The 109,950-nt window shown below is 57.8% G+C and carries 117 protein-coding genes (2 of these 117 running past the window's edge); 49 read left to right on the forward strand and 68 right to left on the reverse strand.

Annotation, left to right across the window (positions count from 1 at the left end):
* Both G6R15_RS02525 and hrpB read left to right on the forward strand, forming a co-directional pair.
* Positions 1-165, forward strand: partial view of a DUF3108 domain-containing protein gene (locus G6R15_RS02525; protein ID WP_164658209.1) — the end only. It extends 552 nt beyond the left edge of the window; only the last 165 of its 717 coding nucleotides appear in the window; its start codon lies beyond the left edge, outside the window; it ends in the stop codon at positions 163-165.
* 32 nt (positions 166-197) lie between these two features.
* The gene (gene hrpB / locus G6R15_RS02530; protein ID WP_164658210.1) at positions 198-2,648 is read left to right on the forward strand and encodes an ATP-dependent helicase HrpB; all 2,451 of its coding nucleotides are present in this window, start codon (positions 198-200) and stop codon (positions 2,646-2,648) included.
* 101 nt (positions 2,649-2,749) lie between these two features.
* Here the strand turns inward: hrpB and G6R15_RS02535 are convergent, their stop codons facing one another.
* Both G6R15_RS02535 and gndA read right to left on the reverse strand, forming a co-directional pair.
* Positions 2,750-3,499: an SDR family NAD(P)-dependent oxidoreductase gene (locus G6R15_RS02535; protein ID WP_164658211.1), complete on the reverse strand. Its 750-nt coding sequence runs from the start codon at positions 3,497-3,499 to the stop codon at positions 2,750-2,752.
* Between the two features lie 9 nt (positions 3,500-3,508).
* The gene (gene gndA, locus G6R15_RS02540; RefSeq protein WP_164658212.1) at positions 3,509-4,900 is read right to left on the reverse strand and encodes an NADP-dependent phosphogluconate dehydrogenase; all 1,392 of its coding nucleotides are present in this window, start codon (positions 4,898-4,900) and stop codon (positions 3,509-3,511) included.
* A gap of 163 nt (positions 4,901-5,063) precedes the next feature.
* On the opposite strand from gndA, the gene G6R15_RS02545 reads away from it, so the two are divergent.
* Together G6R15_RS02545 and G6R15_RS02550 are read left to right on the forward strand one after the other, a co-directional pair.
* A complete protein-coding gene (locus G6R15_RS02545; protein WP_164658213.1) occupies positions 5,064-5,522 on the forward strand; it encodes an NUDIX hydrolase in 459 nt (152 codons plus the stop codon).
* Positions 5,523-5,614: 92 nt separating this feature from the next.
* Positions 5,615-7,093 carry an inorganic phosphate transporter gene (locus tag G6R15_RS02550; protein WP_164658214.1) on the forward strand — a complete coding sequence of 493 codons (1,479 nt, stop codon included), beginning with the start codon at positions 5,615-5,617 and terminating at the stop codon, positions 7,091-7,093.
* A 10-nt stretch (positions 7,094-7,103) separates the two neighbouring features.
* Here the strand turns inward: G6R15_RS02550 and G6R15_RS02555 are convergent, their stop codons facing one another.
* Together G6R15_RS02555 and G6R15_RS02560 are read right to left on the reverse strand one after the other, a co-directional pair.
* Entirely contained in the window at positions 7,104-8,072 is a 969-nt protein-coding gene (locus G6R15_RS02555) for a 2-dehydropantoate 2-reductase (protein WP_164658215.1), read from the reverse strand.
* A gap of 145 nt (positions 8,073-8,217) precedes the next feature.
* On the reverse strand, positions 8,218-9,198 hold the full coding sequence (locus G6R15_RS02560) for a sterol desaturase family protein (RefSeq protein ID WP_164658216.1): 981 nt from the start codon (positions 9,196-9,198) through the stop codon (positions 8,218-8,220).
* Positions 9,199-9,310: 112 nt separating this feature from the next.
* Here G6R15_RS02560 and G6R15_RS02565 point away from each other — a divergent pair, with 112 nt between their 5' ends.
* Positions 9,311-10,237, forward strand: a complete 927-nt coding sequence (locus G6R15_RS02565) for a LysR family transcriptional regulator (protein WP_164658217.1) — start codon at positions 9,311-9,313, stop codon at positions 10,235-10,237.
* Here G6R15_RS02565 and G6R15_RS02570 read toward each other — a convergent pair.
* From G6R15_RS02570 to G6R15_RS02580, 3 genes are all read right to left on the reverse strand, one after another.
* On the reverse strand, positions 10,227-11,111 hold the full coding sequence (locus G6R15_RS02570) for a GNAT family N-acetyltransferase (protein WP_164658218.1): 885 nt from the start codon (positions 11,109-11,111) through the stop codon (positions 10,227-10,229). The genes G6R15_RS02565 and G6R15_RS02570 overlap by 11 nt on opposite strands.
* Before the next feature lie 24 nt (positions 11,112-11,135).
* On the reverse strand, positions 11,136-12,062 hold the full coding sequence (gene argF / locus G6R15_RS02575; protein ID WP_164658219.1) for an ornithine carbamoyltransferase: 927 nt from the start codon (positions 12,060-12,062) through the stop codon (positions 11,136-11,138).
* A gap of 79 nt (positions 12,063-12,141) precedes the next feature.
* On the reverse strand, positions 12,142-13,329 hold the full coding sequence (locus G6R15_RS02580) for an aspartate aminotransferase family protein (protein WP_164658220.1): 1,188 nt from the start codon (positions 13,327-13,329) through the stop codon (positions 12,142-12,144).
* Between the two features lie 283 nt (positions 13,330-13,612).
* Here G6R15_RS02580 and G6R15_RS02585 point away from each other — a divergent pair, with 283 nt between their 5' ends.
* The 3 genes from G6R15_RS02585 (at position 13,613) to G6R15_RS02595 (ending at position 17,205) form a co-directional block, all read left to right on the forward strand.
* Positions 13,613-14,842 (forward strand): MFS transporter, encoded by a 1,230-nt coding sequence (locus G6R15_RS02585; protein ID WP_164658221.1) that lies wholly within the window; start codon positions 13,613-13,615, stop codon positions 14,840-14,842.
* Between the two features lie 122 nt (positions 14,843-14,964).
* Positions 14,965-15,849, forward strand: a complete 885-nt coding sequence (locus tag G6R15_RS02590; protein WP_164658222.1) for a DMT family transporter — start codon at positions 14,965-14,967, stop codon at positions 15,847-15,849.
* Positions 15,850-15,957: 108 nt separating this feature from the next.
* The gene (locus G6R15_RS02595) at positions 15,958-17,205 is read left to right on the forward strand and encodes an MFS transporter (protein ID WP_164658223.1); all 1,248 of its coding nucleotides are present in this window, start codon (positions 15,958-15,960) and stop codon (positions 17,203-17,205) included.
* Here G6R15_RS02595 and G6R15_RS02600 read toward each other — a convergent pair.
* Positions 17,202-18,005, reverse strand: coding sequence for an ABC transporter permease (locus G6R15_RS02600; RefSeq protein ID WP_164658224.1), 804 nt, complete (start codon positions 18,003-18,005; stop codon positions 17,202-17,204). The genes G6R15_RS02595 and G6R15_RS02600 overlap by 4 nt on opposite strands.
* A 139-nt stretch (positions 18,006-18,144) precedes the next feature.
* Between G6R15_RS02600 and G6R15_RS02605 the strand changes: the two genes are divergently transcribed.
* Entirely contained in the window at positions 18,145-18,729 is a 585-nt protein-coding gene (locus tag G6R15_RS02605; RefSeq protein ID WP_164658225.1) for a GcrA family cell cycle regulator, read from the forward strand.
* A 135-nt stretch (positions 18,730-18,864) separates the two neighbouring features.
* Here G6R15_RS02605 and G6R15_RS02610 read toward each other — a convergent pair whose 3' ends face one another.
* On the reverse strand, positions 18,865-19,383 hold the full coding sequence (locus tag G6R15_RS02610; RefSeq protein WP_164658226.1) for a YHS domain-containing (seleno)protein: 519 nt from the start codon (positions 19,381-19,383) through the stop codon (positions 18,865-18,867).
* A 254-nt stretch (positions 19,384-19,637) separates the two neighbouring features.
* On the opposite strand from G6R15_RS02610, the gene yghU reads away from it, so the two are divergent.
* The gene (gene yghU, locus G6R15_RS02615; protein ID WP_164658227.1) at positions 19,638-20,516 is read left to right on the forward strand and encodes a glutathione-dependent disulfide-bond oxidoreductase; all 879 of its coding nucleotides are present in this window, start codon (positions 19,638-19,640) and stop codon (positions 20,514-20,516) included.
* Between the two features lie 66 nt (positions 20,517-20,582).
* Here the strand turns inward: yghU and G6R15_RS02620 are convergent, their stop codons facing one another.
* Complete coding sequence (locus G6R15_RS02620) at positions 20,583-21,371, reverse strand: SseB family protein (RefSeq protein WP_164658228.1); 789 nt, start codon at positions 21,369-21,371, stop codon at positions 20,583-20,585.
* Positions 21,364-21,990, reverse strand: a complete 627-nt coding sequence (locus G6R15_RS02625; RefSeq protein WP_164658229.1) for a uracil-DNA glycosylase family protein — start codon at positions 21,988-21,990, stop codon at positions 21,364-21,366. Before G6R15_RS02625 ends, G6R15_RS02620 begins: the two co-directional genes overlap by 8 nt.
* 317 nt (positions 21,991-22,307) lie before the next feature.
* Between G6R15_RS02625 and G6R15_RS02630 the strand changes: the two genes are divergently transcribed.
* The 4 genes from G6R15_RS02630 to G6R15_RS02645 are packed head-to-tail and all read left to right on the forward strand — an operon-like array spanning position 22,308 to position 26,967.
* Complete coding sequence (locus G6R15_RS02630; RefSeq protein ID WP_164658230.1) at positions 22,308-22,967, forward strand: ABC transporter ATP-binding protein; 660 nt, start codon at positions 22,308-22,310, stop codon at positions 22,965-22,967.
* Positions 22,945-24,612, forward strand: coding sequence for a capsule biosynthesis protein (locus G6R15_RS02635; protein ID WP_164658231.1), 1,668 nt, complete (start codon positions 22,945-22,947; stop codon positions 24,610-24,612). The genes G6R15_RS02630 and G6R15_RS02635 overlap by 23 nt, the downstream gene beginning before the upstream one ends.
* 4 nt (positions 24,613-24,616) lie before the next feature.
* Positions 24,617-25,450, forward strand: a complete 834-nt coding sequence (kdsA, locus tag G6R15_RS02640) for a 3-deoxy-8-phosphooctulonate synthase (protein ID WP_164658232.1) — start codon at positions 24,617-24,619, stop codon at positions 25,448-25,450.
* 20 nt (positions 25,451-25,470) lie between these two features.
* Positions 25,471-26,967: a phosphomannomutase/phosphoglucomutase gene (locus G6R15_RS02645; protein WP_164658233.1), complete on the forward strand. Its 1,497-nt coding sequence runs from the start codon at positions 25,471-25,473 to the stop codon at positions 26,965-26,967.
* Between the two features lie 225 nt (positions 26,968-27,192).
* Here G6R15_RS02645 and G6R15_RS02650 read toward each other — a convergent pair whose 3' ends face one another.
* A complete protein-coding gene (locus G6R15_RS02650) occupies positions 27,193-29,151 on the reverse strand; it encodes an AsmA family protein (protein ID WP_164658234.1) in 1,959 nt (652 codons plus the stop codon).
* A 112-nt stretch (positions 29,152-29,263) separates the two neighbouring features.
* Here G6R15_RS02650 and rimO point away from each other — a divergent pair, with 112 nt between their 5' ends.
* Both rimO and G6R15_RS02660 read left to right on the forward strand, forming a co-directional pair.
* The gene (gene rimO / locus G6R15_RS02655) at positions 29,264-30,667 is read left to right on the forward strand and encodes a 30S ribosomal protein S12 methylthiotransferase RimO (RefSeq protein WP_164658235.1); all 1,404 of its coding nucleotides are present in this window, start codon (positions 29,264-29,266) and stop codon (positions 30,665-30,667) included.
* Between the two features lie 12 nt (positions 30,668-30,679).
* Entirely contained in the window at positions 30,680-31,471 is a 792-nt protein-coding gene (locus G6R15_RS02660; RefSeq protein ID WP_164658236.1) for a hypothetical protein, read from the forward strand.
* Positions 31,472-31,604: 133 nt separating this feature from the next.
* Here the strand turns inward: G6R15_RS02660 and G6R15_RS02665 are convergent, their stop codons facing one another.
* Positions 31,605-32,144 carry a TVP38/TMEM64 family protein gene (locus G6R15_RS02665; RefSeq protein WP_164658237.1) on the reverse strand — a complete coding sequence of 180 codons (540 nt, stop codon included), beginning with the start codon at positions 32,142-32,144 and terminating at the stop codon, positions 31,605-31,607.
* A 264-nt stretch (positions 32,145-32,408) separates the two neighbouring features.
* Here G6R15_RS02665 and G6R15_RS02670 point away from each other — a divergent pair, with 264 nt between their 5' ends.
* A complete protein-coding gene (locus G6R15_RS02670; protein WP_164658238.1) occupies positions 32,409-32,651 on the forward strand; it encodes a CDGSH iron-sulfur domain-containing protein in 243 nt (80 codons plus the stop codon).
* A 127-nt stretch (positions 32,652-32,778) separates the two neighbouring features.
* Here the strand turns inward: G6R15_RS02670 and G6R15_RS02675 are convergent, their stop codons facing one another.
* From G6R15_RS02675 to G6R15_RS02690, 4 genes are all read right to left on the reverse strand, one after another.
* Complete coding sequence (locus G6R15_RS02675) at positions 32,779-33,039, reverse strand: DUF6455 family protein (protein ID WP_164658239.1); 261 nt, start codon at positions 33,037-33,039, stop codon at positions 32,779-32,781.
* Between the two features lie 22 nt (positions 33,040-33,061).
* Entirely contained in the window at positions 33,062-33,316 is a 255-nt protein-coding gene (locus G6R15_RS02680; RefSeq protein WP_164658240.1) for a DUF6455 family protein, read from the reverse strand.
* A gap of 72 nt (positions 33,317-33,388) precedes the next feature.
* Positions 33,389-33,757, reverse strand: a complete 369-nt coding sequence (locus tag G6R15_RS02685; protein ID WP_205520458.1) for a YigZ family protein — start codon at positions 33,755-33,757, stop codon at positions 33,389-33,391.
* Positions 33,754-34,458 (reverse strand): M48 family metallopeptidase, encoded by a 705-nt coding sequence (locus tag G6R15_RS02690; RefSeq protein WP_164658241.1) that lies wholly within the window; start codon positions 34,456-34,458, stop codon positions 33,754-33,756. The genes G6R15_RS02685 and G6R15_RS02690 overlap by 4 nt, the downstream gene beginning before the upstream one ends.
* A 120-nt stretch (positions 34,459-34,578) precedes the next feature.
* Between G6R15_RS02690 and G6R15_RS02695 the strand changes: the two genes are divergently transcribed.
* Entirely contained in the window at positions 34,579-34,824 is a 246-nt protein-coding gene (locus G6R15_RS02695; protein ID WP_164658242.1) for a hypothetical protein, read from the forward strand.
* 97 nt (positions 34,825-34,921) lie between these two features.
* Here the strand turns inward: G6R15_RS02695 and G6R15_RS02700 are convergent, their stop codons facing one another.
* Positions 34,922-35,200, reverse strand: a complete 279-nt coding sequence (locus tag G6R15_RS02700; RefSeq protein WP_164658243.1) for a DUF167 domain-containing protein — start codon at positions 35,198-35,200, stop codon at positions 34,922-34,924.
* A 75-nt stretch (positions 35,201-35,275) separates the two neighbouring features.
* Here G6R15_RS02700 and G6R15_RS02705 point away from each other — a divergent pair, with 75 nt between their 5' ends.
* From G6R15_RS02705 to G6R15_RS02715, 3 genes are all read left to right on the forward strand, one after another.
* A complete protein-coding gene (locus G6R15_RS02705; protein ID WP_164658244.1) occupies positions 35,276-36,400 on the forward strand; it encodes a class II histone deacetylase in 1,125 nt (374 codons plus the stop codon).
* Between the two features lie 352 nt (positions 36,401-36,752).
* Complete coding sequence (locus G6R15_RS02710; protein WP_164658245.1) at positions 36,753-37,331, forward strand: nitroreductase family protein; 579 nt, start codon at positions 36,753-36,755, stop codon at positions 37,329-37,331.
* Positions 37,328-38,026 carry an EI24 domain-containing protein gene (locus tag G6R15_RS02715; RefSeq protein ID WP_164658246.1) on the forward strand — a complete coding sequence of 233 codons (699 nt, stop codon included), beginning with the start codon at positions 37,328-37,330 and terminating at the stop codon, positions 38,024-38,026. Before G6R15_RS02710 ends, G6R15_RS02715 begins: the two co-directional genes overlap by 4 nt.
* Positions 38,027-38,215: 189 nt before the next feature.
* Here G6R15_RS02715 and G6R15_RS02720 read toward each other — a convergent pair whose 3' ends face one another.
* Together G6R15_RS02720 and mce are read right to left on the reverse strand one after the other, a co-directional pair.
* Positions 38,216-38,491 (reverse strand): DUF1467 family protein, encoded by a 276-nt coding sequence (locus G6R15_RS02720; RefSeq protein WP_164658247.1) that lies wholly within the window; start codon positions 38,489-38,491, stop codon positions 38,216-38,218.
* A 54-nt stretch (positions 38,492-38,545) separates the two neighbouring features.
* Positions 38,546-38,950, reverse strand: coding sequence for a methylmalonyl-CoA epimerase (gene mce, locus G6R15_RS02725; RefSeq protein WP_164658248.1), 405 nt, complete (start codon positions 38,948-38,950; stop codon positions 38,546-38,548).
* A gap of 214 nt (positions 38,951-39,164) precedes the next feature.
* Here mce and G6R15_RS02730 point away from each other — a divergent pair, with 214 nt between their 5' ends.
* The 3 genes from G6R15_RS02730 (at position 39,165) to G6R15_RS02740 (ending at position 41,294) form a co-directional block, all read left to right on the forward strand.
* Positions 39,165-40,160 (forward strand): site-specific integrase, encoded by a 996-nt coding sequence (locus tag G6R15_RS02730; RefSeq protein ID WP_164658249.1) that lies wholly within the window; start codon positions 39,165-39,167, stop codon positions 40,158-40,160.
* A 63-nt stretch (positions 40,161-40,223) separates the two neighbouring features.
* Positions 40,224-40,676 (forward strand): hypothetical protein, encoded by a 453-nt coding sequence (locus G6R15_RS02735; protein ID WP_164658250.1) that lies wholly within the window; start codon positions 40,224-40,226, stop codon positions 40,674-40,676.
* A gap of 225 nt (positions 40,677-40,901) precedes the next feature.
* Positions 40,902-41,294, forward strand: a complete 393-nt coding sequence (locus G6R15_RS02740) for a hypothetical protein (protein WP_164658251.1) — start codon at positions 40,902-40,904, stop codon at positions 41,292-41,294.
* Positions 41,295-41,336: 42 nt separating this feature from the next.
* Here G6R15_RS02740 and G6R15_RS02745 read toward each other — a convergent pair whose 3' ends face one another.
* The 17 genes from G6R15_RS02745 to G6R15_RS02825 form a co-directional block, all read right to left on the reverse strand.
* Positions 41,337-41,726 (reverse strand): hypothetical protein, encoded by a 390-nt coding sequence (locus G6R15_RS02745; RefSeq protein WP_164658252.1) that lies wholly within the window; start codon positions 41,724-41,726, stop codon positions 41,337-41,339.
* The gene (locus tag G6R15_RS02750) at positions 41,723-43,435 is read right to left on the reverse strand and encodes a hypothetical protein (RefSeq protein ID WP_164658253.1); all 1,713 of its coding nucleotides are present in this window, start codon (positions 43,433-43,435) and stop codon (positions 41,723-41,725) included. The genes G6R15_RS02745 and G6R15_RS02750 overlap by 4 nt, the downstream gene beginning before the upstream one ends.
* 5 nt (positions 43,436-43,440) lie before the next feature.
* On the reverse strand, positions 43,441-44,391 hold the full coding sequence (locus G6R15_RS02755) for a hypothetical protein (RefSeq protein WP_164658254.1): 951 nt from the start codon (positions 44,389-44,391) through the stop codon (positions 43,441-43,443).
* A gap of 43 nt (positions 44,392-44,434) precedes the next feature.
* Positions 44,435-45,115, reverse strand: a complete 681-nt coding sequence (locus tag G6R15_RS02760) for a hypothetical protein (protein WP_164658255.1) — start codon at positions 45,113-45,115, stop codon at positions 44,435-44,437.
* Positions 45,112-45,648 (reverse strand): hypothetical protein, encoded by a 537-nt coding sequence (locus G6R15_RS02765; RefSeq protein WP_164658256.1) that lies wholly within the window; start codon positions 45,646-45,648, stop codon positions 45,112-45,114. The genes G6R15_RS02760 and G6R15_RS02765 overlap by 4 nt, the downstream gene beginning before the upstream one ends.
* Positions 45,649-45,652: 4 nt before the next feature.
* On the reverse strand, positions 45,653-45,937 hold the full coding sequence (locus G6R15_RS02770; RefSeq protein ID WP_164658257.1) for a hypothetical protein: 285 nt from the start codon (positions 45,935-45,937) through the stop codon (positions 45,653-45,655).
* Positions 45,937-46,590, reverse strand: coding sequence for a hypothetical protein (locus tag G6R15_RS02775; RefSeq protein WP_164658258.1), 654 nt, complete (start codon positions 46,588-46,590; stop codon positions 45,937-45,939). The genes G6R15_RS02770 and G6R15_RS02775 overlap by 1 nt, the downstream gene beginning before the upstream one ends.
* A 54-nt stretch (positions 46,591-46,644) precedes the next feature.
* Positions 46,645-47,679, reverse strand: coding sequence for a DUF5309 family protein (locus G6R15_RS02780; protein WP_164658259.1), 1,035 nt, complete (start codon positions 47,677-47,679; stop codon positions 46,645-46,647).
* Positions 47,680-47,681: 2 nt separating this feature from the next.
* Positions 47,682-48,326, reverse strand: a complete 645-nt coding sequence (locus G6R15_RS02785; protein WP_164658260.1) for a hypothetical protein — start codon at positions 48,324-48,326, stop codon at positions 47,682-47,684.
* Between the two features lie 353 nt (positions 48,327-48,679).
* Positions 48,680-50,749 (reverse strand): hypothetical protein, encoded by a 2,070-nt coding sequence (locus tag G6R15_RS02790; protein WP_164658261.1) that lies wholly within the window; start codon positions 50,747-50,749, stop codon positions 48,680-48,682.
* On the reverse strand, positions 50,743-52,038 hold the full coding sequence (locus G6R15_RS02795; RefSeq protein ID WP_164658262.1) for a terminase large subunit domain-containing protein: 1,296 nt from the start codon (positions 52,036-52,038) through the stop codon (positions 50,743-50,745). The genes G6R15_RS02790 and G6R15_RS02795 overlap by 7 nt, the downstream gene beginning before the upstream one ends.
* The gene (locus G6R15_RS02800; protein WP_205520459.1) at positions 52,028-52,258 is read right to left on the reverse strand and encodes a hypothetical protein; all 231 of its coding nucleotides are present in this window, start codon (positions 52,256-52,258) and stop codon (positions 52,028-52,030) included. The genes G6R15_RS02795 and G6R15_RS02800 overlap by 11 nt, the downstream gene beginning before the upstream one ends.
* A gap of 624 nt (positions 52,259-52,882) precedes the next feature.
* Positions 52,883-54,193, reverse strand: coding sequence for an AAA family ATPase (locus G6R15_RS02805; protein WP_164658264.1), 1,311 nt, complete (start codon positions 54,191-54,193; stop codon positions 52,883-52,885).
* 11 nt (positions 54,194-54,204) lie between these two features.
* Positions 54,205-54,471 carry an AlpA family transcriptional regulator gene (locus tag G6R15_RS02810; RefSeq protein WP_164658265.1) on the reverse strand — a complete coding sequence of 89 codons (267 nt, stop codon included), beginning with the start codon at positions 54,469-54,471 and terminating at the stop codon, positions 54,205-54,207.
* 249 nt (positions 54,472-54,720) lie between these two features.
* Positions 54,721-55,071 carry a hypothetical protein gene (locus tag G6R15_RS02815; RefSeq protein WP_164658266.1) on the reverse strand — a complete coding sequence of 117 codons (351 nt, stop codon included), beginning with the start codon at positions 55,069-55,071 and terminating at the stop codon, positions 54,721-54,723.
* Positions 55,072-55,086: 15 nt separating this feature from the next.
* The gene (locus G6R15_RS02820) at positions 55,087-55,311 is read right to left on the reverse strand and encodes a hypothetical protein (RefSeq protein WP_164658267.1); all 225 of its coding nucleotides are present in this window, start codon (positions 55,309-55,311) and stop codon (positions 55,087-55,089) included.
* Complete coding sequence (locus G6R15_RS02825) at positions 55,296-55,505, reverse strand: DNA-binding protein (protein ID WP_164658268.1); 210 nt, start codon at positions 55,503-55,505, stop codon at positions 55,296-55,298. The genes G6R15_RS02820 and G6R15_RS02825 overlap by 16 nt, the downstream gene beginning before the upstream one ends.
* A 374-nt stretch (positions 55,506-55,879) precedes the next feature.
* Here G6R15_RS02825 and G6R15_RS02830 point away from each other — a divergent pair, with 374 nt between their 5' ends.
* Together G6R15_RS02830 and G6R15_RS02835 are read left to right on the forward strand one after the other, a co-directional pair.
* Positions 55,880-56,599 carry a response regulator gene (locus tag G6R15_RS02830; RefSeq protein ID WP_164658269.1) on the forward strand — a complete coding sequence of 240 codons (720 nt, stop codon included), beginning with the start codon at positions 55,880-55,882 and terminating at the stop codon, positions 56,597-56,599.
* Position 56,600: 1 nt separating this feature from the next.
* On the forward strand, positions 56,601-56,762 hold the full coding sequence (locus tag G6R15_RS02835) for a hypothetical protein (RefSeq protein WP_164658270.1): 162 nt from the start codon (positions 56,601-56,603) through the stop codon (positions 56,760-56,762).
* 78 nt (positions 56,763-56,840) lie between these two features.
* On the opposite strand, the gene G6R15_RS02840 is transcribed toward G6R15_RS02835, so the two are convergent.
* The 5 genes from G6R15_RS02840 to G6R15_RS02860 all read right to left on the reverse strand — a co-directional run bounded on the left by G6R15_RS02840 (position 56,841) and on the right by G6R15_RS02860 (position 63,240).
* On the reverse strand, positions 56,841-58,019 hold the full coding sequence (locus tag G6R15_RS02840; protein WP_164658271.1) for a DUF1501 domain-containing protein: 1,179 nt from the start codon (positions 58,017-58,019) through the stop codon (positions 56,841-56,843).
* A gap of 12 nt (positions 58,020-58,031) precedes the next feature.
* Complete coding sequence (locus tag G6R15_RS02845) at positions 58,032-59,414, reverse strand: DUF1800 family protein (protein WP_164658272.1); 1,383 nt, start codon at positions 59,412-59,414, stop codon at positions 58,032-58,034.
* Positions 59,415-59,522: 108 nt separating this feature from the next.
* Positions 59,523-61,307, reverse strand: a complete 1,785-nt coding sequence (gene aspS / locus G6R15_RS02850) for an aspartate--tRNA ligase (protein WP_164658273.1) — start codon at positions 61,305-61,307, stop codon at positions 59,523-59,525.
* Positions 61,308-61,501: 194 nt separating this feature from the next.
* Complete coding sequence (locus tag G6R15_RS02855) at positions 61,502-62,164, reverse strand: aminotransferase class IV family protein (RefSeq protein WP_164658274.1); 663 nt, start codon at positions 62,162-62,164, stop codon at positions 61,502-61,504.
* Positions 62,119-63,240 carry an aminodeoxychorismate synthase component I gene (locus tag G6R15_RS02860; RefSeq protein ID WP_164658275.1) on the reverse strand — a complete coding sequence of 374 codons (1,122 nt, stop codon included), beginning with the start codon at positions 63,238-63,240 and terminating at the stop codon, positions 62,119-62,121. Before G6R15_RS02860 ends, G6R15_RS02855 begins: the two co-directional genes overlap by 46 nt.
* A gap of 182 nt (positions 63,241-63,422) precedes the next feature.
* On the opposite strand from G6R15_RS02860, the gene carB reads away from it, so the two are divergent.
* Positions 63,423-66,767 carry a carbamoyl-phosphate synthase large subunit gene (carB, locus tag G6R15_RS02865; RefSeq protein ID WP_164658276.1) on the forward strand — a complete coding sequence of 1,115 codons (3,345 nt, stop codon included), beginning with the start codon at positions 63,423-63,425 and terminating at the stop codon, positions 66,765-66,767.
* 419 nt (positions 66,768-67,186) lie between these two features.
* Here the strand turns inward: carB and G6R15_RS02870 are convergent, their stop codons facing one another.
* The 3 genes from G6R15_RS02870 to G6R15_RS02880 are packed head-to-tail and all read right to left on the reverse strand — an operon-like array spanning position 67,187 to position 71,742.
* Complete coding sequence (locus G6R15_RS02870) at positions 67,187-70,228, reverse strand: efflux RND transporter permease subunit (RefSeq protein ID WP_164658277.1); 3,042 nt, start codon at positions 70,226-70,228, stop codon at positions 67,187-67,189.
* 12 nt (positions 70,229-70,240) lie between these two features.
* A complete protein-coding gene (locus G6R15_RS02875; RefSeq protein ID WP_164658278.1) occupies positions 70,241-71,278 on the reverse strand; it encodes an efflux RND transporter periplasmic adaptor subunit in 1,038 nt (345 codons plus the stop codon).
* Positions 71,275-71,742 carry a MarR family winged helix-turn-helix transcriptional regulator gene (locus tag G6R15_RS02880; RefSeq protein WP_240336648.1) on the reverse strand — a complete coding sequence of 156 codons (468 nt, stop codon included), beginning with the start codon at positions 71,740-71,742 and terminating at the stop codon, positions 71,275-71,277. Before G6R15_RS02880 ends, G6R15_RS02875 begins: the two co-directional genes overlap by 4 nt.
* A gap of 167 nt (positions 71,743-71,909) precedes the next feature.
* Between G6R15_RS02880 and G6R15_RS02885 the strand changes: the two genes are divergently transcribed.
* Complete coding sequence (locus G6R15_RS02885) at positions 71,910-73,034, forward strand: beta-ketoacyl-ACP synthase III (RefSeq protein ID WP_164658279.1); 1,125 nt, start codon at positions 71,910-71,912, stop codon at positions 73,032-73,034.
* Between the two features lie 88 nt (positions 73,035-73,122).
* Here the strand turns inward: G6R15_RS02885 and arsH are convergent, their stop codons facing one another.
* Together arsH and G6R15_RS02895 are read right to left on the reverse strand one after the other, a co-directional pair.
* Positions 73,123-73,851 carry an arsenical resistance protein ArsH gene (gene arsH, locus G6R15_RS02890; RefSeq protein WP_164658280.1) on the reverse strand — a complete coding sequence of 243 codons (729 nt, stop codon included), beginning with the start codon at positions 73,849-73,851 and terminating at the stop codon, positions 73,123-73,125.
* Positions 73,844-74,302 (reverse strand): hypothetical protein, encoded by a 459-nt coding sequence (locus tag G6R15_RS02895; protein WP_164658281.1) that lies wholly within the window; start codon positions 74,300-74,302, stop codon positions 73,844-73,846. The genes arsH and G6R15_RS02895 overlap by 8 nt, the downstream gene beginning before the upstream one ends.
* A gap of 375 nt (positions 74,303-74,677) precedes the next feature.
* On the opposite strand from G6R15_RS02895, the gene G6R15_RS02900 reads away from it, so the two are divergent.
* Positions 74,678-75,283: a thymidine kinase gene (locus G6R15_RS02900; RefSeq protein WP_164658282.1), complete on the forward strand. Its 606-nt coding sequence runs from the start codon at positions 74,678-74,680 to the stop codon at positions 75,281-75,283.
* Positions 75,284-75,395: 112 nt separating this feature from the next.
* Here G6R15_RS02900 and G6R15_RS02905 read toward each other — a convergent pair whose 3' ends face one another.
* The 5 genes from G6R15_RS02905 to G6R15_RS02925 form a co-directional block, all read right to left on the reverse strand.
* On the reverse strand, positions 75,396-76,349 hold the full coding sequence (locus tag G6R15_RS02905; protein WP_164658283.1) for a D-glycerate dehydrogenase: 954 nt from the start codon (positions 76,347-76,349) through the stop codon (positions 75,396-75,398).
* Positions 76,349-76,687 (reverse strand): tRNA-binding protein, encoded by a 339-nt coding sequence (locus G6R15_RS02910; protein WP_164658284.1) that lies wholly within the window; start codon positions 76,685-76,687, stop codon positions 76,349-76,351. Before G6R15_RS02910 ends, G6R15_RS02905 begins: the two co-directional genes overlap by 1 nt.
* Positions 76,680-77,495: a pyrroline-5-carboxylate reductase gene (proC, locus tag G6R15_RS02915; RefSeq protein ID WP_164658285.1), complete on the reverse strand. Its 816-nt coding sequence runs from the start codon at positions 77,493-77,495 to the stop codon at positions 76,680-76,682. Before proC ends, G6R15_RS02910 begins: the two co-directional genes overlap by 8 nt.
* A 40-nt stretch (positions 77,496-77,535) precedes the next feature.
* Positions 77,536-78,036: a YbjN domain-containing protein gene (locus G6R15_RS02920; protein ID WP_164658286.1), complete on the reverse strand. Its 501-nt coding sequence runs from the start codon at positions 78,034-78,036 to the stop codon at positions 77,536-77,538.
* 334 nt (positions 78,037-78,370) lie between these two features.
* Entirely contained in the window at positions 78,371-78,619 is a 249-nt protein-coding gene (locus G6R15_RS02925) for an accessory factor UbiK family protein (protein ID WP_164658287.1), read from the reverse strand.
* A gap of 96 nt (positions 78,620-78,715) precedes the next feature.
* Between G6R15_RS02925 and lgt the strand changes: the two genes are divergently transcribed.
* From lgt to G6R15_RS02945, 5 genes are all read left to right on the forward strand, one after another.
* Positions 78,716-79,618: a prolipoprotein diacylglyceryl transferase gene (gene lgt, locus G6R15_RS02930; RefSeq protein ID WP_164658288.1), complete on the forward strand. Its 903-nt coding sequence runs from the start codon at positions 78,716-78,718 to the stop codon at positions 79,616-79,618.
* A complete protein-coding gene (locus G6R15_RS02935) occupies positions 79,615-80,685 on the forward strand; it encodes a class I SAM-dependent methyltransferase (RefSeq protein WP_164658289.1) in 1,071 nt (356 codons plus the stop codon). The genes lgt and G6R15_RS02935 overlap by 4 nt, the downstream gene beginning before the upstream one ends.
* Positions 80,682-81,437, forward strand: coding sequence for a peptidoglycan editing factor PgeF (pgeF, locus tag G6R15_RS02940; RefSeq protein ID WP_164658290.1), 756 nt, complete (start codon positions 80,682-80,684; stop codon positions 81,435-81,437). Before G6R15_RS02935 ends, pgeF begins: the two co-directional genes overlap by 4 nt.
* A 281-nt stretch (positions 81,438-81,718) precedes the next feature.
* Entirely contained in the window at positions 81,719-81,868 is a 150-nt protein-coding gene (locus G6R15_RS22660; protein ID WP_205520461.1) for a hypothetical protein, read from the forward strand.
* Positions 81,869-82,183: 315 nt separating this feature from the next.
* Positions 82,184-82,966 (forward strand): Hint domain-containing protein, encoded by a 783-nt coding sequence (locus G6R15_RS02945; RefSeq protein WP_164658291.1) that lies wholly within the window; start codon positions 82,184-82,186, stop codon positions 82,964-82,966.
* A gap of 97 nt (positions 82,967-83,063) precedes the next feature.
* On the opposite strand, the gene G6R15_RS02950 is transcribed toward G6R15_RS02945, so the two are convergent.
* Complete coding sequence (locus G6R15_RS02950) at positions 83,064-83,564, reverse strand: Lrp/AsnC family transcriptional regulator (RefSeq protein ID WP_164658292.1); 501 nt, start codon at positions 83,562-83,564, stop codon at positions 83,064-83,066.
* A 251-nt stretch (positions 83,565-83,815) separates the two neighbouring features.
* Here G6R15_RS02950 and trxB point away from each other — a divergent pair, with 251 nt between their 5' ends.
* Positions 83,816-84,757, forward strand: coding sequence for a thioredoxin-disulfide reductase (gene trxB, locus G6R15_RS02955; RefSeq protein ID WP_164658293.1), 942 nt, complete (start codon positions 83,816-83,818; stop codon positions 84,755-84,757).
* A gap of 1 nt (position 84,758) precedes the next feature.
* Here the strand turns inward: trxB and G6R15_RS02960 are convergent, their stop codons facing one another.
* Entirely contained in the window at positions 84,759-85,403 is a 645-nt protein-coding gene (locus G6R15_RS02960) for a hypothetical protein (protein WP_164658294.1), read from the reverse strand.
* A gap of 167 nt (positions 85,404-85,570) precedes the next feature.
* Between G6R15_RS02960 and G6R15_RS02965 the strand changes: the two genes are divergently transcribed.
* Together G6R15_RS02965 and G6R15_RS02970 are read left to right on the forward strand one after the other, a co-directional pair.
* Positions 85,571-87,268, forward strand: coding sequence for an adenylate/guanylate cyclase domain-containing protein (locus tag G6R15_RS02965; RefSeq protein ID WP_164658295.1), 1,698 nt, complete (start codon positions 85,571-85,573; stop codon positions 87,266-87,268).
* Between the two features lie 187 nt (positions 87,269-87,455).
* Positions 87,456-89,171: a bifunctional sulfate adenylyltransferase/adenylylsulfate kinase gene (locus G6R15_RS02970; RefSeq protein WP_164658296.1), complete on the forward strand. Its 1,716-nt coding sequence runs from the start codon at positions 87,456-87,458 to the stop codon at positions 89,169-89,171.
* A gap of 167 nt (positions 89,172-89,338) precedes the next feature.
* Here the strand turns inward: G6R15_RS02970 and G6R15_RS02975 are convergent, their stop codons facing one another.
* From G6R15_RS02975 to G6R15_RS02990, 4 genes are all read right to left on the reverse strand, one after another.
* Complete coding sequence (locus tag G6R15_RS02975; protein WP_164658297.1) at positions 89,339-90,199, reverse strand: glycosyltransferase family 10 domain-containing protein; 861 nt, start codon at positions 90,197-90,199, stop codon at positions 89,339-89,341.
* Positions 90,196-91,074 (reverse strand): PhzF family phenazine biosynthesis protein, encoded by an 879-nt coding sequence (locus tag G6R15_RS02980; RefSeq protein WP_164658298.1) that lies wholly within the window; start codon positions 91,072-91,074, stop codon positions 90,196-90,198. The genes G6R15_RS02975 and G6R15_RS02980 overlap by 4 nt, the downstream gene beginning before the upstream one ends.
* Positions 91,075-91,315: 241 nt before the next feature.
* Positions 91,316-91,540, reverse strand: coding sequence for a DUF1150 family protein (locus tag G6R15_RS02985; protein ID WP_164658299.1), 225 nt, complete (start codon positions 91,538-91,540; stop codon positions 91,316-91,318).
* Positions 91,541-91,543: 3 nt separating this feature from the next.
* Positions 91,544-91,957 carry an Hsp20 family protein gene (locus tag G6R15_RS02990; protein ID WP_164658300.1) on the reverse strand — a complete coding sequence of 138 codons (414 nt, stop codon included), beginning with the start codon at positions 91,955-91,957 and terminating at the stop codon, positions 91,544-91,546.
* 164 nt (positions 91,958-92,121) lie between these two features.
* Between G6R15_RS02990 and G6R15_RS02995 the strand changes: the two genes are divergently transcribed.
* The 3 genes from G6R15_RS02995 to G6R15_RS03005 all read left to right on the forward strand — a co-directional run bounded on the left by G6R15_RS02995 (position 92,122) and on the right by G6R15_RS03005 (position 94,013).
* A complete protein-coding gene (locus tag G6R15_RS02995; RefSeq protein WP_164658301.1) occupies positions 92,122-92,346 on the forward strand; it encodes a YdcH family protein in 225 nt (74 codons plus the stop codon).
* Between the two features lie 112 nt (positions 92,347-92,458).
* Positions 92,459-92,947: a 5-(carboxyamino)imidazole ribonucleotide mutase gene (purE, locus tag G6R15_RS03000; protein ID WP_164658302.1), complete on the forward strand. Its 489-nt coding sequence runs from the start codon at positions 92,459-92,461 to the stop codon at positions 92,945-92,947.
* Positions 92,940-94,013: a 5-(carboxyamino)imidazole ribonucleotide synthase gene (locus G6R15_RS03005; RefSeq protein ID WP_164658303.1), complete on the forward strand. Its 1,074-nt coding sequence runs from the start codon at positions 92,940-92,942 to the stop codon at positions 94,011-94,013. The genes purE and G6R15_RS03005 overlap by 8 nt, the downstream gene beginning before the upstream one ends.
* 79 nt (positions 94,014-94,092) lie before the next feature.
* On the opposite strand, the gene G6R15_RS03010 is transcribed toward G6R15_RS03005, so the two are convergent.
* From G6R15_RS03010 to G6R15_RS03040, 7 genes are all read right to left on the reverse strand, one after another.
* A complete protein-coding gene (locus G6R15_RS03010) occupies positions 94,093-95,244 on the reverse strand; it encodes an alpha-D-ribose 1-methylphosphonate 5-triphosphate diphosphatase (protein ID WP_164658304.1) in 1,152 nt (383 codons plus the stop codon).
* The gene (locus tag G6R15_RS03015; RefSeq protein WP_164658305.1) at positions 95,241-96,011 is read right to left on the reverse strand and encodes a triacylglycerol lipase; all 771 of its coding nucleotides are present in this window, start codon (positions 96,009-96,011) and stop codon (positions 95,241-95,243) included. Before G6R15_RS03015 ends, G6R15_RS03010 begins: the two co-directional genes overlap by 4 nt.
* 39 nt (positions 96,012-96,050) lie before the next feature.
* On the reverse strand, positions 96,051-96,860 hold the full coding sequence (locus G6R15_RS03020) for a DMT family transporter (protein ID WP_306432334.1): 810 nt from the start codon (positions 96,858-96,860) through the stop codon (positions 96,051-96,053).
* An 84-nt stretch (positions 96,861-96,944) separates the two neighbouring features.
* Positions 96,945-97,412: a GNAT family N-acetyltransferase gene (locus G6R15_RS03025; RefSeq protein WP_164658307.1), complete on the reverse strand. Its 468-nt coding sequence runs from the start codon at positions 97,410-97,412 to the stop codon at positions 96,945-96,947.
* Between the two features lie 80 nt (positions 97,413-97,492).
* On the reverse strand, positions 97,493-99,142 hold the full coding sequence (gene groL / locus G6R15_RS03030) for a chaperonin GroEL (protein WP_164658308.1): 1,650 nt from the start codon (positions 99,140-99,142) through the stop codon (positions 97,493-97,495).
* 51 nt (positions 99,143-99,193) lie between these two features.
* A complete protein-coding gene (locus G6R15_RS03035) occupies positions 99,194-99,481 on the reverse strand; it encodes a co-chaperone GroES (RefSeq protein WP_164658309.1) in 288 nt (95 codons plus the stop codon).
* 154 nt (positions 99,482-99,635) lie between these two features.
* Positions 99,636-100,307 carry a DUF2161 domain-containing phosphodiesterase gene (locus G6R15_RS03040; RefSeq protein ID WP_164658310.1) on the reverse strand — a complete coding sequence of 224 codons (672 nt, stop codon included), beginning with the start codon at positions 100,305-100,307 and terminating at the stop codon, positions 99,636-99,638.
* A 115-nt stretch (positions 100,308-100,422) separates the two neighbouring features.
* Between G6R15_RS03040 and G6R15_RS03045 the strand changes: the two genes are divergently transcribed.
* Together G6R15_RS03045 and G6R15_RS03050 are read left to right on the forward strand one after the other, a co-directional pair.
* Positions 100,423-101,409 (forward strand): TraB/GumN family protein, encoded by a 987-nt coding sequence (locus G6R15_RS03045; RefSeq protein ID WP_164658311.1) that lies wholly within the window; start codon positions 100,423-100,425, stop codon positions 101,407-101,409.
* A 100-nt stretch (positions 101,410-101,509) separates the two neighbouring features.
* The gene (locus tag G6R15_RS03050; protein ID WP_164658312.1) at positions 101,510-102,430 is read left to right on the forward strand and encodes a manganese-dependent inorganic pyrophosphatase; all 921 of its coding nucleotides are present in this window, start codon (positions 101,510-101,512) and stop codon (positions 102,428-102,430) included.
* A gap of 105 nt (positions 102,431-102,535) precedes the next feature.
* Here G6R15_RS03050 and G6R15_RS03055 read toward each other — a convergent pair whose 3' ends face one another.
* Positions 102,536-102,946, reverse strand: coding sequence for a GFA family protein (locus G6R15_RS03055; protein ID WP_164658313.1), 411 nt, complete (start codon positions 102,944-102,946; stop codon positions 102,536-102,538).
* A 98-nt stretch (positions 102,947-103,044) separates the two neighbouring features.
* On the opposite strand from G6R15_RS03055, the gene G6R15_RS03060 reads away from it, so the two are divergent.
* From G6R15_RS03060 to G6R15_RS03085, 6 genes are all read left to right on the forward strand, one after another.
* Positions 103,045-103,968 carry a GlxA family transcriptional regulator gene (locus G6R15_RS03060; RefSeq protein ID WP_164658314.1) on the forward strand — a complete coding sequence of 308 codons (924 nt, stop codon included), beginning with the start codon at positions 103,045-103,047 and terminating at the stop codon, positions 103,966-103,968.
* A gap of 87 nt (positions 103,969-104,055) precedes the next feature.
* Complete coding sequence (locus tag G6R15_RS03065; protein WP_164658315.1) at positions 104,056-104,931, forward strand: TIGR01459 family HAD-type hydrolase; 876 nt, start codon at positions 104,056-104,058, stop codon at positions 104,929-104,931.
* A gap of 102 nt (positions 104,932-105,033) precedes the next feature.
* Positions 105,034-105,477: a MaoC family dehydratase gene (locus G6R15_RS03070; protein ID WP_085794739.1), complete on the forward strand. Its 444-nt coding sequence runs from the start codon at positions 105,034-105,036 to the stop codon at positions 105,475-105,477.
* A 272-nt stretch (positions 105,478-105,749) separates the two neighbouring features.
* Positions 105,750-106,682, forward strand: coding sequence for a bifunctional riboflavin kinase/FAD synthetase (locus G6R15_RS03075; protein WP_164658316.1), 933 nt, complete (start codon positions 105,750-105,752; stop codon positions 106,680-106,682).
* Entirely contained in the window at positions 106,679-107,149 is a 471-nt protein-coding gene (locus G6R15_RS03080) for a YcgN family cysteine cluster protein (protein WP_164658317.1), read from the forward strand. Before G6R15_RS03075 ends, G6R15_RS03080 begins: the two co-directional genes overlap by 4 nt.
* Positions 107,149-108,183, forward strand: coding sequence for a low specificity L-threonine aldolase (locus tag G6R15_RS03085; RefSeq protein ID WP_164658318.1), 1,035 nt, complete (start codon positions 107,149-107,151; stop codon positions 108,181-108,183). Before G6R15_RS03080 ends, G6R15_RS03085 begins: the two co-directional genes overlap by 1 nt.
* Before the next feature lie 130 nt (positions 108,184-108,313).
* Here the strand turns inward: G6R15_RS03085 and G6R15_RS03090 are convergent, their stop codons facing one another.
* Positions 108,314-109,111 (reverse strand): alpha/beta fold hydrolase, encoded by a 798-nt coding sequence (locus G6R15_RS03090; RefSeq protein WP_164658319.1) that lies wholly within the window; start codon positions 109,109-109,111, stop codon positions 108,314-108,316.
* Positions 109,111-109,704 carry a 2-hydroxychromene-2-carboxylate isomerase gene (locus G6R15_RS03095; RefSeq protein ID WP_164658320.1) on the reverse strand — a complete coding sequence of 198 codons (594 nt, stop codon included), beginning with the start codon at positions 109,702-109,704 and terminating at the stop codon, positions 109,111-109,113. Before G6R15_RS03095 ends, G6R15_RS03090 begins: the two co-directional genes overlap by 1 nt.
* A 106-nt stretch (positions 109,705-109,810) precedes the next feature.
* Between G6R15_RS03095 and G6R15_RS03100 the strand changes: the two genes are divergently transcribed.
* A protein-coding gene (locus G6R15_RS03100) for a ribose-phosphate pyrophosphokinase (RefSeq protein ID WP_164658321.1) crosses the window boundary here: on the forward strand, positions 109,811-109,950 show its 5' end (the start). The gene runs 880 nt beyond the window's last position; only the first 140 of its 1,020 coding nucleotides appear in the window; it begins with the start codon at positions 109,811-109,813; its stop codon lies beyond the right edge, outside the window.

Here is a 109,950-nt window from a genome sequence, read left to right on the forward strand (position 1 = left end):
TGTACAGGGCAATTCCGGCGCTTGGGTGGATATTCACCCAAACAGCTGCAACAAGGCCGTGAGTCCAACTACGAACTCGTCTATGTTCCCGTCGGATCTCTGATGCGGGTGCACGAGGTGCGCGTGACCAGTTCACGCGGCACCGCCATTCTGACCCGGCGCTAGACGCGGCCGCCTGCTTTGGCGATAAGGCGGACATGAGCAAGCTCCCCATCGAAGACACCCTTCCCGACCTGATCGACGCTCTGCGCCGCACAGGCCGCGCCGTGTTGCAGGCCCCCCCTGGTGCGGGCAAAACCACACGCGTGCCCCTTGCCATGTTGGAGGCGGGTCTGTGTGAAGGGCGGATCATCATGCTGGAGCCCCGCCGTCTGGCCGCGCGCGCCGCCGCTGAGCGCATGGCGCAGACCTTGGGAGAGCCCGTGGGGCAGACGGTTGGCTACCGGATCAGAGGCGACTCCAAAACCACAAAAAACACCCGAATCGAGGTCGTGACCGAAGGCATCCTGACCCGCATGCTACAGTCCGAACCCGATTTGCCAGGTGTCAGTGCGATCTTGTTCGATGAGTTCCACGAGCGCTCTTTGAATGCTGATCTCGGGCTGGCTCTGAGCCTTGAGGTTGCAGAGGCGCTGCGTGATGACTTGATGTTGATGGCCATGTCCGCGACCTTGAATGCCGGGCCGGTGGCGGAGTTGATGGCTGCGCCACTGGTGACTTCGCAAGGGCGCAGTTTTCCCGTTGAAACCCGATGGCTCGAACGCCCGCTGCCGCCCAAATCGCGAAGGCTGGACGCGCTGGTGGATCTGGTGGTGCAGGCCGAACGGGACACCCGCGGCGAAGGTGGCAGCATTCTGGTATTTCTACCCGGCGAGGGTGAAATTCGGCGTGCCGAAGGGGCCTTAAATGGACGCTTGTCCGGCGATTGCGTCGTGTGCGCCCTGTTTGGCGCAATGCCGTTTGCCGATCAGCGCGCCGCTATCACCCCGGTGAAATCGGGCCGCAAGATTGTGCTGGCAACCTCCATCGCGGAAACCTCGCTTACCATTCCGGATATCCGAGTCGTGGTGGACATGGGACAGGCCCGCCGCGCGCGGTTTGATCCCGGTTCGGGTATGTCACGACTGGTCACCGAGCGGGTGACACGGGCCGAAGCCACGCAACGCGCAGGCCGTGCGGGTCGTGTGGCCGCCGGTGTCTGCTATCGTTTGTGGACAAAAGGCGAAGAAGGCGCGCTGTTCGCCTTCCCTCCTGCCGAGATCGAAGCCGCAGACCTGACCGGGTTGGCTTTGGAACTGGCGCTTTGGGGCGCGGACGCATCTGAACTGGCGTTCTTGACACCCCCGCCCGAAGGGGCGTTGGCCGAGGCCCGCACGCTCCTGCAGATGCTCGGGGCGTTGGACGGCGCACATCGGATGACGGATCACGGGCGAGCTCTGGCTGCCCTGCCGCTGCATCCACGCCTGGCGCATATGTTAGTGACCGCAGGGAGGGACGCAGCCCCTTTGGCCGCCCTTCTGGCAGAACGCGACCCTTTGCGCGGAGCGCCCACAGACCTGGCGTTGCGGCTAGAGGCATTGCGCGATCCAAAGGCGTTTCAACGCAAGCGATCTTATCAGGTGAACTTCGGTGTGGTTGATCGCATCAGGACCGAAACCAAGCGCCTGCGCACCCTGACACGGGTCCAACGCGCCGACTTGTCAACAGCGGCGATGGCTGCACTGGCCTATCCGGACCGTATTGGGCAGCGCCGCAAGGGTGATGCGGCGCGCTATGTCCTATCGGGCGGCAAGGGCGCGGTAATGCAGGACAGCGATACATTGGCCGCAGCGCCGCTCATCGTGGCGCTCAACACCGACGGCAACCCGCGCGAGGCACGTCTACGGTTGGCAGCGCGGATCGCCGAGAGTGAGATCCGGGATCTTTTTTCAGATCAGATCACTTGGACGGATCACTGCGAATGGTCCAAACGCGAACGCCGGGTGACCGCGCGCAAGCGCGAGTGTTTCGGATCCATCGCACTTGATGATCGCATCTGGAAAGATGCACCGCCTGATGCAGCCTCCTTGGCCATGCTGGACGGGGTGCGCGACCTTGGGTTGCGTCTTGACGGGGCCGCCGCACGGCTGGCGGCACGGGTCGAACTAGCCCGCGCAGATGGTGCCGTGATGCCGGATTTCTCGTTTGCGGGGTTGATGGCAACGCTGGACGATTGGCTGTTACCGATGCTCACCGGCGTGCGCAGTGCCGAGGATTGGAAGCGATTTGACCCGTTGCCGGCGCTGCAAGCGGCGCTCAGTTGGGATCAGTCGCAAACTCTGGACCGTTTGGTGCCGTCGAAGTTCACAACGCCTTTGGGTCGCAGGATCGCAATCGACTATGACATCGAAGGCAACCCAGAAATCCAGGTCCGTCTGCAAGAAATGTTCGGCATGACCCGCCACCCCACCAGCGGTGGGGTGCCCTTGAAGATCACGCTTCTGTCACCCGCGCAGCGCCCGATCCAGATCACCCGCGACCTGCCGGGGTTCTGGACGGGCTCATATGCGGATGTACGCAAGGACATGCGCGCGCAATATCCCAAACACCCCTGGCCCGAAGACCCAACACAAGAAGACCCGACTTTGCGCGCGAAACGCAGAAAATAGCCACGACATCAGCCGTCTAGCGCGACCGCAGCGCGTAAAGCGCGCTGCCCGGCCCAACGGGTTTGCGTGCATTTTCAATGCATGCAAACCGGGCGGGAGCGCTACGAGCGTAAGCTGGGCAAGCCAATACCCGTCGCTTGAAACCCACCATCCGCCGCAAGGATCTGGCCGGTGATAAAGCTCGCCTTATCGCTGAGAAGAAAGGTGATAGCTGCGGCGATCTCATCCTCGCTTCCATAGCGGTTAAGCGGGACAGCGTCGTGATAGGCCGCACGGATATCTGGCGTATGCACCGCCAGCGCAAGCTTGGTGTCCACCGGCCCCGGTGCCACGGCGTTAACGCGAATGCCAAGCTCTCCCAGCTCTACTGCCTGTTGCAAGGTCAGCTGCGCAAGCCCCGCTTTGGACGTGCCATAAGCCACCCGCAGGGTCGAGGCCCGCAAACCAGAAATCGAAGTGATGTTGACGACCGCTCCTCCGTCCCCGTCAGCCAGTAAACTGGTCAAGGCCTGTGTCATCAGAAACGGACCATCCAGATTGGTCGCCATGACCGTTTTCCAACGCTCGAAACTGGTTTCGCGGATCGGGCCAAAGTCGGCCACACCCGCATTGTTCACCAACCCATCTAAGTGCCCAAACTCGGCCCCCAACCATTCAGCCACGCGGCTGGCATCGTCGGGATCGGACACATCCGCTTCGCAAGCCACGGCCCTCTCGACACGCTGAACGGCCGCGGTCAGCGCCTCGACATCACGGTCGAGCATAATCACACGCCAATCTTGTTGTGTCAGTTGACGAGCTGTTGCCAGGCCAATGCCACGTGCGGCCCCTGTCACCAATGCAGTTTTCATCGCGCGTCCTTATCCCCAATCCCCATGATGTTTGCCCGGCACGTCTGTGCGCTCAAACCCGTGCACACCAAAAGCATCCCGCTGCGCCTGGATCAGATTTGCCGTGCCTGTGCCTTGGCGCGCCGTATCAAACCACGCCAGCCCTGCTGACAAGGCCGGAACCGGCAAACCTGCGGCCACCGCTGCGCCAACCACCTGCCGCAAGTCGGGGATCGCAGGCAACAGCAAATCGGCCATCCCATCCGCCAGCAAAACCGGCCGCTCAGGTGCTTGTCGCAAAAGCGGTGCCAAATCATCCAGCAGGTTGGAGCGGATGATGCAGCCCGCTCGCCAAATCTCGGCAATCCGCGCCAGATCCAGCGACCAATCAAACTCGGCCGACGCCGCGCGCAAGACCTCGAACCCCTGCAAATGTGCGAGTACGCGTCCCGCAAAGAGCGCATTTTCAAGTGACGCCGGATCAAGATCGACCTGTTCCGCTCCAGGAAACTGCGTTGCCGCCGCCAACCGCGCGGATTTGGTGGACGACCAGGCGCGTGCGCCGACAGCGGCTTCGATCGCGCTGGCTGACTGACCAAGTTTTAGGGCCTCGATTACCGTCCAACGACCGGTGCCTTTTTGCCCGGCCTGATCCCGGATCATATCGACCAAAGGGTGACCGCTATTTGGGTCAGTGACCTGCAGTACCTTGGCCGTGGTTTCGACCAAAAAAGACGCGAGCTTACCCTTGGCCCAGTCCGAAAACAGCGCACCAATCCGGGGGGCCTCCCAGCCCTGCCCGTCCCGCAGCAAGCCATAGATCTCGGCAATCATCTGCATGTCCGCATATTCGATACCGTTGTGCACTGTCTTGACGAAATGCCCCGCCCCATCAGGTCCCACATGGGCGACACAAGGATCGTGCTTAAACCGGGCAGCAATCGGCTCAAGGATCGGCTGGAGTTGCTGCCAACTGTGATCAGATCCGCCAACCATCATCGACGGGCCATGGCGCGCACCATCTTCTCCACCCGACACGCCCATGCCGACAAAGTGAATGCCTGCGGCCTCGGCTGTGCGGCGGCGCGTGTCAATGAAATCGGCATTGCCCGCGTCAACAACGGTGTCTTCTTCGCCCAGCAGAGGGATCAACCGCTTGATCATCGCGTCGACCGGCGCACCCGAGGGGATCATCAAGATGATCACTCTGGGCTGCGCCACAGCGTCCACAAACTCTGCCAGCTCAACAGCGCCGGTGATCCGAATTGCCAGTTCTCCGGCCTCGGCCAGAAAAGGGGCGATCCAATCACTCTCTCGGTTGCTGATTGCGACATGAATGCCCTGTTCGGCCATGTTCAACGCCAAGGCGCTGCCCATCGTACCCAACCCATAGACCCCGACCCGCGCCTGTGTTCGCGTCATGCACCGCCTCGTAACTGATCACCTCGGCAAGGTTGCGACATCCCGGACACGGGTGCAAGGCAAAGAAAAACATGTTAACCTGTTGGTCATTGTAAGTATTGCTACATTCCTTATATTTGTTTGCAACAGCCGTGACACAATGCGGCCAGATCGAGCGCGACCCATGACAAATGTCTTTGAAAAAACCTGGCAGGAGGTTGTCCGCCCCCTGTTTCTCCGCCCCAAGCGCGTCCAAGTGGCTGCCTTGTGCCTGAGAGACGGCAAGGACGGGCAAGAGGTTCTGATGATCACCAGCCGGGGAACCGGACGGTGGATTGTCCCCAAGGGTTGGCCGATTGATGGGTTGAACGGACCTGAAACCGCGCTTCAGGAAGCTTGGGAAGAAGCGGGCGTGAAAGAGGCCAAAGTCCAGAAAGAACCGGTCGGCAGGTACAATTACGACAAAGTTTTAGACAACGGCACATCAGAACCGGTCGAAACCCAAGTTTACCAGATTGCGGTGTCGGAACTGTCTGAGGAGTATCCAGAGGTCAGTGAACGCAAGCGCTGCTGGATGTCGGCCTCTGAGGCCGCAAACTTGGTTCGGGAACCACAATTGCAAGACATCCTGCGGGATTTGTAACACGCTCACGACTGTTTCATGACTACTCTCTTGCTTTGACGGAACACAGCCTCTACTTGCCCGCGCTATGACCTGAAAAGACGGCGGAAGAGATGGCAGACGCGGAAAACAGCAACAAATGGACCACGCTTGATCGTGACTTGAACCGGATTTCACGGGTCGAAGTCGCGACGGCCTACGTTGCACGGCCGATGGTCGGGCCTGGGATCGCGCTGGCGTTCATGGTGATCGCCGCCCTTGTCGCAATGCTGGCCTTTGGCACCACTTCTGGAAGCCTGATTATTGCTTTGGCCGCAGCTTTCGGTGCCTATATGGCGATCAACATCGGTGCCAACGACGTTGCCAACAACATGGGACCTGCGGTCGGCGCCAATGCTCTTACCATGGGCGGTGCCATCGCAATTGCCGCCATCGCCGAAAGCGCGGGGGCCTTGCTTGCTGGTGGGGATGTTGTTTCGACCATTTCCAAGGGGATCATCGACCCCTCGGGTATGAAAAACAGCGAAATCTTCATCTGGGCCATGATGGCTGCGCTGATTTCATCGGCGCTGTGGGTCAATCTGGCTACATGGGTCGGTGCACCGGTATCCACCACGCATTCGGTTGTCGGCGGTGTCATGGGGGCGGGCGTTGCTGCGGCTGGCATGGCTGCAGTGAGCTGGCCCACAATGAGCAAGATCGCCGCCAGCTGGGTGATATCGCCGGTGCTCGGCGGGGCGATTGCAGCCGCATTTCTGGCATTGATCAAGGCACGCATCCTGTACCAAGAAGACAAGATCGCCGCTTCACGCCGCTGGGTTCCGATCCTTGTGGGTGTGATGGCTGGGGCCTTTTCGGCCTATCTGGCGGTCAAGGGGCTCAAGCGAATCGTCAAAATTGAATTGGAAATCGCCTTACTGATCGGCTTGTTCGGTGGCTTGGCGGTCTGGGCGGTCTGCGTGCCGCTGATCCGCCGTCAATCCGAAGGGCTGGAAAACCGTAACAAATCAGTCAAAACCCTCTTTGGCCTGCCACTTGTGGTCTCTGCTGCTCTGCTCAGCTTCGCCCATGGCGCCAATGATGTGGCCAATGCCGTTGGCCCGCTGGCGGCCATCGTGCATGCGACCGAGTTCGGCGATTTTGCCGCCAAAGTGACGATCCCGACCTGGGTCATGGTGATCGGCGCCTTCGGCATTTCGTTCGGCTTGTTCCTGTTTGGCCCCAAACTGATCCGCATGGTGGGCAGCCAAATCACCAAACTAAACCCGATGCGCGCCTACTGCGTGGCCTTGTCTGCCGCCATCACGGTGATCGTTGCAAGTTGGTTGGGGCTGCCGGTCAGCTCCACACATATCGCTGTCGGTGGTGTGTTTGGCGTCGGCTTCTACCGCGAATGGCACATGGAGCGGCGCTTGCAGAAATCCAACGCAAACCGCCCCGAAGAAAAACGCATCGCGCGTGAAGAACGCCGCCGTCGCAAGCTGGTTCGCCGGTCTCACTTCATGACGATCATTGCAGCTTGGATCATCACTGTGCCAGCCGCCGCGCTTATGTCGGCCAGCATCTTCTGGCTGTTGTCGCTGATGCTGTGAGCTGTGTTGGCTAGCCCTTGATTTCGGATGCAGAGACCGGTGCTTTTGCGGTTTCGATCAGATTGGCCACCCTGCTGCAGATCGGGGTGGCAATACCAGCCTGATCTCCCAAGCGTATGATTTCGCCCTGGAGACTGTCGATTTCGGTCGGACGCCCTGCCATCAGATCATAAGCCATTGAGGTGCGCGCAGATGGGTCAATCGTCAGCATTTTGGCCGCGATCCGGCTGAACAGCGGCGTCGGCAAGCGCAGAATATGCGGCGTCATCCACGCGGGCAAAGGTGTAGTCGAGGCGACTTCGATGCCCGAGCGTCGCAATACACCTAGAGCTTCGGCCATCTGATCCGCCATTACCCGCCGCCAATTGCGATCCAAAAGCTGTTCTTGCAAGGTCAAACCGCTCAAAGCGTTGAGAGCATTATTAAGGTTGATTACCAGCTTGCCCCACTGCACCGCCTTGATCCGGGGGCTTTCGGTCACGGACAGATGCGGGACAGACAGCGCCTCTCCCAATTCACCAGCCCCTTGTTCGATCACGATGTCGCCCGATGTTGCGCGATGAAATCCCGTCTCGGAAGGGACAACATTAAATGGCACCATACCTGCGCGCACATCGTGGTCATGTAAAATGTTGCGCAAAACGGCGACGTTTTCGATCCCGTTCTGCCAGGAAACGACTGGCACGGTCGCCGACGCATGTTCCGCGATCAATCGCGCAATTTCCCGCGTTGCACCGGATTTGACCGTCACAATCACCAGATCAGCTTGAGCGAAGCAAGCAGGCTCGTCACTCAATCCCAACCGCTCGGATGGAACTGCCTGCCGAACACCTGAAAAATCAGTAACTGTCAGGCCTTGCGCCCGGATCTGATCAAGAATGCGGGCGCGCCCCAATAGTGTGACATCCTTGCCCGCAGCGGCCAACAGCCCGCCTGTGAAACAGCCGATACTTCCGGCCCCTGCAATCACGATCCGCATTTCCCACTCCCCTTCAGTTGATCTTGCGATCGCTCAAAGAGAGACGCAACCGTGACCACACGACAGGGCCCCTGAATTTCTTGCAGATGCTTCACACCGTGGCAAACCATTGCGGCCTTGGACCAGGCACTGCCCGACTCTGCTGTCAGCCCGCCCGTCTTTGTCTGCGCTCCTTCAGGCGTGTGTGGGCCTCGGGTGTCCCGTCGTGAAAAGACCCAAACCACTTGTCCCAGGGCATTTCCAAATTGCCGTAATTCACCTCGAAGTATCGGTGGTGCATCTGGTGGTGAAACGTCCCAAGCGCCAGCGTCTTGCGATCCTGGACCAGCAAACTTTCGAACCCTGTGTGCGACGTTGCTGCCGTCAGCCCCTGATGTTGCAGATGGAACAGGATGTGCAGTGGATGGGCTGGCACCACAAAATGGATCAGAATCGAAGTGAAGAAGAAAAACGCCTCGACCGGGTGCATCGACAAGCCAGACCAGGGGCCAACATTGACGTTGCGGTGGTGCAGCGCGTGCGCCAGCCGATAGAGCGGCCCCCAATGCAGCGCGCGGTGGATCCAGTAGAAATGGAACGAGATCCAGACTGGCGTCAGCAGGAAGAAGAGCACAAACAGAACTGGGTTTTCTGACGGCATCAACATCGGAACCCAGCCATTGGCCATACCATAAAACATCACCACCTCGAAAAACGTCCAGCACCCGACCCCGCTTACCAAGGTCCAGAACATGTTGTCATGCACCTGATTGGCAAAGGTGAACTGTTTGCCTTTGCCTGCCAGGGGGCGAGGATCAAACTTGAGCTTTTCGCCTTGCTTGCGGGCACGGAAAAAGAACAGATGCAGCCCCCCTGCCACCAACACCATCAGCGCCAAATTTCGCAGCCAGATCAGGCCGATCCAATCCAAAGCCAGCACTTCCATCCGCTCTAACGCAGGGGTTAGCCAGGTCCAGCTGACGTAGGCAATGAGTAAGACCAATACGTTTTCGGCCAACCCCAACCATCGCACCGCCAGCCAATGCGCCATGCGCGCGGGGTTTGGTGGCCAACTAAAGAACGGCGAAACCGCGATTGGCACGTCGGGGATGTACGCCCAGCCGGGCAGCTTTGATGGTTCTGACATGGCGGGCCCCTGTAGCTTGCTCAATTATGTTGACCTAATCTGTCACTTTCACATACCCCTGAAAAACAGAACCAATTGATCAAATACATCTGCTTTTCTGAGGAAGAATAATTTGGACGATCTTCGCCTGTCACTTAGATTGCTGCGGGCCTACATGGTCGCTGTCGACTGCGGTTCCATCACAGGCGCGGCTGAAGTGTTGAACGTTGCGCCATCGGCCGTGGCCGCAGCGATCGACCGGGTCGAGGCCGAATTCGGCGCAACGCTTGTTGTTCGTGCACGGGCCCGTGGCATCACGGCGACGCCGGCCGGGCGAGCGTTGGCCGCGCGGATCAGACCGCTGATTGAGGACTATTCTGACGTCATGCAGCAAGGATATGCGTTGAGCCAAGGTTTGCGTGGCACACTGCATATTGGCTACTACGCCCCCATCGCCCCTGCATTTTTGCCGCATATTTTGCGAAATTTGACTGATAACACCTCAGAATTGAACTTTAGCCTGCAAGAATGCGACAATATCACGGCGCAATCAGGGCTTTTGGATGGCACGCTCGATGTGGCTTTGTTTGCCGGAGATGAGTTGTTGGCCGGGGTGGAAACACGCTCGCTGATGGATCTGCCGCCCTATGTCCTTGCTCCTAAGGGTCACGCGCTAAGTGCTCGATCAGAGTTGAGTTTGCGCGATCTGCATGACACCCCCCTCGTTTTGCTCGACTTGCCTGTGGCCGGTGCCTATGTCCGCCGTTTGTTGCGCGCTGCCGAGGTCACACCTCACGTCGTGGCAACCTGCACGAGCGTCGAGATGGTGCGCTCTTTGGTCGGCGCGGGTGCGGGTGTGGCCGTGTTGAACATGCGCCCGCGCACCCAGCAGAGCTATGGCGGCGACATACTGCGAACCCTCCCCCTGACGGATGGAGACCCCTTGCACTTGGTAACAGGGCGCGCTGCCGGAACGCCGCGCCGGTTGGTGCAAGTGTTTCAGGACCGGCTGCACGACTGGTTCACCGGACCTGAGGCACGAGAATTGATCACGCTGTAATTGCCGATGTCGCCCAGGACCAACGAAAGATCAGATTGTCTGATTTCCAAAGGGGTCCTGTGTCCTGCTTCTCGGCCACGATATCGCCGCCCTGAACCGCATAAAACCCAACGGCCTGCGTATTTTCCTTGACGACCGCCAATGTCACCTGCGTATTGCCCGCCCGGCTCGACAGTCTCTGAGACAGCCGCAAAAGATGGGCTCCGATCCCGGACCCACGGGCGGATTTTACCACATAAAGGTGATCAATCTCACCCGCGCAGTCTGAAAGTGCACACAACCCGACGATACGCCCATCCATCTCGGCCACCAGCGCTTGCGCGGGGCCCTCAAGGCGGGTTTGCCAATACCTTTTGCGATGGGCCAGGTTCAACGCGAGACGCACCTGGGGTGGGGCGATCTTGGCATAGGTTTCTTGCCAAGTTTCAAAATGGACCTGCGCCAGAGCTTCGTTATCCGCCGACGTTGCCAAACGATAGGTAACGGCGGCGGTGCAATAGTGATGCCCTGTAGCGATCCAGGCAGCTTGCGCGGCATAGGCTTCCCTCTTGCGCACCAACAGATAGTCGCGATCAAACGTCGAGGTGACGAAAGCGCCCAAACCGGCCCGAGAAATCGGCTGCACCGCCGTCAACACAACACCGGGCACGTCCAAATCGACCAGGTTCGACACCTGTACGGCGTGCCATCCACCCGAGCATTGTTCGGTAACAGGCACGCGGGCCTCAAGGCACAGGATCGATGTTTCATCGGGGGCTTGAGTGACACTCACCAGCCCCTCCCCCTGCACCCAATCAGGCACAGGAGTTTCGGGCGCGCGCCGGGTCACCGCATAGGTTCCCGGCAGCGCGTTCAGCACGAGCTGCACAGTCATGATGTTATCCTTGGTCCGGTTCGGTTAAGCGCCCAAACACCAGCGCATGATGGCCTTTTGCGCATGCAGACGGTTTTCGGCCTCGTCGAAGATCACTGAGTTCGGCCCGTCCATCACTTCGGATGTCGCCTCTTCCTCGCGGTGTGCCGGCAGGCAGTGCATGAACAAAGCATCTGGTTTGGCGTGCGACATAAGCTCGGCGTTAACCTGATAGGGCCGTAGCATGTTGTGGCGACGTTCCTTGGCGGATTGCGCATCATGCATCGACACCCATGTATCAGCCACCACGAGGTCGGCCCCTTCAACGGCTTTGAACGCATCACGCTCAACCTGGACAGTGGATCCCTTCTGGCGCGCAAAACCCATAAATTCTTCTTCCGGATCCAACTGCGCAGGGCCGGTGAAGGTCAGGTCAAATCCAAATTGACCGGCAGCATGTAGGAAGGACGCGCAGACATTGTTGCCATCGCCGGTCCAAACCACCTTTTTGCCAGCGATGGGGCCGCGATGTTCCTCGAACGTAAGAACGTCAGCCATGATCTGACAGGGGTGGGTTCGATCGGTCAGGCCATTGATCACAGGTACGCTGGCGTATTCCGCCATCTCGGTCAGCACCGTTTCATCAAAGGTGCGGATCATGATCATGTCGACATAGCGCGACAGCACGCGGGCGGTATCGGCGATGGTCTCGCCATGACCAAGCTGCATGTCCTTGCCCGACAGCACCATGGTTTGCCCGCCCATCTGGCGCACACCGACATCAAAGGACACCCGCGTCCGGGTCGACGGCTTTTCAAAGATAAGCGCAACCATACGGTCTTTGAGCGGCAACTCGTCGTCAAGGGCCGCCTTGGGTTGGCCAGCCCGCGCGGCCTTGGTCTTGGCAGCTTGGTCAATGATGCCGCGCAACTCAGCGGCATCGGTTTTGTGGATGTCTAGGAAGTGGTTCATGTCGGTATCGCTTTTGGCTATCGGTCGCCGGGGGCTGTCTGCCCCCGGACCCCCGAGGATATTTTCAGCAAGAAGAAGATCAGGCGGTTGCCAGCTGGCTTTCGACCTGTTTGGCGGCGGCACCGAGGCGGCTTGCGGCCTCGGCGATGTCGTCCTCGGTCAATGTCAGCGGCGGCAACAGGCGGATCACGTTGTCGGCGGCAGGAACCGTGACGACTTGGTTGTCATAGCCTGCGTTCACCACTTCGATGTTGCTCGCCTTGCATTTGAGGCCCAGCATCAAGCCGGATCCGCGCACCTCTTCGAACACTTCGGGGTGTTCGGCGATCACCCCTTCGAGCTTTTGACGCAGCAGACCTGATTTTCGGTTCACCTCGGCCAGAAACTCTGGTTCGGCTACATGATCCATGACAGCGCAACCAACAGCACAACCCAGCGGGTTGCCGCCGTAGGTAGAGCCGTGGGTGCCCGCGACCATGCCAGATGCAGCCTCTTCAGTGGCCAAAACAGCCCCCAGTGGGAAGCCGCCCCCGATGCCCTTGGCCACCATCATGATGTCGGGCGCGATGCCCGCCCATTCGTGAGCAAAAAGCTTGCCTGTCCGACCCACGCCGCATTGCACCTCGTCCAGTATCAAGAGCAGATCGTTATCTTCGCAGATTTGACGCAGCGCCTTGAGTTCAGCGTCAGGCACAGGGCGAATGCCCCCCTCGCCCTGAACAGGTTCGATCATAATTGCGGCCGTATTCTCGGTGATGGCATTGGTCACGCCGTCCAGATCACCAAAAGTCAGGTGAACAAAGCCACCCAACAGTGGGCCAAAACCTTTGGTCATCTTTTCGGACCCGGCGGCGGCGATGCCTGCGGACGACCGACCATGGAACGAGCCATCAAAGGTGATGATCTCGACTTTTTCCGGCTGCTCTTTGTCGTAGAAGTATTTGCGCGCCATCTTCACTGCCAGTTCGCAGGATTCAGTCCCAGAGTTGGTGAAGAACACCGTGTCAGCAAATGTATGTTCCACCAGCTTGTCGGCCAGTGCTTGCTGTTGCGGGATCTCGTACAAGTTCGAGACATGCCACAGGTTCTGCGCCTGATCTGTCAGGGCCTGCACCAATGCCGGATGCGCATGGCCCAGCGCGTTCACGGCGATGCCTGCGCCCAGATCCAGAAAACGTCGGCCATCCGCCTCGATCAGCCAAGCGCCTTCGCCCTTCACAAACTGAAGGGGCGCACGATTATAGGTCGGCAGAACGGACGGGATCATCTGGATCATCCTTTTCGAAGAGTTGAAGCCCGATGAGTGCATCACATGGGGCGGTTTCGTCAACATTTTGAGGTAGGGAAGCGCGGATTAAGAGACGCGCAAGATCAAACGGGCCGGTTACGCAGCAAAGCGTCGGCGTCGGAGCAGGGTGATATGTGCAACTTTGATCATGAGACAGCTCCATAACGAAGGAATCGAGGCTTGAAAACCCCTTTTGAAGGGGAACACCTGCATTTTGTCACCCCTCCTTGACCATCTTCGCAAATTGACGACCAATGCCGCTATGACAACGCTTTGGTCCCTGCGCAATTATCGCCTGTTGTTTTCCGCTTCTGCCATTTCCAATCTGGGCGACGGGGTATCTGCCCTTGCCTTTCCCTGGCTTGCCACCTTGATCACCCGTGATCCGATGCTGATTGCCATGGTCGCCTTTGCCACGCGCCTGCCTTGGCTGCTATTTTCGATCCCGGCCGGGGTCTGGACCGACCGAATGGATCGCCGCCGCTTGATGGTGCAGGCCGATCTGGTGCGGATGTTGCTGACCTTTGGCGTCGTTGCGGTGATCCTGAGCGCGCCCGAATTCCCAGCCGCCCGCGCCGAGCTGTATATCGTCGCGATTTCGGCGCTGGCCTTCTTGTTGGGCTTGGCCGAAGTGTTGCGGGATAATGCGGCCCAGACAGTATTGCCCGCTGTTGTGTCCACCGATCAACTGGAGCGCGCAAACGGGCAGATCTGGAGCATTGAGCAAATCATGGGGTCCTTTGTTGGCCCACCTTTGGCAGGGTTGCTGATCGCAACCGCCGTACCTGTTCCTTTTGTGCTGGACGCCGCGACATTTGCACTGGCGGCAGGGTTGGTGTGGTGCATGACAATTGCACCACGTTTGAACCCCAATCGCAGATCATGGACGCTAGAGGCAAAGGAAGGGATTTCCTGGTTGCGGGGGCACCGGGTCATCCTGCAACTGGCCATCATGCTGGGGCTGATGAACGCGGTGTCGCTGATGACGCTGACGATTTTGATCCTCTTCAGTCAGGAAATACTGGGGCTGGGAGCTGCGGGGCACGGCCTGTTGCTAACAGCAGGCGCCGCCGGTGGCGTGACGGGCGGGCTGTTATGTCCCGCAATCGCCGCGCGTCTCGGGCGCCGCTCCTCGCTCTTGATCGCATTGGCTTTACTAGCGCTCGCATTGGGTGTGATCTGGCTCGCGACCTCTGTCTGGCTGGTCTCCCTCGCGCTTTTCGTCGAAATGTTTGCCGCCCTGCTGTGGAACGTGGTCACAGTTTCTTACCGCCAACGGCTGATTCCAGACGATCTGTTGGGCCGCGTCAACAGCCTCTACCGGTTCTTCGGTTGGGGCATGATGCCATTTGGCGCTTTGATTGGCGGAGCGATTGTTTCACTGGTTGAACCCTCGCTGGGGCGCGAAGATGCGTTGCGCCTACCCTACTTCTTGGGCGCGCTCGGCATGTTGGCAATCTGGCTTTACGCCTATCGACAATTACGCCTTTGACCTCGTTTTTTGTTATGCCAAAAATTCCCCAAGAGAGGCCGAGCGCAAAGCCCGCGCTCGACTTTGTACCCAACACATTTTGACGCTTGCCAATCTGACCAAGCTCGTCCACCGCTGGGGCCATGTATGAACCCCGCCAACAGAACCCTGCCCTGGCTGCCGCACTGATTATTGCCGCCACCGCTTTTATTGCCGGAACAACTCTGCTGGCCAAAGCGCTTGGCACCGGAGCGCTTGGGCCCGCGCTGCATCCCATGCAGATCAGCCATGGACGGTTCCTGTTTGCCTTTATCGCCATCGGATCAGCCGTTGCAGTGTTTCGCCCCCCATTGCAAAGGCCACATTGGGGTATTCACATCGGGCGCACAACGTTTGGCTGGACTGGTGTCACGCTCATGTTTGCCAGCGTCGCATACATCCCGATGGCCGATGCGACGGCGATCTCTTTTCTGAACCCGGTGTTCGCCATGGTTCTTGCCATACCACTATTAGGCGAACGAGTAGGTCCATGGAGATGGGGCGCGGCAATTGTCGCACTGTTTGGCGCGCTGATTTTGCTCCGTCCAACACCGGACAGCTTTCAGCCCGCCGCGCTTCTGGCTTTTGGGGCTGCTTTGGTCATGGGGATGGAGCTGATTTTCATCAAGAAACTGGCATCCCGAGAATCTCCTTTCCAGATCTTGTTGGTCAACAATACCATGGGATTGGCAATCGCCACAGTCGCTGTCATTCCCGTTTGGCAAATGCCAACGGTTGCGCAATGGGCGGCATTGGCTGGAGTCGGGGTGCTTATGGCGTGCGCACAGACCTTTTTTGTCAATGCGATGGCGCGGGCAGATGCATCGTTTGTAGCGCCATTCAGCTATGCCACCCTGATCTTTGCCGCCGTGTATGATTTTGTGGGCTTTGACGTCATCCCAGACAGAGTGAGCCTGATTGGTGCCGCGATCATCCTGAGCGGGGCGCTTGTGCTTGCCTGGCGCGAAGGGCGCCTCGCCAAGCGCTAGGGAAAATTTCCAGCGCACAGTCCGCGGGCGACCCCCATGTCGCAAACCCCCAAGAACGGCATTCCAATGCATACGAAATGAACTCATAGCACAAAGTGAGCTTGAACCATGCATGAACGCCGAATCCCTGAATGGGTCCGTCACGCCCCTGCCCCGTCGGTCCGGGATTTTGGCATCCTTGCGGGATTAGAGGCGGTTGTGCGCGGCATCCTGATCTCGGTTTTTCCATTGATCATGTATCGAACGCTTGGGGACGCAGGGACCGTATCATTCATCTACTTCCTGATCGGGATCGTGTCGCTGATCGCAGGCCTGATGGTGCCTTATGCCGTGCGATATGTGCCGCGCAGATGGGCCTATTCCGCTGGCGCTTTGATGTTCACAGCTTCGGCCGTTCTTGCGATCATCGGCACGCCAACAGCTGTTGTGGGTGCTTTGGGTCTCAACACTGTGGCGGCAGTCACAACATTCGTTTGCTTCAACGCATACGTGCTGGACTACATCAACCGAATTGAGCTGGGAAAATGTGAAACCAGCCGGATGTTTTATAGCGCAATTGGCTGGACCGCAGGTCCTATGGCAGGTGTACTGCTGTTGGAATACTGGGCACCAGCACCTTTTGTGATCTCTGCCGTAGCCTCGATTGTTATGCTTGGCGTTTTCTGGACCATGCGTTTGGGCAACGGCAAGCTGATCGCCCGTGCCCGCACCCAAGCGGCAAACCCTCTGGCCTACCTGCCCCGATTCTTTGCTCAACCCCGGCTGGTGGCTGGGTGGCTCTTTGCCGTAATCCGATCCTGCGGGTGGTGGATTTATGTGGTCTACCTGCCGATCTTCGCGATCCAGAGCGGGTTGGGTGAACAACTGGGTGGCATCCTCTTGTCCTTTACCAACGGCATGCTCTTTGCCTCTCCTTTGATCCTGAAATGGATGCAGCGCCGGTCAGTCAAACAATCCGTGCGCATCGGCTTTGCCGCTGCCGCCGCCTGTTTTGTCACTGCAACAGTGGTGTCCCCCATGCCTTGGGTCGCTGTCGCCGTGATGGTGATCGGCTCTCTCTGGATGATCGTGTTGGATATCTGCGCCGGGCTGCCGTTCCTGATGGCGGTAAAACCCTCGGAGCGGACCGAGATGTCGGCCGTCTACAGCTCGTACCGGGATGTCAGCGGCATCCTGACACCCGGAGCGGCCTGGGCTGTGCTGCTTGCATTCCCGGTGTCGGGCATTTTTGCCGCTGGCGGCGTGGCGTTGGCCATTGCCTGGGTGATCGCTGCACGCCTGCATCCCCAACTGGGTCAGCCCAAAACACCCCTGCGCGCAAGCGAGCTGGTACAGCCGCAGGCCGAAGCCGCCTAGGATTTCAACCGATAGCCGGTTTTCAGCATCCACCAGGCCAGCAGACACACAGCCATTGTTGCACCTGAACACACCCCAAATCCCAGCCACGGGGAACTGTCCGAGACCCCGATAACACCAAACCGTACGCCATCAATCAGGTAGAATACCGGGTTCAAGTGGCTGATGACGTTCAGAGCGGGTGGCAGTGCCTCGACCGAATAAAACGTACCCGACAAAAAGGCCAAGGGCGTCACGATGAAATTGGTAATCGCCGCCATCTGGTCGAATTTGTTGGCAAAGATACCCGCAACGATTCCTAAGGCCCCAAGAAACGTGGCTCCCATCAACACAAACAGCAGGACAAGCAATGGATGCTGCGGCACGATGTCCAACGCCAGCGCAAGAGCCACGCTGATGGCAATCGCAACCAGCAACCCTCGCGCTACTCCGTCCGCCAGATAGCCAAACAGCTGCTCAATGGCTGAAAGCGGCGGCATCAACGTATCGACAATGTTGCCTTGCACCTTGGAAATCACGATCGAGGATGAAGTGTTCGCAAAAGCGTTCTGGATCACCGTTATGGTAAGGATGCCTGGTGCCAGAAAGGTCAGGAACGGAACGCCCATGACGTCACCGCGTTTAGAGCCTACGGCGATAGTAAAGATCAGCAGAAACAAACCCGCCGTTACCAAAGGCGCCAATAGGGTCTGCGTCCAAACCACCATGAAACGTGCCGTTTCGCGGTGCGCCAAGGTCCGCAGGCCCAGCCAATTGACACGCCCAAACCGGCGTTCGCCAAGTTCCATGAAATCTGACATTCGCCCTGCCCCACGCTTTGCCGCTGTTCTGATTCTAAGACGCCTTGTAACTCGGAGCGCAGTGATTAAAATAGGGCGCTGAGACAAATTCCGAAGGCGGCCGCATTGGGGGCCGCTTTCCCGCTTTGAAAGGCATGCCATGTCCTGGACCGACGAGCGCGTAGAACTGCTCAAGAAAATGTGGGGCGAGGGCCAGTCGGCCAGCCAGATCGCCAAGGAACTGGGCGGCGTGACACGCAACGCCGTCATCGGCAAGGTGCATCGCCTAGGCCTGTCGAATCGCGCGACCAGCAACGCCTCGACCAAGGCCGAGCCAAAGGAAAAGCCGGCACCCGCCGCCAAGGCGGAACCGCGCGCCAAGCCTGCGCCTAAGACCGAACCGGCCCGCAAACCGACGCCCGCGCCTGCTGCGCCCGCGGCCGAGGCTAAACCGATCCCTGCGCGTAAACAGATCATCCCGGCCGGCCAGCCACTGCCGCCACAGCCCTCTGCCAATGAAATCAGCCCCGAAGCGCTGGCCAAGGTCAATGAGATCGAGAAGAAGGCCAAGAAATTGGGCTTGATGGAATTGACCGAACGCACCTGTAAATGGCCGGTAGGCGACCCTGCAACGGACGATTTTTGGTTCTGCGGTCTGCCCGTGCAACAAGGCAAACCCTACTGCGAGGCGCACGTTGGCGTGGCCTTCCAGCCGATGAGCGCACGCCGCGACCGCCGCCGCTAAGCTGCGACACCCGGAGTTACTCAAAAGGCCCGCGCATCAAACGCGGGCCTTTTATGTTGAGCGTTGCCGGTCACGTATCGTCACAAAAAGCACCCGAGTTAATCCGGGCGCTCTGCTTGATAACCAAATGAATGATCAGTTCTTGATCGGTGCCTCGGACGTGAATTTTGGGATCTTGTTCGTCGAAGCTCCGTTGTTTTCGATGCCCGGCCAGTTGCCTTCGGCCAGGTTCAGATTCGCGGGAATATCTTCCTCCCAGAACCCGACGACAACGTCGGTGATGTTCAGATACAGCTTGTCGTCCACGATCCGCCACAGGTTCGGGTTGCCGGGCACCTTACCGCCTTTGGACACGCCGTATGCGCAATGACCATCGTACTGCGGTGCAAAGAAGGCCGGGTCTTCGAGGAACGCATCGCGGTTGGCTTCGGTCGAAAAGGCAAAGGTTGAGCCGTTGTAATCAGCTGTGATATCCGCGCGCCCTTTGACGCCGGCGGGTTGGGACTGTCCGACCGCCACCTGATCAAGGCCGCGATACGCCACCACGTCGTAACCGGAAACGGCAAAACCGGTTCCGTCAATGTATTGAGGACCTGCAAGCGCAGGCAAAGCGAACATCGTGGCGGCGGCAAAGGCCAGGGCAAAGCGTTTCATGGCGGGGTCCTGTCTGGGTTCAAATCTCTGGACGGTCCGGCATCTGTACCGGCCGTGTTCAGACAATATGTGAAAAATTTCATCTGCGAAGGGGGGCTAACGCGGCTGTGAGGGGTTACGAGATTTCGTGATCAAGACAGCCCCTTTTGTTTCAATACCCCTCTTGCCCCCTGGACGCGGTTGGACTTTGATCGCCGTCGGACTAGCTCGCAACCGGGGCAGCAGACCCCAAACAGATACGGATGACACGCACCATGAGCGACGATACGATCTATACCCCGCCAAAGGTTTGGACTTGGGATACCGAAAGCGGCGGGCGCTTTGCCAGCATCAACCGCCCCATTGCAGGCGCTACACAGGACAAGGATCTGCCGGTGGGCAAGCACCCGCTGCAGCTCTATTCCCTGGCTACGCCCAACGGGGTCAAGGTCACGGTGATGCTCGAAGAGCTGTTGGCTCTTGGTCACGAAGGCGCAGAGTACGATGCCTGGCTGGTCAACATTGGCGAAGGCGACCAGTTTGGATCGGGTTTTGTAGATGCCAACCCCAATTCCAAGATCCCGGCCATGATGGATCACTCTGGAGACACGCCAGTACGCGTGTTCGAATCCGGGTCAATCCTCGTGCATCTGGCCGAGAAGTTTAATACCTTCCTGCCTAACGATGGCGCTGCGCGAACCGAGGTGATGAACTGGCTATTCTGGCAAATGGGCAGCGCGCCCTATTTGGGCGGTGGCTTTGGACACTTCTACGCCTATGCGCCGGAAAAATGGCAGTATCCCATCGACCGCTTTGCGATGGAAACGAAACGGCAACTCGATGTGCTGGACCGGCAGCTGGCAGAAACCGCGTACATTGCGGGCCCTGATTACACCATCGCGGACATGGCGATCTGGGCCTGGTATGGTCAACTGGTTCTTGGGCGTCTCTATGATGCGGCAGAGTTCCTGGATGTAACCAGCTACGTGAATGTTCTGCGGTGGGCCAAAGAAATTGACGCCCGCCCGGCCGTCAGCCGCGGTCGCATGGTGAACCGCGCCTTTGGCGAATTGCACACACAGCTGCGTGAACGCCACGACGCCGGGGATTTTGAAACCAAGACTCAAGACAAGCTCGAGCCGACCGAAGAATAGAGCGCAAGCGCGGGAGGCCGGGGGCATGGCCGCGTTGCGGCCATGCCCCCGGCCTCCCGCGCCCCCTTACTTCAATCGCGGCGGTTTATCCGGGTCGCTGCCCGGAGCAACTTGTTTCAACTCGGGTACCTCTGGTTGCGGCAAGTCAAACCGCAGGCCAACCGATTCCAACTTTCCTGCGACCGGGTCGCCCGCGTCAAAGAAACCCACATCCATTGCACCAGCATCCACGCCAGAAAAAGTCAGCGCCTCTGAGGCCGCCTTGGCCAGAGCCCCTTGCGCGCCCTCAATCGCTCCAACAAATCCCAAAAGATGCCCTTGCCCACCACCGGAATAGGTGACACCCACGAGATAGGCCGAAGTCGCCAACCCTTGAGCTGTACTCAACTTGGTGTCGAGTGAAGTGATCAGAATTTCAGGCAATCCAGCGGGCGGCAAAAACTGTTCGACTCGGGCCTCGACCTCGTCTGGGGCATGCTCCAAAATCTGTTGCAGCCAGGCCATCGCCTCGGGCGGGATCAGAATCGAAGACGGCGCCACCTCTAGATTCAACCCAAGACCAACCCCCTGCCCTGCGAGCATCATCGCCAAGATACGCCCCGACAAAGCAGCGTAAGGCGCGGGCTGCCCCACGAATTGGGCCAACCGCTCTTCGCGATCAAAGGCAAGTACAAACCGACCATCCGCGATCTCGAACAGCTCTGGCGAAATGTTCTCGCCCTTCGCCTCTTCCGTCAACAGCAGGAATAGCTCGCAATCGCCCAAACGCTCATAGAACCGCAACCGGGCTGCATCATCTTCTGGCACGGCTTCCATCGCGGCATGAGCGGCATCAAGCGGCGTGGGATCAGTCATAGAGCACCTCTTTCACACGGGTCCGCAGCGCCGGCAACAGCTCGGCTTCGAACCACGGGTTTTTCTTCAGCCATGCCGTATTGCGCCATGAGGGATGAGGCAAGGTAAAGAGTTCGGGCGCATGGTCGCGCCAACCCGCCACAGTCTGGGTGACCGTACCTTTAGCCCCCATATGGTATTTGTGCGCATACCCTCCGACCAGCACAGTCAATTCTACCTGATCCAAGGCCCCCATCACCTGATGATGCCAGATTTTGCCGCAAACCGGCGGCGGCGGCAGATCGGCTTTGCGATCATTATAGCCCGGGAAACAAAAGGCCATCGGCACGATGGCGACACGATCTTTGTCATAAAATACCTGTTCATCCACGCCCAGCCACTCACGCAACCGATCCCCAGACGGGTCAGTAAAGGGCCGCCCCGAGGCATGCACCCGCGCGCCCGGTGCCTGTCCTGCAATCAAGAGACGCGCGCTGGAACGGAACCACACCACTGGCCGTGGTTTATGCTTTGACGCGGTTTTTGCAAAACGATCCGAACACAATGTGCACGCACGTATCTGAGTTTTGAGTTGTGCAGATTGTGTCAATGCACGTACCTTTCCCGCTTGCGGTTCCATAAGATTGTAGGTCAAAATAAGTAAGTTCCGTTGCTGGTCCAGAGTCAGAACAACTCAGCACACGTAATTGTTCACAAAATGGAAACAGCCTGTATCAGTGCCGCAGGCCCGTGCGCCTCTTCGAATTGCTAAAATGCATCCTATGTTGACAAGTCAAGGTTTGCCCGGAAAACAAGGCGTTGAATATTTGTTTCACATTTCGACATAATGTGGCCAAAATCGCCCTATAGACCGACCAAACGCCCCCGACAAAGAGGGGCTGCCAGCGACCACCGGCGGACACCCGGCCACCCGACAAGGCATAAAGCAGTAAACCGATGCTCGAGTTTGACAATGTCAGCAAGTCCTTTTGGACAGGAACCCATCGCAAGGTGATCCTGGATCGTGTTTCTTTTCGTGTCGAATTAGGAAAATCCTTAGGTATTCTGGCTCCGAACGGCACCGGCAAAACAACGATGATCAACATGATTGCCGGCCTGGAAAAACCCGACGAGGGTGAGATCCGGCGCCACTGCAACATCTCCTTTCCGCTAGGATTTATGGGTGGCGTTATTGGACGCGTCTCGGCCATGGAAAACTCGCGCTATATTGCCAAACTCTATGGGCTCGACCCGGACTATGTTGAGGCATATTGCCGGTGGCTCTGTGGTTTGGGCGAGTATTTTGACCAACCCCTTGGCACGTATTCCTCGGGTATGCGTGCTCGGTTTTCTTTTGCGTTGATGCTGGCGCTGGATTTTGACGTCTACCTCATTGATGAGGGCATGCCCGGTTCTACGGACGTGGAATTCAATAAGCGGGCCGGCTCGATCCTAGAAGAACGCCTGCGCACGACCACGATTATCATCGTGTCGCACCAGCCGGAAACACTTGAAAAATTCGCACGTCAGGCCGCCGTCTTGCTGGATGGCCACCTGCACATGTTCGACACCTTGGAAGAGGCGAAGCAGCTCTATGACTACGAAACCCAAGGCTAAAAAGTTCCGCATCCGCCGCAATCCGGCCAACCCGACCGAGGGTGAGGCCGAACCGGTGCGTCAGTCCGTGCCGGCCGAAGAGGCCACACAACCCAAGGCGCCCACTCCGGCCACCGACCCCTCTGCACGCGCGCGGGCCGAACAAGCCGCTCAACCCGCGATGAAGGGGCAAGTGTCGTCTGCTCGTGAGACCAACGCCGAAACCGAAATCGAAACCATCAAGAAAGAGGGACTGACCGGTCGCCAATTGCGTATGGCGCGGCGCGTGGCGCAAAAGCACAATCTGCCCGCGACCTCGGATTATGACGCGGTCCGCCTGCTGCGCCAAAACGGCATCGACCCGCTGAAACGGTCGAATATGTTGGAGCTGGTGGTTCCCAAGAATGAGAGCCAGACGCAAGTCGAGGCCAAAAACGAAGAAAAGTCGGCCAAGGTACAGCTCCCACAAACAGTGGCACCGCAAAAACAGACATTGCCGTCGACCGAATTAAGCCCCGCTGAACGACGCGACCGCGAAATCGGCCAGATTCAGCGCGACATTGCCAAGCGTCGCCGCAAGAAGTTGTTGCTGCTGTTAACGCGCCTCACGGCCTTTGTCTTTCTTCCCACTTTTATCGTGGGTTGGTATTTTTTCGTCATTGCGACTCCGATGTATTCGTCAAAGTCCGAGTTCCTGATTCTGCAAGCTGACAACGCCAGCGGCATTGGTGGCCTCTTATCTGGTACCCAATTTGCCACCAGCCAGGATTCCATCGCGGTGCAATCCTATCTTGAATCCAAGGATGGCATGCTGCGTCTGGACCGTGATGTCGGCTTCAAGAGCGAGTTCTCGCAGGGCTGGATCGACCCAATTCAGCGCTTACCCCAAGATGCGTCGAACGAAGAAGCCTACAAGACCTACAGCCGCAACGTGAAAATCGGCTATGACCCGACCGAAGGTGTCATTCGGATGGAGGTGATTGCGGCAGATCCGGCCGTCGCATCACAGTTCTCGGAAAAGCTCATTTCCTACGCTGAAGAGCGCGTGAACAACCTGTCGGTCAAAAAACGCTCGGATCAGATGAAAGACGCCGAGAACGGCCTGGAAATCGCCGAGGAAAAGCGGCGCGAAGCTCAGGAAAACCTGGTTGAACTGCAAATCAAGGGGGCTTTGTTGGACCCCGAAGGGGTGATTGCCAGCCTGCGCAGCCGCATCAACACGGTTGAAATCCAACTGCAGGAAAAAGAGCTGGAACTGGCGGCATTGCTGGACAACACGCGACCCAACCGCGCCAAAGTCGATGGTACGCGCGGCGATGTCGAACGTCTTAACGATGTGCTGACCAAACTTAATGCGCAGATGACCGACGCCTCGAACGGCGAAAACTCGCTCGCGCAATTGGCGGTGCGCATCCAGATGGCTCAGGCTGACCTGGTGACACGGGACGTCATGTTGCAAGCCTCTTTGCAGCAAATGGAGACAACCCGGATGGAAGCAAACCGACAAGTGCGCTATCTTACGACCTCGGTTTATCCGGTGGAAAGCGACGAACCCGCCTATCCGCGTGCCTTTGAAAATACGATTTTGGCATTCCTGGTGTTTTCCGGTATCTACCTGATGATCTCGCTTACAGCGTCCATCCTTCGTGAACAGGTATCATCGTAGTCCCATGAAACATGTCCCAGTCGCCGGTCTGATGATCGGCAATGACCTCCCGCTCACCATCATCGCGGGCCCCTGCCAATTGGAAAGCGCGGACCACGCGCAGATGATTGCTGGCACCCTGAAAGAAGCCTGTGATGCCGTCGGCGCGCAGTTTGTTTTTAAAGGGTCTTACGACAAGGCAAACCGCACCTCGGTCAATGCAGCCCCTGCCCTGGGGCTGGAAAAGGGGCTGGCGGTTCTGCAGTCGGTCAAGGATGCCATCGGCGTGCCGGTGACAACAGACGTGCATGAAAAAGAGCAATGTGCGGCTGTGGCAGAAGTTTGCGACATTCTGCAGATCCCGGCGTTTTTGTGCCGCCAGACCGCCCTGCTCAAAGCCGCGGGCGCAACTGGCGCAACGGTCAACGTCAAAAAGGGCCAGTTCCTGGCGCCCTGGGACATGCAGAACGTCGCGGCCAAGATCGAAAGCACCGACAATCACAAGATCATGCTGACCGAGCGCGGGGTTAGCTTTGGCTACAACCGCCTTGTGGTCGACATGCAGTCGCTGCCGGAAATGGCGCGCACCGGTTATCCGGTGATCATGGACGCAACCCACACGGTGGCACAGCCCGGTGGTCTGGGCGGGTCATCTGGCGGTCAGCGTGAGTTTGCCCCCCTCATGGCCCGGACCGCTGTGTCAGCCGGCGTCGCCGGAGTTTTCATGGAAACGCATCAAGACCCCGACAATGCCCCCTGTGACGGGCCAAACATGATCTACTTGGATCAAATGCCTGCGCTGATCAGGAACCTCATGGATTTCGACCGGCTTGCCAAAGCCAACCCCATTAAAATCTGACCCAGACAGAGACATTTGACATGACCAAACCCCTTGCCGAGGTGACCCCGAACACCTGGAGCTTTTTGCGCGACGCCATGATCAAGCCTACGGGCTTTCGCGAGTATGACGCGCGTTGGAAATACCCGGACGAGATCAACCTGCCCGGCATGACAGCACTTGGCCTGGGGTTGGGCACGCAGATGCACAAACGCGGGATCGACCCGGTGATTGCCGTGGCCAATGATTATCGCGACTATTCGCTTAGCATTAAGAACGCCCTGATCCTGGGGCTGATGCAGGCCGGAATTCAGGTCAAGGACATCGGCCCTGCGGTGTCCCCCATGGCGTATTTTGCACAGTTTCATCTGGATGTCCCTGCCGTGGCCATGGTCACGGCCAGCCACAACCCCAACGGCTGGACCGGGGTCAAGATGGGATTTGACCGCCCCCTGACCCATGGCCCCGATGAAATGTCTGAGCTGCGCGACATCGTGCTGAACGGCGAAGGCGTGGCACGCACGGGTGGCTCGTACGAGTTTGTGGACGGGGTGAAAGAGGCTTATATCGACGATCTGGTGGGAGATTTCAAAATGTCCCGCCAACTCAAGGTGGTCTGCGCTACTGGCAATGGAACCGCCGCGGCTTTTGGACCCGAAGTGTTCGAGCGCATGGGAGTCGAAGTCGTGCACAGCCACACCGAGCTCGACTATACCTTCCCCAACTACAATCCCAACCCAGAAGCCATGGAAATGCTGCACGACATGTCGGCATCGGTCAAAGCGTCGGGGGCCGACATGGCGCTTGGGTTTGATGGCGACGGCGATCGCTGCGGCGTCGTGGACGATGAGGGCGAAGAAATCTTTGCCGACAAGGTAGGCGTGATCATGGCACGCGATCTGTCCAAGATTTACCCCAATGCGACTTTTGTGGCGGATGTCAAATCCACAGGCCTCTTTGCGAGCGATCCCGAGTTGCAGGCCAATGGTGTGACGGCGGATTACTGGAAAACCGGCCACAGCCACATGAAGCGTCGCGTCAAAGAGATCGGCGCGCTGGCAGGGTTCGAGAAATCAGGTCACTACTTTTTGGCCGAACCGGTCGGGCGTGGTTACGATTGCGGCATGCGCGTTGCAGTCGAAATCTGCAAGCTGATGGATCGAAACCCTGACAAGAACATGTCGGACCTGCGCAAGGCACTGCCCAAGACCTGGTCGACCCCCACCATGTCGCCCTATGCGGCTGACACCGAAAAATACGACATCCTGGCGCGTCTGGTCGACAAGTTGGTGGCCAAACATGACGCGGGCGAAACCCTGGCAGGACGCCCGATCAAAGAAGTCGTCACCGTCAACGGTGCCCGCGTGATACTAGACAACGGCAGCTGGGGTTTGGTCCGCGCGTCGTCCAACACGCCAAACCTGGTGGTGGTCTGTGAAAGCAGCAAGAGCGAGGCCGAAATGCGCGCGATCTTTGCCGATATTGATGCGGTGATCCGCACCGAACCCGGCGTAGGCGACTACGACCAAACCATCTGAGTATCGGGGGGCTCCCGCCCCCTCAAAGGCCTCTCTGACGAGAGCCCCTTTCGGGGTTGGGCCGGGCCACACGTTCCGCGTGGCGGTCGCGTCCAGTCGCCAACGGCCCGTGCCGCGCCTATCGATCAGCTTGGGGCAACCGCACTCTGTTTCTTCTCGTTCAAAATACAGCCGGGGGAGTCGCAGCCTGCTGCGACGGGGGCAGCGCCCCCAAACCGATCCATGTCAATCGAACCCAAAAAGTTTCTCCAGCCCTCTCTTGGCTTCATCCTCAAGCCGGTCCTTGATCAATTCTTCAATGTCCTGATCCTCGGTCACGGAGGTATCAAGCTCTTCGCTCAGTTTCTCAAGCGCGCGGTCCTTGGCCTCTTGCTCGATCTTGTCGATCTCGACCCCAGCCGCAGTTTCGATGACCTGGCTCAGGTCTGGTTTGAACGCCGGATCAGACCACGGCCCCAAAACACGTACGGGGATCGCAAGCCCCTTGCCCGCGTTGGCCCGCAAGGCCACAGGTGTGAACAGGTAGTCGATGTCACGATTGCCCAAGCCAACCCGCCCGGTCCCATCAGCGCGAAAGTTGTCGAGTTGCAGCAGCAAGTCGCGGTTGTCCAAATCACCGTTCTGTATCGTAAAACTCGCGGTCAGGCTGTTGAACACTGTGGTTCCGCCCGAGCCGCTGCCGGTCCCCATCAGCCCGTCCAGATCAATGCCAGAAATCACCCCCTGCCCCATCTGCATCACGCCTTTGCCGGACAACGAGCGCATGATGGACTCTTCGGTCTGGCCCACACCCAGAAATTCAAACGACCCGTCCAGCTTGCCTGACAGCCGGTCAATGTCGGCAAGTGTCACCAACGCATCCCGCGCTTCGATCATGTTCATCTTCAGATTGCCACCCACCGACAGACCGTTGCGGTTGTTCGCCACAAGTTGACCGGTCACTGCCCCGCCAAAGACCGACACCGGCGACAGTTTCAAAACGGCGCGCGACCGGTCCAGGGTCAGGGTCAGATCACTGGACCCAAGCGTCAGATCCGATGTTTTGATCATGTCCGCCGTCAATCGAATGCTGCCGTTTGCCAGCGCCAGCGCCGATACATCGATTGGGACTGTGGACCAACCATCGGCCGCCGCAGCGGCACCGTCACCTGAATCACTGCCGTGTGTGCTAATGCCACCTAGACCAGCCAGATCCAAAGTACCGATCCAAAGCCGCGCTGTGATCTGCGGTGGATCAGAGACAAGCAAATCCGCACTGCCTGCAAAACTGTTCTGATCCAGCGCGGCCTTCAGCTCGCGCAAGGCCAATTTTCCGTCATGAGTATATGTGATCTGCGCAGAGACCTGTGCCACGCGTCCCAATCCCTGCGGCAAGTTCACGCCCGGTTGCCCGAAAGCTGCCAGCATCAGGGCGGTGTCCTTGGATACCAATGAAGCCTGCCCTGCAATCTCACCCGTCCTACTGACCTTGCCGCGATATCTCACGGTCGTTTCCGGTGCAGTCATCGTGAAACTCATGTCCGTCACACGCCCCGCGGCAAACCCCGGCAGATCCGGCAGTGTCATCGCCACGTCAATAGCGTCTTCACCTACGGCCAAGGCCGCCTCAACTTCGAGCGGGGCGGTGGGGTTTGGCCAACGCGCCTTGAGTGTGACACCATCGAAATCCAGATCGGTCTGGCCGTCCTTTACATGCACCATGCGGGCATTGCGCAGCTCCAGCCTCTCCAACGTCACGCCAAAGGCATCGATCGAAGGAGTCGAAGATGTTCCACCGTCTGCACTGGCTTTTGCACCCGAAGCGGTCGTGAAAATCCAGTTCTGACGCCCGCCGGATTCTTCCAACCGCAAGACGGGGTTCTGGGCGATCACCCGCTCAATCTGAACCTCACCAGACAAAAGCGGGGAAGCGGCCACACCAATCGAAAGGGCATCAGCCGTCAACATCGGCGTGTCACTGGCCCAATCTGCATTGCCCACTGTAATGGCCCCGGTCTCAATGCCCAGCACAGGCCAGAGTGTTACCTTGACGTCCTTACCGAAATCCACATCGCGCCCTGTCTGCGCCCTAATCTGGTCTGCAACAAGCGAGGCGATCTTGTCGCCTGGCAACAACGCCAGCACGCCCGCAATCAGCACGACGACAACAATCAGGATCACACCGATCCGAACCAACCAAACCATGACACTGCTCCCGGTATATCTTTTGTGTCCGTCTTTTGCCCCATTCTATGCCAGTGCACTGCCCATGGCACAACATTTGCAAGGTCCACGAAACCCCACTATACGCGCGGACATGAGCACGAACCCGCCAAATCTCCGCCCCGACCTTGCGCCCGCCGCCCGGATGACCGAGCAGCCCCGCGCAGGCCAGCCAACGATTGGAATGGTATCCTTGGGATGCCCTAAAGCTCTGGTCGACAGCGAACGCATCCTGACCCGGCTGCGCGCCGAAGGGTATGGCATCTCGCCCGATTATTCCGGTGCGGACGCAGTGATTGTGAACACCTGCGGGTTTCTTGACTCAGCCAAAGCCGAAAGCCTTGACGCTATCGGCGAGGCGCTGACCGAAAACGGCAAGGTCATCGTGACCGGCTGCTTGGGGGCCGAGCCGGATTACATCCGCGAACATCACCCCCGCATCCTGGCCGTCACCGGACCGCATCAATACGAACAGGTGCTAGATGCGGTGCACGGCGCTGTGCCGCCCTCGCCCGATCCGTTTGTCGACCTGCTGCCCGCCAGCGGCGTCAAACTGACCCCGCGCCACTACAGCTATCTCAAGATCTCTGAGGGTTGTAACCACAAGTGCAAGTTCTGCATCATCCCCGACATGCGCGGCAAACTCGCCAGCCGCCCCGCCCACGCGGTCCTGCGCGAGGCCGAGAAACTGGTGGACGCAGGCGTGCGGGAACTGCTGGTTATCTCGCAAGACACCTCGGCCTATGGCCTGGATCGCAAATACGACGCCAGCCCCTGGAAAGATGGCGAGGTGCGCAGCCATATCACCGATCTGACACGCGAATTGGGCAAACTGGGTAATGCCAAGGACCTCTGGGTGCGGCTGCACTATGTCTACCCCTACCCGTCCGTGCGCGAGCTGATCCCGCTAATGGCGGACCCGGAAAATGCCGTGCTGCCCTATCTGGACATCCCGTTCCAGCACGCCCACCCGGATGTTCTCAAACGCATGGCCCGCCCTGCGGCCTCTGCCAAAACCCTGGACGAGATCGCCGCTTGGCGCGCGATCTGCCCCGACATCACCCTGCGCTCGACCTTTATCGTGGGTTATCCGGGAGAGACCGAGGCAGAGTTCCAGTATCTGCTCGATTGGATGGACGAGGCGCAGCTGGACCGGGTGGGCTGTTTCCAATACGAAAACGTCGATGGCGCGCGGTCAAACGATCTGCCGGACCACGTTCCTGCCGAGGTCAAACAAGACCGCTGGGATCGGTTCATGGAAAAGGCGCAGGCGATTTCCGAGGCCAAGCTAGAGGCTAAGGTCGGTCAGATCATCGACGTGATCGTTGACGACATCGACCAAGACGGCGTCGCCACCTGCCGCGCCAAGGCCGACGCGCCAGAGATCGACGGGAACCTGTTCATTGATGAAGGGACCGAAGGGTTGAATGTTGGGGAGATCGCGACCGTTGAAGTTGATGAGGCGGGGGAGTATGATTTGTGGGGAACTCTCGCATAACTCGGAGATCATTTGAAAAAATTCTTAGATAGCCTTTTGGCCAACCCATCAGCCGCAGCATTCTTTGGATGCGTTATTGGTGCCTGCTTCATCATTCTGACAGGAACAGACTTCAATCAAGACATTAAAAGATATGGCACTTTTGCTCTATCGGCCTTGGTCGCACTTTTTGCATCAGCCGTTTCTCTTGCTGGGGTCTTCTCAAACATAAACAATCAGAACGAAAACTACAAAGAACAAAGACTTGCATCGCTGAAGGCCGCAAAGGCTACGCTACCGCTTGCGTTGTCACAATTTTCACAGTCAGCGCGTGAAGCAACTGCTCTTTGTCTGAAGTTGAGTGAAGATGACAGCTTAACAGATGTCATAGAAGGCAATGGAGAAGCAATCTCAATCCTCAAGGAAACAATTGAGTACTCAGATGATACTTCCGGTCGTTGGATAGCTGCGATCATAGCTCGATTTCAGGTTCTTTCCTCGAACACGAACAACCGAACGATTTTCCACAGTCGGGAAAATTTCTACGGAACTGCGGCTGATTGGATAGTTTTCACGCGCATGGTCGGTCATTGTTTTGACTATGCCAGGAGCAACGATCCAAAATACAAAATACCTGAAGATATCAAAGTGTGGGACTTGGAACTACCGTTGGACGTAGAAACACTTGCGGATGTCGACACACACGAACTAAGGAACTCTTTGGAAAAAGTTTCGAGCCGCCTAACTGGACGCCTAGAAGAATTTGAAGGTGGGCGTGTGATGAGTATCGAAGCAAGACAATCAGAACAAACTCAATGGTGGTAGAGAAGCCACGCGCCCGATACTGGGTGGGTGCGTAAGCGCCCTCCCGGGGGGAGGGTCGGGCGCGGCTTTTGCTTTGCAAAAGCTTAAGAGGGGTGTCGTGTGTGCACGTTGAGCAGGTCTGTTTCAGGCTCACTTAAATCCAGCCGTGTTTTTTTGCCTGAGTGTGACACAGGACAACCAAGCCAACGGCCACGGCGGACACTATCAACAGCATCGGCCAATCCAGTGTTTTCATCTGCGCCCCCAAGTAGGTCGACAACACGGTCACGGGCAGAATGCCCAAGCCGGTGGTCCATAAAAACGTCCAGACACGGACGCGGGTCAGCCCTGCGGCGTAGTTGATTAGATTAAAAGAAATCACCGGGATCAGACGGCAGACAAGCAATGTGATCGTGCCCTGATCCTTGGTCCAACGCTCTAGCGCGATGTTTTGACGGTCCGAAATCCAACCTTGCACGACTTCTTGCCCCAGAGCACGGGCCAGATAGAACGCCAAAACTCCGCCCAGCATGGCACCCCCCCAGATCACAACACTGCCCATCAAAGTGCCAAACACGGCCCCCGCGCACAGTGCCAAAAGTTCAGCAGGAAACGGAACAAAGCTGTGCACAACCATCAAGGCGATCACAACAACAGGGGCCCACATCCCGTAAGCTCGGAGAATGGTAGACATCTCGTCAGGAGTGGGCAGCGTCAGATCAGAAAAATAAAAGGCCAAAGCTCCAACCAAGATCAGGCCAAGCAGCCCGGCACATACACACGCTCGCTTTGACACTGACATGAGGGCGTCCCCAAGGCTTTCATCGTGATTTGGAACAGAGAGCGAGTTTAACCTGTCTGCCGAAAAATTGCACGGTAGCGGCCTTTAGTGAGGGTTGCGCGTTGCCGGAGCGCCTCTATCCTTTGGATCAGACAGCCGCCATCCAAGGAGAGCCACATGTCCGACGTGCCTATCATCGCCCAGAAAGCCCCGTACCCTGTAGAGGTGACCGAAGGGAAAACCTATTTTTGGTGCGCCTGTGGGAAATCGCAGAAACAGCCGTTCTGCGATGGATCGCACAGGGATACGGAGCTGTCTCCGATCAAATACACGGCAGCGGCCAACAAGAAGGTGTTCTTTTGCGGCTGCAAAGCCAGCAACAAATCCCCGCTTTGCGACGGCAGCCATTCAAAACTCTGACCCCTTTTTTTCGGCGGAACCTGTCGTTCAGTGTCGGCGGAACTCCCGCACCCGAGCGATCCCGACTTCGTCAGCACCGCTAGCGGCTTTGGGCCGGACGTGAGTACCCCCGAGTTTGGCAACAGACTTACCGCAAGCGGTTCATGAGTTCGGCATTGGCGCAGTGCATCGGAGCATCGTCCACAACACCTGTCTGTTCCGCAAGCCATGCTTGGCACCTATCAGCGCAATCGGCCCGGCGGCAGGTTGTAACCATTCGCGCGTAGTCGCCTTCGGTGATACGGCCCGTTGCCATCGCCTCGGTCAATGACACGCCCATGCAGCGCGCCACCGACCGGGTCAGCCAAAAATGCCGGTTGATCGGGCCAAGGGTGTCGCGTGTGGTCATAACATTTCTCTAGTTTGGGGCTCTACTTCGGGGCCAGTTCCGCGAAAAGATCGGCGTTGCGACAGTATTCCGGCGTCGCCGGTGCACTCTCGCGTGCGTTTAGCCATTGCTGACAATGCTCGGGGTTTGTGCAGTTGGTGCAGCTGAGCACTGCATCGCTGATCTCATCAATCGAGACATTGCCGCGCAGCGCCTGTTCCTCAAGGTCGATGCCACGAACGGTGGCCATCCGGTCGACAAGGTCGGCGTGGCGTTTGAGTTGTTCACGGTTGTGCATGGGTTTCATCCTCTGATCGCGCGTGTCACCCAAGAAGATTACGTCAGTTCCCACACACCGCCTTGATTCAGATCAATGAGCAATCCCCTGGTCATCATAGTAGGCCCGCACCGCGTCCTGGACCCGTCGAAACCTGTCACCGCCCAGCTTTTTGCCACCATACCAGCGGGTCACGATGATCACATGATCATTCAACCCAGCCCGTTCCATCATTCGCAAGATCACAATCCCGGCCCCGCTTTCACCGTCATCCGCCTTGAGCGCCCCCTGAGGCAGGATCGCAGCCCAAGTGTTGTGCGTGGCCTTGGCGTAAGCCCGGTCTTTCTTGAGTTCCGCGAGCACTGCGTCCACCTCGGCCCGGCTGGTCACCTGAGCACCCGTGACCGCGTATTTCGAGCCGCGGTCCGTCAGCACCACACCCAGTTGGATCAGATCACTCATTGCAGCAACCCCGGATTGCGCACAGCAAGGCGCACAATTTCCAACCGTTCTGCGTTGGGGGGATGGCTGCCAAGAAACTTGTCCGACGGATCAGGCAGGCGAAAGAAGAACTGCGCGCCCTGCAACGGATCATAGCCCGCCTCCATTGCGATGATCGAGCCCAAGGCGTCTGCCTCAAGCTCGAACTCTTTGGAAAAAATGCGCGAGCCTACAACCGCGCCCAGCTCTTGTGCCTGGCGAATATCACTCGGTGTACCGCCCTTGCGCGCCTCGCGATCCCCATAGAATTCAGCCCCGGCTGCTGCATTGTTGGCCTGTTTGTCTAAGTGCCCCAGAATATGATGCGCGGCCTCGTGGCTCATGACAAAGGCAAGCTCATCCGGATTGCGTACATCGGCGAGCATGGCAACCGTGAACAGAACCACCGGATTGCCCTGGTCATCGATAGTTTGGAACGCGTTGACCGGAGCGGTCGGGTCCAGGTCAATTGCGATGCGAAAGTTGCAATTGATCCCCCGTGTACGCGCGCGACAAACCCGTTCGGCCGTAGGCCCGACTGCACCACTGACCTGTCGAAAAGTAAGTTCCGCAGCATCCGCGTCAAAATCGGCTGGCAGGTTGCCACCCTCGGGCAGACTCGGTTCCGGGGTCTGACCGCAGGCGGACAAAAAAGCTGCCAGCAGCAGAAACATCCGGCGCATGAAGGTGCCTTTCCGTATTTGGACCCGTCTGAGAACCTAGCGCGCAAGAAATGCGCCTGCCACCCAGAAACGACGCGGCTTTTGGTTGCATTGGCAGCGGTCGCTGGGCACTCTGGCCTCATGTTTACGATTGAGCACGAATTCGACGCCACCGTTATCACTCTGGTAGACGAAGGCGATACGCCCTTACAAGAAGATGTCGTTATCAACAGCTTCGCCGAATGCATCACCTTGGAGCAGTTTGACCCGCGCACGGAAAGCGTACAAAAGATTACGCTGTCACCCGAGCAGCTGCGTGATCTGGCCGCTGCGCTGGACCTACCTGAAGGCGTATACCAACTGCGCCTGACGCCGGACGAGGACTAAGGCGAACCTATAGGATCGGGGCCCTTCCCCCACCACACGTCGCCCCTCAGGGAATTTGCGGCACGCAGAAAAACGGATTGAGAGAGGGAATGTTGGCTCAGACGTCATCAATCCGAAATGTCTTTAGCCTTGAAGTTTGCCCATGCAGTAGAGTCAGCCGACTTGGAGCAATGCCAAGCGCTTGAGCTAATAGACGAGTCACAGCCAAATTTGCTTTACCGTCTTCGGGTGGAACAGAGACAAAGGCCTGCAGCACATCACCCTTGTATGCCAACCTTGTCTGCGCCGCATTTGGAGTGACTTTGACTGTAATCTCTTGTCCCTGACAGACCAACGCCGACAGGTCCGGTAGGTTTTTGACTTTTGCTCTTGCCATGTGGGGTAGTCTGACAAAACTGAGGCTCAAGCGCCACTGCATTTGACCGCGTGCGCTAAACGGGAGGCAAGGTGCATGAAGACAGGGTTTTTCTGGGACGAGCGGTGTTTTTGGCACAGCGGCGGCAACTATGCTTTTACGCTTCCAGTGGGTGGGCTGGTGCAGCCCTTGGCCGCAGGCGGGTTTCCCGAAAGCCCCGAGACCAAGCGGCGTCTGATCAACCTGATGAACGTAACCGGCCTGCCCAGCGACCTGGACATGCGCGGGGCCGAACCTGCGACGCGAAATGACTTGCTGCGCATTCATCCCACCAGCTATCTGGACGAATTCAAACGCCTTTCGGACGGAACGGGTGGAGAGTTGGGGCGGCGTACCCCTTTTGGCTCGGGCGGGTATGAGATCGCGGCTTTATCGGCGGGCCTAAGCCTCGCGGCAGTCGAGGCTGTCTGGACAGGTGCCTTGCCCAATGCCTATGCCCTGTCACGCCCACCAGGGCACCATTGCCTGCCCGATTTCCCCAATGGGTTCTGCCTGCTGGCCAATATCGCAATCGCGATCGAGGCTGCCAAGGCCAATCATGGCCTGGGTCGGGTCGCGGTCATTGATTGGGACGTGCATCACGGCAATGGAACCGAAGGGATCTATTATGATCGCTCGGACGTTCTGACAATTTCGATGCATCAAGAGGGCAATTATCCGATGGACACTGGTGCTCTGGTCGATCGGGGCAAAGGGGCAGGAGAAGGGTATAACCTGAACGTACCTTTGCCCGCTGGAGCGGGTCACTCGGCCTATATGGCGGTGATGGATCAGATCGTTCTGCCCGCGCTTGACGCCTATCAGCCCGACATGATCATTGTGGCCTGCGGCTATGATGCGTCAGGCGTGGACCCCTTGGCGCGAATGCTGGCAACTTCGGACACGTTTCGGCAAATGACGCTCAAAACCAAGGCCGCAGCCAAACGTTTGTGCGGAGGCAAGCTGGTTCTGGTGCACGAAGGTGGGTATTCGGAAGTCCACGTGCCCTTTTGCGCCCACGCCGCTCTCGAGGCTTTGTCAGGCAGCGACATCACAGCCCCCGATCCGTTGACCGAAGTGCTGGACGCACGCCAACCATTTGCACGGTTTGACAGTTTTCTTTTGGAGCTGATCGAGGACACGGCCCATCAATTGAACCCCCAATCCATCAGACCAGCCTGATCACCACTCATCCCCGCGCGGACCCTGATAGTATTTGCGACGCGCAGAACGCTCGGCTTCTGTTCGGCCCGGCGGCGGCGCACTGCCCACGGCAAACACAGGTGAGGAAAAGCCCACGTTGACCGAGCTTGAGGTCGTGGGTTGGCATGCTGACAATACCACGACTGCGCACACCAGAAGAGAAAACGATTTGATCATGAACAACCCCGCGAAATCCTATGCACTCATACGTATCGGGCATCCCCGGTTGAACACAACCCGCACCGCTCCACTCTGACGTAAGATTTACCCTTGAAACTTGCCCCACGCTGACCGAGATACAACTCACCCCGCATGTAAACAGGTTTCACATATGCCACTTGAGAGCCCCGCCGCCCTGGAATTTCTGCTGTCACGCCGATCCCGTCCGGCAAAAACTTTGGTGGCCCCGGTCCCCACCCGCGAACAGCTAATGCTCCTGTTGACTGCCGCAGCCCGCAGCCCGGATCATGGGAAGCTGGAACCCTGGCGGTTTATCGTTTTGGAAAAGGGCGCGATGTCCCGGCTTGCAGCTCTGACCGAGGATCGAGGGCACGCATTGGGAAAGGCCCCCGAGGACATCACCAAGGGTCGCAATCAGTTTGACCTGGGCCAATTGGCCGTCGCGGTTATCGAGGTGCAGAAGCCGTCAGAGAAAATTCCCACTATCGAGCAAACCTATTCTGCGGGGGCTGTTTGCCTGGCTCTGCTCAATGCTGCTCTGGCTGCTGGATGGGGTGCAAACTGGCTATCAGGCTGGGTCAGCCACGACCGCGTGTTCTGCGATCAGGCTCTGGGACTGGCCGACAACGAACGGGTCGCGGGCTTTGTCCATATCGCCACCGAAGGTACAGCCCCGCCCGAGCGTCCCCGTCCAGATCTGAATGCCATCACAAGTTGGGTATCCGAATGACAATCCTGAACGCTTTCTTTTCCGCATTGGGTCAAATGGGCGATCCCCGCTTTCGCAAGGTCCTGTTTTTGGGGGTGGGCCTGACGATCGGGTTGCTTGCCGGCGCCACGTTCGGCTTTGTCTGGCTGGTACAATTTCTGGTGGGTCCATCAGTGACGTTGCCCTGGATAGGCGAAGTGACTTGGCTGGGGGACGCGGCGGGCGTCTCATCGGTTCTTCTGATGATGGTGCTGTCCGTGTTCCTGATGGTGCCGGTGGCCTCGGCCTTCACCTCAATGTTTCTAGACGAAGTGGCCCAAGCAGTTGAAGATAAACACTACCCCCATTTACCCCCCGTGCCAGGTGTCCCCTTCGCCGAGGGGCTCAAGGACTCGCTCAGTTTCCTCGGCGTTCTGATCGCAGCGAACCTTGTGGCGCTGATCCTGTATGTGATCTTTGCACCCTTGGCCCCGTTCATCTTCTGGGCCTTGAACGGATTCCTGTTGGGTCGAGAATACTTCGCGCTGGCCGCAATGCGCCGTCTTGGGCGAGAGGGCGCGCGCAAGTTGCGTTCAAAGCATTCGATCACAATCTGGATGGCGGGAGTATTGATGGCAATTCCTCTGTCGGTCCCGCTGGTCAACCTGCTGATCCCCATCATCGGGGCGGCGACGTTCACCCATATCTATCACCAACTGAGCGAGCGATCCCGCTAGCAAACTGCGCGGCCTGTCGGCCTTGCGTCCTGCGGACGGCAGGGGGCCAGGCTCACGCGGGCTTTGCCCGCGTGAGCCTGGCCCAACGGGAGGATACGTTTCGCCAGAAACGTTGACGACGGGCGGGAGCTCCTGGAACTGTAGATCGCGAACACAGGTGTCGAGCGAGATGACAGTGACAGAACAGTATCACTGATTGGAAGGCAGATTTTTCGTCCAGTCAAAATCGCTGACCGAAACCCAACCGCTCAGAACGATACCACCGATGATCAGCCACAAGACAAAGGCCACACCTGTTGTGATCCAGGCCTTTGTCTTCAGGTGATGTTCCTCAGGGGCGCCTGCATGGGTTCCAGGGACGACATCGCCTAGATCCCCTTGAGTTTTCACCCGGATCGGCAAGACAATCAGGAACATCATGAACCAGATGACGGCATACAGCACCAGCGCCGAAGTTATGGACATATTCGCTCTCCTGCTTGCGTCTGGCCCATGATCGGGCCAGAGTTATTATTTGGCTCAGATCTGTTCGAGTTCGACCAAGCAGCCATTGAAATCCTTGGGGTGAAGGAACAAAACCGGCTTACCATGCGCGCCGATCTTGGGTTCGCCCGACCCCAAAACGCGGGCGCCGGTTTCTTGCAGGTGGTCGCGGGCCGCGATGATGTCGTCGACCTCATAACACACATGATGAATGCCACCCGCCGGGTTCTTTTCCAAGAAACCGTTAATCGGGCTGTCCTCGCCAAGCGGGTATAGAAGCTCGATCTTGGTGTTTGGGAGTTCTATAAACACTACAGTCACACCGTGATCAGGTTCGTCCTGCGGCGCGCCGACCTTGGCACCCAATGCGTTGCGATACTGTGCCGACGCCGCTTCGAGGTCGGGCACAGCAATGGCGACATGGTTCAGACGACCGATCATGGCAAATCTCCTAAGGTCCTGTTGGTTGCCGGCGGTTATGCGGGGTCAACGCCGCAAGAGCAAGTGCGCCATATCGACCGCCCTCGTTAACCGCTTGTTAGCCTTGCCTCCGTTATTTCCGATCTAAGTATTTGTTTTTTCTCGAATTTGACTTTCGGTGTATAACAGTAAATAACATGAATATAGGGTGCATTGACGGAGAAATGACGGAGAAATGGCTTCTATCAAGAAACGCGACGGATCATGGGTCGCTCAGATCAATAAGAAGGGCGTCCGTCGCAGTAAAAGCTTTCCTACCAAGGTGTTAGCGCAGGATTGGGTTAGTGAAGTAGAGCGGGAGCTTGTTGTTAACGACATGTCAAGCGGCGAGTTTTCGTCCGCTGGTTCTATGACGATAACGGATTTGATGAGGCGTTATCAGGATGAAATCGGTTACGAATGGAGCGATAGCAAAGCCAGTGCAGCGCGTCGTTTAGTCGAAGTGATGGGCGATCTGCGCGTAGATAAGCTGTCAACATTGACAGTACGTGACACCGCATTGAGGCAGGAAAAATACGGGCTAGGCACTTTAAAAATAAGCCTAAAAACTCTGCAAGGTGCTCTGACCCATGCGCGCGAAGCTTGGCTAATTGACGTAGACGGGAAGGCTGTAGGCCGCGCCATTACCGCTCTGGAGAAGTCCCGACACATTCCAAAAGTTCGAGAGCGTGATCGCCGCGTTAGTGCAGAAGAAGAAGCACTGATAGTGGCTAACTGGCGCTCTAATCTGGTGCCGCCTGATGTGGTGGCGTTTCTGATTGATACCCCCCTACGGTCGGGGGAAATGTGCGGTATTCTCAAGGGCGATATTGTGGGCGGGAACGTCGTTCTAATCCGCAATCGGAAAGACCCAAGCGATAACGCCCGTGTTGACCGGGTGCCGCTGCTAGGTCGCTCTGCGGCGATCTTGCAAGCGCAAAGAACAGACAGCCCGTTCCCGTATAGTCAGGATCAAGTTAGCGATGCGTTCCGCCGCGCTGTCCGTGCTGCTGGTCTGGACGACATACGGCTGCATGATCTACGACACGAGGGCGTATCTAGGCTGTTCGCCCGTGGGATGCCCCTGCCCCTGATTGCAAACATCACCGGCCATAAGAGTTGGGATATGCTCAAGCGGTACACCCACGCCACGGCAGAGGATGCCCATGCATGGGAATCGGCTAACTCCTAACTCCCCTAATACTGTGCATGATCTGCCCTGCTGAGCTAACGTGCTTCTGAGAGGGACAAAAAAATGAAAATACTAGCAACTATTGCCACCGCCATTGTCGCGGCCATCACGTCCACATCCGCGACTGCGCGCTTTGTTTCGCCCGATTTAGAGGGCGCTGCTTCGCTTAGGCCTATTTACATTGAAATCACAGATCAGTCTGAAGACGACTGCTTTAGCAACAGCGATCAAGTGAAAGCGTATGCCCGCGACCTACTAGCGGAAAAAAATTACCAAGTTACAAACCTAGTTTTTCATAGAGGGTACAACCTGTCGGTTACTGTGATTGCGCATCGTGTAAATGGCCTTTGTGCCGGAGCGATTTATACACAGTTGTGGAACGGTAATGTGCGAAAAGACATTTATGGCGTCCATGAAATTGCATCAGGTTTTGTTATAGCAACCCACTCAGAAAGCATTGGCACCGCCGTACTCGAAGCGCTCCAGGCATTCATTGCCCAGCTGCCAGAAAACTAACCAGCGCGCCTGCCCCCGTCACCATCGCACCCGCTTAGCACACCTTGAACCGCGCTCGGCATTGGAGATGGACACGCACACCACCCCCCGCCAGAGACGGTTAACTCCCCTCAGAGGGGAAAGGACACAATTGCCGAAACCAAGAACACTTTGGCTTGCTTGACGTGTGATGATGCTGGCCGGATGTTTATGATGTTTTCAATCGAAGCAACGCTAGGAACCAGTATGCTTAAGTACATCGCACTTGCCGCAGGTATTTTTGCGGCCAGCCAGAGCGCCGCAGCTACTTATGAATGCTTCATTATCGAAGCTGGTGGGTTTCGCTATGAGAACCGCTGGAAAAGTACAGTATTCCGGCTACCTAAACAGTTCCGTTTCACAATAACCAGCACTGGCGAGTCTTCGCAGATTGAGACAACGCGCGACTCTCTCGATTGGTTCCCAACTTGCAGGGCATTCGATGAACATTTGACTTGCGTCACTGATTTAGGTGGTAGTTTCTATTTCAACAAAAACACCCGCAAAGGTGCCGAAAGTCGATTGTCCGGCGCGGGTTCAGATTCCTACGGCTATAGAGACACCGTGAGTGTTGTGCTTTTTGGTTGTGATAAACTGTGACCACACCAAAATCTATGAAGTGCGGGAATGCTCCTTCTCTCCTCAGAGGGGAAAGGTCATATGGACGGATTTTTCTTTCCATCCCTCATCTTTGAGGCGGCGCGCGAAGCCTTTCCGTCCTGTGAAGGATAGGCGGTCACAGTGAAGGGCGCGCGCATTGTCAGCGATGAAGCCCTTCTGTGCCGCTAGCAGTTCCTCTGTGTTCCCGCCTGCTAGGAAGCAGTGATAGGACTTGCGCATAGGGTAGACGATAACTTCCATGATGATGAATGAGCTATTGAGTGGGTAGAAGTGATATTGACCGCCCAAGACACCATGCACGATCTGGTCGAAGGTGTGCGAACCCTCCGCCACCACCAGCGCCCGCTCTATTAGCGGCTTAAAGTCTAGCAGGTTCTCCGTGATGCTGCCCACGGTGGCGATACGGCTCATCGCAACAGCCCTGCGCCCGGTATGCCAACAACCTCTGCAATACCCTGCAACATTGGCGCAAGCCCTGCTGGTGTGCCACTGTCCCTGCTCTCTTTGAACATGGCGGCGGCGGCAGTATCTAGGAACTGCGCGAAGCGGGTGTTGTCATAGCCGATTTTGTAGCGGCGGTTGCCTCTGGCGTAGCTGTTGATGAAGGACGTTATGTTGACGTCGCCTCTTGCATTGGTGGCGGCTCCGCTCCTTAGAGCGGCGTTGGCTACGCCCCACTTGCGGCGGTTCGCCAGCAAGTCCGCGCGGTCCTCTGCATCCAGTGAGTTCATAAGACGCGCGTCCATTGCCTGCGATACATCAGACAGGGCGTCACCTAGCTCTAGGTTCGGCTCTCTGCCGTAAGCGTTACGCAGGTCTGCGGCCACCTTGTTCTTGATGCCCATAAACTGCTCTGCGGTGATACGCCCTTGGTTGTCGATCTTGGCTAGGATTTGTTCGCCATAGCGTTGCAGCTTACGCGCTACCGTGTCGTCTAAGGCGTTGTCGTCCACGATCCGCGCAATCTCATCCACTAGGTCAGCGGCTTGTATGTCCCCTGCCCTGAGTGCAATTTCGTCATAGCTCTTTGAGATAGCTTTACGGGCTTCACCGACATTGCCGCGCGTAGCGGTGACTGCGTTTGGTTCGCCCATCGCTCGCATGACTTCCTTGTTTAGCGAACGCTGCTGCATCGTCCGCAGTGCGCCGTAGTCGTCAATAGGCTTAGCAAAGTCTTTAGCCGCCCTCAGCGGTGCCATCTGCGCACCACGGGAACGCCATGTGTCGAAGTCCTCTTTATCCTGCGCTCTGGCCGCTTCGAACTTTGCCGGGTCGTTGGTGTCCAGTAGTTCTTTCTGCGCTGCTGATGTGGGAAAGCCGTAGTCATCCGCAAGCTGCTTAGAGGTCAGCATACCTTCACCAACGACGCGCGTAGATAGCTCTCCGCTAGGGGTAACGTTCTTCGCCGCCCCCATGCTGCCCATGCGGTCAGTGGGTTCTAGACGCAGCGGTGTGGGCGTGTCGTCAGGGACATTGCGCGGTACGGGAATAGTACCCTCTGCGGCTTGTCGCTGCACCGCCCTGATACCTGCGCGGGTGGATGCTGCGTTAGACGCTTGCCGTGCGATATCAAGCCCACGCTGCGCGCCTTTGGCTGCACCGGACGCCACTACATTTGTACTGCCGCCGATTGCTGCGCCGATTATCGCACCTGCTACCGGGTTCTCTGGGTTCTGCACCGCCCCAAGGGCTGCATCTGTGCCAATGGCAACGGTTGGATTGCGCGCGGCCAAGCCGATACCAATTTCCGGTATTGCCTCTGCGGCCATGTTGAGGGCGGGATTGCGGCGCTGTAACACGTCTTGCTGCGGGTCGTTTTCTCTGGCGATGGCCAAACCCAGATCGCGCACACGGTTGTCTCTGCTGCCGAATGGCTGGCCTGTGATCAGGTTGTTGATTTCTTCGACTGCGGTAACGGCTGTACCAAAGAGCGGAACCTTCTCTAAGGTCGCCAGATAGCCGCCTGCGGCGTCCTGTACGGCGTTACCAGCACCCATAAGTAACCGCTCGCCTACGCCTGCCCGTGCAGCTTCATATTCGGCGCTGGAAACCTCTGTCCACCCGCTGTCGCCGGGGAAGCGAATGACGAACTTACCGTCTTTGGTGCGTCCTGTGTCCATAGGTCTTAGCCTCCGTCGCGGATAACTGCGCTATCAGGGATGCCCCCGCTTGGCGGTGTGGGCTGCACGTTTACGCCAAGGTTAGGATTTGTGAGGCGGTCAACACGTCGCTGCGCCTCTTGAGCAATGCTGGCGACTTCGCCGGTGTACTCATCTGCGCGGGTTTTGTACCGCTCATGAAGCGGTTGCCAGCTTTCGTAACTGGTGTTCGAATAGGTCGGGAACGCTTCTTGTAGTTCGGCCAGAACGCGCCCGGTAGCCTCAGTAGGGCCGTAGACCTTATTCTTGAAGTCATAGAACAGGTCGGCGTCAATCTCGCTCAATTCGAACTCTTTGGCGCGGATTTCCGTGTCAGTCAGAATACCCGGTGTGCGTCGTGCCGCTGCGACCTCATTGGCAAGCTGGATAGCGCGTTGGGTACTGTTGATGCGCTGTTCAACTGGCCTGATAAGTGCTTCCGCCTCTGCCTGAATAGTGCCAGTTTGATTTAGCAGTGTTTGTTGCCGCTCTTGCGCGGCGGCGGTGGCGGCTCGCTGCTGTGTAAGTTCGGCGGCGTCTGCTTGACGGGCGGCGGTGTTGGCGTTGCGCTCATCTATCAGAGAGCTATTCAGCAACGCTTCGTCTGCGCGGTAGTCATACTCAGAAGCGGTGTTCTGATTACGCAACCGCGCGTCCTCAGTCATGAGCAGCATATCGTTAATGAAGTCCGCGCCACGGCGGTTTTCTTCGAAGCCGTAGCGCATGAAGGCGTCAGGATCGAGCAAGCCGCCCATTGCCAAGCCCCGCGCCGTTTCGTCTGCGCCTGCGTTGGGGTCCATGTCGTCAAGGATGCCGGTAAGAGCCTTACCGCGCGCGTCACGCTGCTTGCCCTCTGCCCACGGCTTACCGTAGCCCTGCACAAGTGCTTGAGAGCCAAGACCGGCGGCGAGGATGCCGAGAAGTGGGATAGCCACCATTGTTTTGCTCCTTCTCCCCTACCGTGGGGGACTTGTGATTGCCTTAGAATACGAAGCCGAATTTACCGCTGCTGTCAGTCGATTGGCCGGTGCCGTAGTTGTAGCCGTACTTCTGACCCACGTTCGCGCCGAATGCGTCGGACAGGACTGTCGGATCGCCAAGCAGACCTTGCAGTGCGCCCAAGCCGCCGAACTGCGAACCCATGCCCAGATTGAATAGCTGAGGTATCAGCGCCCCGGCGGCGCTATTGGCTTGTAACGCCTGCTGTGAAGCGTTCGCCATGATGTCGCCGTAGCCTTGCGTGTACGCCTTGCCAATCTCGCCACCTAGAACGCCTTCGGCTACGCCCTGCCTGGCACCACCAAACGCCCCCGCTGCGGCGGCGTTGTCGCCAATGCTGTTAAGCCCTTGACTGTGGATATCGTTCAGACCGGAGCGCAGCCCTGTAAGCTGCGCGTCAATGATTTGCTGCGTGTTACCGGCTTGCTGCATCTGGCCAAGTACAGCGTTGCCTTGACCAAGTAGCTGATCGCCAAGCGCGTTGATTTGGGGGTTCGCTTGGTTGAATGTGCTGAACGCCTGCTGACGTAGCTGATCAAGGTACGGCGCTTGGCTCGGATCAATGTAGCTGCTGCTACCGGAGAACCCAACGTCTGTGCCGAACTGTTCGCCAAGGCTTGTGTTGCTGCTCTGGCCTTCGGATTTACCGCCTCCTACGCTCATCCCGCGTACCTCTCTATTTTGATATTTCCGATGATCAGATGATCCTCTGCGCCCACGCCGCTGCACAGGCGAACAACAAATATTACCCGACCGATTGGGAACTCGGTGTCGTCGCCCTTGTAGCCCTTGTGGTAGATGGTCGCGAAGTAGGCGTTGTTTTCCGAAGAAACCATGCCGCCCACAGAGCGTTCGTAGCGGGTAGGCACTCGGTCATTACATACCGGCTCGCTGCTGTCGTAGACTGCTCTGCCTGTTGGTTCGTTGGCGGTGGTGTCACCAACTTTGACTTCAAAGGTGTCGTAGTAGAAGCGAAAACGCCCCTCTAGGCCCTCCGGCTGGAACGTGATCTCTGCACTCGGCCCAGTCAGCTTGTAGCGCCCGTTGCCCTCGTCGGTGGCACCTTTGCCGGGCGAGACAAGAGGGAAGTATGTACGCTGCAATGCGCGGCGGTTTGGGATGATGTGGGTGCGGTTGGCGTTGTGTGGGCTGATAGCGGTCAATGCGCCCTGTCGCGCCCTAATTAGGGTAGCCATTCTGTTACCTCACTCGAAAGAATTGACCTTCGCTCGACTGAGCGAAAGCGCGCCAAGCGATTGCGCGGCGCTGTGGGTCAGGATCGTTTAACTCTGGATGAAGCTTCATAACCAAATCGTACTCATCTTGAGTGAAGTTGAACGCCTCATTCCAAGGGCTGTTACCGTCAGGTGTGCCGCCGTTGTCTATCATCGCCCTGATATGGTCGCGCTGCTGCTGTCCTGCGGCGTGATCGGCGTAATCGCGGCGGGTGATGGTATCGTTCTGGATGTCGATATGATGGGCCATCAGCGATACACCCTCTGCCCTCTGGTGGTACGTGAAGGCTGCGCTGTGTGCGGAGCGGTCGTACCAAGTTGCCGCTCATGTTTGTCCTCAAACAGTGCGGTTTCCAGTGCCTCTTTGAACATGTTCTGCCAGAGTGTGACGCGCTCATCTTCTCTGAGAAATGGCGCGGTCTGTTTCAGAACGGCATAGGTGTACAGGTCCAGATACTTTTCAGCTAAGAAGCTGGTGTTGGTCCCTCTGTAGTCGGGCAGTGTGCCGTAGTAAGCCAAGATGGTGTTGAACGGCGTTCCTACGCTGAACGGGCCAGCGAACAGGATGCTGGGACCAAGCAGCGAATACGCATTTACTACGTTGGTAGCGCCTACAAGGCTGCGCGTGGTGATCAGCTTGGCCGGTGTGGTGTAGTAGAACTCGCCTACCGTGCTGGTCTCAGTCGAAGTGACAGAGCGGATAGAGCGGAAATCTGCTGGAAGCGGCATTTCATTTGCTGTGATCGGGAACGCCGCCAACTTAACGCGGTCCTCAATCTTAAGCAGTTGCTCAAGAGAGGCGGTCCCCATTGTGATCAGGTTGTCCAGAGAGGCGATAAGCGTGGCGTCATTGTCCTTCCAAAGAAAGACTGACAGATGCGTTTTGAAGTCATCGTAGGTCAAAAGCTCGCTCCGGTTACGGGTTCGCCCCATGATGGGGCGAACCCTAATTAGGGCTTAGGTCGTCACCGCTGCTGCGATGTCGATGTCAGTGATCACGCCATGCGCTTCGCGGTTCAGCACCTTGGTAGTCCAATCGACTGACATGAGCCTTGTGTTTGTCATACCAGTCTTGGCCTGTTCGTCGGTGCGATAGCCTTGCAGGAAACCGTGACGGGCATAGGCCGGATCAAGGATGAACGCGGTCGCTGCATCGCCTGTGGTGCCGCCTGCGCTGTCATAGGGCTGCTGCAAGCGGTTCGGTGACATACGCAGTTCGACACCAAAGTCCGTCAGGAACACGTTGACGCTGCCCATTGCGGTAGCTGGACCTTCGTTGTTGGTCTCGCCTTGCAGGGTCGCGATACGTGCGCTGCTGGTGAACATGTAGCTGGACAGGTTACGGATAACCTTCGGAACGCTCATGATCACGGACGGGTTGCCGCCCTTTTCCCAGACTTCCTGAGCAACGTCACGGACCATCGTTTCAGTCAGAGCGCGCTTGGCACCGGGTACGAATGCCGCCCACACACCGCTTGAGAAGCCGCCGCCTGTGCCGATACGGTTGCCTTGCGTGATCATCGCACCAAGACCAGCGGTAGCGGGTGCTGTGGCTTGTGTGGTGGGAGCCTGTGAGCCTTGGCCGGTCAAACTGATCGCTTCGACGTCCCGGCGCAGTTCACGCTGTCGCATCATGATCTGATACGCCATTTCGTTTCGGCGTCCGATGGTGTCGGAAGCGTCCGCACGGTGGGTCACGCCTACCTGCTTGATCGAGATTTGACACTGGTTGCCGATACGAGCGCCGCCCTTGGCGTCGTTCTGTGTCGGCACTGCGTCCTCTGCCACGGCGTTCGCGGTGTTCGGCTGCGCCAGCTTGTCTTCGGTCCATTCCGTGTAGGAATTGTCCGCGCTGTCGCTGCCGATCAGGTCAGTAAGCGGCAACGGAATACGGCTGATGTCGAAGATTTTGTCCATGACGTCTTCACGGATCAAACCGTTAAAATCGACGCTTTTCAGGTCCACTGAGGACCAATGATTTGAAACGGCCATGATTAGCCTCCTTCAAAGATAGCGGCAATCTCGCTGACCATCCGGTCAGTCTCACTGCCGCGCGTGTTACGATTGCGGTGCGGGCTGCGCCCACGCGATTGCTTTGTCTGAGACTTCGCTGATTTTGGTGGCTTCTTGTCCTTCTCAGGATCGAACGCCATCAGCTTCGATAGCTGCGCTTTCGTCCGCATGTGATCGCGGATCATCAGCAAAATGCGGTGATCCGTGATGTTCATTTCTGCGGGTTGGAAACCGTATTGCGTTAGTGTCTCCACCACGCCCGTACGGAATGTGTCGAAAGACTGCTTATCGGATAGTTCAGGCATAGCTTGCTGCATCAGACGCGCCTCTTGGGCGTCTCGCTGCTGCTGGCGCTGCTGCACTTGCTGCAACGCTTGCGGCGACAATTTACCTACCAAGTCTCCTTGGATTGCCGCCAATAGTTGCTCCGATTGGAGCACCGCGCTCTCACGCTGTGTAACGGACTGCTCTTTCGCGACTAGTTCTCGCGTAGCAGTCTCTTGATCCTGAACAGCATCCTTTAGCTGTCCAAGGGTCATGGTTTCGCCCGATGCTTGGGCGGTGATCTGTAACTTTTCGTACAGGTCTTTAGGCGTCGTCCCTAGCTTCTCAGCCAGTTCCGACACGGATAGCATACCGTCGATAGCGGGTTCTTCGCCGCCCTCCTCTTGCGAGGAAACATTAGCGGGATCATCGCCACTATCGACGGACCCCGGCTCGACTGGAGCAGAGCCGGGTTCATCTTGCTCCCCTACGCTAGGGGCGTTTTCGTCGCCAAAGAGCAGGTCAGCTACCGCGTCTACCCGCTCTGCCTCTGTCTCCAGAGGACTTACCTTCTGCGGTTCCGCTTGTATCTGCGTGTGTTGAGAACGTGATGTGTTGGAAGACGTCTCTGGCGGCTGAGAGGCGCGTGTGGATCGCCTCTCTGTCCTCTGCGGTGCTTGCTGCTGCCCACTGTTCGAAGGCTGTTCTCTCGTACTCATCTTTGAGTCCCTCCAGTGCTGGCAACGCTGCTTTGAGCGCCATTAAGTGCTGCTCTTTCACGCTGCTCCCCTTGTAGCTGTGTCTTCTCTAGGTCGATGGTGCCTTGAGCGGCGACCTTGGCTTCTTCGGTCTCAGCTTTGAGACGGTCGGACCAATACTTGTAGGCAAGCTCATCGCCTGATTTCTTGGCTTCCTGCTGTAGCTTGGTCTGCTCAAGCTGCACGATTTGCTGCTGCATCTGTTGCGCCGCCTGCTGCTGCGCTTGTTGCTGCTGTGCTGTTTGCTGCGCCGCCTGCTGTGCTTGCTCGGACTTCGGGTTGATTACGAAGGCGTCTGGATTGTCCAAGCCTGCGTATGTCGCCCATTCATAGACCGTGTTGTAGACGGTGTTCATGTCCGCAAGCTGGCCGTTCATGCCTACCTGCATTGCTGACGTCTGCCACTGTAGAAGCTGCTGCAAGGTGCGCTGGATGTGGGTGCGCTCACCTGCTGACATTCCCGCCTTCACGTTGCAGCGGTCCCGGCGCGGCCACTGGCGCGGGTCTACCTGTGTCCACTCGCCGTTGACCTTGAGTTCCAGCGGCTCATTAGAATAGCGCCGCATATACTCGTGCATGATCAGGTACAGAGGACGGATTAACGTTTCTGCTAGGTTCCTGCCCATGAACGCGGTCAAGAGTTCACGCTGTGCATATTGCCGCTCAATACCGTAGGCGGTCTCGCCTACTAGCTGCGCGTCTGCGCTCATCATATCCAGAGCAGCACCGCCCCGCTCTGTCCGCATCTTGTCCTGATACGTCATGGCGTTGAAAATGGTCGGGCCAAGGTCAGGAACTTGGATGTGTATCGGGAACTCTCTGCCTGTCTTGTGACGCACCACCTGTGAGCCTGTGAGCAGGTCTTGCATGTTGGTGCTATCAGGGTCAGCGACCCATGAACCGTTGATAATGCGGCTCTGGTTATCCAGTGAGTTGCGCAAGAGCGTGGTCTTGGTGTTTTGCGTCTGTTTCAGGTGGTCGAAAAGGCTTTCACCAAGGATGCGATGCGGCTGTATGAACGCCGTTCCCATCGCATAAGGTACGAAGTCAACTTCTTCATATTCCAGCACTGTTCCCGCTGATTTACCGGCGATCAGGACGCGGTAGAGTTCGCTGATACCATCGCCGTTAAGGTCAATCCGTAGATGCACCTCAAAGCATTCAATCACGTCTTGATCGCGTGTCTGCGATATGTTCGCCTGCTGCCCTGAGAAGTTCCGCGCGTCCTCGACTAGATTGCTCTTGTCGGTTATGTACGGCAGGTCATCCACTGTCTTCTTAGAGTGGCCCATGTCCACAAGATCGCTGCGCTTGTAGAGGATACGCTCAGAGAAGAAGCGCAGTTCTTGTACGCTTCTTGTCTTGGCGTTGGCTTCATAGCTGATGTTGTCCAGTGGTACTGATTTGGCCCTGAAATGCCGCTTAGTTGTGGTAACGCGGATTAAGTCATTCTTAAGCTCGCGTGTCTCATTGGCGGCTCTGGGAATGAGCGTGACCGCGATTTCTTCGTTGGTCATCTTGCGCGCTGCAATCGGCTCATTATTCGCCCCTACCGTAGGGGAGATAGTGGTGGGAATATCGCGGGTGATTACTTCGTCATCGACATACACTTTCATGCAGCCATTGCGCAGCATCAGCGCGTCTTTGATGGACGACTGTAGCTCTGCAAAGCCCCTGTTCTGCTCTACGATTACATAGTTGGTGGCTTCGCTCTCTGCCTTCGCCGCTGGCTCATCCTGCTTGCCTTTGGCTTCGAAGTTCACCAGCGCATCTGTTGAGAGCATTGGCGTTAGCTGCGCCAATACCGCGTTCGTCATGTCTGCCACGTCCATAGATATGTCAGCGGCTCTGGCTGTCGCGCCTGCTGCGGTGCTGTCAGCGACGGGTGGCAGATCGCCGTTGTAATACTTGATCGCTTCTTCGCGGTTCTGTGCAATGTCGTTCTGGTCTGCGCCCTCTGCGCGGCTCAGTTCGATCTGAATAACGCCTGCCAGCTTCTCTAGCTGCTTTTGATTGCGGCTTACCATTGGTCGCCCCCCGCCGCTCTCAGGCGTCGTTTAGGTGTTTCTGTTAGGTAGTCGCTCATCGGCCCCCAATGGTGCTGCTTGGGGCGTCCTGTGGCGTATGTCTGCACCGCGTCAACGTAGTGGGATGACCAATCATGAACGGGCTTCATTTTGACCACGCCGCGCACCTCATCGTAGTCCGCGCGGTACGCTAACAGCGCCTCAATCGTGGTTTTGCATTCGTCACGATCAAACCAGCAATGGGACAGGATCGCGCGCGTCTGTTCAATGCCCTCGTGCTTGTTTGGCACTCTAGGCGCTACGTCTACGTCATAGCCCATGCTGCGGAACGTTTCTTCGCGGGTGGTTCCGCTCGTAAGCTCGTGCTGCTTGGCGTCATGCGGCAACAGTATCTTGCTGATCGGGAATGGTAGCTGCGCCCACTGGTTCACCATGTCCGCAATCTTGGTCTCTGCGTAGGCAATGGTTTTCAGGAAGTGATGTTCAGTGCCTACCGGCTGGATGAAATGCGCCACCATCAGGTCAGACCATCCAAGGTCGAGCGCGGCGATAACCTCCGCTGCTGCGTCGTATCTGATCGTGGTGAACCTGTTTTCCGCGTCTGCTTTCGCCATTTCGTTGGCGAAATATGCACCGCGAATGGCTGCGTTGAATGAGCAGAGCAATTCCTGTTCGAACTCAGCGTCCGACATCTCCCGCTGCATCGCATCAACTTCGGACTGCTTAAGGACTTTGGTATCACGCACCGTTAGCAGGTGGTGCGACCAATCAGGGTCGTCACCGCTTACATAGTCGTACAGTTCAAAGAGCAGGTTGTGCCTGCCTGCTGGTGTGCCTTGAATGACTGCACGTCCTTCGCGGTCTGCCAGCATCGGACGGATGACGGTTGACCATGCAGAGGACGGAATAAGCTGCGCCTCATCTAGCACAACGTGGTCCGCGTACTGTCCGCGCAGGCTGTCGTATGTCTCCGCCCCTAGTAGCTGGATGCGATTGCCGTTCTCGAAGTCCACGCGCAGTTCTGCTTCGTTGAACGTGACCTTTGGCATGTCGCGGCAGAAGGTCTTGATGTAGTCCCACGCAATGCGCTTGGCTTGCTTGAACGTAGGCGCGACGTAGAAGCCCCGCCAGTCCTTGCGCTTGGTCATCAGCGCCCCTGCAATCAACTCTGCAATCGCCTGCCATGTCTTACCAAAGCGGCGATGCACAACCCGCACAGCAAAGCGGCGCGCGGTGTCGAACAACGCTTGCTGTTCAGGTCGGAAGTTGATGTGCAGTTCAAGTGCCATCGTCCTCCCCCTTGGTAGGGGAGAGCGGTTGGCCACCAATAACTACGGTGACATTCGTATCAAGGTCGAATGTGTGTTCTAGTTGCTTAATCTTGCCGTAGGCATACGGCAACAAATCAATGCAAATACCCCGCAACTCAGATGAGTTCGGGTCTTGAACCTCTAAACGGTTCGCTTGCTCCACTAACTTTTTCAGCGGGTCAAATCGGAGCCGCTGCATGACAAGTGAAGCACTATCGCGCTTCGGACGGGCCATAATATCGTAAACCTCGGAAGTAGTTGTCCTTATTTGGTTTCCGATTTCCGTCTAGCGCAGTGCTGTCGAGTTCTTCCGGTTTTTGTGTAGACGTTGCTGTATACAGCTTTGACTACATACCTGTATAACATACTAAGTTACTGCTGTCAATAGCTAATTTTTTGGCCGGAATGGCCGGAAAGGGTCCGAAAACCGCCCCGCTGGGGGGCCGCTGGCCCGGTCTGTGGGGGTTGATCCCGCCAACCCCCTAACGGCCACTGGTGGGCCGGAAATGGGGGTCTTTGGCCGGACCCCGGCGCGGCGGCGGGGGGGGCCTTCTTTGGATGTTCCCGCCCTCAAGGGAAAAGACAGATCGGGCCGGAAGTGGTGCCGGGTAGCAGTAGCAGGGTAGCGCTGCTCTAAAGAGCAGCTTGCTACCGCTACCCTGCTACCTCTACCCCGGTAGCACAGATGGGTAGTAATCGGTAGCAGCTACCGCGCTGCTACCCAATCCTGCTACCGGCTGTAAGCCCTTGACTTTAAACACTATTCAACCCTTAGTTGTAAGTCCGAATTAGGGTATTAGCGTTCTCCCCTATGATAGGGGACTTACGGAGAACTCCGATCCTCATTCTTGCTCAGGTAGTCATGTAGTGAGCGGCGTTTCTCAAATGAGAAACTCAGCGTCGTCCCTGTCTCTTGCAGTATCTCCTTCCGTTTCAGCGCACCGATAGCGCGCGTGATGCTTTGCCGTTTTGTCTTATCTGCACCGTCACCCGGCCAAAGCGCGATAAGCGTTTCTACGAAGTCGGTCTCTTCGGGGTTCGCTTTGTGGTCGAGAAGGTGGCCGAATAGCTGATTAACAATCGTAAGCTGGTTCTCGGTCAGCTTCCTGTACCAGTCAGGCTCTATAGCATCCGCGCCCTCTGGTAGCGTTTCGCCAAATACAAACACAGGGGCGGAAACATCCCGGCCACGGCTGTTCTTGCCGATAGCATGGCTATGTATCGCGCCCGTTAGACCATCGCCGCCGGGTTGGTCCCTAGAGGCTGATGACTTGACTGTGATTTTTGAAGCGGAACCAGTGACCTGCAACACCATGTCCATAGCGCCCTCATAAGCGGTACTGCCCCGCGCGCCTTTGCTGGCGTCCATGCCTAGGTGGTGCGGTATGATGACAACGCCCTCTATTTTCTTGGCGATTATATGAGCGTGGTTCAAGAACTTGATCATGTCGTCGCTGTCGTTCTCTTTACCGCTGAAGTTTTCAATCAGCGGGTCGATGATAACCACGTCCGCGCTGCCCTTACCTGCATAAACGGTGACATCCCGCATCAGCTCATCTGCGGACTTAAGCAGGTCATATTTAACGGATAGTGCTTTGTAGTTTTTCATCGCTTTCACAGGTGAAACATTGTGGTGGCGGCACCACGCCAGTAGGCGGTTTTTGTTCCGCTGCGCGTCACCCTCAGACATGATGTGAACGACCACGCCCTGCTCTACAAACCTCTCGCCTATGTCCATGCCAGTGGCGATGTGCATACCTAGCGCGGTCGCCACTACCGATTTCCCCGCCTTAAACTTGCCGAGTAAACCGACCCTGCCGCGCATTGGAACCAGCCCCTCAACACGGTCAAAATTATCCAAGATGAACTCGCCATCCGAGAAGTCGATAATTTTGCCTTCGGCTTTCAGTCCCTTCATAGCTTCGCGGTAGGCGAGTACATGTTTTTTCTTCCGCTCGAAGCCTTCTTTAAGCGACACTAGTACACCATCCGCGTCGTCGGGTATGGGTTCTGGTGTCCCCTCACTAGGGGAATCAGAGTCAGCGTCGGTGTAGTCGCTAAAGTCGGCGTCGTCGCTCACACACCACGCATTCGGCCCTAAGATTTCTTGCAGTCTATCTGTTGCATCTTCCATGTTCCCGCCCCTTACTCTGCTGCTTTATCTGCGGCGTCATTAAACCGGTTGTCGTAAGTGGCTTTGACGTCAGGACCGAAAGAACCGTCCGCATAGAAACGGTTCTCTTCGGCCATCCAGTCGATGACAGCTTTCTGTGAGTAGTAGATACGGGCGGCACCAGAGCGGACGTACTTTGGTCCGGTGCCATTGTGGCGCATGTGCGCAAGTGTGGTGTAGCTCAGTCCTGTTAGCATACAGGCTTGCTGACAATCCATTAGTCCGGTTCCGTCAGACATAATTCGATTTCCCCCCTTGTGAGGTTTTGTATAGATTATCCTTGTTTTTCAGGGGGTTATGTCGTATTCTGTCGATGTTTAGTCTAGTACACGTTCCGGTACCCCTTCGCCTAGGCCGCATTTGCAGGTGCAGCCTAGGCATTTCTCATTCTAGCACGTAAGCGCTTGTTTTGTCAAGCTTTTTTCGGGGCGCGCTCCTTATTGTCATTCTAAAGTGGGGGCTATGCTCCCCCACCGTAGGGGCGGTGCTTATGCCGCTGGCATGGTTGCTTTTTCCAGCTTGGCAAGGCGGGATTTGATCCGCTGTTCTTCTTCGTAGCCTGTAGCCACGTCGCGGAACAAGTTGACTAGGAAGCTGCCTAAGCCTTTCTCTGCGATGTTCTCATCAACCTGTTTCAGTACGTGCATAAGCTCAGTATTGCGTACTGCCAGTTCAGTTACAGAGTTTTGCACTCCGTCACTGATCTGCTCTAGCGCCTCTAGACGCTCTAGCAGATCAAGCGCGTCGTTGATCCTCTTGTCTGTGATCATTTCCGGCATGGCGGTGCCTACGGCTGGTTTGTAGCGGCCCTTAAATTCAAAATCGTCAAGTATACCCATATTGGGACATCCTTCTTAGTGGTGGGTTGGGTGGTCTTCTTTTTGCGGTAGGCAGAACATTTCCAACGCTTGCAGACGCTTGCTAACGCGCGTCATCGCCTTGACGGTCTCAGCGTTGGTGCGGCTGATCATCATCACCGCTTCCCTGAGTTCGTTTAGCTGCGCCTGCTGTAGCCGCATCGCCTCTACGGTGTCGTCTACGAACTTTGCCGCTTCCTGCTTGGTCAGGTAGTCAGACATGACTTAGCGCCCCCGATATTCAATGCGGTGCGCTGCTCGTAAGCCTCTACTTCCTCGATTGGATAGAGCACTTTCTTTTTCATTGGCTTGATCCAGTTCGGACCCTGCTGGCGGTAGCGCATCACTGCAAGCGCGGCGTAGGTGGTCCCCCAACGCGCGGCCAACTGATTAGGTGTAAGGAATTTCTTTTCCATACAAACCCCCATCGTAGAACCAGTGCCTGAGCGGTCGCTTACCTCCGCTCTGGTTGGTTCGGTTTGCCACGATTATTTGGTCACGCAGTTTGTGGCGGTGGGTTTGTCTGCTACGGCTTTCACTATATACTTTTATATAACATAAGTAACTGATTGTAAAGGATAATATTCATATCAGCACTTCTATAGGCGGAAATCCGCCTATGAGATAGGCCAGTTCAGGGCGTTAACGCCCTGTAAACTTGTTGCCTCTAACGGATGACGGAGAAATGACGGAGAGTTAACAAAAATTTAACTAAATCAGCGGTTTGACTTTAACCGCTTGTTAGCCAGGGTTTCATAGCGTGACAGCAGTCTGCCTAGAGGAGCTTGTCATGAACGATTCGGACCCCTTCGCCTCTCCCCTCCGTGTTCCAACGGCCACACGCCCCTTGCTGGGCCTGACCATTCTGATGGTCGAGGATAGCCGCTATGCCTGCGAAGCCATGCGCCTGTTGTGTCTGCGCAGCGGAGCCCGAATTCGCCGGGCAGATTGCCTGAAATCAGCGCGAAGGCACTTGCAAATCTACCGCCCTTCGGTCCTCATCGCGGATCTGGGCCTGCCAGACGGATCAGGCGCAGATTTGATCGAGGAATTGGCCCATACCACGCCCCGGGTCGGCGTAATTCTGGGCACATCCGGCGACGAGTTCGGCGAAGATACCGCGATTGCAGCCGGGGCCGATGGCTTCCTGGCCAAGCCCATCACCTCTCTCGCAGTGTTTCAGTCGGCGATCCTGTCCAAAATTCCTGCCGACCGGCACCCATCGGGCCCTCGGGTTCTAAGGGATGAGATCATTGACCCCGACCCAATTGCTTATCAGGATGATATGGCCCATGTAGCGGACGTGCTGACTGACACCTGCGACGGTAAAACGTTGGATTATGTGGCGCAATTTGTTGGCGGTGTAGCACGCAGCGCGTCAGACACAGTACTGGCCAACGCCGCCCGTGACCTGGCCGAGGCACGCGCGACCGGGGCGCCAGTCGCCACAGATGCAGCGAGGGTCGCAGGGTTGATTCAAGAACGTCTGGAACGCAGAAAGGCCATCTGAGATGCTCGAATCGTTTCTGATTACACTCAGCACTCTGGGCATTGTCCTGTTTGTGCAGGCGCGCATTGCGGCCCGAGAAATCCGCCGCAATCGGGCGTCGATGGCAGTACCCTTGAAAGGTGATCTGGTGCTGCCGTACCGGCCTGAAACGCGGCGACAGTAACTTTCAGCGTAACGATTACGTCTTTCGAAGTGGTCGGCACGTGGTGCAACAACGAGTGTAGAACATGGGTCTTTTCCGCTAGAGAAGCAGCCCCGGATCAGACCCAAGTTGAACCCCTGGGAAAATACTGCGTTCGAGATCACTCGTGTTGATCCCAAGCGTCGACCTGAGAACCCAGGCCGTCGTCTCCCGAACATCCGCGGTGGGCAAAAGATCCCGGCGCTGAAAAAGCTGAGCTTCCGCCAATCCGGGCCAGGTCCCCAAGACACGCCTGCCCCGAACGGCACCACCTGCCAAAATCATGGCCCCTCCGGTGCCGTGATCCGTTCCCTTCGATCCATTCTCGGCCACGGTGCGGCCAAACTCGCTCATTGTGACAATGGTGGTTTTATCCCAGACATGCGGCCCCAATTCTTGGCGCAGTGTCAGGATCGCTTGCGTTAACTGCGCTGCCGCACGCGCCAATCCGAGGGGCTGATCCCGATGGGTGTCCCACCCGTTGAGCGAAAAGGCCACAACACGTGTGTCCCCCCGCATCTGCTCGGCGGCATAACGGGCGATGTTCACATGCGCCTGCCCTTTGCCCTGTTCCGGCATCCGATTGGGGTCACCGTTGCCAGTAGAGAGCGTCACGGCCTGAGTGAATGCGGCCGCAAACGCCGGATCTTCGGACATCACGCGCCGCGCCCGCTCCAGTGTTTGCGGCGCCAGCGACAGATCGGCGTCGGGCGCCCAATGCGCCACTGGCGCGGCCCCAACGAGGACACGCTGCACCCCTTGCCCCAAACCAAAACCTGTCCGCATCTGCGCCCCGGGCACCATCTGCAAGGCCCGGTTTAACCATCCCCCCCGCGCCGCGTCATGCGCGAGAAGCCCGCCCTCAAGCAGATCCTGCCCGTCAAAGTGGCTGCGTTTGTTCCGATAGGGCGTTGCCACCGCGTGTACAAAGGCCAGCTCCCCCTTATTCCACAAGGGCATCAAATCATCAAACGCCGGGTGCAGGCCAAAGAACCCATCCAAATCGGCCCGAGGTGCCCCGGCCGACAATGTCGGGCGGGCAAGCCGGTAGTTCGGATCGCCGAAGGGTCGGATCACGTCAATTGCGTCCATCCCGCCCCGCAAAATGATCACCACCAATCGGTTTTCGCCAGGCGTCTGCGCCAAGCTCACGGGCGTCCACAGCGGGCTGGCTGCCACCGAACAACCAAGCGCCATCGACCGGTTCAAAACCTGGCGGCGGGTCAGTTTGTCTGCCATCGCTTCCCCCTCTTACCGGCGTTGAAAGTCCGGTGACATAAGCACCAACCCAACCCCGTCTGTCCGCGTTTCGGCCCCATAAACTTCACGGCGCAAGACACGCGAGACATAGGGTCCCAGCGCTTGATCTAGAAACAGGCGCGGGTCGACGAGATCCGGCGTCAGCCTTGCTGGCGCAGACATCGCCCACCCAATGCGCGCGGCCTGCCCCTGCGGTGACAGCCAATCGCCATCATCCTCGGGCCAGCCATCCGGCCCAGCCGGGCGCAACCACGGTTGCCCCATCAGCTTAAGTGGCCCCAGAAACATGCGCTTGAGTCGGCCGGATTTGACACCGATCACGCGACCTGAAGACAAGGCCAATGCGCGACATGCCGAGGCAACATAGTCGAACGGCGGTTTGACGTTCTGCAAATCCGGCTCCCACGCTTGGGGATGCTCCAGCAAAGCGCGGTAGACTTCGCTCAACGTTCCCCCAGTTTGCCGATAGCGCGCGGCAACATGCTTGACGAGATCCGGCGGCGGTGTATCCGAGACAAAGTGCACGACAAGTTTTTTGGCAACATGCTCGGCCGTTGCCGGATGCCGGGCCAGATCCCTGAGCACGGCCCGAATGTCGCCGAACCGGGCTTGCGCCCCACCATAGCTTTTGCCCAGAACAACTTCTGGCCCCGGCTCGGCCGCCTTGGCGCGATAGATGAACCCCTTGTGCGGCACATAACCAATCCCGGTAAACAGCTCGGCCAGTTGCCGTACGTCTGCCTGTTCATATGGCCCGCCTACACCAAGGGTGTGCAATTCCATCACCTCGCGCGCCAGGTTTTCGTTGAGCCCCGCCATCGGCTTCTTCTTGGCAATTTCGCTTCCCGGACCGATCGAGCTACGTTGATCAAGGTAATGTACCATCAGCGGGTGGGTCACGGCGGCAATCAGCAAGTCCTCGAACCGACTTGCGATATGGGGGCGGATCGCCTCCTCCTGATAAGGTAATCCACCGTGAATCATGGCACCGCGCTTGCCTTGGGCGGTGAAATGATCCGACCAGAAATGCACCAGACGCTCGCGGAATCCTTGGGGCGTGTGGGTCCATCGCAGCAGCGCTTGACCAAACCAGGTGATGCTCTCGTGACGGGTCTGCTTATTAAGCGCGCGGTTCTGGATCTTCAATTCCGCCTGCAGTGCCGGGGTACCAGCTTGGCGCATGGCGCGGGCCAACCGTTTTTGATCCACCAACCGCGAGCGGAAGGCAGGAAAGGTTTCGATGGGGAACGCTTGCGCAGCAACGTCTGCCTGCAACAGGTCGTCAACCATTGCACCAGCGGTTTCAGGCGACGCATGAACGGGCGACAAGCCGCAGCCGAACCGAATGTCTGCCAACTCTGGTGAAAACGCCATGTTTCGGCTCCCTTCCTTGTCACGTTACCAGAGCCAGGGGGCCAGACGAACAAAAACGACCTGCCCTTGTCAGACAGGTCGTTTCCAAATCAAGTCATGAAACCAGAATTACTGATCCTGGGGGATCACCCGCAAGCCCAGCTCCATCAGCTGATCCGAACTTGGGCCGGATGGTGCGTCCATCATCAGATCCTCTGCGCGCTGGTTCATCGGGAACATCATCACTTCGCGGATGTTGGCCTCGTCCGCCAGCAGCATGACGATCCGGTCGATACCTGCGGCACAGCCACCGTGCGGCGGCGCGCCGTAGTGGAAGGCGTTGAACAGAGCGCCAAAGCGGCTCTTGACCTCGTCCGCGCCGTAACCCGCCAGTTCAAAGGCTTTCAGCATGATTTCCGGCTTGTGGTTCCGGATCGCGCCCGACACCAGCTCGTACCCGTTACAGGCCAGGTCGTACTGATAGCCTTTGACCGCCAGCGGATCGTCGTTCAGTGCATCCATGCCACCCTGGGGCATCGAGAAGGGGTTGTGTTCGAAATCGATGGCACCGCTTTCTTCGTCCTGCTCGTAGATCGGGAAATCGACGATCCAGGCAAAGGCGAACCGGTCCTTGTCGGTCAGGCCCAACTCTTCGCCGATCACATCGCGTGCCTTGCCCGCAACCTTTTCGAACGCCTTTGGCTTGCCGCCCAGGAAGAAGGCCGCATCGCCCACGCCCAAACCCAGCTGTTGGCGGATCGCTTCGGTGCGCTCGGGGCCAATATTCTTGGCCAACGGGCCGGCGGCTTCCATACCTTCGCCCTGGTCGCGCCAGAAGATGTAACCCATGCCCGGCAGGCCTTCGCCCTGGGCAAACTTGTTCATGCGGTCACAGAATTTGCGGCTGCCGCCTGTGGGGGCCGGAATGGCGCGGATTTGGGTGCCGTCCTGTTCCAGCAGCTTGGCGAAAATCGCAAAGCCGGACCCGCGGAAGTGCTCGGAACAGTCCTGCATCTCGATCGGGTTGCGCAGGTCAGGCTTGTCCGAGCCGTATTTCATCGCCGCCTCGGCGTAAGGGATCTGCGGCCAGTCCTGCGGCGCGTCCACCTTTCGGCCACCACCAAACTCTTCGAATACACCTGCCAGCACCGGCGCAATCGTGTCGAACACGTCCTGCTGGGTCACGAACGACATTTCCAGGTCGAGCTGGTAGAAGTCTGTCGGCGAGCGGTCGGCGCGCGGGTCTTCGTCCCGGAAACACGGCGCGATCTGGAAATACTTGTCAAAGCCCGAGACCATGATCAGCTGCTTGAACTGCTGCGGGGCCTGCGGCAGAGCATAAAACTTGCCCGGATGCAGACGCGAGGGCACCAGGAAGTCGCGTGCACCTTCGGGGCTGGAGGCGGTGATGATCGGCGTCTGGAATTCGCGGAAGTTCTTGTCCCACATCCGGCGGCGCATTGAGGCGACAACGTCCGAGCGCAGAGTCATGCTCGCCTGCATCTTCTCGCGACGCAGGTCGAGGTAGCGATAGCGCAGACGGGTTTCTTCGGGGTATTCCTGCTCACCAAAGACCATCAACGGCAGTTCATCGGCGGCGCCCAGAACTTCGATGTCACGGATGAACACCTCGATCTCGCCGGTCGAGATCTTTGCGTTGATCAGGCTTTCGTCGCGGGCTTTCACTTCTCCGTCGATGCGGATGCACCATTCGCTGCGGACCTTTTCGATCTCTGCAAAGACAGGGCTGTCAGGGTCGGCCATGACTTGGGTCATGCCATAGTGGTCGCGCAGGTCGATGAAGAGCAGCCCGCCGTGATCGCGCACGCGATGCACCCAGCCCGACAGGCGGACGGTTTCACCAACGTTGGATTTGTTCAGGTCGGCACAGCTGTGCGAACGATAGGCATGCATGTCAGATATCCCTTGGGGGCGTAAAAAGCGTCGGGCCGATACACCGCGCCAGCACACAGAAGTCAAGGGAGAGCAGCCTTGCAGCAGGCGCGGGGGCGGATTTTTTGGAAAAATCCGGCTTGGAGGCGCTGCCCCCTCTTGGTCTAACGGCCAATTCACCCCGTCGTATCTGGAACAAAAAGAAGAGTATGGGGCTAGATCAACGGACCGCGCGGGCCTTTATAGTCCACACTGATCTCTCCACGCAGAGAATTGCCCACAGTAATCCATTGCGCATGGCGCAGATCTTGGAGAGTCACCACGCGTTCGACCACGCGCTTTGTGTCCAGCAGCCTTTGACGCAAGACACCCGGTAAACAGCCGCTGCGCAGAGGCGGCGTAACAGCGGGTCCATTGTGCAGTTTCACGAACAGATTGGTGATCGTGCCTTCGCAAACCTCATCGCGTTCGTTCAGGAACAGCAATTCGTCAACACCCTGCGGCAGGCTCGCACGCGCCTGATCGTAGAGCGCGCGGCAGGTCGTTTTGTGCTGTAGCCAGACGTCGTCTGATTGCAGCCGCTCTTGGGCAATCTGAACGGTCCATCTGCTGGGAGTTGCCCCCAACGGCGTGGTGGTGATCTGGATCTGCCCTTTTGCATCCAGCGTCAGACGTGCGCGCAGCGCCTCGGGGGCATTGATCTTTTGCACCTCAGCCTCTGTCCCACGCCGATCAAAGGGGATCTGGAACGCGCGCGCCGACCGCTCCATACGGCGCAGATGCCGCGACAAGTCGTGCGGGCCGGTTTCGGGCTCGATCCGAAAGGTTTCGATCAGGTGGAAGTCAGGCGCAACTGGCTTGCGAAGCGGGCTTTCCATAGAGCTTCCTCATATTCCGATACTGCGGTGCTGTCCCAAACGACGCCGCCACCAACGTTGAGCGTGGCCTTCGCCCCCTCGACCAAAAGCGTTCGGATTGCCACGTTGAATTCGGACCGACCATCGGGTGCGGCCCAGCCAATGGTGCCGCAATAGATGTCACGTGGCCAGGGTTCCAGTTCTGACAGGATCTCCATCGCGCGGATTTTTGGCGCGCCGGTAATGGATCCACATGGGAAAAGCGCGCGTAGGATGTCGGCCAACCCTGCATCAGGACGCAGTTTGGCCCGCACGAGCGAAACCATCTGATGTACGGTGGCATAGGTTTCGACCTTGAACAGCTCGGGCACATGGACCGAGCCGGGCAGCGCCACCCGGCTGATGTCATTGCGCAGCAGATCGACGATCATCAGATTCTCGGCCCGGTTCTTTTCATCCGTCGACAAAAACGACCTGCGCCGGGCATCCTCGGCCAGGTTGGCACTGCGCGGTAGCGTGCCCTTCATGGGCCGGGTTTCGATTGCTCCAGATGCGTCGGCCCGAAAGAACAACTCGGGTGAACGGCTGAGAATGTCGGGCAAACCGTTCTGCCGAACAAGCGCGCCGTGCCCCACGGTCTGACGCTCAGACAGGGCTGCATAAAACTGCTCGGATGTTCCTTCGATTTCGGTGTCGATGGGAAAGGTCAGGTTGGCCTGATAGATGTCCCCTGCCCCGATAGCGTCGTGCACGGCGTGAAAGGCGCGGCCATATCGTGCCTCATCCCAACGCGGTTGGAACGCGGTCAATCCACCCGCAGCAGCAGCCAAAGGTCGCTGAACCGGCGCGCCGTAAACGCCCATACAGATCAGCGGCAGCTTGCGGATTGCAGGCATCCGGGCTGCCAACTTCGACTCGAGCGCATAACCCAGCTCGTAACTGGCATAGCCCGCCACCCACGCGCCGTTCTTTTGCGCGGCGTCGATTTCGCGCAGCGCATCAGGCACATGGCACGCCTCATCCGCGCGAACCACGTAAACCGGCTCGGCAAATGTCGTCCCTGGCCCCGCTGGCCCTTGATCAAAGCGTATCTGCAAATTCGACCCCATTTCGGCAGAGATGCCATATAATCAAACCAGCACTGACGAAAAGGGGGGAATGCGGCGAATGGCGGTCAGATTGCGTACCCTCTTGCACCTTTTCGCGCGGTGCCTATAACGCAGGACAATTTGGGCGCTTGGGCGGTGCCCGTGACTCGCGACATCAAAGGAACCAGGCTATGCCGAAGAGAACCGACATCCAGTCGATCATGATCATTGGGGCGGGCCCCATCGTTATCGGACAGGCTTGCGAGTTTGACTATTCTGGCGCTCAGGCCTGTAAGGCCCTACGCGAGGAAGGATACCGCGTCATTCTGGTGAACTCGAACCCGGCGACCATCATGACTGACCCCGGTTTGGCCGACGCAACCTATATCGAGCCGATCACGCCTGAGGTTGTCGCCAAGATCATCGAAAAGGAACGCCCTGACGCACTGTTGCCAACGATGGGCGGACAGACCGGCCTGAACACCTCGCTGGCACTCGAAGAGATGGGTGTGCTGGACAAGTACAACGTTGAAATGATCGGTGCCAAGCGCGACGCCATCGAAATGGCCGAAGACCGCAAGCTGTTCCGCGAAGCGATGGACCGTCTGGGCATCGAAAACCCGCGCGCCACAATCGTTACGGCGCCCAAGCGTGAAGACGGCAGCACGGATCTGGATGCAGGTATTCAGCTTGCCCTCAACGATCTGGACGAAATTGGTTTACCTGCGATCATCCGGCCCGCCTTTACCATGGGTGGAACCGGCGGCGGTGTTGCCTATAACCGCGAGGATTACATTCACTTCTGCCGCACCGGCATGGACGCCAGCCCGGTGAATCAGATCCTGGTCGACCAAAGCCTGTTGGGTTGGAAAGAGTACGAGATGGAGGTGGTGCGCGACACTGCCGACAACGCCATCATCGTCTGTTCAATCGAAAACGTGGACCCGATGGGCGTACACACGGGTGACTCGATCACCGTGGCCCCTGCCCTGACGCTGACGGACAAAGAGTTCCAGATCATGCGGACGCATTCGATCAACGTGCTACGCGAGATCGGTGTTGAAACCGGTGGGTCCAACGTACAGTGGGCCGTGAACCCCGCAGATGGTCGCATGGTTGTGATCGAAATGAACCCGCGCGTGTCGCGGTCCTCTGCTCTGGCGTCCAAGGCAACCGGTTTCCCGATTGCCAAGATCGCCGCGAAACTTGCTGTGGGCTATACGCTCGACGAGCTGGACAATGACATCACCAAGGTCACGCCTGCCTCGTTCGAGCCGACCATCGACTATGTCGTCACCAAGATCCCTAAATTTGCCTTTGAAAAGTTCCCCGGCGCTGAACCTTACCTGACCACCGCGATGAAATCGGTGGGCGAGGCGATGTCGATTGGCCGGACCATCCATGAATCCCTGCAAAAGGCGCTGGCGTCGATGGAATCGGGCCTGACCGGGTTTAATGAGATCGAAATCCCCGGCCTGACCGTAGGTGTTTGGGACGAGGCCGACGACAAAGCATCCGTCATCAAGGCAATCAGTCAGCAGACCCCCGACCGTATGCGCACCATCGCGCAAGCCATGCGTCACGGGTTGAGCGACGACGAGATCCACGGCGTCACCATGTTCGACCCCTGGTTCCTAGCCCGCATCCGCGAAATCATCGACGCCGAGCGTGACCTGCGCAAAGTAGGCTTGCCCGTGACCGCCGAAGGTCTGCGTGCGCTCAAGATGTTGGGCTTTACCGACGCACGCCTGGGCGAGTTAACTGGTCGGGACGAAAACAATGTGCGTCGTGCCCGTCAGAACCTGGGCGTGACTGCTGTGTTCAAGCGCATAGATACCTGTGCGGCTGAGTTCGAAGCGCAGACGCCCTACATGTATTCGACTTATGAGGCCCCTATGATGGGCGAGGTTGAATGCGAGGCCCGCCCCAGTGACCGCAAGAAAGTCGTCATCCTGGGCGGTGGTCCAAACCGGATCGGCCAAGGGATCGAGTTTGATTACTGCTGCTGCCACGCCTGTTATGCGCTGACGGATGCGGGTTATGAGACCATCATGATCAACTGCAACCCCGAGACCGTGTCGACCGACTATGACACCTCGGACCGTCTGTATTTTGAACCGCTGACGTTCGAACACGTGATGGAAATCCTGTCGACGGAACAGCAGAACGGCACCCTGCATGGCGTCATCGTTCAGTTCGGCGGCCAGACGCCATTGAAACTGGCCAACGCGCTCGAGGCCGAGGGCATTCCGATCCTTGGCACCACGCCCGACGCCATCGACCTGGCCGAAGACCGCGAGCGGTTCCAGGCGTTGGTGAATGAGCTGGGCCTAAAACAGCCTCACAACGGCATCGCTTCGACCGACGCGCAGGCTTTGGAAATCGCCGAGGAAATCGGCTTCCCGCTGGTGATCCGCCCATCTTACGTTCTGGGTGGTCGCGCGATGGAAATCGTGCGCGACATGGGTCAGCTGGAACGCTATATCGCCGAGGCGGTAGTGGTGTCCGGTGACAGCCCGGTACTGCTGGACAGCTATCTGGCGGGCGCGGTCGAGCTGGACGTCGACGCGATCTGCGATGGCACCGACGTGCACGTGGCAGGCATCATGCAACACATCGAAGAGGCTGGTGTGCACTCTGGCGACAGCGCTTGTTCCTTGCCCCCTTACTCGCTGGATGCTGATGTCATCGAGCAGATCAAGGAACAGACCTACGCACTGGCCAAAGGTCTGAACGTCATTGGTTTGATGAACATCCAGTTTGCGATCAAAGATGGCGAGATCTTCCTGATCGAAGTCAACCCACGCGCCTCACGTACCGTGCCGTTTGTGGCCAAGGCCACGGACAGCGCAATTGCCTCGATTGCGGCACGTGTGATGGCAGGCGAGAAGCTTTCGAACTTCCCCAAGCGTCCGCCCTATCAAGAAGGCCAGGACACCAAGATCGCCGATCAGATGACTTTGGCTGATCCGAACATGCCGTGGTTCTCTGTCAAAGAGGCGGTCTTGCCTTTTGCGCGCTTCCCTGGCGTCGACACGATCCTGGGCCCCGAGATGCGTTCAACCGGCGAGGTCATGGGCTGGGACCGCGACTTCCCGCGCGCTTTCCTTAAGGCGCAGATGGGGGCCGGCATGGTTTTGCCATCCTCGGGTCGTGCGTTCATCTCGATCAAGGACGCCGACAAGGGCGCGCTGATGATCGAAGCGGCGCAGGTTCTGGTCGAACAGGGCTTTACGCTGATCGCCACGCGCGGGACCCAAAGCTGGCTGGCGGAACAGGGTGTGCCTTGTGACATCGTCAACAAGGTCTACGAGGGTCGCCCGGACGTGGTCGATTTGCTCAAGGACGGTCAGGTGCAGCTGTTGATGAACACCACCGAGGGCGCACAGGCAGTCGAGGACAGCAAGGGCATCCGCTCGGTCGCTTTGTATGACAAGATCCCCTACTTCACCACCGCCGCAGGCTCTCACGCTGCTGCGCTAGCGATCAAGGCGCAGGCCGAAGGTGATGTTGAGGTGAAGTCGCTGCAGGGCTAGTAATCACCGATACCTGAAACAGAAAACCCCGGTTCGATGAGCCGGGGTTTTCTGTTTTTATTCGGCGTTCAAGTCCTAGGATCATCTGTCTCCTCAATGTCAAAAACTGCTTCGATCGGCTCCTAAAAACGTCTGGTGCTTGAGGCGTCGACAAGAGATCGAAACCCGGTGCCTGGGCCTGCGCCAAAAATCACTCAGTTCTCATTTGGTTTTGCCCCATCCGTTGACCCAAAGTCAGCGGGTGATCAGGCTGCGGGCACGAGCAGAAAGGAAACCTGATGAAACACGTTCTTTTGGCGCTGGCCCTGCTGGGTCTTACCGCCTGCGATGTGCCGTTTGTGCCCTTGATCTGAACAGGCGAGGCAAAAAGGCCCCAGCATTCTGATGCCGGGGCCTTTTGTTGTTCGTCAGGGGTTCACTCAGGCCGCCGCCATCTCGCGCTTCTCATCCCTGGCGAAGAACACCAGATAGAACACCGGCGCTGCAATCAGGGTCAGGATGGTGGCAAACGCCAGACCGCCCATGATCGTCACCGCCATCGAGACAAAGAACGCGTCCGTCAGCAGCGGCGCCATCCCAAGGATCGTGGTCACAGCCGCCAGCATCACTGGGCGCAAGCGCGAGACCGAGGCCTCGACAATCGCTTCGCGCAGGGGTTTGCCTTCGGCCCGGACCAGGTCGATCTCTTCGACCAGGACGATACCGTTCTTGATCAGCATCCCCGACAGGCTGAGCAGACCCAGAAGCGCGGTAAAGGTGAACGGCAGCCCCGTTCCCAGCAGGCCGATGACAACGCCATTTACCGACATAGGGACCAGCAACCAGATGATCACCGGCTGGCGGATCGCGTTGAACAGCAGCACCGAGATCAGGACCATGATGATCCCGCTCAACGGCAACTGACCGGCCAGGCTTTCCTGTGCATCGCGCGAGTTTTCAAACTCGCCACCCCATTCCAGCTTGTAACCCGGTGGCAGCTTCATTTCCTCGACTGTTCCCCGCACTTCGGCGTGAACTTGTGCGGCGGTCAGATCGGGCGGGATGTCGGCGCCCACGGTAATGGTCGGCACGCGGTCACGGCGATGGACCAGCGTATTCTCGACCTCATATTCAAACCCGTCCAGCATCTGCTCAACCGGGACGAATTTTTCGGCCTGCGTGGAATAGACGACCTGATCGACGATGCTGTATTCCCCGTCCGCTGGACGACGCACGATGATCGGGATCAGGCGCTCGCGTTCACGGAACACACCGCCCTGAGAACCATCCGTCGAAAACAGCAGCATGTCGGCGATATCATCCCGCGTCACACCTGCGGTCTGGGCCCGGTCGGTGGCATAGACCGGACGCAATGCCAGTTCTTGTTCGCGCCAGTCAGTGCGAATGCCGATCAAGTTGTCGGACGCCGCCGCCATACGCTGGCTGGCTTCGGCCGCCAATTCGCGCAGCACTTGCGGATCGGACCCTGAGAACCGCGCCTGAATCGGATCGCCACCGCCGGGGCCAAAGACCAACCGTTTGGTGCGGAACTCGCCCTCGGGGAACTTGGCAGTGCCAAACGCCTCGAGATCCGCCTGCAGCGCCGGAATGTCATCCAGCGTTTCTGTTCGAATGATCATGTGGCCATAGCTGGGGTTCGGCTTTTCCGCCGCATAGGTCAGCATAAACCGCGTCGCCCCCTGCCCCACAAAGGTTGTCACGGATACCACATCATCGCGTTCCCCAAGCCACGCCTCGACCTCGGCCAGATGGTCCGAGGTCAGATCGATAGGTGTGCCCTGTGGCAGTTTATAGTGAACAAAGAACAGTGGTGTGTTCGAATTCGGAAAGAACTGCTGCTTCATCAGGCCAAAGCCCATGAAACAGGCCACGGTGATAGCGACCAGACCCGGGATCACCAGCCAGCGCAACCTCAACGCGGCGCGCAGGGTCGCGCCATAGGCCCGGAAGATCAGCCCGCTATAGGCGTCCGCCCCGTCCCCTGTGCCTTGCTTGAAGAAATAGTGCCCCAACAACGGCGTCACTGTCAGCGCAAGTATCCAACTCAGGAGCAGCGAGATGCCGATAACTGCGAAGAGCGAGAACAGGAATTCACCTGTCGCATCGGGGCTGAGCCCGATCCCCGCAAAGGCCATGATGCCAATCACCGTCGCCCCCAACAGGGGGATTTGTGTCTTGCCCGCCACGTCATCAGCCGCATTGACCGAGTTTTTGCCGCGCTGCATTGCGATCTGCATCCCCTCGGCCACGACGATGGCGTTGTCGACAAGCATCCCCATGGCGATGATCAAGGCCCCTAGCGAAATCCGCTCCATCTCGATCGAGAAGATCGCCATGAACAAAAGCGTTCCCACGACCGTCAGCAGCAGGGTTGACCCAACCACGATCGCAGCACGCCACCCCATGAAGATAGCAAGCACGGCAACCACGATGGCCACGGACATGGCCAGATTCACCAGAAAGTTGTTCGAGGCTTCTTCGACCACCACATGTTGCTGGTAGATCGGCAATACTTCGACACCGTATGGAATGTCGGCATCCAGCTCGGCCATCTTGGCATCAACGCGCTTACCCACCTCTACGACGTTTTCGGTGGCAAGACCTGCGACGCCCAAGGTGAACGCTTCGGCCCCGTCAAAACGCACGATCAGATCGGGATCGGTCTGGCGCCCGCGATAGACGTTCGCCATGTCAAAGAGGTTGATGACTTTACCTTGTGTGCCGACAGACAACCCGGCAATGGCCGACACTGTGTCCGACCCTTCGGCTGCCAGAATGCGCGTCTTGCCCGTTTCCGAACGGACGATTCCGGAATCCTTGACCGAATCCGACGTTGCAATGGCATTGGCGATCGCGTTGAGAGGCACGTTCTGGTTCACCGACAAGGCCAGGTCGGGTTCGACAAAAATCGCCTCGGCTGGCAATCCAGCGACCTCGACATCGGCCACGCCATCAACTGTCAACAACTCGCGCCGCAAAAACGTCGCCAGTTCGTGTTTTTCGGCGTCGGTGTACCCATTCGCTGTGACCGCGTAGAACAATCCGAACACGTCGCCAAAGGCGTCGTTCACATATGGCTGGCTCACACCCGTTGGCAGCTGCCGCGCCGCGTCGCGTACCCGTGCGCGCAGTTTGGTCCAGATCTCGGGCAGTTCCGTTCCATCATAGGTCGACTTAATTTCAACCTCGATCAGCGATTGGCCCGGCTGGTTGACCGAGGTGATCTTGTCCACCTCCCCCATCTTCTGGATTGCCGATTCCAGCGGTTCGGACACTTCCAACGCCACCTGTTCTGCTGTAGCGCCAGGGTATTGTGTTGCAATCACCGCTTGTTTGATGGTGAAAGCCGGGTCTTCGAGACGACCCAGAGACGAAAATCCCCAGATCCCACCGATGAGCGAAATAAGGATGATCAGCCATGTGTAAAGCGGCTTTTCGATAGATGCGCGTGCGATTTTCATCTGCCCGGCCCCTTAGTTTGCGAAGCCGGTGAACCGGCGCACCAATTGACCGTCGATCAAGGCACCGCCGCCGGTCACCACGATTTCATCACCATCCGACAAACCATCCGTCACGCGCACGTCGCCCGTCACGGTCGGCTCAATCTCAACCGGCGTCCAGGTCACGACACCTTCGTCGCTGCCAGCCGGATTATAGACCATGACGCCGATGCCCCCATCGGGCGTGGCCACGACAGCCGTCGGCGGGATAACTATACCTGTACGGCCATCTTTGACCTGAACCGAAACCGTGACCGACGATCCAGGCAGGATTTGCCGACCCTCAGGAGGGGTCAGACCAAAGTTGATGCGAAAGGTTTGCCCGACGCTTGATGTTTCGGCGTCAAATTCACGGACCTGCAAAGGGAAAACCTCGTCGCTGAACGGAAACTTGGCGGTGATGGTGACGTCATCCTGCTGGCCTGCGCGTTGAAACAGGACCTCGGGCACGTCGACCTCGATCCGCAGTTCTGACATGTCATGAATGCGTACGATAGGAGTACCAGTCGCGACCGTAGTGAAGGCTGCAACACTGCGACGGGACACCAGCGCATCAAACGGTGCGTTCAGAGTGGCATGTTCCAGAGCGTATTCTGCGTCGCGTAAGGCGATAGCGGCCAACGCGGCGTTTGTCCCGGCATCGTCCAACGACACCTGACTGACTGTGCTCCCCTTGAGGCGGTTCAAACGGGCAACAGTGCGATCCGCCTGTTCCTTTTGCAGGCGCGCTCGGTTGAGCTGCAATTCAAACGGTTCCTGATCCAATTGCGCGATCAGGCTGCCCTTGGGCACGACATTGCCTTCGGTAACCGGGAAATCGACAATTTGGCCAGCGACCTGAAACGCCAGATCAACAGTCTGACGCGCAGCAACCTGCCCATAAAACTGTCGCGAAAACCCAGGCGCCGTTTCGGAAACCTGCACCAATTTGACAGGTTTGGGTGCCTCTTGTGCGGCCACTGGGAAGGCCAAAAGGCCCACAGCAACAGAAAATGTCTGGAGGAGTTTCATTTCTTCAGTCCTTCGGGAATACCGGTTTTCAGGATGTTGTCACGGATCTTGCACGCCAATTGTGCAAAGACCGCTGTCTCTTGTGGGTTCAGGCCGGACGCGTGACGAAACAACTCGCCCGCCTTGGCAACCAGATCGTGGCGGGCAGCTTCGCCCTGTTCGGTTAGCACCAACAGCCAGGCGCGACGATCTTCGGGGTCGCGTTGACGGGTGATATGACCAGCTTGTTCAAGGGCATCCGCCGACGCCGTGATCGTCGAAGGCGCCATCATCATGTCGCAGGCCAGAACGCCCATCCGCTTGGGCTGATCCAGCTTGATCAACATATGAGATTCTTGACGTGTCAGGTCCGGCCGAATGGCGTCGATGCTTTCATCAACCTTCCAATACAGCGCATAGACTCCCATCATCGCCTGGATCTCTGGGCTCAGCCCATCCAGGACAAAGGGCTCGTCATCTGCCATCATGTCTGTCCCACTATTTCTGCGCGATATACTTCAGATTATGAAACATTCAAGGTCTGAAGGTTAGTTCCAGATCGTTGCAGAGGGTTCCGCTGGGTCACCTCCCCTTGATCAAGATCCATTATGCACGCATTTTGGGCAAGTCCGGCAGTTTTCAGGAGCTTGCAATGTATACACCCGCCATCACCGGGACCGGCGTCTTTACGCCCGAGCAAATCATCACCAACGCCGAGTTGGTCGAGGCGTTCAACGCCTATGCCGACAGGATGAACACTCAGAACGCTGACGCCATTGCGACGGGCGACCTGAAGCCGATGCAGCATTCGTCCGAAGAATTCATCCTGAAGGCATCTGGCATTGAACAGCGGTTCGTGATGGACAAGATTGGTGTGCTGAACCCGGATGTGATGCACCCGCTCCTGCGCCAACGCGATGATGACGAGCCCGGCATCATGACCGAAATGGCCGTCGACGCGGCCAAGAAGGCGCTGAAACAGGCAGGTAAGACTGCCGATGACGTGGACGCCGTGATCTGCGCGGCCTCAAACCTCGAGCGCGCCTATCCTGCGGTCGCTATCGAAATTCAACAGGCATTGGGCATCGACGGGTTTGCCTTTGACATGAACGTCGCCTGTTCTTCTGCCACCTTCGGCATTCAGGCCGCCGCCGACATGGTTCGCTCAGGGTCGATCCGTTCCGCCCTGGTGGTCAACCCTGAGATATGCTCGGCCCACCTGGAATGGCGCGACCGCGACTGCCACTTCATCTTTGGCGACGTGGCCACAGCTACGCTGATCGAACGGATCGAAGAAGCCAAGGGCCCGCACTTCGAAATCCTGTCGACCCGTTGCGCCACGCAGTTTTCCAACAACATCCGAAACAATAACGGATTCTTGCGCCGGTCGCGCCCGGATGGGGTGAAAGATCGCCGCGATATGCAGTTCATGCAGAACGGTCGCAAGGTGTTCAAAGAAGTGCTGCCGATGGTCTCGCAGCACATCACCGACCACATGGGCGATAACGGCGTGGCGAACACCGATCTGAAACGCATCTGGCTGCACCAGGCGAACAAGACGATGAACGATTTCATCGGCAAAAAGGTTCTGGGCCGCACACCGGAAGACGGCGAACAACCTAACATTTTACAGGACTACGCCAATACGTCCTCGGCTGGCTCTATCATCGCCTTCTCGCAGAACTCTGATGATCTGGATGAAGGCGACGTGGGCCTGATCTGCTCTTTCGGAGCAGGTTATTCGGTTGGTTCAGTCATTGTGCGTCGACACACCTGAGCCATTGCTGTTTCGGTAGTCCTCTAGGCGCCAACCAAGAAAATGCGCGCGCAAATGGCGCGCGCGTCTTTGTGATATTGCTGTAGGTTCAAGCTTTCGCAGACACCCGTTCATGAACTTGTTCAACGCTTTCCACCCGTTCTGAATAACGATCCACCAAATAATCTTTGCGGCTTCGCATCATGTAGGTGAACTTCACCAACTCCTCCATCACATCCACGATGCGACGATAGAAAGGCCCATCAGGCAATCGGTCACCTTCGGCAAATTCCAGCCAAGCTTTGGGAATCGAGCTCTGGTTCGGGATCGTCACCATCCGCATCCAGCGGCCCAGGATGCGCATCTGGTTGACCGCATTGAATGATTGCGACCCGCCTGAGACCTGCATCACCGCCAGCGTCTTTCCTTGGGTGGTGCGAATACCCCCTTTGAGCGACAGGGGTAGCCAGTCGATCTGCAATTTCATGATCCCGGTCATAGCACCGTGGCGCTCGGGCGAGGACCAGACCATGCCTTCGGACCACACGACCAGGTCGCGCAACTCAACCACTTTTGGGTGGTCAGCATCCGCATCATCGGTAAGAGGCAGGCCCGATGGATCGAAAATCCGTGTCTCACATCCCAGGGCTTGCAGAACGCGCGCGGATTCTTCGACCGCTTTGCGAGAGTAGCTCACGTCACGCAGCGAGCCGTAGAGCAGTAAGATCCGAGGAGCATGTCCGTCATCCCCTTCGCCGACAAGCCCAAGGGGCGAGACGGGCTGAAGAGCGCCGGGCACGATTGCAGGCAAATCGCCCAAATCGATTGTGTCAGGCACTTTCTTCTTCCAGGTGAAGTTTCATGTCGATGAGAACCTGTTGCAGCGCGACCGTCTCTCGCAGCAACCGCTTGGCTTCGTTCACCGTGATGATGCCATCTTCGATCGAGACCTGATACTCGCTCATCAACATGGCAAACCGCTGACTCAGCGCGATGACGTCCGAGTTGACGCCGCCTTCGCGGTCGTGATTTGGATGGCGGTCATCATATGACAGGGTGATATTGCGCAATTCTGCCAAGGCCGAAGTGACATGCGGATAAGACGAAGCTGCCTCTAGTCGACCCACCGAATCCACCGGCATAAACCGGTCCGAATGTTCTGCATTTTCCGAATAATATCTGCCCAGTGTTGCCTTGGATTTCCCCGTCAACTCACAAGCCGCTTCGATTCCCACATCCTTGACCAAGGCCTCGGTGTGCTTCTTGAGGTACGCCCCGATATCGGCCATTTGCACCCTTTCCCAAACCATCGCGCCTCCCCACTCGTGCGTAGGGGAAAGGCCCGAAATATTTCCCATTTATGACTTCTAATCCAAATGTCATATCTTGGCTATCCCTCAGGTTTTCGGGGATTTTGTGAGTGAGTGAACGGCAGATTATTCAGCCGGTAACAAGTTGGTGCCAAGGCCTTTGACCCAGCATCTGGTTTGCCATCGCACTGCGATGCACAGGTGTCATCATCGGAACACAGCGTGTTGTCCATCCCCAGCAAGCTGAGCTTGCGGACTATCCCGCCTCCGGCGATGGCGCCTAGTGCCTATTTTTCTCTAGACGAGCCTGATGTCGCCTTGCCCCCTGAAAGACAGCCCCTTAGACGAGGGGACATGGCAAAGCTCTACTTCAATTACTCGACCATGAACGCCGGCAAATCCACGGTTTTGCTGCAGGCCTCTCACAACTACCGCGAACGTGGGATGGACACCTATCTGATGACGGCTGCGCTCGATGGGCGATCCGGCATTGGGCGCATTGCCTCACGTATTGGCATCGCGGCCGAAGCAGATGTGTTTGGCGTCACCGACGACGTCTTTGCCATGATCAAGGCGCGATTGGCACAAGGAAAGGTCGCATGCGTCTTTGTCGACGAGGCGCAATTTCTAAGCGATGCGCAAGTTTGGCAACTGGCACGCGCGGTGGATGATCTGAAGGTGCCAGTGCTCTGTTACGGGTTGCGCGTCGATTTCCAGGGCAAGCTCTTTCCCGGTTCCGCTACGCTTTTGGCATTGGCCGATGAAATGCGCGAGGTCCGCACAATATGTGAATGTGGTCGAAAGGCCACGATGGTGATCCGCCAGGATGAAAACGGAAAGGCCCTATTGGACGGCGACCAAGTGCAGATCGGAGGCAACGAAACTTACGTCTCTCTGTGTCGCAGACATTGGCGCGAAGCGATGGGTGACCAAATCAGCACCCCACCACCTTCAAAATAAAGAGCTTCTCCCGCCTCAGGCGCCCGCAGCGCGCCGCAAGGCGCGCTGCCCGGCCCAACAGGATATGTCGCATCTCTGATGCGGCGTCTCTTGGCGGGAGTTCTTCTTGCGTTCAATTCACCGGGTTTGGCAAATTCTGCCCAGCGACAAATGCCGCAACATTGCCGAGTGCTATATGACCCATGCTCGAGCGCACTTCTTCCGTCGCCGTTCCCAGATGCGGCAGCAGAGTCACGTTTTCCAATCCGACCAGACGCGCGGGAACGCGCGGCTCAAACTCGTAGACGTCCAAGCCTGCGCCCGCGATGCCATCGCCCTCAAGGGCCGCAATCAACGCCGCCTCGTCCACTACCTCGCCCCGCGCGATGTTGATCAATATCGCACTTGGCTGCATGGCCGTCAGAACCGGCGTGTTGATCAGATGCTGCGTCTCAGGCCCGCCGGGCACCGCGACCACCAGGAAATCGACCTGTGCCGCCAGGCTTTCCAGGTCGCCCGCTCGCACAGCCGGAAACGCCAGCGACTTTTCACTGCGCGCGACATAGGCCACATCCATGCCGAATCCGAAATGGCACCGCCGCGCAATAGCTTGACCGATGCGACCCATGCCAACGATGCCCACGGTCTTGCCCGTCACATGCGTCCCCAACATCTGGGTTGGGTGCCAACCTTCCCACGCGCCAGCGCGCACCAACCGCTCACCCTCACCAGCGCGCCGCGCCGTCATCAAAATCAGTGTCATCGCCACGTCCGCCGTGGCATCCGTAACCGCACCCGGTGTATTTGAGACCTGCACCCCCGCCGCTAGCGCCGCCTGAACATCGATGTGATTGTAGCCTACGCCAAAATTGGCCAGCAGCCGACAGCGTATCTTGGGTACGGCGGCAAAAACCTCAGCCGAGAACAAATCTCCCAAGGTTGGCACCACCACGTCAAACTCGGTCAAAGCGCGCTGTTTCTCCTCCGGTGACAGAGGCAGGGTACTCTCGCGAATTTCAACGTCAAATTCACGGCGCGCCCGCGCCGCGACTTCGGCTGTCATCGGCCGTGTGATCAAGAGCTTCATCAGTGCATCCGCCCGCCCAAGGGCACCTTTCCGTCCGGGCCGATCAGCACGATCTCGCCGCTGTCATCAGGCAGGCCCAAAACCAGAACCTCCGACATGAACTTGCCGATCTGACGTGGTGGGAAGTTGACTACCGCCATCACCTGTTTGCCGATCAGGCTTGCCGGATCGTAATGCGCGGTCACTTGAGCCGAGGTCTTGCGTTCGCCAATCTCACCGCCGAAATCAATCCACATCTTGATCGCGGGCTTGCGCGCTTCGGGATAGTCCTCGGCCCGGATCACTTCGCCCACGCGGATGTCCACTTTCAGGAAATCGTCAAAACTGATGTCAGCCACCGGACAACTCCTTTGATCTGTTGGTCGCTGCCGCAACCGCACGGTTCAACAGCGGCGGGAACCCATCGTTCTCGCTCATCAGCACCTCTAACGCGGCTTGCGTTGTCCCGTTCGGAGAGGTCACATTGACTCGCAACTGGCTCGGCTCTTCCTCGGCGGCTTCGGCCAAGGCCCCTGCCCCGGCCACGGTTGCCTTGGCCAATTTCATCGCCATATCCTTGGACAGGCCTTGTGCCACGCCCGCCGCGGCCAGCGTTTCGATCAGGTGGAAAACATAAGCCGGGCCCGAGCCGCTGACGCCGGTGACCGCATCCATCTGCACCTCGCTGTCCAGGCGCACAGTCTGCCCCACGGCGGCCAGCAACCCTTCGGCCAAGTCCAGCTGCGTGCCGGACACCTTGGAATTGCCAATGATTGCCGTGATCCCACGCCCAACAGCAGCCGGTGTGTTCGGCATGGCGCGCACGATGGGAGTTTGCGCGCCCAGAACATCCGCGAAAGTCCCTATTGTCGTACCAGCGGCCACTGATACAAACAGCGTCTCGCCGTTGCCCAACGCCTGCATCGCGGGCAACGCCTCGCCCATCATCTGAGGCTTCACCGCGATCAACACGATTGCAGGGGCCGCCGGCAATTCGGCATTCACATGCACATCCTGCGCCTTGACCCAGTCTGAGGGATAAGGGTCGATCACCCAAACGGACGACGCGGGCAAGCCCCCGTCGAGCCAACCCGCCAACATCGCCGAGCCCATCTTGCCGCACCCCAGAAGCACAAGCCCCCGGTCCGCCACATAAGACATGTCCATGAAAAGTGCCCCTCGCCTGATAATGGTTCAGGGCACAGCTTTACGCCCGGCCATAGGCCTCTGCAATGGCGACCTGCATCGCCTCGGCCGGAGAGCGGCCACCGTAGACCATCAACTGGATCGCCGGGTAATACCGCTCGGCGCTCAGGACGGCAGCATTGATCATCGTGTCGATCTGCTCAGGACTAGCGACTTGGCCACCCGCCAGAACCAGACCGTACTTATAGACCATCAGTTGCTGCGCGGCCCAATAGGTGAATCCACCGGCCCAGCATTGGTCGTTCATCGCGTTGATCAGTTCGTAAAGCTTCGGCAACGCCTCTTCGGGCGGCTCCATTTCGAACGTGCAGACCATTCGCAAGGTTTCGTCGTAACCGGACCAGGCCAGAGTGATCGAATATGTGCGCCATTGCCCCTCGACCGCCATAGCAATCTGATCGTCGCCGATGCGGTCGAACTCCCAATCGTGGTGTTCGGCCAGATGCTCGACAATGTCGATCGGGTGAATGTCTTCTTCCAGATACTGCTCGGAAAGGGCCATGGTGCCACCTCACTGATCTCTAGCTTATGGGGCTGGCAGCGCCCCCAATGCTAGGTGTCTGCTCTAGAAACCGGGGCGATCCCCCGTGCCTCTACCAGATATGGTGCGGTGTAGCGTGAAATCTGACAACCCCTATTCTTGGGGATAAAGCCAATAAGTTGTGGGCAACTCGACACGACACCCAAAATATCGACAGTTTCGTCAGCTTTTTCTTGCGATTGTCACAGTTCGTGGCAAGATACACCCCGACGCGACAGCTGTGATGGCTCTCGCGACGAGGTTCTTTTCGTCAAATTCAAAGGTTTTGGGCGTCTGATCAACCGAACTGGCGGGATCAGTCGTTCTGCTTGGCCTCGAGCGCTGCGATACGTGCGGACAGCGCTTCGTTTTCTTCGCGTGCTTTTTGCGCCATGGCGCGTACTGCGTCGAATTCTTCGCGGGTGACGAAATCACGATCAGCCAACCAACGGTCCATGAGCGATTTCATCGCCGTTTCCGCCTCGTCCTTGGCACCTTGGGCCACGCCCATGGCATTGGTCATCAATTGCGAAATGTCGTCGAGCATCTTGTTGCGGGTCTGCATCTGTCTTCTCCGTGTCGAAGTTGTTCCCTATATGGGCAACAACAGGGTCGGCCACAAGGTTGACTTGCCCCCATAGGCACAGGCATTGAGACGCACATGCAGGCAGTCCTTACTTTCCCCGACTTTTCACCCGAACTGTTTTCGATCTCGCTTTTTGGGTTCGATTTCGCGCTGCGCTGGTATGCGCTTGCCTATATCGCAGGCATTCTGATCGCCTGGCGGCTGGGGGTTGCGGCGATCAAACGCCCCGCCTTGTGGCCCGCAGACACCCCACCGCTAACGCCCCCACAACTCGAAGATCTGCTGACTTGGATCATACTTGGCGTTATTTTCGGCGGGCGGCTTGGCTTTGTCCTGTTCTATCAACCGGCCTATTACCTGCAAAATCCTACCGAAATTCTGATGGTCTGGCAGGGCGGCATGTCCTTTCATGGCGGTCTGCTGGGTGTTGTTATCGCCAGTTGGATTTACGCACTACGCCACAACCTACCCAAACTCAGCTTGGCTGATCTGGTGGCCCATGCGGTGCCGCCGGGGCTGCTGTTGGGACGGTTGTCGAACTTCATCAATGCCGAACTTTGGGGGCGCCCCAGTGATCTGCCGTGGGCATTTGTCTTTCCCGGATCATCGGCACAGAACTGCCCGGACGTGGTGGGGCTCTGCGCACGTCACCCCTCACAACTCTATGAAGCAGCTATGGAGGGGTTGATTCTTGGCGCTGTCCTGCTGTGGCTGGTGTATCGACGCGGTGCGTTCAAAATGCCAGGTTTTGCCGTGGGCACGTTCCTGACCGGCTATGGGCTGGCGCGTTTTCTGGTCGAATTCGTACGCCAACCGGATGCGCAATTCATCTCACCCGGCAACCCGCTTGGATTGGCCTGGCATGTAGGCGGTTATGGGCTGACGATGGGGCAGATCTTGTGCCTGCCGATGATCGCACTTGGTCTATGGCTGATCTGGTCAGCCAAGTCCCGCGCCAACAAGATTATCGCCCAATGACACTAAAGACTCTGCTGCAGGAACGCATTGCGCATTCGGGACCAATGACGGTTGCGGATTACATGAACGAGTGCCTGCTGCATCCCGATCACGGCTATTATGTGACCCATGAACCTTTTGGCACCAAGGGTGATTTCGTCACGGCACCTGAGATCAGCCAAATGTTTGGCGAATTGATCGGTCTTTCTTTAGCGCAGAGCTGGCTGGATCAAGGGGCCCCTACACCATTCACGTTGGCCGAGCTGGGACCGGGGCGTGGAACGTTGATGGCAGACATGTTGCGGGCCACACGCGGCGTACCCGGGTTCCACGATGGCGCACAGATTGTCTTGGTCGAAGCGTCGCCGCGATTGCGTGCCGAACAGGCCAACACCTTGGACGCTCAAGCACCTGAATGGGTCAGTGACAGCGCTGATTTGCCCATGCAGCCCCTGTTTCTGGTCGCGAACGAGTTTTTTGACGCACTGCCGATTCGTCAGTTCGTCCGCTCTGGCGCAGGATGGTCCGAGCGCATGATCGGTGCCTCGGACACAGGCGACCTGATGTTTGGCCTGGGGACTGTTGCTCCACAACCCGCACTGCAGCTTCGTATTGGCGACACAAAAGACGGCGATCTCGTCGAACTCTGCGAGGCCGCGCCGCGGATCGCCCAAGACATCGCATCGCGGATCGCGCTGTTTGATGGTGCGGCGCTGTTGATTGATTATGGCGATTGGCGCTCGCTTGGGAACACTTTGCAAGCCCTGCAGACCCATGCGTCCATCGACCCGTTGGACAGCCCCGGACAAGCAGACCTGACCGCACATGTTGATTTTGAAGTGCTCGCAGGGAGCGTCAGCGCCTTAGATTGCCGACACAGCCGATTGACCCCACAAGGTGTGTTTCTGGAGCGCCTTGGTATCACTGCACGGGCGCAGGCGCTGGCCAAAGGCTTAGGCGGCGCGCAGCTTGATGCGTTGGTCAGTGCGCATCAGCGGTTGACGCACCCCGAAGAAATGGGAAACCTGTTCAAAGTGCTGGGTCTCTTTCCCGCCCAGGCAACGCCTCCACCAGGACTGGAACCATGACGCTGGAAATTCTCACCTCGGATCTCCTCTCGCCGGTACGCCACGGCTTTTTCACCCGTCGCGGCGGCGCATCATCCGGCATTTTCGCTGGGCTGAACTGCGGCACAGGCTCCAGCGACCAGAAAGAAGCGGTCGCGATCAACCGTGCGCGCGTGGCCGAGGCCATGGGGGTTGCCCCCGACGGGATGGCGGGTGTTCACCAAGTGCATTCCGCAGACGTAATCACCGCTCCAGTGCAATCGCCTGAGCGGCCCAAAGCGGACGCCATGGTCACTGCCACACCTGGCGTTGTGCTGTCCATTCTGACCGCCGATTGCCAGCCAGTCCTGTTTTCCGACCCCAATGCAGGCGTCATTGGCGCAGCTCATGCCGGTTGGAAAGGCGCGATGGACGGTGTGCTTGAGGCGACGCTGGATGCGATGGAAGATCTGGGCGCCAATCGGACCGACACAATCGCCGTCATCGGCCCCACCATCTCGCAACGCGCGTACGAAGTTGGGCCCGAGTTTCTGGATAGACTTCTGGACGAGGACGCCGACAATGGGCGCTTCTTTGCCAATGGCGAAGGGGACCGGATGCTGTTTGATCTGCCTGCCTACGGTTTGCATCGTTTGCGCGCCGCTGGAGTGAACCATGCGGAATGGACGCGGCACTGCACCTACTCTGATCCGGATCGATTCTACTCTTTCCGCCGCACGACCCACGCCAAGGAAGCCGACTATGGTCGGTTGATTTCAACCATAGGGTTGTAAGCTCTGGCCCGATTATGACCAAAACTGCTCTACTTTGGTCACAATTGCCCAATCATGAACCGCACTCAGTGACGCCAAATCGCGTCCTACTGGTGATTTTTCCTTTTATTTCAAAATATTACCCGATGTATGCAAATTCTAAGATTGCATTAACTATGAATTTTTCACGTGCCGCGTTTTTCCCCGGATCAGCCAAACCCCTGCCGCAATGCCCGTCGATATTGGGCTCAACACAACGAAACACGGACCGAATGGCCCGGATCTGAGGCAGGAGCGCACCCATGAAAACCAAAGCACGTTTTCTGAATTCGATCATCGACACCGCAAACAAATGCGATGTTCAGATGCCATGGTCCCGTGGAACACGTCGCGCAGCAATGATCGCGCGTCGCAATGGATACCCGAAACTCCGTCAGGTCAAAACGGCCTGAACCACCAACACCGCCCGATGCCGGACGCTGCCCCTGACCGGCTGGGCAAGAAACCCGCCTCACCGCTGAGGTGAGGCGGGTTCGGGGGCAGACTGTAGCAAAACCGGCGGATTACCCGCCAAACCAGAAACAAAAGTCGAAAGTCAGCCTGACTGTCTGCAAACAACGCCCCAAAACCAGAAGGTTTTTTGACAAATTTAATCAACGTTCGGCATATTCTCAGCCGATTCAGATGTGGACTAAGAAACAGTCCATCTGACGTTGTCGGTGGGGGCCGACGCAGATGCGACCCGAATGGAAAGGGCCGAATACGCTATGACAATCCCCCACTCGCTTACCCGGGCGGCGCGGAATGCCGTCGAAACCAGCACTATTCTGCAAGATCCCGCGGCCCTGCGCGCTCCTACCCGCCCGCAATTGCGCCGCTATCAGATCTCCAGCCTGCTGGACAATGGCAACATCGTGGAGACACGCCAGATCGCGCCCGCCCTGCCCCTGTTTGAAAACGCCTTTTGCGCATTTAGTCGCGGGTCACTAGTGGAAACCGACTGTGGTCCCATGGCCATTCAGGACCTGCTGCCAGGTGATCGTGTGATCACACATGACGGTTCCGCCCAGGAAGTTGTCTGGAAAGGCTCGACCACTCTGGTCCCCGGCAAACCGGATCTGCGCGGCCGCACCCACCATCTGACCCGCTTCATGGCTGACACATTTGGCATGCAAAAGCCGATGTCCGGCGTCATCGCAGGCCCGGCAGCCCGATTGCTGTCGACCCCTGGTCATCTGCGCGCCATAGCAGATGGACAACCCATTCTGACCCCGGTGCAAGAATTCATCGACGGCATGAACGTGATCGATACCGCGCCGCCGACACCAGTTGAACTGTTCCACATCTGCCTTCGCAAACATGCGGTCATCAACGTCGATGGCCTGCAGTTCGAAACCTATCATCCTGGGGTCAACGCAGTACGTGTCATTAGTCACGCGATGCGCAGTCTCTACCTTAACCTTTTTTCGCACATCGATAAGTTAACCGATTTTGGCCCACAGATCTTCCCGCGTGCGGGAGAAGGGCAAATCGATAGCCTGTCCGCCTGAGGGGACGTCATGGACATTTTGTTTTGGTGGGTCGGTTGCGTCGCGGCGGCCACACTGTTGCCACCTGCTCGATCGCCGAAATTGACAACCCAACCGGTCAGGCCGTCCGGTTCAGGCGCTCTTCAAGGACGTCAAAAGGAACGCCGGGCTCGTCCTTGGCACCGCGAATGACAAGCGACGTTTTTACGCTGGCGACGTTCGGCGTGCTCAAAAGTTCGCCCGTCAGAAAGCTTTGAAAGCTGCTCAGGTCTGGCGCTACACATTTCAGGATAAAATCAACCTCGCCATTGAGCATGTGGCACTCGCGGACCAAGGGCCATTGGCGACAGCGTTCTTCAAACGCGACAAGTTCTGATTCGGCCTGACTGTCCAGACCGACCATTGCAAAGACTTGCACCTCGAATCCAAGTTCGCGCGCATTCACATCGGCGTGATAGCCACCGATCAGCCCCGCCTCTTCCAACGTACGCACGCGCCGCAAACACGGCGGCGCAGAAATACCCACCCTCTTGGCCAATTCGACATTCGTCATCCGACCGTCAGCTTGCAGCTCTGACAGTATCTTACGATCAATCGGATCCAGTCGTGTTGCGACCATGAAAAGCTCCCTCACATTGCGTTTCTTATAGCAGCGCCCCAAGCGGGCGCAATAATGTTTCGCCGCAGTATCTCCACGATAATTTTCGACTGCGGAATTTTTGTGCAGACGGCGCAGTGCCCCGGCGTTGCCGATCTGCAACCTCGTGTGTTTGGGGGTTTAAGAGGCCCCATGCCGTCGCTATATCCATCCCCCGACAGATGGCGCTGCTGCCATCATACGCATTCGAGCAGATCACCAGGGGGGTCATGATGGCCGAAACACGTCACACCAAAGTTCTGATCATCGGGTCCGGCCCTGCCGGCTACACGGCCGGCGTCTACGCAAGCCGTGCCATGCTGGAACCGATCTTGGTTCAGGGCATCGAGCCGGGCGGCCAGTTGACCACCACAACCGACGTCGAGAACTATCCCGGCTTCACCGAGGTGCAGGGTCCCGACCTGATGATCAAGATGCAGGAACACGCTCAGGCCATGGGCTGCGAGATCATCGGCGACATCATCACCGATCTGGACTTGTCGAAACGTCCCTTCACCGCCAAGGGTGACAGTGGCACGGTCTACACCGCCGACGCCGTCATTCTCGCCACCGGTGCTCGCGCCAAATGGCTGGGGATGGAAAGCGAAGAGAAATTCAAGGGTTTTGGCGTTTCGGCTTGCGCAACCTGCGACGGCTTCTTCTATCGCGGCCAAGAGATCGTGGTTGTGGGCGGCGGTAACACCGCTGTTGAAGAGGCGCTGTTCCTGACCAATTTCGCCTCGAAGGTCACGCTGATCCACCGCCGAGACGAGCTGCGCGCGGAGAAGATCTTGCAGGACCGCCTGATCAAGAACGAAAAGATCGAAACCCTGTGGTTCAACCAGTTGGACGAGGTCTATGGCACCGACGCCCCCCTGGGTGTCGAAGGGGTCAAGGTCAAGAACGTGCAAACCGGCGAAATCACCGACATCCCCTGCAAGGGTGTCTTTATCGCCATCGGCCACGCTCCTGCAAACGAGCTGGTCAAAGACACGCTTGAAACCCATATGGGCGGCTACGTCGTGACCGAGCCGGGCACCACACGAACATCCGTACCGGGTGTCTTTGCTGCTGGTGACCTGACTGACCACGTTTACCGTCAGGCTGTTACAAGTGCGGGCATGGGCTGCATGGCCGCGCTTGACGCCGAGCGTTTCCTGGCCGAACAGGATTAGATTAACTGCTGCCGGTGGGACCGAACACGTGAATCACCCTACATTCAAGGTGCTTCGGCCCCAATACCGCCTGGTTCCAATCCTCCGGCATTTTTACTCTCTGCTTTTTTGCCCCCTCTTTGCAAAGCTCTAAGGCATGTTGTTCTGCTTTATCCCGAGTTTTCGAGAACCGTGAGTAGGCAAACATGTGGTTGTTGTCGATTGCGAATGCGATAAATTTGTTTGGCTTCTTGCGTGAGAGCTTTGAAGCATGAACAAAGGCTTTCTGACTATATTCTGACACCGTGAAACTTCTGGAAGCCAGGTCAAAGTTCTTTGGAACAACTGCCAACAAAAGAACACAGTCTGATGGGTTTTGGGCTTTGAAACGGCAAGATTTCAAAGCCACATCTTTTGCTACCTCTATGTTGTGATATCCCCATGCAGCGCCAGTGTACTCAATATCGGTTTGTACCGTGTTGACCGCCATAGCAGCAAAGTAATCCTTTGTCCTAAAACGCTTAGCGTCCATTTTTTGCTCTCGTGTCAATGGTGGGTCCGAAAACAGAACGACTATGCTTCCCTTGAGTGTAATGTCTGGCGCTTCTGCATGTGCTGCTGAAAACGTCACGAGCGCGGACACAGCGACCGCAATCAAATTTCTCATTTTTTAGCTTAACTCCGTCACAATCATTAGCAGAAGGAGGAAGATGATTATCACGCAATAAATGCAATACACAAACGGCGATCCCCAACCGCTTTTGATCTGCGCTTGACGCATTGTTCCAGGCTCCGCAAGTATCTACGATACATGCAGATCAACCGGAGGATCCCTTGGCAAGCGCACTGTGGCGTGGAAATTGGCAGACACGGACCCGGATCGTCACCGGCCTGATCCTGTTCATCTACGCCTTCTTTCACTTCATCAACATTGGCATGGGCCTGATCTCGGCCGACCTGATGGACGAGATGGAAGACGTCATGCGCGGGATAATCCGCAACCCGGTGGGCAGCGGCATCCTTTATACCGCGCTGACACTACATGGCGCCCTGGCATTGACCAAAGTGGCCGGGCGTCGGACCCTGCGGATGCCCCTTAGTGAAGCGTTGCAGGTTTTCCTGGGCCTGGTGATTCCCCTACAGCTGATCGCGCATCTGGTTCAGACGCGGTACGCCAACACAGTTTTCGACGTAAACGACGAGATGAGTTACCTCATCATTCTGATGTGGCCATCTTCTTCGATCTGGAAACAAAGCGGGCTGATGCTGGTCGTCTGGGTTCACGGCTGCATTGGCCTGCATTTCTGGCTACGTCTGCATCCGCTCTGGCGAAAGATGAGCCCGTATCTGATTGGCGCGGCGGTTCTGGTGCCCGCCTTTGGTCTTGCCGGTGTGCTGACCGAAGGGCGTCGGATGTACGATATCTTCATCGATAACGACCTGCGCCCCGAGTACATGGAGTATTTCAACTGGCCCACGCGCGAGACGTTTCAGGCGCTCTTTGTCGTGACAGAGCAAAGCATGCTAGTGTTCTGGTCGTTGCTGGGCCTGACCGCGGCCGTTTACCTGGGTCGCAAGCTTCTGGCGCGCCGCCGGTCGGTGCGCATATCATATGTACACGGGCCTCGAGTCACTTCGGAAAAGGGCATGACACTGCTGGAAATGTCCCAGGCGAACGGCGTCCCGCACACCGCTTTGTGTGGTGGAAAGGGGCGCTGCACCACCTGCCGCGTTGTGGTCGAAGAAGGGATCGACTTGCTCGAACCGCCGTCCGAGGCAGAATCTCGCAGCCTGAGGGCTGTCAAAGCCTCTCCCAACACACGGCTGGCCTGTCAAATCCGTCCGACCAACCCCGCGACGGTGTTTCGGGTGTTTCGCCCTGACGGGCAACGCAACCGGGCCCATAAAAGCCAAGGGCAGGAACGCCAACTTGCGATCCTGTTTCTGGACATGCGTGGCTTTACCGCCCGCACCACCGGGCAGCTTCCCTATGACGTCGTGTTCCTACTCAACCGGTTCTTTGACGCGATTGTTCCGTCCATCATCCAGGCGGGTGGTAGCGTGGACAAATACCTGGGAGACGGGTTGTTGGCCGTATTTGAAACCTCAGACACGCCAAGCTCGGCCAAAGCGGCGTTGAAAGCCGCGGCCCAAGTCGGCCGCGCGCTGGAAGAGTTCAACCAAACGCTGGACACCGAAGGCGACCCGCACGTTCGGATCGGCATCGGTGTGCATCTGGGTAATCTGGTTCTGGGAGAGATCGGCTCGGCAGGACATGCGCCGCGTACGATCATCGGCGACACGGTCAATGCCGCCAGCCGACTGGAGGGGCAAACGAAAGAACTGGGAGTCGAACTGCTGGTGTCCGAGGCCGTTCTGCACGAAGCTGGCGTTGACACCTCTGCTCTGGAATTGCGGGATTTTGATCTGCGCGGTGTGCCTGAACCCCTGCGCGCCCTGCCAGTCAAACGCGCCGTTGGACTGGAAGACCTGCCAGATTTGAGCAGCGAACAAACGACATCCCCCCACTAAGCCACCGTTCCACCAAACGCCCATCCGGGTTCAAACGCTTACAGCCCGAATTCTTCCCGTTTTGTGCGTTTCCATCACACACCGTCCTTTGTTTGGGTTGGACTTATGGACTTTACCCACAACACGGGGATAGTCCCCGTTCTTGAGGCATTCACACATCCGAACAGGACTCAAAGAGAGAATTTCAATGACGATGCTCAGCAATCTGGCCCCGATTCCAGAATTATACGTCTCCTACGATTCCGCTCAGAAACTCAAGATTGAAGCGGCTGACCTAAAAAGCTGGGACCTGACCCCGCGCCAGATCTGTGATCTGGAACTGCTGATGAACGGCGGCTTCAACCCGCTTAAGGGGTTCCTCAGCGAAGAAGATTATAACGGCGTTGTCGAGAACATGCGTCTCGCCGACGGTTCGCTCTGGCCGATGCCAGTCACGCTTGACGTATCCGAAGACTTCGCAGCCTCGCTTGAGGTTGGCGAGGACATCGCCCTGCGCGACCAAGAAGGCGTGATCCTGGGCACCATGACCATCAGCGACCGCTGGACGCCCAACAAGGCGCGCGAGGCTGAAAAAGTGTTTGGTGCTGACGACGACGCGCACCCAGCCGTCAACTATCTGCACAACACCGCGGGCCCCATCTATTTGGGCGGCCCGGTGACTGGCATTCAGCAGCCTGTACACTATGACTTCCGCGCCCGCCGCGACACCCCGAACGAGCTGCGCGCGTTCTTTCGCAAAGTGGGTTGGCGCCGTGTGGTTGCGTTCCAAACCCGCAACCCGCTGCACCGGGCACATCAGGAACTGACCTTCCGCGCCGCGAAAGAGGCGCAGGCCAATCTATTGATCCACCCAGTCGTAGGCATGACTAAACCCGGTGATGTCGACCACTTTACCCGCGTGCGCTGCTACGAAGCGGTGCTGGACAAATATCCGGCTGCCACCACGTCGATGAGCCTGCTGAATCTGGCCATGCGCATGGCTGGTCCACGCGAAGCCGTCTGGCACGGTCTGATCCGGGCCAACCACGGCTGCACGCATTTTATCGTAGGCCGCGATCACGCCGGACCAGGCAAGAACTCGGCGGGCGAGGATTTCTATGGCCCTTATGACGCCCAAGATCTGTTCCGCGAGTACCAGAACGAGATCGGCGTCGAAATGGTCGACTTCAAACACATGGTCTATGTGCAGGAACGCGCCCAGTACGAACCCAATGACGAGATCGCTGACAAAGATGACGTCACCATCCTGAACATCAGCGGCACCGAACTGCGCCGTCGTCTACAAGAGGGTCTGGAAATCCCCGAGTGGTTCTCATTCCCTGAAGTGGTGACAGAGCTGCGCAAGACCCGTCCGCCGCGCTCGAAGCAGGGCTTTACGGTCTTCTTCACCGGCTTCTCCGGCTCTGGCAAGTCGACCATCGCCAACGCTCTGATGGTCAAGCTGATGGAGATGGGTGGTCGTCCGGTGACACTGCTGGATGGTGACATCGTGCGTAAAAACCTCAGCTCGGAGCTGGGGTTTTCGAAAGAGCACCGCGATCTCAACATCCGCCGGATCGGTTACGTGGCATCCGAGATCACCAAGAATGGCGGCATCGCCATCTGCGCGCCGATTGCACCCTATTCAACGACACGCCGCGCCGTGCGAGAAGACGTCGAAGCCTTTGGCGCCTTTGTCGAGGTTCACGTCGCAACATCAATTGAGGAATGCGAGCGCCGTGACCGCAAGGGGCTGTACAAGCTGGCGCGCGAAGGCAAGATCAAGGAATTCACCGGGATTTCCGACCCCTATGACGTACCGGAAAAACCCGAACTGAGCGTTGAAACCGAGAACGTCGAAGTCGACAATTGCGCCCACCAGGTTTTGCTGAAACTGGAAAGCATGGGTTTGGTTTCGGCCTGATCATCAGTGCTGAACTCTGAAAAGGCCTGCCGTAAGGTGGGCCTTTTCACGCTCCCCAACCACTCCCCGACTGTCAAATTTTGACGGCGAGAGTGAAACGGGGCCAGAAACTTTCAAAGTTTCTGTCTCAATTTCTGTCCCAGAAATTGGCCGCACCGTTCCGTTACCTAAAGAGCGTCCCGGATAGCCTGCGCGGCGCGCAGTTCCAAATCGGCAAATGGGTCCAATTCGGTTTGCAAACGTTTCAGATCCGGCAGACGGCTTTCGAAATCTTCGACAGACATCGCCGCCACAGCGTCACGCACTTCGGTCTCTGAGTTGCAGCGGATGATACCGGTGGGGTCAACAAAGCGTTCGATGTTCGGACAGCCCCAATAGATCGGCACCGTATTACAGAACACCGCATCCAGCAGTTTTTCCGAGAAGTAGTTGTCCTCTTGCACGTTCTCTATCACGACCGAGTAGCGGTAGGGCGCCAACCCGTCTGCTTTGTGTTCAAATGGGGTATATCCGCGCCCCATGATCTGGACGTCCTGATTGGTGTCTCGGATCCAATCGACGATAGCGTGGCGCAACTTATGCCCCGTGCTGTCGCGTTTGGCCGATGCAATCAATGAACACATGGCCGTTTTGTTGAGCGGTAGCTTTTTCCAATCTGGCACCCAAGTGGTGCCAAACGCAAAGAACTGGGCGTTTGGGATGTTCGCCAACAGGCTGTCATGAAACGTCAGTACCCGAAAAAATCGCCGCCAAGTCAAACGTAGAAGTTTCAGATGCTTGGCGTGAATGACCGAAGGCTCGCCCATCACCAGGGAAATTTGAGCATGTGTTCCGCGCCGAAGCCGGAAATGCGTCGCCGTCTTGGGATAAACAATCAAGTGATCCGTGGGCAAGAGATCTCCCACTGTCTTGCCGTTCAACCGTTCGGGACAGCCAAGCGGCCACAGAAGCTCAGTCACCAGCACCGTCGACAGCTTGGGCCCAAGCCCCATGCCGTAGGGTAGAATTGCGATGGCCGCCTCACTCATTCCGGCAGATCCACCTGACCGCGCATCAGGACAAACCCCTGCCCGGCAACCTTAACCCCGATGATGTCATCAGGCGTGCCCACCCGCGTTACGGTGGCCTGACCTGGACGCCCCATACCGTGACCCTGCTCGGCAGTGAAGGTTTCTTTCTCCATCAACCCCTGACGCCACAGATAGGCGGCCATTGCGCCAGTGGCCGAGCCGGTAAAGGGATCCTCGGGCGGATTGGGCGGAGCCAGCAACAGGCGCGAGAAGGTGTCACCCACCTCGGTCGCGCCCTGCAAGGTGACCAGAAATGGCTCGAGCATGTCGGTGCCTGCGTTCCCCTGGCTCGCCGCCATGTCCCGCATCGCGTCCACATTTAGCTTTGCCTGTTTCACCGCATCATGGTCCCTCAGCACCGTGATGCAGAACGGCAGGCCAGTCGATACTATCTGCGGCTGCGCGACAATTGATGCGGGCGGCAAAGAAACGGTTCGCGCGACCATCTCGATCGGTAAGGTGTCCCCGAATTGCGGCGCCACCTGCGTCATCTCGATCTCGTCCCCGTTCAGACGGACCGGCACCAGCCCCGCGCCTGTTTCGAGCACCAGTTCATCACCCTCGATCAGCCCGCGGGACCGCATCGCGGCAACCGTGGCAATCGTCGGGTGTCCAGCAAAGGGAATTTCACGGCTGGCCAGGAAATAGCGCACTTTCACATCCGCCACTTCAGACGGACCGATAAAGGTACATTCCACCAGAGAGGTCTCGCGCACATAGGCCGTGCAGATGTCCTCGGCCAGGTGAGCACCTCCATGCACCACGGCACAGCCGTTTCCGCCAAAGGCCTGATCAGTGAAAGCATCCACCCAGTCAAATTCATACCAGCTCATCTTCGGCCTCCTGTTGGCGCGGTCCGGACCAAACAGCCCCTTGTTACTCGCGGAGGTAGTAGCTCAGGCTCATAGTGTCACCTCAAAACGTCTGGATGTCACATTCTAACTACCTGTGCATCTGACCAACTGCCTGTGCAACTGAAACCCATTGATCAGCCCTACGGGATGCTGGATACGCAAAAGGCGCAGCCAATCGCTGCGCCATCCATCAATCTCGATGCTTGATCACACGTATCGCCTAATGCACTGCAACCGGCGCGAAATCGTGCTCACGCGCCAGCATGAACGCCAGCTTTCGATCCGCGACCAAGGCCAGTTGCTGCCCTTCTTCGTCGTGCACCGCATAAAGCTGTTCGTGATCCCCGGCCTCGGCTCGGATCTGGTCAGGCAAGTCTGCCACCACTACGGTTTTTACATAGACGATACGGCCGCTGTCTTCGTTGAAATCATATGGCGTTTCCATCGCTTACCCTTTCTTTATATTGATCTTTTGCACCACAGTTTCTGGGCGCGCCCGCGTCAGATCCACATGGAGCAGCCCGTTTTCCATCACCGCCTCGCCGACCTCGACTCCGTCGGCCAGCACAAACATGCGCTGAAACTGGCGCGCAGCGATGCCCCGGTGCAGGAACACCCGCCCTTCGCTGTCGTCGTTTTGCCGCCCCCGGATCACCAGTTGGCGGTCTTCGATGGTGATCGACAGGTCTTCCTCGGCAAATCCGGCCACTGCCAGTGTGATGCGATAGGAAAAATCCGAGGTCTGTTCGATGTTATACGGCGGATACCCTTCGTTGCCCGACTTCGCCGAGCGTTCCAGAAGGCGTTCCAACTGCTCGAACCCAAGCATATGCGGGTATGAGCCAAGAGTAAGTTTTGACACGTCTTATCGTCCTTTATTGTCAAAGCGACGGTGTGCACGGTCCCGGATTCGGCAACCGCGCCTGTCAAATATGGGAAAAAAATTCCCCCATAACAAGGTCTAGGCGAAAACATCGTGAACGCGTATCTTAGGTTCGCAAAGACCTCCAATACCCGAGTCGCTATATGAATGCTCCCACAGATCTATCGATGAAAACAGACGACGTCCTTCAGGTGGAGTTGGAAGTCTTCAAGCGGCAACATCGGGATCTGGACGAGGCTATTATGGCCCTTGTCGAACGCGGTACAGGCGATCAGTTCACCATCAAGCGCCTGAAAAAGCAGAAGCTGCGGGTCAAGGACATGATTTCCCTCATCGAAGACCGCCTGACGCCAGATATCATTGCCTAAATGGTCGGTTGCCACCGCGACGAAACACCTCTGACAAACCATTCTCCGCCACATTGCTTAACAAGGTGATTTGGCTATAGTGCGCGCTCTTTCGCAAGCAGGGGCGGATCGAATGAGCGAGATCAAAGTTGGGATCATTATGGGCAGCCAATCGGACTGGCCCACGATGAAAGGGGCAGCGGATATTCTGGACGAATTGGGCGTTGCCTATGAAACCCGGATCGTGTCTGCGCACAGAACACCGGATCGCCTGTGGGACTATGGTAAGACAGCCGTAGATCGTGGCTTGCATGTGATCATCGCTGGTGCCGGCGGCGCCGCGCACCTGCCAGGCATGATGGCGTCGAAAACCCGCGTGCCGGTGATCGGCATTCCGGTTCAGACCCGCGCGCTCTCGGGTGTCGACTCGCTTTACTCCATCGTACAGATGCCCAAGGGCTTTCCGGTTGCCACCATGGCCATCGGTGCCGCAGGCGCGGCAAACGGCGGCTTGATGGCGGCCGGTATCCTTGCGATCGGTAACCCAGAACTCGCCGCCCGTCTCGACAAATGGCGCGACGATCTGTCGGCCTCGATCCCTGAGGTACCAAGCGATGACTGAAGCCCTTTCTCCCGGCGCCACCATTGGCATCCTTGGCGGCGGTCAGCTGGGCCGCATGCTCTCGGTCGCGGCCTCTCGACTGGGGTTCAAGACGCATGTGTTCGAGCCCGGTTCCAACCCGCCCGCAGGCCATGTCGCAGATCAAGTGACTACCGCGGCCTACGAGGATACCGAGGCGCTCAAGCGCTTTGCTGATGCGGTCGATGTCATCACCTATGAGTTCGAAAACATCCCCACCGAAGCCTTGGACCTGCTTGAAGCACACAAACCCATCCGCCCAGGCCGCGAAACGCTACGCGTAAGCCAAGATCGGCTGACGGAAAAGGCGTTCCTGCAAGGGCTGGGCCTTAAAACCGCCCCCCACTCTGACATAACCGATCTCGATAGCCTGAATGCCGCGATTGCCGAAATCGGAGCACCCGCGATCCTCAAAACACGCCGCTTTGGTTATGACGGCAAAGGCCAGTCGCGCCTGATGTCACCTGATGACACTGAGAACGCACTGGCAGATATTGCAGGCGCACCCGCGATCCTCGAAGGATTTGTCGACTTCAGTCACGAGGTGTCTGTGATCGCCGCACGGGGAACGACCGGAGAGGTCGCCTGCTTCGATCCTGGCGAGAACGTGCATCGCGACGGCATCCTTCACACCACCACCGTGCCTGCACGGCTGAACGCAGCGCAGCGTATGGACGCGGTTTTGCTGGCCGCCAATATCCTCAACGCACTGGATTATGTTGGTGTCATGGGCGTGGAACTCTTCGTGACGTCCCAAGGGATGATCGTGAACGAAATTGCTCCACGCGTACACAATTCCGGCCATTGGACGCAGAACGGATGCACAGTAGATCAATTCGAGCAGCATATCCGTGCGGTCGTGGGTTGGTCCCTCGGGGACGGTCAACGGCATTCTGACGTGGTGATGGAGAACCTGATTGGCCACGACGTGGACCGCATATCCGAGCTGGCCAAAGAACGCGACACGGCGATCCATCTCTACGGAAAGGCCGAAACCAAGGCGGGTCGAAAGATGGGCCACGTCAACCGGGTCCAACGCAACAATTGAAACGATGCGGTGCCGGGAAATCCCCGATTTTCCGGGCGCGTCACCGATGGCCCCAACGGGGCCTGAGGGGGCGCGCAGCCTAGCTTACAAAACGCGTGGTGACATCCCCACTCATGTAGCTCACCACCCCGCCTGACAGGGTCGCAGCCACGCGGTGGTTGTCTGCTTCCAAAATTACCAGATCCGCGCGCAGTCCCGGCTTCAATCGGCCGCGATCAGACAGGCCCAATACACGCGCTGGCCCCGAGGACACAAGCTCCCAGGCGTCGCCAAAATCCAGCACACCCGACTTGCCCAACATCACCGCCGCGCGACGTGGGCTGGGGTAATGATAATCTGATGCCAATGCATCGCACAGCCCCATAGCAATCAGATCGACAGCCGAGGCATTGCCCTTGTGCGATCCGCCACGCACCACATTGGGTGACCCCAGAATGACCGGATCGCCCGCTGCCCTCGCAGCCTCAGCCGCTTCGGCCGTTTCGGGGAATTCGCAGATCGATACGCCGCGCGCTTTCCAAGTTTCTCGGTCCTGGGCAGTCCGATCGTCATGGCTGCCCAAACGAACCCCGCGTGCCGCCAGGTCCGCCGCCAAAGCGGCCACCGCGGCAGGCACGACTTCTGCGCGCGCATGCATGTCTTTCAACATCTGCCAATGCAAATCCGGGTTTCGCCCCGCCTTGAGAGCCTGCCCTGTCAAACGAGGAGGCTTTTTTCCTGCCGCCAGCCGGTCATGTGGCAGGTGATCATTGAACACGACATAGGGCACGTCCCAGTCGCTCACCCGTTCAGCCAGCCCCTCGTAGTCGTCCAGCATATGCGTCTCGAACCGTAATTGCGGGATCAGATCTGTCGCTGTACGGTTTTTCACGGCCTTCATCGCCTGAAACACCTGCGCCGCATACTCTGGCGCGCGCAGTCCCCCCTCCCAGCTGAAAAACTGCGCCATCACGGCAGTGGTGATTCCGTTGGCAGCAAACTCCGCCTCAGCCGAGATCACGCCCTCGTCCATCTGCTTCATCGCCCCGCGACGTGGCGCCAGGTGGCGTTCAAACCCATCCCCGTGCAGATCCACGATCCCAGGCAGCACCAGATAGCCAGACAGGTCGATCTGACGCCCCTGTTCCGTCGCCTGAATAATGCCGTCGCCGATGCTCAAGGACCCATCGCTCAACCTGGCATCCGGCATCAAAACGTGGGCGCCAGTCAGGGTCAGCTCAAGTGGGGTCATCGCGTGCTCATGGATTTGGGGATTTCACAACCCAGTCCCTCGCACACCTGCTCGATGGGGCCAAGCACTGAGTCAATCCAGGTAAGGTCCGGGTCAAACCGTCCGAACCGTAGAAAATGGATGGTCTGCGCAATCACGAGTGGATTGTTCATCATAAAGGTGTGCGTCACTGGCAGCTGGATGTGATCCGCCATTCCCTTCACCCGTGTCGAGGTGACCGACACCTTACCATCATCCGGGCCGGGGATGATCGACGAGAACAACGGGTTGAGCGAATTGGTTCCAGCGATGATACCCAACGGGAAATCTACCGGCCCCAGGCTGCGTGGCACGCTTTCCATGCCGGTCCCAAGCGCAAGCCCCGCAGGGCCGTTCAACATGCCAAACACCTCGTAGGCGCCCAGTTCATCCACCAATTCGCTGCCTTGGTTGGGCGGGCTCAACATCACCACCTGGCCAAGGTTCTTGGGTTTGTGCATCTGAAACCAATAGCGTACCAGAATGCCACCCATCGAATGGGTTACGAAATGGACCGTTTGATCGCCACATTGCGCAACAGCCGCTGGTATGGTCTGCGCCGCCAGATCAGGAATAGGTAGATCAGTTGAGGGGTATCCCGGCCGCACGGTGTCGTATTCGTAGAGGTCCAAAACCTCTTCCATCACACTCAACGATGCCTCGGTTCTGGCCAACCCATGCAATAGGACCACACAATCCGCCGCAGCGGGCAGCGGCCACATTAGAAGGATCAAAATTAATTTGCGCATGTTTTTCCATACCCTGTATCGACATGCGGGAAAAGTGGATCACTTTTTACGTTTGGTGCTAGCCAGCGTAATCCCGCCCAGAACCAGCGCGGCTCCGAACACAAGATCGACAGACATTGCTTCGCCTAACAAAAGTGCACCAGACAGCAAGGCAATGATGGGCACGCTGAGTTGCACGGTTCCAGCCACGGCTGCAGCCAGGTTCGGCAAAACCCGATACCACAGCGCGTATCCCAGGCCAGAGGTCACCGCACCGCAGATGACGGCCAACAAAATCCCTTCCATGGTCAGTTCCCGCACGTCCAGAACAATCAGGATGCAGGTCATCGTGATAGGCAAGGCCACTACGAAATTGGCCGCCGTTCCCGACAGGGCATCACGCTCTTGTCGACCGACAAGCGTGTAAAAGCCCCATCCGACACCCGCCGCCATCATCAAAGCAGCACCCGTGATATCGACCAAAGCTCCTTCGCTCGGCCATAGCACCCACGCCAAACCGGCAAAGGCAACCCCTGCTCCGGTCAACTGTCGCGCAGATGGGGGCGTTCCGGTCAGCGCTGTCACCAAAAACATCGTCATTTGCACAACGCCGAACAGAATGAGCGCCCCGACACCCGCATCCAGCGTCAGATAAGCCAGCGAAAAGCCAACCAGATAGAGCGACAACGACCCGCCACCGACCAGCCGCCTGCCGGACAAAAACTCCATCCGTCCCCGCTTCAACAAAACCAGAACCATCAGCGTCACCGCTCCGGCGATGACCCGAACGATGGCAAAACTGCCTGGATCGATGGAACCGCTGTCCACCGCAAACCGGTTGAGTATGGAATTGGAGGCAAAAGCAACCATGGTTAGGGAGGTAAGCAGAAACAGACGCATACCCTGCCTTACCGCGAGTGGGCTGTGGGGAATACCAAAAACTGTTTCAGGAGATCACGCCCCGAATGCAGGCGGGTAAACAAGCGTCTCTTTTGGCGCATCTTTGCCAGGGCCTGCCAAAAGCGTGTGTTCCACCGGGTAGGGTGAAGTCAGGTTTTGCGCCCGCGCAGACGAAAACCCTCGTTTGCCATAATAGCTCGGATCGCCCAGAACAACAGCTGTCAGGTCGCGCTCGCTAAGCCAATTCTGTACCGCTTTCATCAGTTTTCCACCGATACCGCGCCTTTGCACAGATGGCTCGACAGCGACGGGCGCAAGACACACCCAGCCAGATGGGCGTTTCATCCATGACAAGGCTGCATAGCCCACAAGTTTGTCGTCTTCGGTGATTGTTAACTCTGCAGCCACGTCCCGGTCCGCGCGCAGGGCATGGACCAGCGCGGCCTCATCCTCACCTTCAAACGCAGCGCGCAGCAGCGAATCAACATGTTGGGGGAAGGCAGCGGAAGACAGCGGTGGCATTACGGTAAGACCTTGATACTAGATACAAAAAAGGGGCCGCCTAGTGGCGACCCCTTCTTTTAGCACAAAGGCTTGGCAGATTACATCATGCCGCCCATGCCGCCCATGCCGCCCATGTCGGGCATACCGCCACCGGCCGCGCCTTCTTTGGCGGGCTTGTCGGCAACCATGGCTTCGGTGGTGATCAGCAGACCAGCAACCGATGCAGCATCTTCCAGAGCGGTACGAACCACTTTGGCCGGGTCGATGACGCCGAACGAGAACATGTCGCCATATTCTTCGGTCTGTGCGTTAAAGCCGAATGCAGGGTCGTCGCTTTCGCGGACTTTGCCGGCAACAACTGCACCGTCAACGCCTGCGTTTTCAGCGATCTGGCGCAGAGGCGCTTCGATTGCTTTACGCACGATCACGATACCAGCGTTCTGGTCAGAGTTGGCGCCTTCCAGATCGGCAAGTGCTTTACCGGCCTGAACCAGAGCAACACCACCACCAACGATAACACCTTCTTGAACCGCAGCGCGGGTCGCGTTCAGTGCATCGTCAACGCGGTCTTTACGCTCTTTGACTTCAACTTCGGTCATGCCGCCGACGCGGATAACAGCAACACCGCCTGCCAGTTTGGCAACGCGCTCTTGCAGCTTCTCACGGTCGTAGTCCGACGAGGTTTCCTCGATCTGAGCGCGGATCTGGCCAACACGGGCTTCGATCTCGGCTTTTTCGCCAGCACCGTCGACGATGGTGGTTTCGTCTTTGGTGATTTCGACTTTCTTGGCGGTGCCCAGCATGTCCATGGTCACGGACTCGAGCTTCATGCCCAGATCTTCCGAGATCACCTGACCGCCGGTCAGAATTGCCAGGTCCTGCAGCATCGCTTTGCGGCGATCGCCGAAACCAGGTGCTTTGACAGCAGCAATTTTCAGGCCGCCGCGCAGTTTGTTGACAACCAGAGTTGCCAGCGCTTCGCCTTCGACGTCTTCGGCGATGATCAGCAGAGGCTTCTGCGACTGGATCACCTGCTCGAGCAGCGGAACCATCGGCTGCAGCGACGAAAGTTTTTTCTCGTGCAACAGGATCATGCAGTCTTCGAGATCTGCGATCATCTTGTCAGCGTTGGTCACGAAGTAAGGCGACAGGTAGCCGCGGTCGAACTGCATGCCTTCGACAACATCAGTCTGAGTTTCCAGACCTTTGTTCTCTTCAACGGTGATGACGCCTTCGTTGCCAACTTTTTGCATCGCGTCTGCGATTTGCTGGCCGATTGCTGCTTCGCCATTGGACGAGATGGTGCCGACTTGTGCAACTTCGTCGCTGTCTTTGACTTCGCGAGCCGATGCAACGATGCCTTCAACCACTTTCGAGGTCGCCAGGTCGATGCCGCGCTTCAGGTCCATCGGGTTCAGACCAGCAGCAACCTGCTTCAGGCCTTCGCGAACGATCGCCTGGGCCAGAACGGTAGCAGTGGTGGTGCCGTCGCCTGCTTCGTCATTGGTGCGCGAAGCAACTTCTTTCACCATCTGTGCGCCCATGTTCTCGAACTTGTCTTCCAGCTCGATCTCTTTGGCAACAGATACACCGTCTTTGGTGATGCGCGGTGCGCCGAACGATTTGTCCAGAACAACGTTGCGGCCTTTAGGGCCCAGGGTCACTTTGACGGCGTCGGCGAGGATGTTCACGCCAGCCAGCATACGGTTACGGGCATCGGTGTCGAATTTGACGTCCTTAGCAGCCATGTTCTTTTCTCCTTGAAAAGTCTTGGAATGGGGTCAGAGAAGCCGGTTAGCTTACTCGATGATCCCCATGATGTCGCTTTCTTTCATCATCAGCAGCTCTTCGCCGTCGACCTGAACCTCGGTGCCCGACCATTTGCCGAACAGGATTTTGTCGCCAGCCGAAACGGCCATCGCGATCAGCTCGCCGCTGTCTTTGCGTGCGCCTTCGCCGGTCGACACAACAACGCCTTCGCTGGGCTTTTCTTTTGCGGATTCGGGGATGATCAGGCCGCCCGAAGTTTTTTCTTCGCTTTCGGTACGGCGAACCAGTACCCGGTCATGAAGCGGTTTCAATGCCATCTTTGCAGCTCCTTAAGCTCAAAGTTCGTTTCTTTACGGCTCCGGCGCTCCCTAGCGTCGAGCCGTTATCACTCATCTTAGTTGAGTGCTAACGACGCATAGCTATGCACAGTAATTTTCCGAGTCAACGTCTACGGTCAGATTTTTTGCAAAATTAGTCCGCTTCCCAGCTGTAGGCCCAGTGGACGAGGCCTTCGGACCCTTGCGAGGTAAGCGCGTAAACGCCAGTTTCAACCTTTTCGAACCAACCGTAGTGATTGTCCCTCATGAGGGTTGTCGCCTTGGCCACCCCAGTAGATTTGGCGACGATTGATCCTTTGGCCGCCCCACATTCCGCCAGGTAGGCCGCACAGCGCAATGCATCCTGCCGATAGGCCGTGACGATACCGTGCCGCGTGGCCCCTCCGGCATTTGGGTCCCCCTCGAGGCGATTGAATTCGCGTAAAAGACGTTCGGCCCGCTTCTTGGATTTGCGTGGCGCATATGGCCCCGGATCGCAATGTACCTCGGCCCGACCATCAGCGCGAACGGTGATCATGCCCAAGCCAAGACGGCGGCACATCGACAGATTATCCTTTAGTGCGCGCCGCGCAGTCCTGCCGGTAGGTCTTGCTACAGCTATGTAAACCAGATCCGTCACTGACAACCGCGTGATCGCCTGGTGAAACAGGCTAAGCGAAAACCGCAGTTTCAGCTCGACAATGACCGGAGGTTCATCGCCGCGACAGGCCATGACGTCGGCGGCACCGACCTCGCCCTTGACCTCATACCCCTGCTCTTCGAGCAGCGCCTTGACCGATGGATAGAGTTCCTGTTCGCGCTCCATTGTTTCATTCTAGGGACAGCCCTCACCCTCCACAATCGCCTTTCGCCGCTAGCACTTGTCTCGTCCGCACTTCTGCCTACAGTCGATTGAAATGTCTTGATTGAAGGTGCACCCAATGCTGCGCTTGTTTGTCTTTGTCTTGTTCGGCCTGACTTTTGCATCCGCAGCCAATGCGCAATGCCAAGGCACAGATCTAAGAGATCGGCTAACCCCATCGGCCCAAGAGCGCCTAAAGCAAGAGATCACTAAAGTGCCCTTTGCCTATGGCAATCATTGGGTCGCCACCAAAGGTAAACAGCGCATCAATGTGATCGGCACCCAGCACACCGGCGACAGCCGGATGCGATCCATCATGCGTACCTTGCGCCCTGTCATCGAAAGGGCGGATGCAGTCCTGCTGGAAGTGACACGACTTGAACTGGCAAAGATGGAACAGCGACTGCGGGACAATCGCTCGCTCTTTCTGATCACAAAGGGGCCGACTTTGCCAAAGATAATGTCCAAATCGGCATGGACAGACCTAAGCGTACGAATGGAACTGTTTGGGTATGAGCCCGAGCAAACCGCTCGCATTCAGCCCTGGTACCTGTCGCTGTCGCTGGCGCAGAGCGGCTGTGGTGGGCGAGGGTTTGCCTCGTATTCCGGCCTGGATGATCGGATCGAGGATGTGGCCATTCGCAACCGCATCCCCATCGGGTCCCTGGAACGTTCGATGGATGGCATGCGCGCTTTGGCCAAGCAATCAATCCGTGATCAGGCCAAACTGCTTGAACTGGATCTGGCGAGTGGTCTGAACATCGACGATCAGGTCGTGACCCAACGAAACGCGTATTTCAACGAAACCCTGGCCGAGGCGCTGTTGATCAAAGAGTGGACCATGTACCGCGACATCGACATCTCGCGGTCCGAGGTAGTGCGGCTTTTGCGGCAGTTCGATGATCTGTTACTGGACCGCCGCAACAAGGCCTGGATGCCGGTCATCATACGTACCAAGGGGAACAATCTGGTGGTGGCTGTCGGGGCCGCGCATCTGCCAGGGCGCAACGGAATTCTGAACCTTCTGAGCAAACGTGGTTACACGCTGACGCGGGCATCGTTCTAAGCGCGTCAGACCATGTGCCGCAGGTGGTCGCAGGTTGCGTGACATCGACCCCTGCCCGGCCTATAAGGCCCGCAAAATTCGTTAAACGCAGGACGCAGTCATGACCACTCTCGTATTTGGACATAAATCCCCCGACACGGATTCCACCGGCTCGCCCATTGTCTGGGCTTGGTATCTGAACGAAATCAAAGGCATTGACGCCAAGCCGGCCTTGCTGGGTGAGCCCAACACCGAAGCGGCGTTCATGCTGGAGCGCTGGAACCTGGACAAGCCCGAGATCATCGCAGATGTGGCCGACGGTCAGGCCTGTGTTGTGGTAGACACCAACAACCCCGCCGAGCTGCCCGCCAACATCAATGGCGCAGACCTGCAAGAGATCATCGACCACCACGCACTGGTCGGCGGCCTGAAAACCAAGGGTCCGATCAACATCACGATCCGTCAGCTGGCCTGCACCGCCACCATCATGATCGACCTGATGGGTGATGATGCCGCCAAGATGCCCGAAGCCATCAAAGGCGCGGCGCTGACCTGCATCCTGTCCGACACGCTGGAATTCCGCTCGCCCACCACAACCGATCACGACCGTGCTGTCGCCGAAAAACTGGCCACCGATCTGGGTCTGGACGTCTCGGCCTACGCCGCTGACATGTTTGCCGCCAAGTCGGATGTCTCGTCCTTCTCGGATGCCGAACTGATCCGCATGGACAGCAAGGAATACGAAGTCGACAGCACCAAGTTCCGCGTCTCGGTTCTGGAAACCACCGCGCCGGGCGTCGTGTTGGACCGCAAAGCGTCCCTGATGGAGTCGATGACCGCTGTTGCGGGAGAAGATGGTGTGGATCAGGTTCTGCTGTTTGTGGTCGACATCCTGAACGAAGAGGCCACTCTGATGGTCCCCAACGATCTGGTTAAGGGCGTGGCAGAAAAGAGCTTTGGTGTGGCCGTGGAGGGCGACGCCGTTGTCCTGCCCGGCGTCATGAGCCGCAAGAAACAGATCATTCCGAACCTCAAAGTCTGATCTGTCTCTATGTTACGGTTTGGAAGGCGCCCCGGTTGGGCGCCTTTTTTTATGCGAGGCTCTGCCTCGCGCTCCGGGATATTTCTGGCAAGAAGAAAAGAAAGTTCACCCCGTTCCAGGATACCCGTCGAATGTAGGCAAGTCGTCTGGAATGTGGTGAAAAGCCTGCGCCTCGTCCACATAGATCGACATCTTGGGCGCTTTGTAGATGCTTGGGTCATCCAAAGTGCCAATCTTGAGGATCACCGCATCAAGCCCTGGGCGCCGCGACGTCAGCTGCGTGCCACACGCACCGCAGAATTCACGGGTGACCCGGGCCTGATGGTCGGGTCGTTGGTAGGCACTGGGATTGCCTTGAGTGTAAGTGAACCCCTCTTTGGGCAGAACCATGAACAGGTTGGGTGCCCCGCCCGTGAAATGCTGGCACGCCCGGCAATAGCATTGCGCCTTGAGCATCGGCTTGCCAGTTACCTCGAACCGAATTGCGCCGCAAAAGCATCCACCTGAATGTGTCATCGTTAGTGTCTCCGATTTGTGCTGACAAAGGGACTATGGACAACTGCAGGAATTTTGAGCAGTGTCTCTAACGACATTTTTCATACTGATTTGGACAAATGGTTATACGCACACTGATCCTGCACCCTACGCCTTGCCAGATCTCTAGCCTGGCAATCGCGCAAGAAATGCTGGACACGGCCAATCGGATCGCAGTGTTGCGTGCCGGGCAGCCGTTGTTTGAGCACCGGACGCTCCGACCAAATGACGCCCTGACGCAAAACCCCAATGTAGACTTGGTGATCTTGCCGGGCCTGGGCCTTGCCACACCCCGCGAACTGCGAAGCGCCATGACTACAGAGAATTTCGCCCGTCTGAGCCAGAGCTTGGCGACGCTTTCCCGTCCCGATGTCACCTTGGCAGGTGCCTGTTCAGGGTGTTTTGCGCTAGGGGCTGCCGGGCTGCTGGATGGGCGGACGGTGACAACGACATGGTGGCTGGCTCCTTACCTAAAATCCCTGTTTCCAAAGGTACAGCTAGACCCGTCGCAAGTCGTTTGGCAAGACGGTGATCTGTTCACCGCAGGCGCAGCATTTGCCCAGATCGACCTGATGCTGGCGCTGATCGAGCATTTTGGCGGCTTCGCCCTGGCCGAGGATTGCCGCCGTTTCACCATGGCCGACAGCCGCCCCAGCCAGCTGCCCTATCTTTTGATCGCTACATTGGTGGCCGGTGACCCGCAACTGCAGCGTGCCGAGATCTATGTGCGTCGCAACATATCGCGTCAGGTGGAATTGGCAGAACTGGCGGAAGCAGCGGGGCTGGGCGCCAGGACCTTCGCCCGACGCCTCGGACAAAAGGCGGCGATGACCCCAACCGAATTTACCCAGACCCTGCGCGTAACAGAGGCCATCCGACTGGCTCGAACCAGCGATCTGCCCCAAAGCGAAATCGCGCATCGCGTTGGCTATGGCGACGATACAGCGCTGCGTCGGGTGATGCTCAAACGGGCGGGTCAAACGCTGGAGAGTTTTCGCCGTTGAATTGGTGATTCCACGTCTCGCCATGGTCAAACGCATTGCTGTCGGGCATACACCCCTTGTCAGACACTGCACGATTAGGCCGATTTCATGTCTCAGATCATTACCGCTCTTTCCGAAATTTCAGACCGCTACCAAGCGTTGTTCGTCGACCTTTGGGGCTGCGTCCACAATGGCGTGACCGCTTATCCCGACGCCGTCGCCGCGCTTCAGCAATATCGGGCGAAAGGCGGAATCGTCGTTCTGGTCACCAACTCTCCCAAACCGCGCGCAGGTATCGCCAGCCAGTTGGGTCAGTTCAACGTGCCGGATGATGCCTATGACATCATCGCCACCAGCGGCGACAGCGCGCGTTCTGCGATGTTCCGAGGCACCGTCGGCAACAGGGTCTATTTCATGGGAGAATGGCAGCGGGACGCCGGGTTCTTTGAGCCACTGCACCTGCTGGAAAATCCGGTCGAAATCGAACGTGTGCCGCTGCAAGAGGCCGAAGGCGTCGTCTGTTGTGGTCCCTTCGATCCGATGGCCGACCCGGACGTGAACCGTTCCGATTTCCTTTATGCCAAAACCAAGGGCATGAAACTGCTCTGCGCCAATCCCGACATCGTGGTCGACCGGGGCGAGGTGCGTGAATGGTGTGCAGGTGCCCTGGCACGGCTCTATACCGAGATGGGGGGCGAAAGCCTCTATTTCGGCAAACCGCACCCGCCGATCTATGATCTAGCGCGGCGTCGACTGACAAGCCTGGGCAAGGACGTCCCTGATTCCGAGATTCTGGCCATCGGTGACGGTGTCCTGACGGACATTGCAGGCAGCATGGGTGAAGGGATCGATTCCCTTTTCATCTCAGGTGGGCTGGCTGCACAGGAAACAAAAACTGGCTTCAGCCCGGACGCAGATGCACTAACAGCCTATCTGGACAAGGAAAAATCCAACCCGACCTATACAATCGGGCGTTTGCGCTGACGAAAAAAGGACTTGATTTTCTGCACCTGCAAAGTAATAAAGTTGCCTTATCCAGATGGGGCGTGACGTTTTATTGCTGCGCCGATCAGAAAAGAGGACATCATGTTGGACAATCTGCCTCGCGGAACGATCTGCATTGAAGACATCGAAATGGGCATGACACGGTACCTGCGCAAAGTGGTGACCGACGAGGACATCGAGATGTTTGCTCAGGTGTCCACGGACCGGAATCCGGTGCATTTGGACGATGACTATGCTCGCGACACGATCTTTGAGGGCCGAATTGCGCATGGGATGCTGACTGCCGGCCTGATCTCGGCTGTGATTGGCGAGCAATTACCTGGACACGGCACTGTCTACATGGGCCAGTCGCTTAAGTTTTTGGCTCCGGTCCGTCCTGGTGATATGGTCTACGCCGAGGTCAAAGTAGTGGATATCGAGATGTCCAAGCGTCGCGTGAAACTGGACTGCCACTGCTCGGTCGACGGCAAAAAGGTGCTGGTTGGTGAAGCCATGGTACTTGCACCGTCGCGCAAATTCGACTGATTTCCCCCTAGGACTGTGATGACAAGCCGCCCTGACCGGGCGGCTTTTTCTTTTCATAGAAATGTTTGACCTTAGAAGCAGGGGAAGCTCCCGCCCGTCGGGACATGCATCAAAGATACACGCCCTCCCGTTGGGCCGGGCCGTGCACCCTGCGGGTGCACGGTGGTCGCGCCTGGAATGAATGTATCCGTGATGCGTCGAAGTGAGCTTCCCGCACGTCGCGCGTGTCATGTGGTCTTGCACCGGATCGGACATGACGCTAACTCAGCCACATGCGGATCATCCGGGACTTTCAGTTTGTCGAACCAGAGGATCGCGGCGCCTGCGCTGCGATCGGCAATTTCGATGGCGTACATATCGGCCATCAATCGGTTATCAACCTTGCACGAGAAGTGGCACCAGATGCCCCGCTCGGTGTTTTGACATTCGAACCGCACCCGCGCGAGTTTTTTGCCCCTGCGGCCCCCCCTTTTCGCCTGATGCGCGCGGTTGCCCGCGCCCACCGGCTTGAGAAATTGGGTGTCGAAAAACTCTATGAGCTGAATTTCAACGTTTCGTTGTCGAACCTTGCGCCCAAAGAGTTCGCCCGCAATGTCATTGCAGACGGGCTGGGTCTGAGCCACGTGATCGTGGGGGCCGACTTCTGCTTTGGCCAGGGGCGCAAAGGCACCGCACAAGATCTGCAACGATTTGGCCAAGAAATGGGATTTGGCGTCACCATCGCCCCGCTTCTTGAAAGATCCGAGGATATTGTCTCATCCACGGCCATCCGCAAAGCCCTGACCGACGGGCGCCCCCGCGATGCTGCCGATATGCTGGGCCATTGGCATCGCATCGAAGGCGAAGTGATCGGCGGCGAGCAGCGTGGTCGCGAGTTGGGTTACCCCACTGCGAACATGTCCATCGACGGGCTACACCCGCCCAAGTTCGGTGTTTACGCGGTTCTGGTCGATGTTCTGGATGGCCCCCATGCGGGCAGCTATCACGGCGCGGCTTCAGTGGGCACGCGGCCCATGTTCGACGGCGAGTTTCCCAACATCGAAACCTTTCTGTTCGATTTTTCGGGCGACTTGTATGGGGCGACCCTTTCAGTAGGCCTCGTCGATTATCTGCGACCCGAGTTGAAATTCGACGGGCTGGATGCGTTGATCGCACAGATGGACGCTGATTGTGATCAAGCTCGCAGTATCTTGAGCGCCGCATGAGAGAACCGATAGATCGCAAAGGGTTGACCAAGCGGTTCTGGGAACGCAAGCCGCTGACCAAGCTGTCGAACAAGGAGTGGGAAGCGCTTTGTGACGGGTGTGGCAAATGCTGCCTGAACAAGCTGGAAGACGAAGACAGCGGCGAGGTCGCCCTGACCCGTGTTGCCTGCCGTCTGCTGGACGATGAAACCTGCAAATGCACGCAATATACGATCCGCCACCAGTTCGTGCCCGAATGCATCGTCCTGAAGCCCGAAAACCTTGACACGCACGCCTATTGGATGCCGCAAACCTGCGCCTATCGGCTGCTGTGGCAAGGAAAACCTCTTTACGAGTGGCACCCGTTGATATCAGGTGATCCCGACAGCGTGCACAAGGCCGGAGTGTCGGTTCAGGGATGGACCGTATCCGAATTTGAAACGCCCGAGGAGGAGTGGGAAGACCACATTATCGAGGAACCGATCTAATGTATTTTGCCTCTGACAATTCTGGGCCCGTTCACCCCCAAGTGCTTGAAGCACTGGCGCAGGCGAACGAAGGTTATCAGATGGCTTATGGCGCTGACACCTTGATGAACGACGTGCGCGACAAAATCCGTGGGTTGTTCGAGGCGCCGGGCGCTGCAGTCTATCTCGTCGCGACGGGTACCGCCGCCAATTCATTGGCATTGGCGACACTGTCTGAACCCTGGCAGACGATCTTTTGCTCGCCCGCGGCCCACATCCACGAGGACGAATGTAACGCGCCCGAGTTCTACAGCGGTGCAAAGCTAACGCTGGTTCCCGGCAGTGAAAAGATGACGCCCCAGGCGCTACGTCAGAGCATCGCGGGCGAAGAGACACGCGGTGTGCACGGGCCACAACGAGGGCCGGTGTCGATTACGCAGGTGACCGAGCGCGGCACGATCTATTCGCTCGACGAACTGCGCGCACTCTGCGCCGTCGCCAAGGACTACAAGCTGCCCGTCCATCTGGACGGCGCACGGTTCACCAATGCCCTGGTGGCACTTGATTGCACACCCGCCGAGATGACGTGGAAAGCAGGCGTAGATGCGGTCAGTTTCGGTGGCACCAAGAACGGTCTGATGGGCGTTGAAGCGGTAGTGTTCTTTGACGAGAGCAAGGCCTGGGAGTTCGAATTGCGTCGCAAACGCGGGGCACATCTGTTCTCCAAACACCGGTACTTGTCCGCCCAGATGGATGCTTATCTGAACAACGATCTGTGGCTGACATCGGCCCGGAAAGCCAACACCAATTGCGCGCGTCTGACCGACGGGCTGCGCGCGGCCGGGGCGAGCTTTCTGCACGAGCCGCAAGCCAACATGATCTTTGCCAGCTTCCCGCGCGCGGTCCACAAAGCACTGCACAATGCAGGCGCGGTTTACCACCTCTGGGGGGCAACACTAGACGGGGACGACGACGAAGAGATGCTGGCCTGCCGCCTGGTCTGCGACTGGTCGATTTCAGATGAACACATCGACGCCTTTCTGTCGCTGCTCTGAAATTTGCCCTCACGTTCTTTGAGCACTTCAGCCACAAGCGACACCGCGCCGCGCACAGCGCGGCGCCCGGCCCAACGGAAGGGTTTGCATCTTTGATGCATATCCCGACGGGCGGGAGCGCTCCCGCCCATCAGTCCCAAAACATCTTAAGATGCTGTGCCGTCTCTTGGGGGTGCGAAATCGGCAACATGTGCCCGGCCCCCTCGACCATGTGATTGAACGCGGCTGGAATACGCCGTGCAAGGCTATCGTTGATCCCACCAATCACGGGCTGCGTTCGACTGCCCCGAAGCAGCAGAACCGGCAGACTCAAACCGCCTAGAACACCTGGCCCCAACAGCCCCGCCCGATCGTCGAAAAGCGAAGCATCACAGGCAGGAACCACAGGGATGCCTCGGATCATGGCCTCCCGCGTCACCTTGGGCAGCTGAAGCCAGCGTGGGCTGTCGTCTGTGCTCCACATCCGATTGAATAGCCGGGCTGCCAGTGGCCAGTCGCCAGACTGCATCGCCTCTTGATATGGTTGCGCTATCCGGTTGTGTTCGGCCACAATATCTGGCGCATCCTGCAAGGCGACGGCGAAAAACACCGGTTCGATCAATGTAAGGCTTCGAACCAGATCAGGGCGCTCCACCGCGACGCGTAAGGCAACAGTGGCCCCAAAGGAATGGCCTACCACGTCCATTGGTCGCTCCAGAACCGTCAGCGCGGCTTCAACATTGCGGTCCTGAAAGTCACCTAGGCCATCCCAATCGGCGCTCTTGCCATGAGACAGCATGTCAAAGGCATGGAACGTGGCCTCTTCACTTAACAGTGACGCCAAACGTTTCCACGCCCCCGAATGCGCGATAGTGCAATGAATGGCCAAGACATCACGCGCGCCCTTTCCAATAGAACGCACGTGAATCGGTTGTGTAAGGTCGCGCATCAACGGCTCAGATGTGTAGCCAGATCCGACAGACGGTCTTGCCCCCAGAACCGTTGCCCATCTTCGGTGACATAAAACGGAGAGCCAAAGACGCCCCGCTTGACGGCCTCTTCCAGGTTGGCAGCATAGGTTTCTGCCCCTACGAGCATACCGCTGTCGGCCAGCGATGGGTCAAACCCGGCCGCAGTCAGGCATTCACGAACCACGACGTCTTCGGCAATATCCTTCTCTTCCGCCCAGCAGGCGCGCAGGATCAGGCGCACTAGCAGTCCTACGTCGCCTCCACCCGCATCGGCGGCCGCAATGATCGCATACGACGACGGGGCCGCATTGGTTGGCCAGTGGGCGGGCTTGAGATTGAAATCCATGCCCAGGTTTGCCGACCGACGCAACAGATCCTGTGCCCGGTATTCAATCCGCGCGGGATGCCGATCCTTGGGCGGTGTGCCCCCGGTGCGGCCAAACAGCGTCATGATATCGACGGGTTTATAAGTGATTGACGCACCATGTCTGGCGGCTATCTGCTCCAGGCCATCCCCCGCCAGATAGGCATAGGGTGAAAGTGTCGCAAAATAGTAGTCGATTTGGGCCATGTTCATTTTCTCCGCAGCGTTACCTTTGCGGGACGGTAAGCCCATGCTAAGCGGTGTCAACATCACGAATCTGTCACATAGTCCTTGCTGCCCGGGATCTCTGCCAATGCCGACACTCACCGAACCCAAGCTTATCTCTGGGAACGCCAACCTTCCACTTGCCGAAGCCATCTCGCGCCGGATGAGCCTGTACAGAGGTGTAGACCAGGGATTGGTCGATGCCCGCGTCGAACGGTTCAATGACGG

Source organism: Tropicibacter sp. Alg240-R139, from assembly GCF_900537075.1.
In the GTDB taxonomy this organism is placed as follows: domain Bacteria; phylum Pseudomonadota; class Alphaproteobacteria; order Rhodobacterales; family Rhodobacteraceae; genus Falsiruegeria.

What these genes read in the sequence shown, in the direction of transcription:
- hrpB (WP_164658210.1), top strand. Translation starts at nt 198, where the DNA reads ATGAGCAAGCTCCCCATCGAAGACACCCTTCCCGACCTGATCGACGCT.
- G6R15_RS02535 (WP_164658211.1), bottom strand. Translation starts at nt 3,499, where the DNA reads ATGAAAACTGCATTGGTGACAGGGGCCGCACGTGGCATTGGCCTGGCA.
- gndA (WP_164658212.1), bottom strand. Translation starts at nt 4,900, where the DNA reads ATGACGCGAACACAGGCGCGGGTCGGGGTCTATGGGTTGGGTACGATG.
- G6R15_RS02545 (WP_164658213.1), top strand. Translation starts at nt 5,064, where the DNA reads ATGACAAATGTCTTTGAAAAAACCTGGCAGGAGGTTGTCCGCCCCCTG.
- G6R15_RS02550 (WP_164658214.1), top strand. Translation starts at nt 5,615, where the DNA reads ATGGCAGACGCGGAAAACAGCAACAAATGGACCACGCTTGATCGTGAC.
- G6R15_RS02555 (WP_164658215.1), bottom strand. Translation starts at nt 8,072, where the DNA reads ATGCGGATCGTGATTGCAGGGGCCGGAAGTATCGGCTGTTTCACAGGC.
- G6R15_RS02560 (WP_164658216.1), bottom strand. Translation starts at nt 9,198, where the DNA reads ATGTCAGAACCATCAAAGCTGCCCGGCTGGGCGTACATCCCCGACGTG.
- G6R15_RS02570 (WP_164658218.1), bottom strand. Translation starts at nt 11,111, where the DNA reads ATGACTGTGCAGCTCGTGCTGAACGCGCTGCCGGGAACCTATGCGGTG.
- argF (WP_164658219.1), bottom strand. Translation starts at nt 12,062, where the DNA reads ATGAACCACTTCCTAGACATCCACAAAACCGATGCCGCTGAGTTGCGC.
- G6R15_RS02580 (WP_164658220.1), bottom strand. Translation starts at nt 13,329, where the DNA reads ATGATCCCGTCCGTTCTGCCGACCTATAATCGTGCGCCCCTTCAGTTT.
- G6R15_RS02585 (WP_164658221.1), top strand. Translation starts at nt 13,613, where the DNA reads ATGACAACGCTTTGGTCCCTGCGCAATTATCGCCTGTTGTTTTCCGCT.
- G6R15_RS02590 (WP_164658222.1), top strand. Translation starts at nt 14,965, where the DNA reads ATGTATGAACCCCGCCAACAGAACCCTGCCCTGGCTGCCGCACTGATT.
- G6R15_RS02595 (WP_164658223.1), top strand. Translation starts at nt 15,958, where the DNA reads ATGCATGAACGCCGAATCCCTGAATGGGTCCGTCACGCCCCTGCCCCG.
- G6R15_RS02600 (WP_164658224.1), bottom strand. Translation starts at nt 18,005, where the DNA reads ATGTCAGATTTCATGGAACTTGGCGAACGCCGGTTTGGGCGTGTCAAT.
- G6R15_RS02605 (WP_164658225.1), top strand. Translation starts at nt 18,145, where the DNA reads ATGTCCTGGACCGACGAGCGCGTAGAACTGCTCAAGAAAATGTGGGGC.
- G6R15_RS02610 (WP_164658226.1), bottom strand. Translation starts at nt 19,383, where the DNA reads ATGAAACGCTTTGCCCTGGCCTTTGCCGCCGCCACGATGTTCGCTTTG.
- yghU (WP_164658227.1), top strand. Translation starts at nt 19,638, where the DNA reads ATGAGCGACGATACGATCTATACCCCGCCAAAGGTTTGGACTTGGGAT.
- G6R15_RS02620 (WP_164658228.1), bottom strand. Translation starts at nt 21,371, where the DNA reads ATGACTGATCCCACGCCGCTTGATGCCGCTCATGCCGCGATGGAAGCC.
- G6R15_RS02625 (WP_164658229.1), bottom strand. Translation starts at nt 21,990, where the DNA reads ATGGAACCGCAAGCGGGAAAGGTACGTGCATTGACACAATCTGCACAA.
- G6R15_RS02630 (WP_164658230.1), top strand. Translation starts at nt 22,308, where the DNA reads ATGCTCGAGTTTGACAATGTCAGCAAGTCCTTTTGGACAGGAACCCAT.
- G6R15_RS02635 (WP_164658231.1), top strand. Translation starts at nt 22,945, where the DNA reads ATGACTACGAAACCCAAGGCTAAAAAGTTCCGCATCCGCCGCAATCCG.
- kdsA (WP_164658232.1), top strand. Translation starts at nt 24,617, where the DNA reads ATGAAACATGTCCCAGTCGCCGGTCTGATGATCGGCAATGACCTCCCG.
- G6R15_RS02645 (WP_164658233.1), top strand. Translation starts at nt 25,471, where the DNA reads ATGACCAAACCCCTTGCCGAGGTGACCCCGAACACCTGGAGCTTTTTG.
- G6R15_RS02650 (WP_164658234.1), bottom strand. Translation starts at nt 29,151, where the DNA reads ATGGTTTGGTTGGTTCGGATCGGTGTGATCCTGATTGTTGTCGTCGTG.
- rimO (WP_164658235.1), top strand. Translation starts at nt 29,264, where the DNA reads ATGAGCACGAACCCGCCAAATCTCCGCCCCGACCTTGCGCCCGCCGCC.
- G6R15_RS02665 (WP_164658237.1), bottom strand. Translation starts at nt 32,144, where the DNA reads ATGTCTACCATTCTCCGAGCTTACGGGATGTGGGCCCCTGTTGTTGTG.
- G6R15_RS02670 (WP_164658238.1), top strand. Translation starts at nt 32,409, where the DNA reads ATGTCCGACGTGCCTATCATCGCCCAGAAAGCCCCGTACCCTGTAGAG.
- G6R15_RS02675 (WP_164658239.1), bottom strand. Translation starts at nt 33,039, where the DNA reads ATGACCACACGCGACACCCTTGGCCCGATCAACCGGCATTTTTGGCTG.
- G6R15_RS02680 (WP_164658240.1), bottom strand. Translation starts at nt 33,316, where the DNA reads ATGCACAACCGTGAACAACTCAAACGCCACGCCGACCTTGTCGACCGG.
- G6R15_RS02685 (WP_205520458.1), bottom strand. Translation starts at nt 33,757, where the DNA reads ATGAGTGATCTGATCCAACTGGGTGTGGTGCTGACGGACCGCGGCTCG.
- G6R15_RS02690 (WP_164658241.1), bottom strand. Translation starts at nt 34,458, where the DNA reads ATGCGCCGGATGTTTCTGCTGCTGGCAGCTTTTTTGTCCGCCTGCGGT.
- G6R15_RS02695 (WP_164658242.1), top strand. Translation starts at nt 34,579, where the DNA reads ATGTTTACGATTGAGCACGAATTCGACGCCACCGTTATCACTCTGGTA.
- G6R15_RS02700 (WP_164658243.1), bottom strand. Translation starts at nt 35,200, where the DNA reads ATGGCAAGAGCAAAAGTCAAAAACCTACCGGACCTGTCGGCGTTGGTC.
- G6R15_RS02705 (WP_164658244.1), top strand. Translation starts at nt 35,276, where the DNA reads ATGAAGACAGGGTTTTTCTGGGACGAGCGGTGTTTTTGGCACAGCGGC.
- G6R15_RS02710 (WP_164658245.1), top strand. Translation starts at nt 36,753, where the DNA reads ATGCCACTTGAGAGCCCCGCCGCCCTGGAATTTCTGCTGTCACGCCGA.
- G6R15_RS02715 (WP_164658246.1), top strand. Translation starts at nt 37,328, where the DNA reads ATGACAATCCTGAACGCTTTCTTTTCCGCATTGGGTCAAATGGGCGAT.
- G6R15_RS02720 (WP_164658247.1), bottom strand. Translation starts at nt 38,491, where the DNA reads ATGTCCATAACTTCGGCGCTGGTGCTGTATGCCGTCATCTGGTTCATG.
- mce (WP_164658248.1), bottom strand. Translation starts at nt 38,950, where the DNA reads ATGATCGGTCGTCTGAACCATGTCGCCATTGCTGTGCCCGACCTCGAA.
- G6R15_RS02730 (WP_164658249.1), top strand. Translation starts at nt 39,165, where the DNA reads ATGGCTTCTATCAAGAAACGCGACGGATCATGGGTCGCTCAGATCAAT.
- G6R15_RS02735 (WP_164658250.1), top strand. Translation starts at nt 40,224, where the DNA reads ATGAAAATACTAGCAACTATTGCCACCGCCATTGTCGCGGCCATCACG.
- G6R15_RS02740 (WP_164658251.1), top strand. Translation starts at nt 40,902, where the DNA reads ATGCTTAAGTACATCGCACTTGCCGCAGGTATTTTTGCGGCCAGCCAG.
- G6R15_RS02745 (WP_164658252.1), bottom strand. Translation starts at nt 41,726, where the DNA reads ATGAGCCGTATCGCCACCGTGGGCAGCATCACGGAGAACCTGCTAGAC.
- G6R15_RS02750 (WP_164658253.1), bottom strand. Translation starts at nt 43,435, where the DNA reads ATGGACACAGGACGCACCAAAGACGGTAAGTTCGTCATTCGCTTCCCC.
- G6R15_RS02755 (WP_164658254.1), bottom strand. Translation starts at nt 44,391, where the DNA reads ATGGTGGCTATCCCACTTCTCGGCATCCTCGCCGCCGGTCTTGGCTCT.
- G6R15_RS02760 (WP_164658255.1), bottom strand. Translation starts at nt 45,115, where the DNA reads ATGAGCGTAGGAGGCGGTAAATCCGAAGGCCAGAGCAGCAACACAAGC.
- G6R15_RS02765 (WP_164658256.1), bottom strand. Translation starts at nt 45,648, where the DNA reads ATGGCTACCCTAATTAGGGCGCGACAGGGCGCATTGACCGCTATCAGC.
- G6R15_RS02770 (WP_164658257.1), bottom strand. Translation starts at nt 45,937, where the DNA reads ATGGCCCATCATATCGACATCCAGAACGATACCATCACCCGCCGCGAT.
- G6R15_RS02780 (WP_164658259.1), bottom strand. Translation starts at nt 47,679, where the DNA reads ATGGCCGTTTCAAATCATTGGTCCTCAGTGGACCTGAAAAGCGTCGAT.
- G6R15_RS02790 (WP_164658261.1), bottom strand. Translation starts at nt 50,749, where the DNA reads ATGGTAAGCCGCAATCAAAAGCAGCTAGAGAAGCTGGCAGGCGTTATT.
- G6R15_RS02795 (WP_164658262.1), bottom strand. Translation starts at nt 52,038, where the DNA reads ATGGCACTTGAACTGCACATCAACTTCCGACCTGAACAGCAAGCGTTG.
- G6R15_RS02800 (WP_205520459.1), bottom strand. Translation starts at nt 52,258, where the DNA reads ATGCAGCGGCTCCGATTTGACCCGCTGAAAAAGTTAGTGGAGCAAGCG.
- G6R15_RS02805 (WP_164658264.1), bottom strand. Translation starts at nt 54,193, where the DNA reads ATGGAAGATGCAACAGATAGACTGCAAGAAATCTTAGGGCCGAATGCG.
- G6R15_RS02810 (WP_164658265.1), bottom strand. Translation starts at nt 54,471, where the DNA reads ATGTCTGACGGAACCGGACTAATGGATTGTCAGCAAGCCTGTATGCTA.
- G6R15_RS02815 (WP_164658266.1), bottom strand. Translation starts at nt 55,071, where the DNA reads ATGGGTATACTTGACGATTTTGAATTTAAGGGCCGCTACAAACCAGCC.
- G6R15_RS02820 (WP_164658267.1), bottom strand. Translation starts at nt 55,311, where the DNA reads ATGTCTGACTACCTGACCAAGCAGGAAGCGGCAAAGTTCGTAGACGAC.
- G6R15_RS02825 (WP_164658268.1), bottom strand. Translation starts at nt 55,505, where the DNA reads ATGGAAAAGAAATTCCTTACACCTAATCAGTTGGCCGCGCGTTGGGGG.
- G6R15_RS02830 (WP_164658269.1), top strand. Translation starts at nt 55,880, where the DNA reads ATGAACGATTCGGACCCCTTCGCCTCTCCCCTCCGTGTTCCAACGGCC.
- G6R15_RS02835 (WP_164658270.1), top strand. Translation starts at nt 56,601, where the DNA reads ATGCTCGAATCGTTTCTGATTACACTCAGCACTCTGGGCATTGTCCTG.
- G6R15_RS02840 (WP_164658271.1), bottom strand. Translation starts at nt 58,019, where the DNA reads ATGGCAGACAAACTGACCCGCCGCCAGGTTTTGAACCGGTCGATGGCG.
- G6R15_RS02845 (WP_164658272.1), bottom strand. Translation starts at nt 59,414, where the DNA reads ATGGCGTTTTCACCAGAGTTGGCAGACATTCGGTTCGGCTGCGGCTTG.
- aspS (WP_164658273.1), bottom strand. Translation starts at nt 61,307, where the DNA reads ATGCATGCCTATCGTTCGCACAGCTGTGCCGACCTGAACAAATCCAAC.
- G6R15_RS02855 (WP_164658274.1), bottom strand. Translation starts at nt 62,164, where the DNA reads ATGGAAAGCCCGCTTCGCAAGCCAGTTGCGCCTGACTTCCACCTGATC.
- carB (WP_164658276.1), top strand. Translation starts at nt 63,423, where the DNA reads ATGCCGAAGAGAACCGACATCCAGTCGATCATGATCATTGGGGCGGGC.
- G6R15_RS02870 (WP_164658277.1), bottom strand. Translation starts at nt 70,228, where the DNA reads ATGAAAATCGCACGCGCATCTATCGAAAAGCCGCTTTACACATGGCTG.
- G6R15_RS02875 (WP_164658278.1), bottom strand. Translation starts at nt 71,278, where the DNA reads ATGAAACTCCTCCAGACATTTTCTGTTGCTGTGGGCCTTTTGGCCTTC.
- G6R15_RS02880 (WP_240336648.1), bottom strand. Translation starts at nt 71,742, where the DNA reads ATGGCAGATGACGAGCCCTTTGTCCTGGATGGGCTGAGCCCAGAGATC.
- G6R15_RS02885 (WP_164658279.1), top strand. Translation starts at nt 71,910, where the DNA reads ATGTATACACCCGCCATCACCGGGACCGGCGTCTTTACGCCCGAGCAA.
- G6R15_RS02895 (WP_164658281.1), bottom strand. Translation starts at nt 74,302, where the DNA reads ATGGCCGATATCGGGGCGTACCTCAAGAAGCACACCGAGGCCTTGGTC.
- G6R15_RS02900 (WP_164658282.1), top strand. Translation starts at nt 74,678, where the DNA reads ATGGCAAAGCTCTACTTCAATTACTCGACCATGAACGCCGGCAAATCC.
- G6R15_RS02905 (WP_164658283.1), bottom strand. Translation starts at nt 76,349, where the DNA reads ATGAAGCTCTTGATCACACGGCCGATGACAGCCGAAGTCGCGGCGCGG.
- proC (WP_164658285.1), bottom strand. Translation starts at nt 77,495, where the DNA reads ATGGACATGTCTTATGTGGCGGACCGGGGGCTTGTGCTTCTGGGGTGC.
- G6R15_RS02920 (WP_164658286.1), bottom strand. Translation starts at nt 78,036, where the DNA reads ATGGCCCTTTCCGAGCAGTATCTGGAAGAAGACATTCACCCGATCGAC.
- G6R15_RS02925 (WP_164658287.1), bottom strand. Translation starts at nt 78,619, where the DNA reads ATGCAGACCCGCAACAAGATGCTCGACGACATTTCGCAATTGATGACC.
- lgt (WP_164658288.1), top strand. Translation starts at nt 78,716, where the DNA reads ATGCAGGCAGTCCTTACTTTCCCCGACTTTTCACCCGAACTGTTTTCG.
- G6R15_RS02935 (WP_164658289.1), top strand. Translation starts at nt 79,615, where the DNA reads ATGACACTAAAGACTCTGCTGCAGGAACGCATTGCGCATTCGGGACCA.
- pgeF (WP_164658290.1), top strand. Translation starts at nt 80,682, where the DNA reads ATGACGCTGGAAATTCTCACCTCGGATCTCCTCTCGCCGGTACGCCAC.
- G6R15_RS22660 (WP_205520461.1), top strand. Translation starts at nt 81,719, where the DNA reads ATGAAAACCAAAGCACGTTTTCTGAATTCGATCATCGACACCGCAAAC.
- G6R15_RS02945 (WP_164658291.1), top strand. Translation starts at nt 82,184, where the DNA reads ATGACAATCCCCCACTCGCTTACCCGGGCGGCGCGGAATGCCGTCGAA.
- G6R15_RS02950 (WP_164658292.1), bottom strand. Translation starts at nt 83,564, where the DNA reads ATGGTCGCAACACGACTGGATCCGATTGATCGTAAGATACTGTCAGAG.
- trxB (WP_164658293.1), top strand. Translation starts at nt 83,816, where the DNA reads ATGGCCGAAACACGTCACACCAAAGTTCTGATCATCGGGTCCGGCCCT.
- G6R15_RS02960 (WP_164658294.1), bottom strand. Translation starts at nt 85,403, where the DNA reads ATGAGAAATTTGATTGCGGTCGCTGTGTCCGCGCTCGTGACGTTTTCA.
- G6R15_RS02970 (WP_164658296.1), top strand. Translation starts at nt 87,456, where the DNA reads ATGACGATGCTCAGCAATCTGGCCCCGATTCCAGAATTATACGTCTCC.
- G6R15_RS02975 (WP_164658297.1), bottom strand. Translation starts at nt 90,199, where the DNA reads ATGAGTGAGGCGGCCATCGCAATTCTACCCTACGGCATGGGGCTTGGG.
- G6R15_RS02980 (WP_164658298.1), bottom strand. Translation starts at nt 91,074, where the DNA reads ATGAGCTGGTATGAATTTGACTGGGTGGATGCTTTCACTGATCAGGCC.
- G6R15_RS02985 (WP_164658299.1), bottom strand. Translation starts at nt 91,540, where the DNA reads ATGGAAACGCCATATGATTTCAACGAAGACAGCGGCCGTATCGTCTAT.
- G6R15_RS02995 (WP_164658301.1), top strand. Translation starts at nt 92,122, where the DNA reads ATGAATGCTCCCACAGATCTATCGATGAAAACAGACGACGTCCTTCAG.
- purE (WP_164658302.1), top strand. Translation starts at nt 92,459, where the DNA reads ATGAGCGAGATCAAAGTTGGGATCATTATGGGCAGCCAATCGGACTGG.
- G6R15_RS03005 (WP_164658303.1), top strand. Translation starts at nt 92,940, where the DNA reads ATGACTGAAGCCCTTTCTCCCGGCGCCACCATTGGCATCCTTGGCGGC.
- G6R15_RS03010 (WP_164658304.1), bottom strand. Translation starts at nt 95,244, where the DNA reads ATGACCCCACTTGAGCTGACCCTGACTGGCGCCCACGTTTTGATGCCG.
- G6R15_RS03015 (WP_164658305.1), bottom strand. Translation starts at nt 96,011, where the DNA reads ATGCGCAAATTAATTTTGATCCTTCTAATGTGGCCGCTGCCCGCTGCG.
- G6R15_RS03020 (WP_306432334.1), bottom strand. Translation starts at nt 96,860, where the DNA reads ATGGTTGCTTTTGCCTCCAATTCCATACTCAACCGGTTTGCGGTGGAC.
- G6R15_RS03025 (WP_164658307.1), bottom strand. Translation starts at nt 97,412, where the DNA reads ATGCCACCGCTGTCTTCCGCTGCCTTCCCCCAACATGTTGATTCGCTG.
- groL (WP_164658308.1), bottom strand. Translation starts at nt 99,142, where the DNA reads ATGGCTGCTAAGGACGTCAAATTCGACACCGATGCCCGTAACCGTATG.
- G6R15_RS03035 (WP_164658309.1), bottom strand. Translation starts at nt 99,481, where the DNA reads ATGGCATTGAAACCGCTTCATGACCGGGTACTGGTTCGCCGTACCGAA.
- G6R15_RS03040 (WP_164658310.1), bottom strand. Translation starts at nt 100,307, where the DNA reads ATGGAGCGCGAACAGGAACTCTATCCATCGGTCAAGGCGCTGCTCGAA.
- G6R15_RS03045 (WP_164658311.1), top strand. Translation starts at nt 100,423, where the DNA reads ATGCTGCGCTTGTTTGTCTTTGTCTTGTTCGGCCTGACTTTTGCATCC.
- G6R15_RS03050 (WP_164658312.1), top strand. Translation starts at nt 101,510, where the DNA reads ATGACCACTCTCGTATTTGGACATAAATCCCCCGACACGGATTCCACC.
- G6R15_RS03055 (WP_164658313.1), bottom strand. Translation starts at nt 102,946, where the DNA reads ATGACACATTCAGGTGGATGCTTTTGCGGCGCAATTCGGTTCGAGGTA.
- G6R15_RS03060 (WP_164658314.1), top strand. Translation starts at nt 103,045, where the DNA reads ATGGTTATACGCACACTGATCCTGCACCCTACGCCTTGCCAGATCTCT.
- G6R15_RS03065 (WP_164658315.1), top strand. Translation starts at nt 104,056, where the DNA reads ATGTCTCAGATCATTACCGCTCTTTCCGAAATTTCAGACCGCTACCAA.
- G6R15_RS03070 (WP_085794739.1), top strand. Translation starts at nt 105,034, where the DNA reads ATGTTGGACAATCTGCCTCGCGGAACGATCTGCATTGAAGACATCGAA.
- G6R15_RS03075 (WP_164658316.1), top strand. Translation starts at nt 105,750, where the DNA reads ATGCGGATCATCCGGGACTTTCAGTTTGTCGAACCAGAGGATCGCGGC.
- G6R15_RS03080 (WP_164658317.1), top strand. Translation starts at nt 106,679, where the DNA reads ATGAGAGAACCGATAGATCGCAAAGGGTTGACCAAGCGGTTCTGGGAA.
- G6R15_RS03085 (WP_164658318.1), top strand. Translation starts at nt 107,149, where the DNA reads ATGTATTTTGCCTCTGACAATTCTGGGCCCGTTCACCCCCAAGTGCTT.
- G6R15_RS03090 (WP_164658319.1), bottom strand. Translation starts at nt 109,111, where the DNA reads ATGCGCGACCTTACACAACCGATTCACGTGCGTTCTATTGGAAAGGGC.
- G6R15_RS03095 (WP_164658320.1), bottom strand. Translation starts at nt 109,704, where the DNA reads ATGGCCCAAATCGACTACTATTTTGCGACACTTTCACCCTATGCCTAT.